The 115,343-nt window shown below is 46.4% G+C and carries 96 protein-coding genes (2 of these 96 only partly in view); 44 read left to right on the top strand and 52 right to left on the bottom strand.

The window, feature by feature from the left end:
* The 8 genes from Q4Q57_RS01230 to Q4Q57_RS01195 form a co-directional block, all read right to left on the bottom strand.
* On the bottom strand, positions 1-125 hold the 5' end (the start) of the coding sequence (locus tag Q4Q57_RS01230; RefSeq protein ID WP_311889338.1) for a DUF885 domain-containing protein. 1,726 nt of this gene lie to the left of the window's left edge; 125 of the gene's 1,851 nt are visible here — the first part of the coding sequence; it begins with the start codon at positions 123-125; its stop codon lies beyond the left edge, outside the window.
* A 152-nt stretch (positions 126-277) separates the two neighbouring features.
* Positions 278-1,444, bottom strand: coding sequence for a radical SAM family heme chaperone HemW (gene hemW / locus Q4Q57_RS01225; RefSeq protein WP_115334186.1), 1,167 nt, complete (start codon positions 1,442-1,444; stop codon positions 278-280).
* Positions 1,444-2,061: an RdgB/HAM1 family non-canonical purine NTP pyrophosphatase gene (gene rdgB / locus Q4Q57_RS01220; protein WP_012587166.1), complete on the bottom strand. Its 618-nt coding sequence runs from the start codon at positions 2,059-2,061 to the stop codon at positions 1,444-1,446. The genes hemW and rdgB overlap by 1 nt, the downstream gene beginning before the upstream one ends.
* Before the next feature lie 139 nt (positions 2,062-2,200).
* Entirely contained in the window at positions 2,201-2,635 is a 435-nt protein-coding gene (locus Q4Q57_RS01215) for a DUF4426 domain-containing protein (RefSeq protein WP_259510777.1), read from the bottom strand.
* Positions 2,636-2,766: 131 nt separating this feature from the next.
* Positions 2,767-3,066: a DUF167 family protein YggU gene (gene yggU, locus Q4Q57_RS01210; RefSeq protein ID WP_006082521.1), complete on the bottom strand. Its 300-nt coding sequence runs from the start codon at positions 3,064-3,066 to the stop codon at positions 2,767-2,769.
* Positions 3,066-3,614, bottom strand: a complete 549-nt coding sequence (locus tag Q4Q57_RS01205) for a YggT family protein (RefSeq protein ID WP_300479858.1) — start codon at positions 3,612-3,614, stop codon at positions 3,066-3,068. The genes yggU and Q4Q57_RS01205 overlap by 1 nt, the downstream gene beginning before the upstream one ends.
* Positions 3,615-3,662: 48 nt before the next feature.
* The gene (gene proC / locus Q4Q57_RS01200; protein ID WP_311889336.1) at positions 3,663-4,481 is read right to left on the bottom strand and encodes a pyrroline-5-carboxylate reductase; all 819 of its coding nucleotides are present in this window, start codon (positions 4,479-4,481) and stop codon (positions 3,663-3,665) included.
* Between the two features lie 215 nt (positions 4,482-4,696).
* A complete protein-coding gene (locus tag Q4Q57_RS01195; RefSeq protein ID WP_012197408.1) occupies positions 4,697-5,395 on the bottom strand; it encodes a YggS family pyridoxal phosphate-dependent enzyme in 699 nt (232 codons plus the stop codon).
* A gap of 35 nt (positions 5,396-5,430) precedes the next feature.
* Between Q4Q57_RS01195 and Q4Q57_RS01190 the strand changes: the two genes are divergently transcribed.
* From Q4Q57_RS01190 to hemH, 4 genes are all read left to right on the top strand, one after another.
* Positions 5,431-6,468: a type IV pilus twitching motility protein PilT gene (locus Q4Q57_RS01190; RefSeq protein WP_006082517.1), complete on the top strand. Its 1,038-nt coding sequence runs from the start codon at positions 5,431-5,433 to the stop codon at positions 6,466-6,468.
* Between the two features lie 9 nt (positions 6,469-6,477).
* The gene (locus Q4Q57_RS01185) at positions 6,478-7,590 is read left to right on the top strand and encodes a PilT/PilU family type 4a pilus ATPase (protein ID WP_006082516.1); all 1,113 of its coding nucleotides are present in this window, start codon (positions 6,478-6,480) and stop codon (positions 7,588-7,590) included.
* Positions 7,591-7,777: 187 nt separating this feature from the next.
* Positions 7,778-8,317, top strand: coding sequence for a glutathione peroxidase (locus Q4Q57_RS01180; protein WP_037392614.1), 540 nt, complete (start codon positions 7,778-7,780; stop codon positions 8,315-8,317).
* Positions 8,318-8,349: 32 nt separating this feature from the next.
* The gene (gene hemH / locus Q4Q57_RS01175; RefSeq protein WP_311889335.1) at positions 8,350-9,363 is read left to right on the top strand and encodes a ferrochelatase; all 1,014 of its coding nucleotides are present in this window, start codon (positions 8,350-8,352) and stop codon (positions 9,361-9,363) included.
* Between the two features lie 88 nt (positions 9,364-9,451).
* Here hemH and ruvX read toward each other — a convergent pair whose 3' ends face one another.
* The 4 genes from ruvX to Q4Q57_RS01155 form a co-directional block, all read right to left on the bottom strand.
* Complete coding sequence (ruvX, locus tag Q4Q57_RS01170) at positions 9,452-9,877, bottom strand: Holliday junction resolvase RuvX (protein WP_220592405.1); 426 nt, start codon at positions 9,875-9,877, stop codon at positions 9,452-9,454.
* A 29-nt stretch (positions 9,878-9,906) separates the two neighbouring features.
* A complete protein-coding gene (locus tag Q4Q57_RS01165; RefSeq protein WP_006082512.1) occupies positions 9,907-10,470 on the bottom strand; it encodes a YqgE/AlgH family protein in 564 nt (187 codons plus the stop codon).
* Between the two features lie 66 nt (positions 10,471-10,536).
* Complete coding sequence (gene yciH / locus Q4Q57_RS01160) at positions 10,537-10,866, bottom strand: stress response translation initiation inhibitor YciH (RefSeq protein WP_037391075.1); 330 nt, start codon at positions 10,864-10,866, stop codon at positions 10,537-10,539.
* A 178-nt stretch (positions 10,867-11,044) separates the two neighbouring features.
* Entirely contained in the window at positions 11,045-11,362 is a 318-nt protein-coding gene (locus tag Q4Q57_RS01155) for a hypothetical protein (RefSeq protein WP_311889332.1), read from the bottom strand.
* Between the two features lie 178 nt (positions 11,363-11,540).
* Between Q4Q57_RS01155 and Q4Q57_RS01150 the strand changes: the two genes are divergently transcribed.
* Together Q4Q57_RS01150 and Q4Q57_RS01145 are read left to right on the top strand one after the other, a co-directional pair.
* The gene (locus Q4Q57_RS01150) at positions 11,541-12,101 is read left to right on the top strand and encodes a DUF4136 domain-containing protein (protein WP_006082509.1); all 561 of its coding nucleotides are present in this window, start codon (positions 11,541-11,543) and stop codon (positions 12,099-12,101) included.
* A gap of 361 nt (positions 12,102-12,462) precedes the next feature.
* On the top strand, positions 12,463-13,104 hold the full coding sequence (locus tag Q4Q57_RS01145) for a trimeric intracellular cation channel family protein (RefSeq protein WP_106649937.1): 642 nt from the start codon (positions 12,463-12,465) through the stop codon (positions 13,102-13,104).
* A 72-nt stretch (positions 13,105-13,176) separates the two neighbouring features.
* On the opposite strand, the gene tpx is transcribed toward Q4Q57_RS01145, so the two are convergent.
* The 3 genes from tpx to Q4Q57_RS01130 form a co-directional block, all read right to left on the bottom strand.
* Positions 13,177-13,770, bottom strand: coding sequence for a thiol peroxidase (gene tpx / locus Q4Q57_RS01140; RefSeq protein WP_311889331.1), 594 nt, complete (start codon positions 13,768-13,770; stop codon positions 13,177-13,179).
* A 123-nt stretch (positions 13,771-13,893) separates the two neighbouring features.
* Positions 13,894-14,721, bottom strand: a complete 828-nt coding sequence (locus tag Q4Q57_RS01135; protein WP_006082505.1) for a mechanosensitive ion channel family protein — start codon at positions 14,719-14,721, stop codon at positions 13,894-13,896.
* Between the two features lie 32 nt (positions 14,722-14,753).
* A complete protein-coding gene (locus Q4Q57_RS01130; protein WP_311889330.1) occupies positions 14,754-15,344 on the bottom strand; it encodes an OmpA family protein in 591 nt (196 codons plus the stop codon).
* 344 nt (positions 15,345-15,688) lie between these two features.
* Between Q4Q57_RS01130 and ltaE the strand changes: the two genes are divergently transcribed.
* Both ltaE and Q4Q57_RS01120 read left to right on the top strand, forming a co-directional pair.
* Positions 15,689-16,702 carry a low-specificity L-threonine aldolase gene (gene ltaE, locus Q4Q57_RS01125; protein ID WP_311889329.1) on the top strand — a complete coding sequence of 338 codons (1,014 nt, stop codon included), beginning with the start codon at positions 15,689-15,691 and terminating at the stop codon, positions 16,700-16,702.
* Between the two features lie 191 nt (positions 16,703-16,893).
* Positions 16,894-18,369 (top strand): HDOD domain-containing protein, encoded by a 1,476-nt coding sequence (locus Q4Q57_RS01120; RefSeq protein WP_311889328.1) that lies wholly within the window; start codon positions 16,894-16,896, stop codon positions 18,367-18,369.
* A gap of 143 nt (positions 18,370-18,512) precedes the next feature.
* Here the strand turns inward: Q4Q57_RS01120 and Q4Q57_RS01115 are convergent, their stop codons facing one another.
* From Q4Q57_RS01115 to Q4Q57_RS01090, 6 genes are all read right to left on the bottom strand, one after another.
* Positions 18,513-19,145: a nuclear transport factor 2 family protein gene (locus tag Q4Q57_RS01115; protein WP_311889327.1), complete on the bottom strand. Its 633-nt coding sequence runs from the start codon at positions 19,143-19,145 to the stop codon at positions 18,513-18,515.
* A gap of 24 nt (positions 19,146-19,169) precedes the next feature.
* Entirely contained in the window at positions 19,170-19,994 is an 825-nt protein-coding gene (locus tag Q4Q57_RS01110) for a zinc-dependent peptidase (RefSeq protein WP_311889326.1), read from the bottom strand.
* A gap of 134 nt (positions 19,995-20,128) precedes the next feature.
* A complete protein-coding gene (locus tag Q4Q57_RS01105) occupies positions 20,129-21,868 on the bottom strand; it encodes a GGDEF domain-containing protein (RefSeq protein WP_311889325.1) in 1,740 nt (579 codons plus the stop codon).
* The gene (locus tag Q4Q57_RS01100; RefSeq protein ID WP_311889483.1) at positions 21,855-23,258 is read right to left on the bottom strand and encodes an extracellular solute-binding protein; all 1,404 of its coding nucleotides are present in this window, start codon (positions 23,256-23,258) and stop codon (positions 21,855-21,857) included. Before Q4Q57_RS01100 ends, Q4Q57_RS01105 begins: the two co-directional genes overlap by 14 nt.
* Positions 23,259-23,508: 250 nt before the next feature.
* Complete coding sequence (locus tag Q4Q57_RS01095) at positions 23,509-23,976, bottom strand: CopG family transcriptional regulator (RefSeq protein ID WP_311889323.1); 468 nt, start codon at positions 23,974-23,976, stop codon at positions 23,509-23,511.
* Positions 23,936-24,778, bottom strand: a complete 843-nt coding sequence (locus tag Q4Q57_RS01090) for an AAA family ATPase (protein WP_311889322.1) — start codon at positions 24,776-24,778, stop codon at positions 23,936-23,938. Before Q4Q57_RS01090 ends, Q4Q57_RS01095 begins: the two co-directional genes overlap by 41 nt.
* 527 nt (positions 24,779-25,305) lie before the next feature.
* Between Q4Q57_RS01090 and Q4Q57_RS01085 the strand changes: the two genes are divergently transcribed.
* From Q4Q57_RS01085 to Q4Q57_RS01065, 5 genes are all read left to right on the top strand, one after another.
* Positions 25,306-25,776 (top strand): GNAT family N-acetyltransferase, encoded by a 471-nt coding sequence (locus Q4Q57_RS01085; protein WP_107946904.1) that lies wholly within the window; start codon positions 25,306-25,308, stop codon positions 25,774-25,776.
* Between the two features lie 161 nt (positions 25,777-25,937).
* Entirely contained in the window at positions 25,938-26,147 is a 210-nt protein-coding gene (locus tag Q4Q57_RS01080) for a DUF3820 family protein (protein WP_006082494.1), read from the top strand.
* Between the two features lie 126 nt (positions 26,148-26,273).
* Positions 26,274-26,576 (top strand): hypothetical protein, encoded by a 303-nt coding sequence (locus Q4Q57_RS01075; RefSeq protein WP_006082493.1) that lies wholly within the window; start codon positions 26,274-26,276, stop codon positions 26,574-26,576.
* 172 nt (positions 26,577-26,748) lie between these two features.
* Positions 26,749-27,270 (top strand): GNAT family N-acetyltransferase, encoded by a 522-nt coding sequence (locus Q4Q57_RS01070; RefSeq protein ID WP_311889317.1) that lies wholly within the window; start codon positions 26,749-26,751, stop codon positions 27,268-27,270.
* Positions 27,271-27,437: 167 nt separating this feature from the next.
* Positions 27,438-27,962, top strand: a complete 525-nt coding sequence (locus tag Q4Q57_RS01065) for a GNAT family N-acetyltransferase (RefSeq protein WP_311889316.1) — start codon at positions 27,438-27,440, stop codon at positions 27,960-27,962.
* 257 nt (positions 27,963-28,219) lie between these two features.
* On the opposite strand, the gene Q4Q57_RS01060 is transcribed toward Q4Q57_RS01065, so the two are convergent.
* Both Q4Q57_RS01060 and Q4Q57_RS01055 read right to left on the bottom strand, forming a co-directional pair.
* Positions 28,220-28,930, bottom strand: a complete 711-nt coding sequence (locus Q4Q57_RS01060; RefSeq protein ID WP_311889315.1) for a pirin family protein — start codon at positions 28,928-28,930, stop codon at positions 28,220-28,222.
* A 12-nt stretch (positions 28,931-28,942) separates the two neighbouring features.
* The gene (locus tag Q4Q57_RS01055) at positions 28,943-29,386 is read right to left on the bottom strand and encodes a DoxX family protein (protein WP_259213105.1); all 444 of its coding nucleotides are present in this window, start codon (positions 29,384-29,386) and stop codon (positions 28,943-28,945) included.
* 231 nt (positions 29,387-29,617) lie between these two features.
* Here Q4Q57_RS01055 and Q4Q57_RS01050 point away from each other — a divergent pair, with 231 nt between their 5' ends.
* Positions 29,618-30,511, top strand: coding sequence for a LysR substrate-binding domain-containing protein (locus Q4Q57_RS01050; RefSeq protein ID WP_311889314.1), 894 nt, complete (start codon positions 29,618-29,620; stop codon positions 30,509-30,511).
* Positions 30,512-30,681: 170 nt separating this feature from the next.
* On the opposite strand, the gene Q4Q57_RS01045 is transcribed toward Q4Q57_RS01050, so the two are convergent.
* Together Q4Q57_RS01045 and Q4Q57_RS01040 are read right to left on the bottom strand one after the other, a co-directional pair.
* Complete coding sequence (locus Q4Q57_RS01045) at positions 30,682-32,427, bottom strand: bifunctional metallophosphatase/5'-nucleotidase (protein ID WP_311889313.1); 1,746 nt, start codon at positions 32,425-32,427, stop codon at positions 30,682-30,684.
* A 144-nt stretch (positions 32,428-32,571) separates the two neighbouring features.
* Positions 32,572-33,663, bottom strand: a complete 1,092-nt coding sequence (locus Q4Q57_RS01040) for a hemolysin family protein (RefSeq protein WP_311889312.1) — start codon at positions 33,661-33,663, stop codon at positions 32,572-32,574.
* 150 nt (positions 33,664-33,813) lie between these two features.
* Here Q4Q57_RS01040 and Q4Q57_RS01035 point away from each other — a divergent pair, with 150 nt between their 5' ends.
* The 8 genes from Q4Q57_RS01035 (at position 33,814) to der (ending at position 42,830) form a co-directional block, all read left to right on the top strand.
* Positions 33,814-34,935 carry a bifunctional tRNA (adenosine(37)-C2)-methyltransferase TrmG/ribosomal RNA large subunit methyltransferase RlmN gene (locus Q4Q57_RS01035; protein ID WP_311889311.1) on the top strand — a complete coding sequence of 374 codons (1,122 nt, stop codon included), beginning with the start codon at positions 33,814-33,816 and terminating at the stop codon, positions 34,933-34,935.
* Between the two features lie 32 nt (positions 34,936-34,967).
* A complete protein-coding gene (gene pilW / locus Q4Q57_RS01030; protein ID WP_106649958.1) occupies positions 34,968-35,756 on the top strand; it encodes a type IV pilus biogenesis/stability protein PilW in 789 nt (262 codons plus the stop codon).
* Entirely contained in the window at positions 35,753-36,850 is a 1,098-nt protein-coding gene (locus tag Q4Q57_RS01025) for a RodZ domain-containing protein (RefSeq protein ID WP_311889310.1), read from the top strand. The genes pilW and Q4Q57_RS01025 overlap by 4 nt, the downstream gene beginning before the upstream one ends.
* A gap of 48 nt (positions 36,851-36,898) precedes the next feature.
* Entirely contained in the window at positions 36,899-38,014 is a 1,116-nt protein-coding gene (gene ispG, locus Q4Q57_RS01020) for a flavodoxin-dependent (E)-4-hydroxy-3-methylbut-2-enyl-diphosphate synthase (protein WP_106649960.1), read from the top strand.
* Between the two features lie 145 nt (positions 38,015-38,159).
* Positions 38,160-39,440, top strand: coding sequence for a histidine--tRNA ligase (hisS, locus tag Q4Q57_RS01015; protein ID WP_311889308.1), 1,281 nt, complete (start codon positions 38,160-38,162; stop codon positions 39,438-39,440).
* Positions 39,441-39,464: 24 nt separating this feature from the next.
* A complete protein-coding gene (locus Q4Q57_RS01010; protein ID WP_063883274.1) occupies positions 39,465-40,085 on the top strand; it encodes a tetratricopeptide repeat protein in 621 nt (206 codons plus the stop codon).
* Positions 40,086-40,096: 11 nt separating this feature from the next.
* A complete protein-coding gene (gene bamB / locus Q4Q57_RS01005; protein ID WP_259562155.1) occupies positions 40,097-41,284 on the top strand; it encodes an outer membrane protein assembly factor BamB in 1,188 nt (395 codons plus the stop codon).
* A 79-nt stretch (positions 41,285-41,363) separates the two neighbouring features.
* On the top strand, positions 41,364-42,830 hold the full coding sequence (gene der / locus Q4Q57_RS01000; protein ID WP_106649962.1) for a ribosome biogenesis GTPase Der: 1,467 nt from the start codon (positions 41,364-41,366) through the stop codon (positions 42,828-42,830).
* A 241-nt stretch (positions 42,831-43,071) separates the two neighbouring features.
* Here der and Q4Q57_RS00995 read toward each other — a convergent pair whose 3' ends face one another.
* From Q4Q57_RS00995 to Q4Q57_RS00975, 5 genes are all read right to left on the bottom strand, one after another.
* Positions 43,072-46,194 (bottom strand): NAD(P)-binding protein, encoded by a 3,123-nt coding sequence (locus Q4Q57_RS00995; protein WP_311889305.1) that lies wholly within the window; start codon positions 46,192-46,194, stop codon positions 43,072-43,074.
* A 235-nt stretch (positions 46,195-46,429) separates the two neighbouring features.
* On the bottom strand, positions 46,430-46,591 hold the full coding sequence (locus tag Q4Q57_RS00990; RefSeq protein ID WP_006080915.1) for a hypothetical protein: 162 nt from the start codon (positions 46,589-46,591) through the stop codon (positions 46,430-46,432).
* A 288-nt stretch (positions 46,592-46,879) separates the two neighbouring features.
* Positions 46,880-48,271: an RsmB/NOP family class I SAM-dependent RNA methyltransferase gene (locus Q4Q57_RS00985; protein WP_311889304.1), complete on the bottom strand. Its 1,392-nt coding sequence runs from the start codon at positions 48,269-48,271 to the stop codon at positions 46,880-46,882.
* A 238-nt stretch (positions 48,272-48,509) separates the two neighbouring features.
* Entirely contained in the window at positions 48,510-49,178 is a 669-nt protein-coding gene (locus Q4Q57_RS00980; RefSeq protein ID WP_113941046.1) for a glutathione S-transferase family protein, read from the bottom strand.
* Between the two features lie 62 nt (positions 49,179-49,240).
* Positions 49,241-49,882 (bottom strand): glutathione S-transferase, encoded by a 642-nt coding sequence (locus Q4Q57_RS00975; RefSeq protein ID WP_311889303.1) that lies wholly within the window; start codon positions 49,880-49,882, stop codon positions 49,241-49,243.
* Between the two features lie 213 nt (positions 49,883-50,095).
* Here Q4Q57_RS00975 and Q4Q57_RS00970 point away from each other — a divergent pair, with 213 nt between their 5' ends.
* Entirely contained in the window at positions 50,096-50,686 is a 591-nt protein-coding gene (locus tag Q4Q57_RS00970; RefSeq protein WP_106649968.1) for a TetR/AcrR family transcriptional regulator, read from the top strand.
* Between the two features lie 132 nt (positions 50,687-50,818).
* Here the strand turns inward: Q4Q57_RS00970 and Q4Q57_RS00965 are convergent, their stop codons facing one another.
* On the bottom strand, positions 50,819-51,532 hold the full coding sequence (locus tag Q4Q57_RS00965; protein ID WP_012588169.1) for a DUF2461 domain-containing protein: 714 nt from the start codon (positions 51,530-51,532) through the stop codon (positions 50,819-50,821).
* A 337-nt stretch (positions 51,533-51,869) separates the two neighbouring features.
* Here Q4Q57_RS00965 and Q4Q57_RS00960 point away from each other — a divergent pair, with 337 nt between their 5' ends.
* Both Q4Q57_RS00960 and Q4Q57_RS00955 read left to right on the top strand, forming a co-directional pair.
* Positions 51,870-54,089, top strand: a complete 2,220-nt coding sequence (locus Q4Q57_RS00960; RefSeq protein ID WP_311889300.1) for a TonB-dependent receptor domain-containing protein — start codon at positions 51,870-51,872, stop codon at positions 54,087-54,089.
* Between the two features lie 134 nt (positions 54,090-54,223).
* Positions 54,224-54,787, top strand: coding sequence for an alkylphosphonate utilization protein (locus Q4Q57_RS00955; RefSeq protein ID WP_106649971.1), 564 nt, complete (start codon positions 54,224-54,226; stop codon positions 54,785-54,787).
* Positions 54,788-54,918: 131 nt separating this feature from the next.
* Here the strand turns inward: Q4Q57_RS00955 and Q4Q57_RS00950 are convergent, their stop codons facing one another.
* Positions 54,919-56,124 carry an MFS transporter gene (locus tag Q4Q57_RS00950; RefSeq protein WP_311889298.1) on the bottom strand — a complete coding sequence of 402 codons (1,206 nt, stop codon included), beginning with the start codon at positions 56,122-56,124 and terminating at the stop codon, positions 54,919-54,921.
* Positions 56,125-56,354: 230 nt separating this feature from the next.
* Between Q4Q57_RS00950 and Q4Q57_RS00945 the strand changes: the two genes are divergently transcribed.
* Positions 56,355-56,993, top strand: coding sequence for a MarR family transcriptional regulator (locus Q4Q57_RS00945; protein ID WP_311889297.1), 639 nt, complete (start codon positions 56,355-56,357; stop codon positions 56,991-56,993).
* Between the two features lie 127 nt (positions 56,994-57,120).
* Entirely contained in the window at positions 57,121-58,134 is a 1,014-nt protein-coding gene (locus Q4Q57_RS00940) for a succinylglutamate desuccinylase/aspartoacylase family protein (protein ID WP_311889296.1), read from the top strand.
* A gap of 158 nt (positions 58,135-58,292) precedes the next feature.
* Here Q4Q57_RS00940 and Q4Q57_RS00935 read toward each other — a convergent pair whose 3' ends face one another.
* A complete protein-coding gene (locus Q4Q57_RS00935; protein ID WP_311889295.1) occupies positions 58,293-60,320 on the bottom strand; it encodes a methyl-accepting chemotaxis protein in 2,028 nt (675 codons plus the stop codon).
* A gap of 208 nt (positions 60,321-60,528) precedes the next feature.
* Here Q4Q57_RS00935 and Q4Q57_RS00930 point away from each other — a divergent pair, with 208 nt between their 5' ends.
* The 3 genes from Q4Q57_RS00930 to Q4Q57_RS00920 all read left to right on the top strand — a co-directional run bounded on the left by Q4Q57_RS00930 (position 60,529) and on the right by Q4Q57_RS00920 (position 62,439).
* Positions 60,529-61,155 carry a fumarylacetoacetate hydrolase family protein gene (locus Q4Q57_RS00930; RefSeq protein WP_259482114.1) on the top strand — a complete coding sequence of 209 codons (627 nt, stop codon included), beginning with the start codon at positions 60,529-60,531 and terminating at the stop codon, positions 61,153-61,155.
* A gap of 23 nt (positions 61,156-61,178) precedes the next feature.
* Complete coding sequence (locus Q4Q57_RS00925) at positions 61,179-61,790, top strand: Crp/Fnr family transcriptional regulator (protein ID WP_311889294.1); 612 nt, start codon at positions 61,179-61,181, stop codon at positions 61,788-61,790.
* 139 nt (positions 61,791-61,929) lie between these two features.
* Positions 61,930-62,439 (top strand): YgjV family protein, encoded by a 510-nt coding sequence (locus Q4Q57_RS00920; protein ID WP_006080929.1) that lies wholly within the window; start codon positions 61,930-61,932, stop codon positions 62,437-62,439.
* A 110-nt stretch (positions 62,440-62,549) separates the two neighbouring features.
* Here Q4Q57_RS00920 and Q4Q57_RS00915 read toward each other — a convergent pair whose 3' ends face one another.
* The 4 genes from Q4Q57_RS00915 to Q4Q57_RS00900 all read right to left on the bottom strand — a co-directional run bounded on the left by Q4Q57_RS00915 (position 62,550) and on the right by Q4Q57_RS00900 (position 67,941).
* The gene (locus Q4Q57_RS00915) at positions 62,550-62,792 is read right to left on the bottom strand and encodes a hypothetical protein (RefSeq protein WP_006080930.1); all 243 of its coding nucleotides are present in this window, start codon (positions 62,790-62,792) and stop codon (positions 62,550-62,552) included.
* Positions 62,793-63,047: 255 nt separating this feature from the next.
* A complete protein-coding gene (locus Q4Q57_RS00910) occupies positions 63,048-65,717 on the bottom strand; it encodes a family 20 glycosylhydrolase (RefSeq protein WP_311889482.1) in 2,670 nt (889 codons plus the stop codon).
* A gap of 86 nt (positions 65,718-65,803) precedes the next feature.
* A complete protein-coding gene (locus tag Q4Q57_RS00905) occupies positions 65,804-66,646 on the bottom strand; it encodes an ROK family protein (RefSeq protein WP_311889293.1) in 843 nt (280 codons plus the stop codon).
* Positions 66,643-67,941 carry an MFS transporter gene (locus Q4Q57_RS00900; RefSeq protein WP_311889292.1) on the bottom strand — a complete coding sequence of 433 codons (1,299 nt, stop codon included), beginning with the start codon at positions 67,939-67,941 and terminating at the stop codon, positions 66,643-66,645. The genes Q4Q57_RS00905 and Q4Q57_RS00900 overlap by 4 nt, the downstream gene beginning before the upstream one ends.
* Positions 67,942-68,493: 552 nt before the next feature.
* Between Q4Q57_RS00900 and Q4Q57_RS00895 the strand changes: the two genes are divergently transcribed.
* Positions 68,494-69,468 (top strand): AraC family transcriptional regulator, encoded by a 975-nt coding sequence (locus tag Q4Q57_RS00895; protein WP_107946932.1) that lies wholly within the window; start codon positions 68,494-68,496, stop codon positions 69,466-69,468.
* Positions 69,469-69,477: 9 nt separating this feature from the next.
* On the opposite strand, the gene Q4Q57_RS00890 is transcribed toward Q4Q57_RS00895, so the two are convergent.
* Together Q4Q57_RS00890 and Q4Q57_RS00885 are read right to left on the bottom strand one after the other, a co-directional pair.
* A complete protein-coding gene (locus Q4Q57_RS00890; RefSeq protein ID WP_311889291.1) occupies positions 69,478-71,007 on the bottom strand; it encodes a tryptophan halogenase family protein in 1,530 nt (509 codons plus the stop codon).
* Positions 71,008-71,074: 67 nt separating this feature from the next.
* A complete protein-coding gene (locus Q4Q57_RS00885; protein WP_311889290.1) occupies positions 71,075-73,711 on the bottom strand; it encodes a TonB-dependent receptor in 2,637 nt (878 codons plus the stop codon).
* Between the two features lie 343 nt (positions 73,712-74,054).
* Here Q4Q57_RS00885 and Q4Q57_RS00880 point away from each other — a divergent pair, with 343 nt between their 5' ends.
* The gene (locus tag Q4Q57_RS00880; protein ID WP_311889289.1) at positions 74,055-75,182 is read left to right on the top strand and encodes a polysaccharide deacetylase family protein; all 1,128 of its coding nucleotides are present in this window, start codon (positions 74,055-74,057) and stop codon (positions 75,180-75,182) included.
* A gap of 83 nt (positions 75,183-75,265) precedes the next feature.
* Here the strand turns inward: Q4Q57_RS00880 and Q4Q57_RS00875 are convergent, their stop codons facing one another.
* From Q4Q57_RS00875 to Q4Q57_RS00865, 3 genes are read right to left on the bottom strand one after another with little or no spacing between them, the layout of a single operon-like run.
* Positions 75,266-76,543, bottom strand: a complete 1,278-nt coding sequence (locus Q4Q57_RS00875; protein ID WP_311889288.1) for a sigma-54 dependent transcriptional regulator — start codon at positions 76,541-76,543, stop codon at positions 75,266-75,268.
* Positions 76,533-78,905 (bottom strand): ATP-binding protein, encoded by a 2,373-nt coding sequence (locus Q4Q57_RS00870; protein WP_311889286.1) that lies wholly within the window; start codon positions 78,903-78,905, stop codon positions 76,533-76,535. The genes Q4Q57_RS00875 and Q4Q57_RS00870 overlap by 11 nt, the downstream gene beginning before the upstream one ends.
* Positions 78,902-80,230: an ABC transporter substrate-binding protein gene (locus Q4Q57_RS00865; RefSeq protein ID WP_311889284.1), complete on the bottom strand. Its 1,329-nt coding sequence runs from the start codon at positions 80,228-80,230 to the stop codon at positions 78,902-78,904. Before Q4Q57_RS00865 ends, Q4Q57_RS00870 begins: the two co-directional genes overlap by 4 nt.
* Positions 80,231-80,549: 319 nt before the next feature.
* On the opposite strand from Q4Q57_RS00865, the gene Q4Q57_RS00860 reads away from it, so the two are divergent.
* The 6 genes from Q4Q57_RS00860 to Q4Q57_RS00835 all read left to right on the top strand — a co-directional run bounded on the left by Q4Q57_RS00860 (position 80,550) and on the right by Q4Q57_RS00835 (position 85,904).
* Positions 80,550-81,893 (top strand): MFS transporter, encoded by a 1,344-nt coding sequence (locus tag Q4Q57_RS00860; protein WP_300484018.1) that lies wholly within the window; start codon positions 80,550-80,552, stop codon positions 81,891-81,893.
* 91 nt (positions 81,894-81,984) lie between these two features.
* Complete coding sequence (locus Q4Q57_RS00855) at positions 81,985-83,028, top strand: porin (protein WP_311889282.1); 1,044 nt, start codon at positions 81,985-81,987, stop codon at positions 83,026-83,028.
* A gap of 87 nt (positions 83,029-83,115) precedes the next feature.
* On the top strand, positions 83,116-83,727 hold the full coding sequence (locus Q4Q57_RS00850; protein ID WP_300484014.1) for a hypothetical protein: 612 nt from the start codon (positions 83,116-83,118) through the stop codon (positions 83,725-83,727).
* A gap of 49 nt (positions 83,728-83,776) precedes the next feature.
* The gene (locus Q4Q57_RS00845; RefSeq protein WP_300484012.1) at positions 83,777-84,367 is read left to right on the top strand and encodes a histidine phosphatase family protein; all 591 of its coding nucleotides are present in this window, start codon (positions 83,777-83,779) and stop codon (positions 84,365-84,367) included.
* Between the two features lie 174 nt (positions 84,368-84,541).
* Complete coding sequence (locus Q4Q57_RS00840) at positions 84,542-85,327, top strand: hypothetical protein (RefSeq protein ID WP_311889280.1); 786 nt, start codon at positions 84,542-84,544, stop codon at positions 85,325-85,327.
* Positions 85,328-85,481: 154 nt separating this feature from the next.
* The gene (locus tag Q4Q57_RS00835; RefSeq protein WP_311889278.1) at positions 85,482-85,904 is read left to right on the top strand and encodes a DUF3224 domain-containing protein; all 423 of its coding nucleotides are present in this window, start codon (positions 85,482-85,484) and stop codon (positions 85,902-85,904) included.
* A gap of 196 nt (positions 85,905-86,100) precedes the next feature.
* On the opposite strand, the gene Q4Q57_RS00830 is transcribed toward Q4Q57_RS00835, so the two are convergent.
* The gene (locus Q4Q57_RS00830) at positions 86,101-86,655 is read right to left on the bottom strand and encodes a BON domain-containing protein (protein WP_006080940.1); all 555 of its coding nucleotides are present in this window, start codon (positions 86,653-86,655) and stop codon (positions 86,101-86,103) included.
* A gap of 305 nt (positions 86,656-86,960) precedes the next feature.
* On the bottom strand, positions 86,961-87,416 hold the full coding sequence (locus Q4Q57_RS00825; RefSeq protein ID WP_012088704.1) for a hypothetical protein: 456 nt from the start codon (positions 87,414-87,416) through the stop codon (positions 86,961-86,963).
* A 248-nt stretch (positions 87,417-87,664) separates the two neighbouring features.
* Between Q4Q57_RS00825 and Q4Q57_RS00820 the strand changes: the two genes are divergently transcribed.
* The 3 genes from Q4Q57_RS00820 to Q4Q57_RS00810 all read left to right on the top strand — a co-directional run bounded on the left by Q4Q57_RS00820 (position 87,665) and on the right by Q4Q57_RS00810 (position 91,088).
* A complete protein-coding gene (locus tag Q4Q57_RS00820; protein WP_311889277.1) occupies positions 87,665-89,035 on the top strand; it encodes a sigma-54 dependent transcriptional regulator in 1,371 nt (456 codons plus the stop codon).
* Between the two features lie 107 nt (positions 89,036-89,142).
* Positions 89,143-90,219, top strand: coding sequence for an L-dopachrome tautomerase-related protein (locus Q4Q57_RS00815; RefSeq protein WP_311889276.1), 1,077 nt, complete (start codon positions 89,143-89,145; stop codon positions 90,217-90,219).
* Positions 90,220-90,431: 212 nt separating this feature from the next.
* A complete protein-coding gene (locus tag Q4Q57_RS00810; RefSeq protein ID WP_012088707.1) occupies positions 90,432-91,088 on the top strand; it encodes a hypothetical protein in 657 nt (218 codons plus the stop codon).
* On the opposite strand, the gene Q4Q57_RS00805 is transcribed toward Q4Q57_RS00810, so the two are convergent.
* The 8 genes from Q4Q57_RS00805 to Q4Q57_RS00770 form a co-directional block, all read right to left on the bottom strand.
* The gene (locus Q4Q57_RS00805) at positions 91,081-92,787 is read right to left on the bottom strand and encodes a diacylglycerol kinase family protein (RefSeq protein WP_311889275.1); all 1,707 of its coding nucleotides are present in this window, start codon (positions 92,785-92,787) and stop codon (positions 91,081-91,083) included. The genes Q4Q57_RS00810 and Q4Q57_RS00805 overlap by 8 nt on opposite strands.
* A 167-nt stretch (positions 92,788-92,954) precedes the next feature.
* Positions 92,955-93,149: a hypothetical protein gene (locus Q4Q57_RS00800; protein WP_006085205.1), complete on the bottom strand. Its 195-nt coding sequence runs from the start codon at positions 93,147-93,149 to the stop codon at positions 92,955-92,957.
* Positions 93,150-93,173: 24 nt separating this feature from the next.
* A complete protein-coding gene (locus tag Q4Q57_RS00795) occupies positions 93,174-93,350 on the bottom strand; it encodes a DUF1328 domain-containing protein (RefSeq protein WP_006080947.1) in 177 nt (58 codons plus the stop codon).
* A gap of 627 nt (positions 93,351-93,977) precedes the next feature.
* Positions 93,978-95,624, bottom strand: a complete 1,647-nt coding sequence (gene pfaD / locus Q4Q57_RS00790) for an eicosapentaenoate synthase subunit PfaD (protein ID WP_311889274.1) — start codon at positions 95,622-95,624, stop codon at positions 93,978-93,980.
* Between the two features lie 88 nt (positions 95,625-95,712).
* The gene (locus Q4Q57_RS00785) at positions 95,713-101,700 is read right to left on the bottom strand and encodes a beta-ketoacyl synthase N-terminal-like domain-containing protein (protein ID WP_311889273.1); all 5,988 of its coding nucleotides are present in this window, start codon (positions 101,698-101,700) and stop codon (positions 95,713-95,715) included.
* Positions 101,697-103,985, bottom strand: a complete 2,289-nt coding sequence (locus Q4Q57_RS00780; protein ID WP_311889272.1) for a PfaB family protein — start codon at positions 103,983-103,985, stop codon at positions 101,697-101,699. Before Q4Q57_RS00780 ends, Q4Q57_RS00785 begins: the two co-directional genes overlap by 4 nt.
* Positions 103,982-112,102 (bottom strand): polyketide synthase, encoded by an 8,121-nt coding sequence (locus Q4Q57_RS00775; protein ID WP_311889271.1) that lies wholly within the window; start codon positions 112,100-112,102, stop codon positions 103,982-103,984. The genes Q4Q57_RS00780 and Q4Q57_RS00775 overlap by 4 nt, the downstream gene beginning before the upstream one ends.
* Positions 112,099-112,968, bottom strand: coding sequence for a transcriptional regulator (locus Q4Q57_RS00770; protein WP_311889270.1), 870 nt, complete (start codon positions 112,966-112,968; stop codon positions 112,099-112,101). The genes Q4Q57_RS00775 and Q4Q57_RS00770 overlap by 4 nt, the downstream gene beginning before the upstream one ends.
* A 635-nt stretch (positions 112,969-113,603) precedes the next feature.
* Here Q4Q57_RS00770 and Q4Q57_RS00765 point away from each other — a divergent pair.
* From Q4Q57_RS00765 to Q4Q57_RS00755, 3 genes are all read left to right on the top strand, one after another.
* The gene (locus tag Q4Q57_RS00765; protein ID WP_311889269.1) at positions 113,604-114,497 is read left to right on the top strand and encodes a 4'-phosphopantetheinyl transferase superfamily protein; all 894 of its coding nucleotides are present in this window, start codon (positions 113,604-113,606) and stop codon (positions 114,495-114,497) included.
* Positions 114,498-114,685: 188 nt separating this feature from the next.
* Positions 114,686-115,231, top strand: a complete 546-nt coding sequence (locus tag Q4Q57_RS00760; protein WP_311889268.1) for a hypothetical protein — start codon at positions 114,686-114,688, stop codon at positions 115,229-115,231.
* Positions 115,232-115,319: 88 nt separating this feature from the next.
* On the top strand, positions 115,320-115,343 hold the beginning of the coding sequence (locus tag Q4Q57_RS00755) for a sporulation protein (protein WP_006085223.1). Its footprint extends 717 nt past the window's final position; only the first 24 of its 741 coding nucleotides appear in the window; it begins with the start codon at positions 115,320-115,322; the stop codon falls past the right edge of the window.

The following is a 115,343-nucleotide window of genomic DNA, read 5'->3' as shown; positions in this document are numbered from 1 at the left end:
ACCACTGCATTCATAGGTTCGCTTGCACTGTGTAAGGCTGGCGAGCTTGATGCTGCATATGCGGGAATGGTCAGCAGGGCTGAAAGGGTTAGTGCGACTAAGCTGATTTTAGTTTTTATTGGCATGATCAAGCTTCCTGGATTGAGTTGCATCAATTCTAAAGAAGCTGGACAAGAATGTATGGATATTAATGTTAGAAAATGTGTTAGCAGTAATAGTATTAAACTGCACTATTGACCACTAACACATTATTTATATAGCTATTTTAACGGCAGTGTTAGCAGAATTGTGTCAGTAAATCATTAACAAACATGTGACCTTTACTGGTTAATTGCCAATGTTCAGCGGATTCTGTGAGTAAACCGCGTTGTTTGGCCTTTTCCATTCCTTCGGTCAATGTGTCTCTGTGCTGTCCGGTACGCAGTTCAAATTCTTGCTTAGGGATAGGTGTCATCAGGCGCAGGCGATTCATTAAATATTCAAGCGCGCGATCTTCCTCTGCCACATCAATCGATTCGAAGGTGTAGTTGCTGGCACTCAGATATCCCTTGGGATGTTTAATTTTTACCGTGCGTATAATGCGGTTTTCTTCTGGCAGCGTCACTTTACCGTGGGCGCCACAGCCTATGCCTAGATAATCACCAAACTGCCAGTAGTTGAGATTGTGCTTACATTGGTAACCGGGTTTCGCATAAGCGGATATTTCGTATTGCTCATACCCTAATGCGGCCAGCTTTTGTTGACCTTGCTCATAGATATGCCAGAGCGCTTCGTCATCGGGCAACTGCGGCGGTTTTGAGTGGAATAGGGTGTTGGGCTCAATTGTTAACTGATACCAAGACAGGTGGGGCGGATTCAGCGCCGCTGCCGTGTCGATATCGGCCATCGCTTCAGCAAAACTTTGGTTGGGTAATCCATGCATTAAATCGAGGTTAAAACTCAAGTATCCCGCTTGGCTGGCTTTTTGAGCGGCGACTTGTGCCTCGTTTTGATCGTGAATACGTCCAAGTAAGTTGAGCTTATCCTTAGAAAAACTCTGCACACCGATAGATAAACGAGTGACACCGGCTGCGCGATAGGCACTAAAATCATCGTGTTCTAAGGTGCCTGGGTTGGCTTCCATGGTGATTTCGATATTGTCACTAAAGGGGATTAGCGCATTGGCACCATCGAGTATGCGTTTGATTTGCAAAGCATCGAATAAGGATGGTGTGCCGCCACCGATAAAGATGGTATGGATCTGCCGCCCTTGGACGAGATGTAAATCTTGGCGTAAGTCTTCCAATAGCGCATCAACATAGGCTTCCTGTGGCAGCTCACCATTTTGACCATGGGAATTAAAGTCACAATAAGGACACTTTTGTACGCACCAAGGAATATGGATATACAGACTGAGTGGCGGCAGTTCGAGCTTCATCGCAGTAGTCACGGCAGTTGACGACATTATTGTGCATTCCCGCCAGTTAACACGCCTTGGGCTTGCATGGCGGCGATGAGTTGCACTAGGGCTTTACCACGATGGCTTAAGGCATTTTTCTCGTTGCTGCTGAGCTGTGCCGCGCTACATTGATAATTTTCAGGGATAAAAATCGGATCGTAACCATGGCCATTGTCGCCACGTTGGTTAAAGTCGATTTGGCCTTCCCATGCGGCTTGGCAAATAATTGGGGTTGGATCTTTGGCGTGGCGCATATACACCAGTACGCATTGGAATCGCGCACTGCGAGGTGCTGGCTGGTCTTTTAATGTCTCAAGTAGTTTCAATACGTTGTCTTGATCTTTGGCATTTTCGCCCGCGTAACGCGCTGAATAAATGCCGGGAGCGCCTTGGAGTAAATCCACTTCTAAACCTGAATCATCGGCAATGGCGGCAAGTCCGGTGATTTCGGCAGCGTGCCTGGCTTTGATAATGGCATTTTCGACAAAAGTGGTGCCCGTTTCGGCCACTTCGCTGACATTAAATTGGCTCTGCGGCAGTACAGTGACACCGTAGCTGGCGAGCATTTGATCGAATTCGGCGAGTTTGCCTTTGTTGCCACTGGCGAGGACGATTTGTTGCATGGAACACCTATATCATTGGGGCGACTTATACTGCGGCAATGATACCCAAGCTGCGAGCTAAAGGACAGGAAAAGGGCGGGACGGTACAGACTTGTACCGTCCCAAAGTTACTGATGTCTTGCGGTAATCTCAGCTTGGCTTATTCAACGTAGAATTTTTGCTTGAACTGCAAGTTGGTATTTAATTGATTGCCATGCTTGATCGCGATATTGAAGTTGATCTCCTGATCATCGCGGTAAGGGACTTCGGCAATATAATAAATCGCATCACCTTCACGGATCTCTTTGAAGGTTAAGTTGATTCGAGCATCTAATAAGTTGTTGGCGACACCGGTAATTTCAACGGGTACTGCGGGTTTATTCGCTTCGCTGACATCTAACACCGCAATGTTGATAATGCCTGTATAGCTACTGCGCTGAATGCCATAGGATTTGGCTATGCTAGGCGTTAAAAATGTACTGCCAAGTGCCATGTAATGAATGTCAAAATTGCCGACAGTTTCTTTTTGCTCTGCGTTTGCAACACCACAAAGGCTAGCGGTGAGGGCTAATACAGCCAGAATATTACGGAACATGATGGGATACCTCATATTAGGGAATGTTTGAGTATAGGTCGCTGTGACTATTGTTTATGTCTATCTGTTTATCGATAAATTAACCGCATTCAAAGAAGTTTGTTGGTTTTTAGCCTTTTAACAGCATTAGCTCAGCTAGTTTGTCCCATCAGCTCAGTAATGATGCTTGGGATGATCTTTGGGTCAATCACGCGGATTTGCTTATGTCGGCCAAGTTCACCTTTCATTATATGAATGTCGCTCTTTGGCACTTTAAAGGTCTTTGCTAAGTACTTGCTTAAATGGGCATTGGCCTTTCCATCAATAGGCGGCGCAGTGATGGCTACTTTTAGCTCATCGCCGTGCAGTCCTACAATTTGATCTCGGCTGGCCTTAGGCTGAATGTAGAGATTAAGCAGCAAGTCACCTTGCTGCAAAGTCACTGCACTCATTAGATCACAGCCCAATAAGGGATATATTGGGCAAGTAACATATTGAGGAAATTCATACCAATAATCACCAACATTACCGATAAATCTAAGCCACCAATTGGCGGTATTATACGGCGGATTGGCGCTAATACGGGTTCAGTTAACTGGCCCATGACCATCACTATTGGGTTATAGCCTTGGTTAAACCAGCTCAATATTGCGCGTATCAATAGCATCCAAAACAGCAAGACCCCCGCTTTCTTGACCACAGACACAACGGCAAACATTAGAAACAGCATTATGTCTATGCCACCGCCCGCGATAAGGCTGATCAGCAGCACTTTGACCATCACGACCAGCAACGCGAGGACGAATGATGCGGTATCAAACCGTCCTAAGGAAGGCAGAATACGGCGCATTGGCGCGATGAGCGGGTGAGTCGCTTTGACAATAAATTGGCTAAAAGGATTGTAAAAATCCGCCCTTGCCAGTTGCAGCCAAATCCGCAAAATCACCACCATCAAATATAAGTCGAATAGTGTGGTGATTAAAAAGGTAAATGCATTCATCGAGATTTCTACCTATTAAAGTCCGATATAAAAACGCGTTAGTGGAAATTAAAATGTCTTAGCCATTTCTTCTGCACGTTTAATGCAGTTTTCCATGGCTTTTTTTACTAAAGCACGCATATCCGCAGCTTCAAATGTCGCCAGCGCCTGTGCGGTGGTACCGCCCTTTGAGGTGACATTCTCCCTTAGATTACCTAAGGTCAGTTGTGGATTTTGCTTTGCCATCATAGCAGCGCCGAGCGCGGCTTGCTGCACTAAAGTTCTGGCTTTGTCTTCATCCATTCCCATTTCTTTGCCTGCATCTATCATAGACTCCATTAGCAAAAAGAAATAAGCCGGTGAACTGCCCGATAGTGCAATCACTTGATCTAATTCTGACTCTTCATTAACCCACACAATTTCGCCGCCGCTGGACATCAAACGATCGCAAATGGCTTTTTGCTCGGTAGAAATAGCCTGAGGCGCATAGAGGCCTGTCATCCCCACACTAATCTGCATCGGTGTATTGGGCATGGCGCGAATAAGTTTAATATCCTGCGCCAGATAATCGGTATAACGTTTTGCTTTAATGCCTGCAGCAATAGTGATGACTAACTTTTGCGACATGTCGACAGTTTGTAATGCTTCACACACTTGCTGCATCAATTGCGGTTTTACCGACAGCACTATGACATCGGCAGCTTGCGCTGCGGCTAAATTGTCTTGAGAAACCAAAATCCCTAAATCGGCTTTTAGTGCGTCGAGTTTACCTTGGCTAGGATTGGTCGCTTGGATGAGTTGAGCAGGATAGCCGCTATGAACTAGGCCACTGATGATGCTGCGCGTCATGTTGCCGGCACCGATAAAGCAGATTTTCTGTTGATCCATTTGATTCTCTTCAGTGTGTTAACCGTTAATTTGTAACAGACTCACCTTAAATCAAGATGATAAAACGGTTAGTCATTTGAATGTCAGAGCCAGATTAGTCGGCTCTCGCTAATTGATCTTAAATGTCGTGAACTTAAATACAGTATTTGGGCATAAAGCGCTAAAAACAAGGTCAAGCTCGTACACTGACCTCGAACTTCATGCCTCGAGTGAGTTTACGCAGCGTAATTGCGCTCACCAAAAATGGCACTGCCAATACGCACCATAGTTGAACCGCAGCTAATCGCTGCATCTAGGTCATTACTCATCCCCATGGAAAGCGTGTCTACATTGGGGTAATGTGATTTAAGTTCTTGAAATAGATTGTTTAACATAGAAAACTCTTTAAGCTGTAACTCAGTATCTGCAGTAGCCGTTGGGATTGCCATTAGGCCTCTCAGTGCAAGATTAGGTAACTGAGCGATAAGCTCTGCCAGTGGCAGCATTTGCGCCGCATCTATGCCAGATTTTGTGTCTTCAGCACTGATATTAATTTGAATGCAGATGTTTAATGGCGCTAATTCAGCTGGACGTTGGTCATTGAGACGTTGGGCAATTTTGTCGCGCGAGACAGTGTGCATCCAATCGAAATGCTGGGCGACTATGCTGGTTTTGTTGGATTGGAGTGGCCCGATAAAGTGCCATTCAATGTCCGGAAAATCCCCCTTGAGTGCGATAATTTTCTCCGCACCTTCTTGGACATAGTTTTCGCCAAAGCAACGCTGACCCGCTTGATAGGCTGCTATAATGTCTTCAATAGGTTTGGTCTTGCTGACGGCAAGTAAGCGAATACTGCTAGGTTGGCGGGCACATTTTTGCGCCGCTTGTGCGATCCTGCGCTGGGCGATTGCGAGTCTGTCTGCTATTGTTGTCATGATGTAATTATCTAGTTGCAAGGATATCCCAAACGATGGAAATCACTGAGTTATTAGCATTTAGTGTAAAACACAAAGCCTCGGATCTACACCTTTCTGCAGGGATATCTCCCATGATCCGTGTCGACGGTGAAGTGAGAAAAATTAACCTGCCCGCGCTCGATCATCAAGGCGTACACAGCCTAGTGTACGACATAATGAATGATAAGCAGCGCAAGGACTACGAAGAACATTTAGAAATCGATTTCTCGTTCGAAGTCCCTAATCTTGCACGCTTTCGTGTTAACGCATTCAATCAATCCCGTGGTGCTGCGGCCGTATTTCGTACTATTCCTAGCGACATCTTGTCACTTGAGCAATTAGGTGCGCCGGAGATTTTTAAAAAAATCGCCAGTTTCCCTCGGGGATTAGTCCTAGTGACTGGGCCAACAGGTTCGGGTAAGAGTACCACACTTGCCGCTATGGTGGATTACGTTAACGAAAATCGACACGATCACATCTTAACCATTGAAGATCCTATCGAATTCGTACACCAAAATAAGCAATGTTTGATTAACCAGCGTGAAGTTCACCGCCATACCCACAGCTTTAATGCGGCGCTTAGAAGCGCACTACGTGAGGATCCGGACGTGATTTTAGTCGGTGAGATGCGTGACCTTGAAACCATTCGTTTGGCGATGACCGCTGCAGAAACAGGCCACTTAGTGTTTGGTACCTTGCATACCACCTCTGCCGCGAAAACCATTGATCGTGTGGTCGACGTATTCCCCGCCGGTGAAAAAGACATGGTGCGCACTATGTTGTCGGAATCGCTGCAAGCGGTTATTTCGCAAACCCTGATTAAAAAGGTAGGCGGAGGCCGTGTCGCCGCCCATGAAATCATGATGGGTACTCCCGCTATTCGTAACCTTATTCGTGAAGACAAAGTGGCGCAGATGTATTCGGCGATTCAAACCGGTATGGCCCACGGAATGCAGACCTTAGAGCAATGTTTACAGAACTTAGTCAATCGCGGTCTTATCACCCGTGAAGATGCAATGGCGAAGAGTTCGAATAAACAAGCGACATTTTAAGGATTTATGATGGATGTTCTTCCGTTTTTAAAAGTGATCGTTGAGCGCAAAGCCTCCGACTTGTTTATCACAGCGGGTTTTCCGCCGAGTGCCAAGATTGACGGTGAGTTGCGTCCCTTGGCCGAAAGTGCCTTTACTCCGGCACAATCACTGGATTTTGTTGAATCCTTAATGACCGAAGCGCAGAAACAAGAGTTTCATTCGAGTCGTGAATGTAACTTCGCTTTTGCGGCAAAGGATTTAGGTCGCTTTCGGGTAAGCGCCTTCTGGCAGCGTGAATCGTCAGGCTGCGTGATGCGCCGTATCGAAACTAAAATCCCTGACGTCGATGATTTAAAACTGCCACCTATTCTGAAAGATCTGGTGATGAGTAAACGTGGCCTCATCATTATGGTAGGCGGAACGGGTACGGGTAAGTCAACATCTCTGGCGGCCTTGGTGGGATATCGTAATGGTCATGCTCGTGGTCATATTCTCACGATTGAAGATCCAGTCGAATTTGTTCACGACCACAGAAAAAGCATTATCACTCAGCGTGAAGTGGGCATAGATACTGAGTCTTTCGATGCGGCGCTAAAAAGCTCCCTTCGCCAAGCACCCGATGTGATCTTGATTGGTGAAATTCGTACCCAAGAGACGATGGAGTTCGCCCTGTCGTTTGCGGAAACAGGCCACCTCTGTATGGCAACCTTGCATGCCAACAACGCCAACCAAGCATTAGACCGCATTATGCACCTCGTGCCTGAGAGTAAACATCAGCAGTTATTGTTCGATTTGTCATTGAATTTGCGCGGTATTGTGGCGCAGCAATTAATCCCAAAAGTCGATGGCACTGGGCGCCGCGCCGCGATTGAAGTATTGATTAACACCCCAAGGGTGGCGAGTTTAATTGCGAAGAATGAGCTGCATTTGCTCAAGGAAACCATGGCCAAATCGAATGAGCAGGGCATGCAGACGTTCGATCAAGCCTTGCTCAAACTTTATGTCGATGGCGAGATTAGTTACGCCGATGCGCTGCACCATGCTGATTCACCGAATGATTTACGTTTGATGATTAAGTTGCAGAATAAAGAATCCACTGGCTCAGGATTTATGGAAGGTGTCACCTTAGACATGGACTAACGCGAGAGTCAGGTTCTAGGTTAAGCAGCTCTTTATGAGCTGCTTTTTGTTGGTGTCGTTAGATTTTCGTTCAGCTCAATCGGTTTTACTTCATCGCTATGCGGTCGTTAACCATAGCTTTTATTTTTTAATTCAATATGATCTTTACCTAGTACGTTTACGTAATGTACCGGTAAAGGAGAAAGCAATGAAAAAATTACCTATGATATTCGCTATGACAGCGAGCTTGATGAGTGTTGGCGCTATGGCTGCCACTTGTCCTGAGTATTTGAACCTTGAAGTACGAAAATTACATTCTGAAGAGACAGTTAATCTGTGTGAATTGACTCAGGGAAAGCCAGTGTTGATTGTTAACACTGCGAGTAACTGTGGTTACACCCCGCAGTTTAAAGCGCTCGAAGCATTGCATGAAAACTATAAAGACAAAGGCTTAGTGGTTATTGGTTTCCCATCGGATGATTTTTTCCAAGAAGAAAATGATGAGAAAGACACGGCTAAGGTGTGTTACATCAATTACGGTGTCACTTTCACTATGTTGTCGACTTCAGCTGTGCGTGGCAGTGACGCCAATAGCGTATTTAAATACTTAGCCGAGAAAACCGGTGCGCCTAAGTGGAATTTCTACAAGTATGTCGTTAGTGGCGATGGCGCGGTTGTGCAACAGTTCAATTCTAAAGTGAAGCCAGATAGCGAAGAGCTTAAGCAAGCAATAGAATCTGTACTTTAATCTTATAAGTATTTATTAATTAAGAGGCTGTTTTGGCTAAATTTTCAGGCTTATCCAAAGAAGTTGGACACGGACAACGCGGCAAAGTGGGCGTGCTGTTATTAAATTTAGGTACGCCAGATGCACCCACAGCATCGGCTGTTAGGCGTTATCTAGCTGAGTTCTTAGCAGATCCTCGCGTAGTCGAAATCCCTAAATTAGTGTGGATGATGATTTTACACGGGATCATTTTGCGGGTACGCCCAGCAAAATCGGCGGCGTTATACCAGAAGGTATGGACAGCGGCCGGCTCACCGTTAATGGACATTAGTTTGCGTCAAACGGCGAAGTTAGCGGATAAACTTAACGCCGATAACCATGATGCTTCTGTCCATTTAGCAATGCGTTATGGTAGTCCATCGGTCGCCAGTACATTGCAAACTATGCATCAAAATGGCATTGATAAAATCGTGGTGTTACCCCTGTATCCTCAATATGCGGCGCCAACTACGGGTTCTGCTTTTGATGCTATTGCGGCTGAGTTGTCTAAATGGCGCTATATTCCATCGTTGCATTTTATTAATACTTATCATGATAATGCTGATTTTATTAATGCGTTAGCCAATTCGATCTCGACTGATTTTAAAGCAAATGGTAAACCGCAAAAATTGGTGTTGTCTTACCATGGTATGCCTGAGCGTAATTTGCATTTAGGCGATCCGTATTATTGCTTCTGCATGAAAACGACTCGACTAGTTACTGAAAAGCTTGGGTTAGGTAAAGATGAGTTTGTGATGACATTCCAATCGCGTTTTGGTAAAGCTAAATGGCTACAACCTTATACTGATGCGACTTTGAAAGCGTTGCCGCAACAAGGCGTGCGCGATATTGCTATCGTTTGCCCCGCTTTTAGCGCCGATTGTTTAGAAACGCTGGAAGAAATTGTTGGTGAGAATGGTCATCTCTTTGCCGAGGCGGGTGGTGAGAAGTTCCGTTACATTGCTGCACTAAACGATGATGATGCGCACATTACTATGATGGCCAACTTAGTGAAGCCACATTTTTGATGCGATAATTTATCGGGTTAAACATCAAACTGAAAAGGATAAGGCAACTTATCCTTTTCTTTTTTCTGTGGTTTTATTTATTGTGGCATTACTTGCCGAAGTTATTTTCGAAGTAGCTTTCAATAATCAGTACGGCAGACACAGCATCGACTTGGCCTTTGGTGAGCGCCTTGAATCCGCCTAACTCGAATAATCTTGCCTTAGCATCGGTAGTGGTTAATCGCTCATCTTGAGTGGCGATTTTGACTTTGAACTTAGCATTGATACGGTTCGCAAATTTACGCGCCCTGTGGGTCATATCTTGCTCAGTGCCATCCATGTTTAAGGGCAGACCAACAACCACTAGGTCGGGTTGCCACTCTTTGATTAAATCGCCTATTTGATCCCAGTTGGGTATCCCATCGACGGCTTTAATTGACAATAATGGCGTGGCGCTAGCGGTGATTTCTTGGCCTATAGCCACACCAATACTTTTAGTGCCAAAATCAAAGCCTAATACGGTTTTCGAATTCATAGTGTGCTGACTTATATTAAGAAATAGGCTTAAGCGTGACCCGCTTGAGCTGAAACCTGCCAAGCATCAAATCCAAGAGCTCGGCTGGCCTGTGGCCAACGGTCTTCGTGTTTAATGTCAAATAAGAGTGCATTGGTTGCTGGAATCGTTAGCCAAGAATTATCGGCAAGCTCTTGTTCGAGCTGATCTTTGCTCCATCCAGCATATCCTAAGGCGACGAGGAATTTCTCTGGCGATCTGTTGCTTCCTATCGCGGTTAACACATCGCGTGAGGTAGTTAGCATTAAACCACAACCCAGATCTGTGCTGTTGGCCCAATAGGGCTGAGAGGTATGCAGTACAAAGCCACGATCTTGGGAAACGGGTCCGCCCATCATGACATTGGCATTGAACGCTAAATCGGTGGAGACTTGCTCAGCTGGCAAATCCATTTGTTCTAATAGCGAATTAACTTCGATACCGAGCGGTTTATTGATCACCAGTCCCATGGCGCCTTTGGCATCATGTTCACAGATATAGATGACTGAGCGTTCAAAAAACGTATCGTGCAGTGAAGGCATGGCAATTAAGAAATGGTTCTGCAAACTCTCCATTAAACTACTCCGTTCGATGTGGCTAAGTTGATCTAGCATGCTGCTATATTGCTAAGTCGGGCGAGATTAACCGCCAGCTAATTTAACTTTGTAGTTCTGCTTCTCAAGCAATAGCTTTAATTGCTCGCGGTTATCGGTTTGGACCTCAATAGTGAAATCTTTAACCGTGCCACCACAACCACATTGTTTTTTAAGGGTTTGAGCCATTGCTTTTAACGCGGTTTCATCGAGACCTAGGCCTGAGATAATCGAAACGCCTTTGCCTTTGCGGCCCTTACTGTCTCTATGGATCCTGACTATACCGTCGGATTCAGGAATCGCTTTAGTGAGGGGCTCTGCATTAATACGGCCTTTGTCGGTGCTGTACACTAAGGATACATTAGGATCTGCTTTCATAGATTTCATTCATTGGTGTTAAAAGATGACTTATACCCGTTGAGTTTATCAAATTTGCAGGGGTTCTGGGAGGTAAAAAAAGACCACTTGAGGATTATCCTTAAGTGGTCTGAACAAAATGCTAACTCTTTGCAGGGAAGTAAGCATATTTTTGAAAAAGGGAGCGTTTTCAGCCGTTTTAATTCATGCGCATAAAGACCATGACGATCAGCGCCACTGCGGTCAGTAAGGCGCTGGGCATAATAAATTTATGCAGCTTAGGTAACGCAATTAAGCAGGCGGTAGTCACAAAGCCGAATGCGGTGACTGTCGCATAATTAGTGCCATTCGCGACGGTATCGATGACCAACCAGCCAAGTACAATAAGAGGTAAAATCAGTAAGCTGACAGGCAAATGACGCTTTATCTTAGCGTTATTGGCCTCGAGTGAGATTTTTTCTGGCGCAAGGAAGAAAATGGCTGATGCAACCAAAAACGCGCTAATAAACCAGTACATTTCATTACTCCCTTAATCTCAATTGATAATCATTATCATCTTTGGTTTTGCTGAAGTCAAGCTGAATGAGATGCTGCTTTTTAATCAATTGAGTTGTAGATCAGATGATTGCTCTGTAAGCTAAATTCATATCTCTGATACTTGTCTTTGTTCAGTTTGAACATCTGAGGAAATTAAGATGAAAAATATTTTTGTAGCTTTAGCCGTGCTGGCATTAAGTGCCTGTAGCTCGATGAAGTCAGGTTGGGACTATGATCCTAGCGCCAATTTTACTCAATATAAAACCTATGCTTGGGTTGCTCAGAAAGCCGATTCAGCTGGATATCATCTTGATGGCTTGATGGATCAAAGAGTAAGAGAAGCGGTGAATAGTCAGTTAGCGAGTAAAGGCATGACATTAGTCGATGCGAAAGACGCTGATGTATTAGTTAACTACCTGACCAAAGTCGATAAGAAAATCAATGTTGATACCTTCAATAGTAATTTTGGCTACAACCCATACTATGGCCCAGGATGGGGTTGGGGCGGCAATATGCAGACCCAAACTACAGTGAGAGAATATGAAGTTGGTACTCTGATTATTGATTTAGTTGATAATAAAACTACTAAGCTTATCTGGCGTGGTTCTGTTGCCGATACCATTCGCGACAAAAATACCCCTGAAGAAAGAGTACAGATCATCAATCAAGCTGTGGGAAGTGTGATGGCAAATTATCCCCCTAAGCCTGACACTAAGTAGTTCTGACTCAGTTTGAATGAAAATTAAGCGGCCAGAGGGCCGCTTTTTTGTGGCTGATTTTTATGCGTTTTGCCCATTCGATTAGATGATCTGCAGTTATTTATCATCTGATTGAATTTACGTTATTAATACTTATTAAAAATTTTAGTTATCTAAATAGTCGTGAGAAGTAGTTTTACGTATAACTGGCTATTTTGTTTGCAATTTATACAGTGCTATTTTGTGGTTGTAGGTGATGGCAATCTATTATTGATTAAATGATGAATTAATTTTTCTAATGATTAATTCAAAATAAAATCATTATAGAACTGAGGGTTTCTCAGGCAGAATCTGTTTCTTTACCTGGTTGGCAGTAGTAAAGATGCATGAGACGCAAATTATTGGATTACTTTGGTTGATTGGTATTATTGCCGAGGCTATGACGGGTGCTCTGGCGGCGGGTCGTAAGCAGATGGATTTATTTGGTGTGGTAATTATTGGCTGCGCAACGGCGATTGGCGGCGGCACACTAAGGGACATGATGCTCGGTAATTATCCGTTAATTTGGGTTGAGCATGTGCACTACCTCATTGCGATTGCGTTTGCTTCGTTGCTCACTGTCGCTATCGCCCCTGTGATGCGTTATTTATCCAAGTTGTTTTTGGCTATCGATGCCTTAGGCTTAGCCGTGTTCTCTATCGTGGGGGCGCAGAAGACCTTAATGCTGGGATTTAGCCCAACAATTGCAGTGGTGATGGGATTGGTGACGGGTGTCTTTGGTGGCGTTATCCGCGATATCCTGTGTAACCAAGTGCCTTTGATTTTTAAGAAAGAACTCTATGCGGTGATTTCACTACTGACGGCAGGCTTGTATATCGTTTTAAAAGCCTATCAATTAACCGAGTGGATTAATCTGGTTATTTGTCTGAGCGTTGGTTTTAGCTTGCGGATGTTGGCGCTGCGTTATCATTGGTCTATGCCGACCTTTGATTATCAGGCCAATGGCGATCAGCACACACATTAGATCGTAAAAAATCGTAGATAGACAATCGTAAAACAAAAGGGCAGCAAAGGCTGCCCTGTTTTTAGTGGTAAATTACTGCTGGGCTTGAAGGGTTTTCAACGCTTCAAGTGCAGCATCATAGTTAGGATGCTCGGTGATATTAGGAACTAACTCTTGGTATTGGAGTTTACCTTCGGCATCTATGATGAAAATAGCTCTCGCGAGCAAGCCGTAATCTTGAATCAACAAGCCATATTTTTCACCGAAATCACGCCAGACAGAATCGGATAGTACTTTGATTTTATCTACGTTTTCTACTTTGCAGAAACGTTTCTGTGCGAAGGGTAAATCGGCACTGATGGTTAGCATGACCACGTCATCGGAAAAATGGCCCACTTCGCTGTTGAAACGTTTAGTTTGTAGTGCACACACGCCCGTATCTAAGCTTGGTACGGCACTTATCAGCACGGTTTTACCCTTAAAGTCGCTAAGCATGACTGGCGCAAAATGATCATCAACCACTTTGAATCCTGGCGCCATTTGCGACAGCTTAGGTAACTTGCCTTCCAAGGTGACGGTTTTTTCACCCATAAGAACCTGGGTTTTCTCACTGGCAAGCGCATTGGGACTCATCAGCACTAAGCCATAAATGCAGCTGGCGGCTAAAAATGAAACGTATTTTTGCATTGGATTTCCTCGCACATGAATATCTGTGCCTTCGCTAATATCTGTCCTTTAAGGTACGCTAAAATGCGATGCAGAACCATAAAAAAAGGCCGGCAATTGCCGACCTTTGTTATTCATTTAGAGTTATTTGCTGAGTGGCAATTCTTTGACATGAATATCCATTTGTGGGAATGGAATACCAATATCGGCTGCATCTAATGCATTTTTGATTTGCTCAAGCAGTTGGAAACGAGCCGTCCAATAATCAGCCGTTTTTACCCAAGGACGAACCACGAAATTAATTGAAGAGTTCGCTAATTCAGCCAGTCCAACCGTATATGATGGATCTTTTAACACATATTGGTTGTTGTCTAAAATCTCAGTTAAGATTTTCTTCGTGAGTGCGATATCGGCAGAATAAGACACGCCAATCACTAAATCGATACGGCGAGTATCCATTGCCGAATAGTTAGTGATAGTGCCATTCATGATGGATGAATTTGGCGCCACAATAACCTTGTTGTCTGGTGTGCGAAGTTTGGTTGAGAATATAGTAATTTCATCAACAGTACCGGCAATGCCAGCGGCTTCAATATAGTCACCAACGCGGCAAGGGCGGAATAACACCATTAACACGCCCGATGCGAAGTTAGACAGAGAACCTTGTAGCGCTAAACCCACAGCTAAACCAGCGGCACCGATAACGGCGACCAATGATGCGGTTTGTACGCCAATTTGGCCTAAGGTGGCAATCACTGCGAAAACAAACACAATTGCCCAAGCGAGGTTTGCGACAAATGAAACAACAGTCGGATCAACTTTACGGCTGTTCAGTAATTTACGAACCAGCTTTTGTGCTACGCCGGCAAAGTATTTACCAACAAAGAAAATGATAATGGCAAATAAAACTTTTAAGCCATAAGTCACAATCAGATCCGGTGCTTGCTTTAATAAACCTTCAAGGTTTTCCATTGAATAACTCCCTAAATATACGCTAACTAAAACTATTTATTATTGACGATAAATTGTACTCGTCGATTTAAACTGCGCCCTTCGCTAGAACGGTTGTCCGCTACAGGTTCAGATATACCTTTACCCATTACGGTAAAGCGATTTGGATTAAAGCCATAATCTTCAACCAAAATACGTTTCACATTTTGAGCGCGCTGAAGTGACAACTGATAATTAAACTCAGGCGTGCCAACGATATCCGTGTGACCCACTAAGGTTAATGCGACATCATTCGCTGCTAAATATGCTTTCACTAAGGCTAAAGTTTTCCATTGCGAAAAGTCAACTTCGGCAATGGCAAATTCAAAATACACCACAGCGGTAGAAATATTATGACAATCTGCGCTGAACTCAGCATTGGGATTGCTCGTACTACAATCTGCCGATGCAGTCGCTTCCACCTCGACCTCTTCAACACAGCCATTGGCCATTACTTGCGTGTCTGGCGCTGTGTTAGGGCAGGCATCTTTGATGTCAGGCACGCCATCTTGGTCAGTATCAGACCAAGCGAATACTTGCGATGTTAGGCTTAAACTTAATAGTAAAATTACCAGCTGAATCCATCGAGATTGGGAGTTTTTCACTACAAATCACCTATTGAACGATAAGTACTAGTCAAAATTACTAAAGTGATCGCATGGTTGTAGCATGACCATCTTAGTGCGGCATTCTATCGACTTAGGCGCATTTCGCCAAGTGAAACGCGCTCACGTGTCGACTCGTCGACAGACATATATCGGCAATATCTTGAGTATGTTTATGTTTTTATGAGTTCTAGCAACTATTCAGATTATCACTTCGCCCATGTATTCACGTTTGAAGTCAGTAAAATGCTTAGTAAGCATGATGATAAACTATACAAAATAAGCCTTTGGCGCTAGAGTCTTGAGCCAATTAAGCGCCAACCAAACCTTAAGTTGAGGACGAGATGATAGATTTACGCAGTGATACTGTTACCCAGCCAACAGCCGCGATGCGATTAGCCATGTCCAGAGCCGAAGTCGGTGACGATGTTTACGGTGATGATCCCACGGTAAATAGTCTGCAGGATATGGCTGCAGAGATGTTTGGCTTTGAAAGCGCATTATTTACCTGTTCGGGTACGCAGGCGAATTTATTGGCTTTGATGGCTCACTGTGAGCGCGGTGATGAGTATCTATGCGGCCAGCAGGCCCACAATTATAAGTTCGAGGGCGGCGGCGCCGCTGTCCTAGGCAGCATTCAACCTCAACCTTTAATGAATCAATTAGATGGCACTATTGTATTAGCCGACATTGAAGCCGCAATTAAGCCTGATGATATCCATTTTGCTCGTACTCGTTTGCTTAGTTTAGAGAATACGATTGGCGGTAAAGTGATCCCGCAAAGCTATTTGGCGGATGCGCAGGCATTAGCCTTTAATCGCGGATTAAAAATTCATTTAGACGGTGCGCGAGTTGCTAATGCTGCGGTGGCGCAGAATATCGCGATAAGTGATATCACGGCGCACTTTGATTCTGTGTCGATTTGCCTGTCCAAAGGGTTATGTGCGCCAGTCGGCTCATTACTCTTAGGTGACGAGCGTTTGATTAAGAAAGCCATTCGTTGGCGTAAAATGCTTGGTGGCGGTATGCGTCAAGCTGGGATACTTGCAGCGGCAGGTAAGCTTGCTTTAACTGAGCAAGTGCAACGACTGAGTGAAGATCATGACAACGCGGCGTATTTGGCTCACCAGTTGGCAGAGCTGAGTGAGTTCGACGTCGATTTAGCCGCAGTACAAACCAATATGTTATTTGCCAAATTAGCGCCTAAAGTTGATGCGGATTTATTGGCAAAACACTGTCGAGCGGAAGGCATTCTGATAAGCCCTGGGCGAACGATTCGGCTTGTGACTCACAAAGATGTCAGCCGTCAGGATATAGATAAAGTGTTGCGTGTTGTTAAGCAGTACTTCACTGCCTAAACGCAGCTTGTTTTTAAACCTCTAAATGCCCGAGCTTTGTCTCGGGCATTTTTATTGGCGGGTTTAACTAGGTGTTGAATTATTGAACAATTAACTGTTGATTGGTAAAAACAAGCCTTAGACCACGGGCGAAATATGTGTGCTTATCTATACTCAAAACAACAAGGTTTTATTGCTAAGGTAAATTTGGGTTGAAGCCTAATAACAATACTAATAAAGGGGTCGATTATTGGACAAATCGGATCAGTGAATTAGAAATGCCCGCACTGTGTTCGACTGTTAAATCGCTAGAAAAGCTCGCCAAGGATGACGTTTCCTCTCTCGCATTACTTGGGCGTAGCGTGATGCACGATAACGCCTTAACCTCTCGTATTCTTCGAGTCGCCAATAGTGCTATTTACCATAAAGGAAGTAGCCAAATCTCCACCGTTAGCCGCGCCGCCATAGTGCTTGGTTTCGATGCGGTGCGAAATATCTGTATTACAGCTAAGTTACTCTCAAGTTTGTTGGAGAGTAAAAATCTCGCGCCCAATGTCTATCAAAGGTTAATTAAGTTGATGGCCAAAGCATTTCAAGCGGCCATGATGGCGCGGATGATGTTGAGTCATCATGACGAGGAGATGCAGGAGGAAGCCTTTATTGCCTCTTTGTTGTATCACATCGGCGAGAGCGCTTTTTGGAGTATTGGGGGCGAATTTACCGAAGAATTAGATTTAACGCTCTGCCAATGTGAAACGCCCGCCGAAGAGAGAAGTGCTACCCGTGAAGCCCTTGGTGTTTCTTTTTTGCAGCTCACCCAGAGTATTGCCCGCAATTGGGGATTGGGGGAGTTGCTGATCCAAGCATTGAACTATCCAGAGGAGCAGCGGCCAGATATTCGGGCTATTTTTCTTGCCGATAAGCTCTGCGACATTTTATCGCAACCCGTTCTCGATAAGCTGGAGTTAGCAAAGCGTATGACTCAAGCGGCGAGTTTTACAGGGCTAGAAGAAAATGAGTTTTTGTTGCGGATGCAACGCTGCGCGAATGCGACCCATAAGTTGGCAGAAGTATACGGTGCTAAAGTGTTACTCGATTACTTGCCCGATCCTAAACGTATTGTCGCCGCTGAACCCGATCTACCTCCCATTCCGTTAGATATGCCAGTCTATCAAGTTAACTTGAATATTCAGTTAGCTAAGTTGCGTGAATTGACAGGTTTTGCCATTAATAAAGCTGATTTTAACCAGATAATGCAGACGGTTCTTGAAGGTATTCTTGAGGGCGTGGGTGTTGACCGCTGCGGTGTTTTGTTGTTATCGCCCAGCCGTAAACAGCTCCAACCTAGGGTGATATTGGGCCGTGATGCCGATTCGATAAAACAAGAGTTTATTATCGATTTGAGTGACAAACGTGGGCTATTTCATCAAGCGATGGAGCATAAGGCGCCACTTTGGGTGGATGATCCCAGTTCCAAAAAATGGCAGGAGCAGTGCAAGGAATTGCAGGCGCGGCATGTATCACGGCAGGGCTTTTTACTGGCGCCTTTATTGATCGACAGCAAAGTGATCGGGTTTTATTACGCTGATCGTGGCCCTTCACAAAGGGCGTTTGAAGAAGTGGATTTTCAAAGTTTTATCCACTTCTCCCAATTGGCGAATGTGTGTTTTACCGTGTCCTTAAGATAGCGTTTGCTTTTAGCAGCTTTATCTTAAAGCTGCTTTTTTTAAACCGTACAATTTGAAACCGAACAATTTGAAACAGCGATGCTATCTAAATCTCACTTTTATAAATTGTACGCTTTCGAAACCCTATTCGGCGGAGTGCGGCATCATTGTTTATTTGCGGCTTTGATCTCGGCGGTGATCTGTTTCGCTATCTCATTGGGGATTGGGAAACTTAAGTGGTATTGCGCAATTTTCCAGTTGCCATCGGTTTTGATCAAAGTACCGGTTCCTCGACTGACACCATAGGCGGGGCTATTCAATAACTCGTCGAACAATATGACGTCGCCATGTTGGATTAAATGCCGCTCCGTTAAATCATAGCGCCAACCTTTTGTAGGGCGGGAGTAATGTTCAAATTCCGCCATTCCCCAACGCTCACTCGCATCCGTCCCAATAAAAATGCCGTCTTTTCGGTACAGGGCAAAATACTTATCCCAATCGGCATCGCTTGAATATTGGTTGAGTAAATCCAACACCTGAGCTGCCGCTTGTTGATCTGGACTCGAAGCCGTTTGAGCGCTTTGTACTTGCGTATTTTGTGCTTGAGCGCTTTGTATTGGCCAGTCCTGTGCCTGTGCGCTTACATTAAGGCCGCCGAGCATTAACGCACTGAGCAGTAACCCTAAGCTAATGCGAATAATATTAGTGGCACGACTGGCTTTAGTCGCGCGACTCATATTAGCGGCGCGATTAACAGTGGTACCTTTAACTGCGAATGCATGAGTGTCTTTGAGCATTTAGTGTGCCTCTACTTTTATGGGTTAATGCCAGTTTATCGGATCGAGTTGATAAAAGCGGCTCAGTTCCCGATACAAGTCTGGGTGTTGTTGGTAGAAATCCTCTGGCTTTTCAAAAAAGACTTCAGTAATAACGGCAAAAAATTCAGCGGGATTCGTCGCACCATAGTAATTAAATAATGAGGGCGTGCCAAAGTTCGCGCTGTGCTGTAATTGGGTGAAGGCTTTACTTAGCACTTCGGACCAAGTGCTGTAATCGGCAAAATGTTGCAGTATCGGCGCTCCATTAGCTTGGCCGTCTTCTTGATCGAGCTGATGGGCAAACTCGTGGATCACGACATTATTGCCATCGTGGGGATCTGCGGCGCCGTCTAAGGTATTTTTCCACGAGAGCACCACTTTGCCGTATTCCCAAGATTCGCCCGCCAGCACATTGCGCTGTTCCCACACAATACCGCTGGTGTCTCTATGTTGATTATTAACGATAAAGGCATCGGGATAGACCAAAATTTGTTTCAGTTTGGGGTAAAAGTCTGTTTTTCGATTGAGCAGCAGGAGGCACGCCTGTGCTGCGATAGTGACTCTCACTTCATCGGTGATCTCGAAATCATCGCAGCCAACAAACTCCTTTTCATCGATGAAGATTTGGATAAGCCGTTTGAGCTGTAGCTGTAAATCTGTCGGTAACGCATGGAAGTAAGGCAGTCTTTTTTTGAGAATGCTGCGCCATTCTTTTGGAAAAGGTTTGGCCGTGATCCGGCGGCGGTGCAAGGTTTTACGCCAACGACTTGAAAGTAGCCAAGCAATTGCCCCGACTCCGAGGATAAGCGTGATAACAATAGCGAGCATACTTTCCCTGTTCTAATCCTGATTATCTTAATATTAGCTAATGGGGATGAAGAGGGCTTAACTCAATCCTTTGCTGAAAAAAGAAGCGCGGTTGTTGCCGCGATTGGCGGCTAAGGGATAGACGAACCGGGGGGTTAGGCATAGTGAATGGGTTGGCAGAGGAGGGCCTCGGTGCGGTTACGCCCCGTCAGTTTGGCATGATAAAGGGCTTCATCGGCTCGATTAATTAAACTATTCGCATCCAGTAGTTGCGGTAGCTGCCAACAGGTAATCCCCGCGCTGATGGTAAGTATGCCCGAATGGGGAGAGTCTTCATGGGGGATTTCTAAGCTGATGATTTTCTCACGCAACTGTTCGGCAAATAGATAGATATCCTCGAGATGACTCGATGGCAGCACTAGCATAAACTCTTCACCACCATAGCGGGCAAGTATGTCAGTTGGGCGTTTTAAGAGGGATTTTGCGGCGTTAACAATTTTCTGCAGGCATTGGTCGCCAGCGACATGGCCATATCTGTCGTTAAATTGTTTAAAGTTATCAATATCAAACAAAATGATGCCCAGAGGCATATTATGATCCCTGGCATACTCGAGTTCTTTTTGGAGTTGCATGTCTAAATAGCGACGGTTGTAGCAGCCCGTTAGTCCGTCGGTTTCCGCCATTCCTTTAACTTGCGCCGCATAGCTTTTGAGTGTTTCTAATGAACTCACCATTTGCTGCAGCTCTAGGTTATCGGTGACAGGCATACGGGTGTCGAGTTTTTCATGGGCGATGGCATTCATGGCATCTCGCGTCGCCATCACAGGCTTGATAATCCCCTTAGTGATAAAGTGCCAGCTGGTGAGCCAGATGAAGAAGCAATACAAAATGCCACTGCAGAAAATCAATATGATAAATGCGGTGCTGTCACTTTTAAGCTCGCCGCCCGTTTGTTGGATTTCATTTTCGACTTGGTTAACCAGATTCTGGGTATAGGTCGCAACTATTTGCGCGGCATCGGCTTGGTACTCTAAATGCGCATTGGCTATATAGGTACTTTTAATGGCCTTGCGGGACAGTTCAAATAGGTTATCTTCACCGACCATGGTCTGCTTTATTTGCGATAACAAATTGAAATATAAACCGGTATCCCCGTTAATCCCTTCGAGAATCGCCTCCATATTTAACAGTAGCCGCATCGCTTCTCTTTGGGTGTGGTTAAGCTCAACTAGATTGTCGATAATTTTTACTTGAGAGAGGCTGGTAAATAAGTGTTCTCCCAAATGACTAAATTGAGACAATTGCTGATTGGTATTGATGTTCACCGAAATCTTGTCAAAATTTTTCAGCTTAAGTTGACGTTCAGAATCGGCATTGATACGGTGAAATTGGGTTTGCATTTCATCGGTAAATCCCGATGCCATTGAAGTTAAATTGGCTTGAATATTTGCCGCTTGTAAATTGGCTTGAAGGGCGGAATCGGTTAACTCGCCAAGTAATGGCAACTGTTGTAAATAGTAAAGTTGAATATCTAACGCGTGATTCAATTCTTGCTTACTGACTGCAGAGGTTTCAATGGACGTCAGTAATCGGGAGTCATTAATTAGTCGTTCCCACTGCGCCGAGAGTTCACTCAATAGACGAAGTCTTTGTTGTTCATTATCATAATGATTAAGACGCGCTGTGATGATTTGGAGTTTTTCACTGTTTTTTGCCAGTTGTAGCGCAGTGGTGACTTTTACCACATCGACGCCCACCAGTTGCTCAATTTCTGATTTCAGTTGCTGAGACAGTAGTATCGCAACAACACCATTAAACAGCGCCATGCCCACTATGATATAGAAGGCTAAGGTTATTTTTTGTTTTAGGCTTTTCAGCGGCTTAGTGCTTGTCATTAGTTTTCTTGTCAATCGCAGGTACCTCTCCATAGGTATTTTGGAGGTGTTTTATCTCTGCACTTAATTTAATAAAAATATCCTCGCTGTCAGCTGGCATGCGGCTAGCGCGATAACATGCATGGCTGAGTTCAGGGTAAATCTGTCCCATGGCTGTACTGGTAAAATGCCCAAGTTCTAACACCTTAGTTGACCAAAACATATTCGCGATATGGCTTGCTTCGAATGCCCCCGCTATGGTCCTTAATGATTCACTTTTAAATTCGTTGGCGGTCACAACATCCATACGACAGGGGTTACCGCCGCCCAAGGCATAAGCGTGTTGCGCCTCATAGGTGCCCATATATTTGATGAGCCAATAGGCCGCTTGGGGATTTTTGCTGTCATAACTCACGGCAAAAGCATAGGCGCCGTTATAGGGATAACCGCCGGGTACTTGACTCACAGCAAGGCGTGCGCCGGGAATATTTTGCACAACTTTGAAGGATTTATGCCACAAATTATTGTAAGCGAAAGGCCACATTGCCGCTTGCCCTGTGGCGATTGCATTGGCAGCCTCATTGAAGGCAAATTGCTCGTTAGCAGGTACGGCATAGGGCATTAATTCGCGATAAAGCTTAGCGGCTTTGATGGCCTCATGGTTGATAGTCGGCACCTCAAAATGACTGATCTTTTTTTGTTCATTATAAATTGGCTGCATCCAAGCGCCGCCTAAGCTCCAGATCATGCTGGAAAATTCATCGTTAATATGTGGCTTATCACCCGACATTAGCGCCAAGCCATAAAAGTCGTGGGTTAACATTTTATCCGCCAACATAGTGCCCGCTTTACGGGTGAAAAACTGGGCTTGATCCCGTAACTCGGTTAAGGTTTTTGCTGGTGCGAGCGGGTAACCGAACTGGCTCTGAAAATGTGTTTTTTCAGTGTTATTATCGAAGAGGTCGGCTCGGTAATGATTACCCATCACATAGTTATTGTAGGGAATAGCATGGATTTCTCCATGGTAGGATAAGATGTTCAGTAGCGATGGGTAATAGGGTTCTAGGTATTTCTCCATGGCCTTTTCACCGTCGGGATCGTAGAGTTTTGCGAGTTCGACTAAAGGGACTGTGTAGCCATTGGCTGCCCATTCTTTTGCCCAGCCAGCTTCCATCGTCAGCAAGTCGTATTTGCCTGAACCTTGGAGTAAATCTTGGGTCTGCAAATTAAACATACTATCGAGTTCGGTGCTGATCACTTGCACTTTTACACCGGTTTTTTCAGTGAATTTAGGCAACATTTCTTGCGTTAAATAGTCGGTCCAAAATCCCTTTTCTGCGACTAAGGTGATGGGCGCTTTGTTCGTGAGCGGCGGGATTTGTGCCAATGAAAACTCAGCATAGCAGGGCATTAGAAACGCAGCGCTTAAACAAAGACAGATAAGTTGGTTTGGCTTTCGCAAAAAATACACCTTAACGTTACTGATTCACTGTGAATAAATAACACTTATTTATCATTCTGTACATTTAAGGATAGGTGGGATCAGCACTTATGCCGCGATTATATTGTGGTTTTTATCTTGGTTTTTTGTTCTTGAGTAAAAAAGCCGATAACCCGAGCTTAGCTGAGTTACCGGAAAAGGGTGGGAGTATTGCGAAGTGTTAACGGTTTTGGCGCTGTTGTTCTCGTAATTGCCTCAGGGCAATGGGCAGCTCGTAATGTTGTTCAATCAAGAATCGGAGCAGTTTCGATTTGGAGAGTGTGCTGTCTTGCGACAAGGTCGCGAGCTGGCTAATAGCCGCTTCGCTGAGTGAAAAGGTTGCCTTGCGATAGTGAGTTTTCGCCTCAACGTTTGCTGGCGATAAGACTTCTGTCCCTAAGCTCTGTTTATGCAAGATCAGTACATTGGAATGATTCAGCCCAGTGTCAGTTGTTATGTTAGTGAACGTTTGGTCAGCGGTTTTAGCGTTCGTTGTCGCTGTTTCAAAAGCGAAATGACTGCCTTTTGTCTTATTAGGACTTTGTCCCATTGCATATAAGTTGGCTGCCTCAATAAACTCATCTAACGAAAGCGACGGCTGTATGTTGCTAGATGGCATAGCGTTTTTCTTGAGGTCGCTGAGTCCCATTTTGCCCCCTTTGTTGAGTGGTAAGGTGAGAGGGTTGAGCTTGATGGTGCAAGCCATTATTGACCAAACAATTATTTATCAAACCATTGTGCATCTGACCTTTACCAGTACTCTGAGCAAGCTTTGCAGGGTGTAGGTTGTCTTCTAAACTCGCGGCGCAATCGACTTGGAACAATTCACAGGCAATAGTACGGATTTCTTCTGCGGCCTTTCCGCTAGGGTCGATTTCAATCACTGATAGTCCTGACTCTTCGCTGTCATCATACAGATTACGGCAGTAGGTTATTGCATCAAGGACGTTGATATCATAGGTTTTACAGACTTCTTTGGCTTCTAAAATTCGGTTAGCTTGATTCGGTAAACTTGGGCATTGGGTAATCACAAATGAAGCCTGTAGCTTTGGATTTATCATCTTACAAGTCGCGACGATATCGTCCATGTGGCTAACGGTTTTCAAATCGCGACGCTTAGGTCTTAAGGGCATTAAAATGTAAGCGGCGACAGACATGGTTGCACGTAGCGCTAAGTTATCTTGACCACCACAGTCGACTATGACGACATCATAATGTTGTTCAAGACTGAGCAAGTCATTACGGATCTTGCCGTAAAGCTGCACGCAATTGATGCTGGCCAATTTGGGATTATTGTTCCTTGCCTGGATCCAATCTGATGTGGTGCGTTGGGGATCGCAGTCCACCATAATGACTGAGGCATTGCATTCTGTGGTTAGAAAGACAGCTATGTTTTGGGCTAAACAACTTTTACCGCTGCCGCCTTTTTCTCCGCCGATTAACACTATCATGACGCATTCCTTAATTCTTTTGATGACCCTTGGGCAGCGAGTTGATGAGTTGGGAGCCACACCGTTTTTGTGCTCGAAATCGAATGTAAACCTTATGTTAACCTCAGTCAATTGGCTGATTTTTTGACGGTTTTTGATTAAATTGTCAGCAATGGTTTTTTGTCAGTATCTGGTCACGTGCCGTTAATTTGACAAGTAATAGTTGAGGAATAATTTGTGAGTGATATTTTTAAGTTTTTATTTTTAAAAGGTTTAATTTGAGTGGTATCAAGTTGCAGGCTTGTTTGTTGCAATCTATGCCTGTTCACAAAATCTGAATTCTGACTTTTTATTTCTCTATCGGTATAAATGTTAATTTTATATTGCTAAATGTTATTAATGAATCCGTGTAAAGAATCGACTTCTCAGTCGAAAGTGGTCTTGTTTGGTGAGGAGCTTGTCATCAAACTGCCAAATGCTGGCTTTATCATCTCTTAGACTGCCGTCTAAATCGCTTGCAATTTCAACCATGAGAGAAGGGATGCCAAATGGATATCAAAACTATTATGCCTATTAAGTTTGAACTCGTTGAAACAGCACCGCTATTCCATGAATTACTCAATCTGCGTAGTGCCGCTGGCCGCCCTTCGATCGGTGTTGAGCTTGCGGATGTGCAGGCACTGTTTTGGGTCTCTATCCGATTGAGTGACAATGCTGAAATGGAGCATGCTGGCGCGGGAGTCGCTAAGTCTAATCTGTTAGCTACGGCGTGTGTTTACGGTAATAAGCCTGGGCATTTGGCCATTGAGGATTTTATCGTGTTGCCTGAATACCAATCCTATGGACTGGCGAAGATCATGCTTGAGCGAGTGATGGACTTTGTCGATGGACACGCAAGTTCTGGGACTTGTATCAGTATTACCGCCCATGGCGAGTCTGAGCGTTTATGCAGTGAATATGGTTTTCAATATGCGCCATGCGCTAACTTAGGGCCAAATCTATTAAAGATTGTCGCTTAGGGTTCTGCGTGGAGCATTTTGTGCGTCGATGATGCCAACTTGGCCTTTGGGCGTCGGGTCACTTTTGTGTGCGTTTTTGTATAAGCTAACGGCGACATTGATTGGCTTATGTTGTAGCATCCGTGGGATTATCGGGATGAACCTGCACGAGATAACAATTTATGGATCAGCAACTACTCATCGACGCTGTAAATCAAAAAATGCCCTTTGGTAAGTACGCTGGACGTAAGTTACTCGAATTACCTGAACCTTATTTGGTGTGGTTCCATAAGCAAGGTTTCCCCCAGGGGAAACTCGGTGAGCAATTAGCCCTAATGTACGAAATCAAGCTTAATGGTTTAGAAGGCATGCTAAAACCGCTGTTGAAATGAAGTTCCCGTCTTTTAAGAAAAATACTGCTTTTGCGATAAGTGTTGTATTTCGTGATAGAGATTAGCGATTTATTGTTTTTAGCGTGCTTTAATGCAGCATATTAGCAAAACAAAAGGAACGCAGGCATGATGGCAAAATGGGTAAAATTAGCGGCGGTAGCGACTTTAGCGTTAGGCATGTCAAGTGCTTGGGCTCAAGGTGTCACCCACGAGGGTACTGTTGTTGATACGATGAACGGTGGTGGTTACACCTACGTACAGATTAAAGAAGCTGACACCACTTTTTGGGCTGCGGGTCCTCAAACTGAAGTGAGTAAAGGCGATAAAGTGGCTGTGGTTGAACAAATGTGGATGAACGAATTCACCAGTAAAACCTTAAACCGCACCTTTGATAAGCTGTTATTTGTCGGTCAAATCGATAAGAAGTAACAGTAACGAGTGCGCTAACCTGTGCGCCTCTTTAAGCAAACGGCTTCGATATTATCGAGGCCGTTTTTGTTTCTAACCATTAAAACCGCAAAATTTGAGCCTATCTCGATTAAGCGAAACGCGGCAAAAAAGCACTATTGCTAGCGGTTATGACTCAACAGAGAACAATTAAGTGACGGCGTTTGAACAGTTTGAGATCCAGCCTTACCAGTCATGTTATGCCCGTGAGGTGAGCGAGTTAGTTCATCTTTGCGTGCATAACATCACCCATGCTCGTTATTCACAGGCGCAACTTACCGCTTGGTCTGCGGCGCCAAGATCGGCTAAACATTGGGATTTGCGCTTAAACCGCTCGAAGGCGTGGGTGGTATTAGTCAAAGACGCAGCGACAGCTTCTCCAATTTGCTGCGGTTTTATCAATGTCGAAACCCATTTTGCCCACCAAGGTTATGTAGACAGCTTATATATTCATCCAGATTATCAAGCTAAGGGATTGGGTGAGCGTGCCTATCTTGTTTTAGAAGCGTGGGCTAAGGCCCAAGGCTATGCGCGCTTGAGTGTGGACGCATCTTATCTGTCTAAAGGATTGTTTACTCGGATGGGATTTATCCAAATACAGCGCAGTTATCAGCAAAAACTTGGGCAAGTGATCCCAGGCTTTTATATGGAAAAGAATATGGAACAGAATGTTTAGCATTGGCTCACTAGGGGTTAACCCAAAAAGTAATGTAAGGTATTCCATAGTAAAACATTAGCTTAACGCCGTTGCGTGACTCGATTTAAGTTAAATCAGCGCTATTTAACTTAGATTAGAATACGGTTAATCTTAAGCTATTAACAATTCAAGATGGAGGGCAGAGAATGAAGATCCGACTATTTACGCCATCGGATGTCTCGCAGTTGGCGGCGATCTTTGAGGCGAGTGTGATGCAAGGCTCTGGCGAGTTTTACTCGTTTGCCGAGCGCTCAGCTTGGGCTTATATCGAAGGAGAGATCCGCAGTGAGCACTATTGGCTCGAACGCTTAAAGGGCACCACGATTTGGGTGGCTGAAGCGGATAACATGCTGGTGGGGTTTATCAATCTTAAGATAGGTGCCGACAGTGAAGTTGAAGCCGCTGCCGAAGTGGAATGTCTGTTCGTGCATCCCGAATATGCCCGTTCTGGGGTGGCCACCTCTTTGTATTTTGCGTTGTTTGAAGAAGTTAAAATTTTAGCGCTGAAACGATTAACGGTTGAAGCATCCTATCTCGCGCGACCTTTTTTTGAGAAACAGGGGTTTCGCAGTATTCGTCGTAATGAACATAAGCGCTTTTTGAATGCGGCGGATAAAGCACAGGGCCAAGCCCAAGTCTTGGTTAATTTCAGCATGACACTCGCGCTATAACTCAGCGTATCAAAGTGCAGATCTGGTTCGCTCAACGAGGCCGTTAGCACTGCTTTTATAACATCGCCTTATAACATGGCCATCAAAACGCCAATAAAAAACACTGCCAAAGATGACTTGTGGCAGTGCTGCTAGGTGAGTGCTTATCAAGCTGGCATGTAATCACTGACTCAACGGTTTGCTCAATGACTTACTTAATCGTTTGCTCAATCGTTAAGCAGCTGTACTGAGTGGTTCAGTTAAGCCATTCGCTGGTATTACGCGTTAGCAGACAAGTCGAACACTAATGCGGTGACTTGGCCGCTTATTGCCGTAAAGTCGATACTGGCGAGTTGGGTCAGATGTGCGCCGTCCCCCGCCGTGAGTGTTGTGCCATTGATATCCAGCGTACCTTCAATCAATTGAACATACAGATGACGATCCGCTTGAGCGGCGCTTCTGGCCATCGTCACTTTTTCGCCTTCGCTTAATACTAAACGATATAAGGTTGCATCCTGTTGCACTTTCAGCGTGCCGTTTTCACCGTTTGGTGTCACCACAGCCGTCAGCGGTGAGCTCTGCTCGAATGCCTTTTGCTGATAACCCGCATCTATGCCTAAGGTATCTGGGCGGATCCAAATTTGTAAAAAGTGTAGCGGCTCAGTATTAGAAGCATTGAACTCGCTGTGGTAAATACCTTTACCCGCCGACATTAACTGAAACTCACCTGCGGGTAAGGTCTTGATATTGCCGAAGCTATCCTTGTGAGCGATAGTGCCGGATATCACGTAACTGATGATCTCCATATCTTTATGACCATGGGTATCAAAACCTGCGCCGGGCGTTACTCTGTCATCGTTGATGACTCTTAGGGATGATATCCCCATGTGCTCTGGGTCATAGTAGCTAGAGAAAGAGAAGGTATGTTGACTCTTTAGCCAGCCTAAGTCTGCTTGACCGCGGTCCTGTGCTTTTCTTAATGTGATCATCTTGCTTCCCCTTTATTTGATGCGGCTAGCGAATAGGTTATCGATAGCGAACTTACCGGCACCTGAAACCGCCAATGACACTGTGGCTGCTAGTAGGGCGAGACCAAATTCGTAACCGTTGTTGGCAAGGAACAGACCGTTGCCTATGTGTACTGAGAAAATCGCTATTATCATAGTGAATGACAATACGAGGGCGGTTGGGCGAGTCAGCAGGCCGAGTAACAGGAATAGGCCGCCGAAGAATTCACTTGAACCTGCCATCAGTGCCATTAAGTAACCTGGCGTCAGACCAATGGATGCCATCCATTGTCCAGTGCCTTCTAAGCCGTAACCACCGAACCAGCCAAACAGTTTTTGTGAACCATGGGCGATTAAGATAATCCCGATAGGAATACGCAGTGCCAGTGGGGCAAGACTAGGGGCTGATTTGAGTGTTTTTGCGATGAGTGCTTTCATGGGGTATTCCTTATTTCAAATTATTTAACAAGTATTTAAGTGTGTTGTTCAATCAGTTTTAACTCAGTTTTTAAATCTGTTCTAACTTAACTTTACTCAGTATCTACATCCGATTTCGGCAGTGAGTTCCGTAGAACCTCTCCATTGCTAAGCAGTGTAGACTTGACCTTTGGCAAAGAAAATCGGAACATTTTCAATGTCTACTTCAAATAATTTGAATATGAGGTTTTTATGTTGCCATCTATTAGTCTCGATGGATTAATCGTACTCGATGCCATTGATAGAAAAGGCAGTTTTTCCGCAGCGGCCGAGTCCTTGTTCCGAGTGCCGTCGGCGCTGACCTACACAGTGCAGAAACTGGAAAGCGATTTAGGCACAAAATTATTTGAACGTAAGGGCCAACGCGCCGAACTGACCTTAGTCGGTCAACTTGTGCTGCGCCAAGGTCGAGAAATCCTTTCGGCAACATCTAGGCTGGAAGAAGCGGTGCGTCAACTCGAGACCGGCTGGGAGTCTTCGTTAACCTTAGCAATTGATACTGTCGTGCCGGATTTACCCCTATTGCAGTTGATCGGGGAATTTACTGAGTTGGGTAAGCAAGTGACGGTGAACATCAGTGAAGAGTCCTTAGGTGGCGGCTGGGATGCACTCTATTCGGGCCGTGCCGATATTGCCATCGGCGTAACGGGTGAACTGCCAAAAGGTCAATATCATCTGGTCGAAATCGGTGAATTGGAGTTTGTGTTTGCATTAAATCCTGCCCACCCATTGGCGCAACATGCGGGTCCTATTCCGACCGAGGCATTGTTGCAATTCCCTTCCATTGTGGTGGCAGACAGTTCGACTGCCTTGGCGCAGCGTTCGAGCGGCCTATTTGATAGTCGCCAAGTGATCCGGGTGCCGAACATGCAGACCAAGATTAAGGCGCAGCAATTGGGACTCGGCGTAGGCTACATTCCAAAACACTTGATTTTGGATGCATTGGCGACGGGAAGCTTAGTGGCTTGCCATGTGGAAATGCCGCGCCCACCCCAAGCTGTGTTTATGGCGTGGCGTAAAGACGCGCAGGGCAAGGCAAAGGATTGGTTTACTGCGCGTTTACCGCAATGTGATTGGCAATTTTAAGAGCCTAGCAATTTTATAATTCTAGCAATTTTGATGACAGGCAATGAGAGCAACGTTTGTTTTGCATCACTGCCTATTCAAAGCTTTGTAAGGAAGACAGTTCCCAGTCACTCATTAATTTACTTTGCTCCTCACTGCATCAATGTTGACGCCATGGGGAGCATTGGCACTTAACCCATACGTTGGCTGTGGCTGGTGTAATGCACATGCTGTGACAGTAAATCAGACAGATTCGGTGAGCGATTTAAGAATCGAATAAATGCCTGTGGCAACGTCAGAGACTCCATCGACTCCTGCCAGCGAGCTTGCAGCAATGGATGATAGCCTTCCTTACCCGCAGCAGTGTAAGAGGTCGATACCCCGACATACAGTGACTCAGGCTCAACGGGATACCAAAGAGATTGGCTGTCCTGCTGCATCATCTCCAATCTAAATAAACGCTCGCCCAGTGGACGCCGGCCATCGTAGTAATACCGTAAGCCGTAGGTGTAAGGGAAGCTACCCGCACCAGTGCCACGGACGCTGTTGTTGGTCGCCGCGTTAATCGCCGACTCGAGTGCTTGATACAGGAACTGACCTTGAATTTCATACTTAACCAGCGGCAATTCGAAGGGCAGTAATTGCCCCATAACATCCGCCAGCGTCAACTGACCTTGGGCTACCGACTGGCGCACACCGCCGGCATTATGCAAGGCAAAGTCCACCCTAGGATCGACAAGCTTAGCTTCTTGGAACATGCTGCGACTGACCCAAGGCGCAATTTCACTGCCGTGGGGCAGGGCCTTAGACGGTAAGCGGGTATGGACTAAGTTTTTTGGCACCAGTGCTAAGACTTTGTTCTCCATATCCGCGATGGCGGGTTTGTAGATGTCTCGGATCACGCCATCAATATCGGCATCGGCATCATCCCAAAGGACATTTGGGTGCTGACTGAGCTGTTGACGCACCGCTTGGTAATCTTGATTATCGACAGCTGTGTTAGCACTTAAGATAAAGTGTTGATCCAGCATGAAATAGTTGCCGCCTGTTAGGCTCAGCACTTTACCTTCAGCATCAAACGTTATCTCGGCTAAGCCGACGACTTCGGCATATTTACCCGCATGCACTATCGGCGTGTTGTTGATGACTTCACCGTAGGGCAAGTTGCTCAAACCTAAGGCGCGAAAATCGCCCTGTAGCGTATGCGTGTGACCACCGACGATAAGGCTAATACCCTCGACTTCGGCCGCAAGGCGCTTATCTTGATCTAAGCCTAAGTGGCTGAGCACGATAATATGTTTGATGCCTTGATTTTTAAGGTGCTCAATCGTGCGTGCGGTTGTGGCGATAGCATCGACAAAATGAGTGTCTGGATCGGGGCGCGCGATCTCTTTCATTTGATCTAACGTAATACCGACAATGGCTAACGTCTTATCGTGGAAAGGCTTAAGCAGATATTTCGCGCGTTTTTGCTCATGATCATAATCTAAGATATTAGGCAAACCACGCAGACAACCGGGTTTGTTGAGATCTTCTTGGCTTAAATCCATGTTGCCCGCAAGCAATGGGAAATCAATCTGCTTAGCAAACTCGGCAAGTCTGGCGTTACCTTCATCGATATCGTGGTTGCCAATGACCATAGCATCGGGCGCTAACAGATTGAGTAAGTGGGCGTTGGCCTTGCCTTTAAAATGGCTGAAATAAAGCGTGCCTTGGAAGCTGTCGCCACCGTGCAGGAAAACAAACGGCGTATTGGTTTGTGCAGCAGCTTGACGTGCCTTAGTGATGTGGTGGCCGATGCGGGCATAACCACCGCTATGGCTGGTTACATCAAGCTTATGCTGGCCGAGGTTAAGACTAAATTGGACGCGGCAGGGCTCAAAATTCGAATGGGTGTCATTAATGTGCGCGAGTGAGAGTGTGTAGCTCTGTGTCATAACTTACCTCTATTACGGCGGGTGAGTATATACCCAAGCGACCTCAAAATGCGAGGCTCAGAGGGTTCTGAGTTATCCGCATTCTAAAAGAATAAAGGGAGCTAGGCTCCCTTTATATTAACAAGCACTAAACTGGCTTAGCCTTTAACCGGATTTGGCTTCGTCATCATCGGATGCGGCTTCAAAATCACCGTCATCGGATAGGCGAATGCCTTTTTGCTTCATGCGCTTAGTCCAAAGTTTACGTGCTAATTGCTGCATATCGGTCGCGGGATCGTTTAAATCGACAATCTCTAATCCTAGCATAGATTCGATAATATCTTCTTGAGTCACAATACCTTGGCTACTGCCGTACTCGTCGACCACCATAGCAATTTGGGTGTTACGTTTAATCATACGCTCAAACAGTGGCAGAATTTTGGCGGTTTCAGGCACCACAAATAAACTCCGTTTAAGCTCACCAATCGGTGCTTCTGGTGTGTAACGCTCAGCCAGCAACACATCGGTACGGGTGATATAACCGATAATATCGTCATGATCCTGATCGTATACTGGAATACGGGTAAAAGGCTTGTCGCGATATTGACGTACAAACTCATTTTGAGTCAGATCCACTGGCAGCGAGAACATCACAGTGCGCGGTGTCATGATTGCTGTAACGGGCATATCACGTACCTTGAGCATTTGCGTCAGAATTTTCGACTCTTGCTCGTCAAGCTCACCGGATTCATGGCCGATTTTTGCCATCGCGCTCATTTCTTGGCGGATATATTGGCCTTCATCGCCTTTGCCCATCAGGCGAGTGACTTGCTGCGACATCCAGATCAGCGGTTTAGTGACACGCTTCATCCACGTCACGGCAACAGACACGCTCGGTGCGAGGCGACGCCAATGGTTGGCACCCAATGATTTAGGAATAATTTCTGAGAAGAACAGAATAATAAAGGTCAATAAGCCCGAGAAAACACCCAACATATCGTCACCAAATACTTTCGCTGCTTGCGCACCCGCAACGGCAGCGCCAACGGTATGAGCGATAGTATTTAGCGTAAGGATTGACACCAAAGGGGCTTCGACATTTTCTTTCAGTTTACGCAAGCGCGCGGCTGCGGCACTGTCAGTTTGTTCGAGTGATGCGATATAACTTGGGGTAACCGATAGCAGAACAGCTTCGAACACACTGCACAGAAAAGAAACTCCGACAGCGACAAGCACTATAATGATGAGGGTTAACATATAGGTGGAATTACAACTCCGTATTTTAGGCCAACATTAGCCCGTGGAGATTCTAGCATAGGTTAATTGAGTTACTGGCTAAAATTTATTTGCGTCTGTATAATTCGCCGCCCTGTTACAGGATCCGGTTTTGGTGTTGAGGTTAGCTATATGAGTGAAAAGAAGATCAATTTATTAGACCTTGATCGTAAGGCGATGCGCGCATTATTTGCGGACATGGGAGAGAAACCCTTTCGTGCCGATCAGCTCATGAAATGGCTATATCATTTCGGCGTCAGTGACTTCGAAGAGATGACCAACATCAACAAAGTGTTACGTCAAAAATTGGCGGCTCGCTGCGAGATCGTTGCGCCGGAAATTTCGAGCTTCCAAAAATCGACCGACGGGACGATTAAATTCGCAATCAATGTTGGTCAAGGCCAAGAAGTTGAAACGGTTTATATTCCTGAGGATGACCGCGCGACCTTGTGCGTCTCATCCCAAGTGGGTTGTGCGCTGGAATGTACTTTCTGCTCGACGGGGCAGCAAGGGTTTAACCGTAACTTAACGGTTTCTGAAATCGTCGGCCAAATCTGGCGTGTATCGCACTTTTTAGGTTTTGCTAAAGACACGGGCGAGCGTCCTATCACTAACGTCGTGATGATGGGCATGGGCGAGCCATTGCTTAACCTAGCCAATGTGATCCCAGCGATGGACATCATGCTCGATGACTTTGGTTTTAGCTTATCAAAGCGCCGCGTAACTCTATCAACATCGGGCGTCGTACCTGCGTTAGATAAATTGGGTGATGCGCTTGATGTGGCACTGGCTGTGAGTATCCATGCGCCAAATGATGAGCTACGTGACATTCTGGTCCCAATCAATAAAAAATATCCGCTGGATGAGTTTTTAGCGGGTATTCGTCGTTATATCGCCAAGTCCAATGCAAACCGTGGCCGCGTGACGGTTGAATACGTGATGCTAGATCACATCAACGACAGCACAGATCAAGCCCATGAGTTAGCTAAGTTGATGAAAGATACCCCTTGTAAGATAAATCTGATCCCATTCAACCCGTATCCTGACTCGCCTTACGGTCGTTCATCTAACTCACGTATCGACCGTTTTTCTAAGGTGCTCATGGAGTATGGTTTTACAGTGATAGTGCGTAAAACCCGTGGCGATGATATCGACGCCGCCTGTGGTCAGTTGGCGGGTGATATTCGCGATAGAACGAAACGTTTAGCAAAAAAACGCATGCAAGAAAACCAGATTTCAGTCACAATGAATTAACTCTTTGTTTGCACAGATTTATAGGCTTGCCCATGAAGCATGGATTGCCAAGGTTTTCGTTGATTTTAACCCTGTCATTATTGATGACAGGGTGCGTCACTGAGCGTACTTATACTGGGACAGATATTCCTGTTTCGGAACGAAAGTTAGACAAAGTCGCCGCCGCGCGCGAGCGTTTGCAGCTCGGTTTAACCTATTTAAATCGAGGTAATTCGGAACAAGCCAAATACAATCTTGATAAAGCATTAGAATATGCCCCAGAGCTTGAAGATGTGCACACCGCTTTGGCTTATTACTATCAAACCGTGGGCGATTTAGTACGTACTGAAGAGTCGTACATGAATGCCATTAGTACCAAGGACGCCTCTGGCGATTCCATGAATAACTTCGGGGTGTTTTTGTGCCAACAAAAGCAATACAACAAAGCTGAAAAAATGTTTTTGGCCGCAATCGAAATGCCCAAATATACGCGAACGGCCTCAAGCTACGAGAACTTAGGTCTCTGTAGCCGCGAAGCTGGACAAGCAGAAAAGGCACGACAGTATTTTCAGATGGCGTTAAAGTATGACCCGAGAAGATCGGTGTCGTTGCTGGAGTTGGCAGAGTTAGAAGTCGACCAAGGTGATTTTATTCAGGCGCGAAACCAATTAGCGCGATATCACCAAGTGGCTGAGCAAACTCCAGAAAGTTTAGCGCTCGGGATCAAAATAGAGCAGGCAGTGAATGATGATGCCGCTGTGAAGAGATTTGGTATTTTATTGCTTGCCAAATTCCCAGCATCACCTCAGGCCAAGCAATACAGAGTTAATTTGCATCAATGAAAGATCATGAAATCAATGCGCCAGTTGAGTCGGTAGCACCGCAATCTATCGCGCTAGATGTAACGCTTGGAACCTTATTAAAAGCTGGCCGTGAAAAAATGGGCCTTAGTATTCAAGATGCGGCGGTTAAATTGCATTTACGCCCTCGTATTGTTGAAGATCTTGAAGCCGACAATTTTACCAATATTGCCTCATCCACTTATGTTCGTGGTTATGTAAAAAACTATGCCCGTATGGTCAGCGCGGATGCGGCTTTGATTGAAGCGTGTTTAGTGCGCCAAGTGCCTGTGGTGACTGAGCCTGCAATGCAAAGCTTTTCCCGTAAAACGACTTATCAAGCCCGCGATACGCGTTTAACTTGGCTGAGTATTTTTATCGTTATTGTGTTACTCGGCTCGTTAGTCGTCTGGTGGATGCAAAAAACGACTTTGTTAAGCACTATTGATGTATCGAAACCCACGGTAGAAGAGGTCGCCGCCGCGAACCAAACGCTACCTGGTGACGTACTATTGACCGAAACCGATGCGAGTCAACAATTGACCGACATCGCGGCTAACGGCTCTATGTCAATTGACGGCCCGATTAAAGATACCGATGCCAGCACTATTGATGTGAGCACTGGGCCTACTGACAATAATTATCCTCAAACGGTTGATACGAGTAATGAAGATGGTGGCTCGGCTAATGCTGCTACCACAGCGTCTCAAACGGCCTCTTCGGTAGCTGAACAGATGGTAGCTCAACAGACGTTTGTGCAACAGCCTGCAACTCAGCCCGTTGTAACTGCAACGACTTTGCCTGTTTTAACATCGCCAGCCACAACGACCAATACTCTGGTGGCCACTGCCGGTGAATCGATTATCAAGGTACAGTTAACGGGTGATTGCTGGATTAACATTGTCGATGCTAAAGGTAAAGCGTTAGTCGATGGTGTGAAAGGCGCTGGCGCCACAGTGCAAGTGAGTGGTGTACCACCATTTAAAATTATTCTAGGTGCGCCGCAAGTGGCGACATTAAGCTTAGATGGTCAAATGGTTAGCTTAGCTGATGTCCCTAAGGGACGTGTCGCGCGCTTAACCTTACCTAAGGCTTAACGACCACCTAATGATCTACAGCACGTACCGAAATAGAGCGTATTAAGCATGTATAATGAAACTCCCATAAAAAGACGTCCTTCCACCCGCATTTATGTGGGTAATGTACCGATTGGTGATGGGGCGCCGATTGCCGTTCAGTCAATGACCAATACTAAGACCACAGATGTTGAAGCGACAATCGCTCAAATTCGTGCCTTGGAAAAAGTTGGTGCCGATATAGTTCGTGTCTCAGTGCCGACTATGGATGCGGCAGAAGCCTTTAAACTCATTAAGCAAGCGGTTAAGGTGCCTTTAGTGGCCGACATCCATTTCGATTATCGTATCGCCTTAAAAGTTGCTGAGTATGGTGTTGATTGCTTGCGTATTAATCCGGGCAATATCGGCAACGAAGAGCGTATTCGCAGCGTGGTGGAATGTGCCCGTGACCACAATATTCCTATCCGTATTGGTGTGAATGGCGGTTCATTAGAGAAAGATCTGATGGACAAGTACAAAGAGCCAACGCCTGAAGCCTTGCTCGAATCGGCCATGCGCCATGTAGATATTCTGGACCGATTAAACTTCGACCAATTCAAGGTCAGCGTGAAAGCCTCCGACGTGTTTTTAGCGGTTGAATCCTATCGTTTATTGGCAAAACAAATCCGTCAACCTTTGCATTTAGGCATTACCGAAGCGGGCGGCGCACGCGCGGGTTCAGTTAAATCGGCCGTGGGTCTAGGCATGTTATTGGCCGAAGGTATCGGTGATACCCTGCGTATTTCCCTTGCGGCCGATCCCGTTGAAGAAATCAAAGTCGGTTTTGATATTTTAAAGTCGCTGCGTATCCGTAGCCGCGGGATTAACTTCATCGCCTGCCCATCTTGCTCCCGTCAAGAGTTTGATGTGATAAGCACAGTCAATGAGTTAGAGCGTCGCCTCGAAGACGTGACTACCGCCATGGATGTGTCTATCATCGGCTGCGTTGTGAACGGTCCAGGCGAAGCCTTAGTGTCGCATATTGGTTTAACCGGCGGACACAATAAGAGCGGATATTACGACGAGGGTGAACGTCAAAAAGAACGTTTTGATAACGACAATATTGTCGATTCCCTCGAAGCGAAAATTCGCGCTAAGGCCAGTCAAATGGCGAACCGTATTCAAATAAAAGACACAACTGAGTAATATGCATCTGCATTTGGGCACAGATTACGCCTAATGATTTTGAGCTTGGCCCCGAAACCGACGGGGTCGTTTTACGTTTTACGTTCAAAAGCCTATAATGCGTGACATTTTTTATTAATTTAGCTAAATCGGACGAGTCGATACAGTGGCAAAACAGATCCAAGCGATTCGCGGAATGAATGACATTCTGCCAACTCAAAGTCCTCTATGGCAAAAAGTGGAAGCGGTACTACGTTCGAGCGTTAGTGCTTACGGTTACAGCGAAATCCGCACTCCAATAGTGGAAAATACCGATCTCTTTAAACGCTCTATCGGTGAAGTGACTGATATTGTTGAAAAAGAAATGTATACCTTCGCAGATAATAACGGTGACAGCTTAACGCTGCGCCCAGAAGGTACGGCATCGACAGTGCGTGCGGGTAACGAAAACGGTCTGCTATATAACCAAGAACAACGTCTTTGGTATATGGGCCCTATGTTCCGTCATGAGCGCCCACAAAAAGGTCGCTATCGCCAATTTAACCAATTTGGCGTGGAAGTGTATGGCATAGGCACAGCGGATATTGATGCTGAAGTTTTGATGTTATCAGCCCGCCTGTGGGAAAAACTCGGTATTAGCGATCACGTGTCGTTAGAGCTTAATACATTAGGTGATCCCGCTGAGCGCGCGGTTTACCGTGATGCCTTGATTGCGTTTTTAGAACTACATAAAGATGCGCTCGATGAAGACAGCAAGCGTCGCATGTACAGCAATCCGCTGCGGGTATTGGATTCAAAAGATCAAAATGTCCAAGCTATTTTGGCTGGTGCACCTGAGTTGATGGATTTCCTCGGTGAAGAATCCAAGACACATTTTTCACAATTGCGTGAACTACTTGATGCTGTGGGTATCAAATACACCATTAATCCGCGCCTAGTACGTGGTTTAGATTATTACAATCGTACAGTATTTGAATGGGTTACATCGAGTTTAGGCTCACAAGGTACAGTGCTTGCGGGTGGTCGCTATGACGGCTTAGTCGCCCAGTTAGGCGGTAAAGATACCCCAGCAGTGGGTTTCGCCATGGGCTTAGAGCGCATTGTCTTGCTGCTTGAAACCTTAGAGCTAAACAAAGATATTCCGCCAGAAGTGGATGTGTATGTTACTGCTATGGGTGATAGCTGTCTGGTTGAAGCGATTAAAGTTGCGCAGGAATTACGCAGCGCGCTGCCAAACCTTAAAGTGATGAGTCACTGCGGTGGCGGTAATGTGAAAAAACAAATGAAACGTGCCGATAAAAGCGGTGCAGCTGTCGCCTTACTGATTGGTGAAGATGAACTGGCCGAAGGCATGGTGACAGTGAAATATTTACGCAATGATAACGAACAACAACGGGTAGCTCGAAGTGCCTTAGGCGCATTTTTGGCTGAACTGGCCATTAAGTAATAGATCATATAAGGGGACGTGCGCGTGGAAATTTATAGCACAGAAGAACAACAAGTTGATGCTATCAAGCAGTTCTGGAAAGACTATGGAACCTCGATTTTTATTGGGGCGGTCGTTGGTTTAGGCGGCCTGTATGCGTGGAATTATTATTCTGACGTTAAAGTGGCCCAAGCGGAAGAAGCCTCAAAAGCTTTCCACGAGTTGACCACTAAATCAAGCGACGAAGCCGCTATGCTGGCGGGTGTGGCTGAGTTTTCTAAAAATCATGATCAAAAAGGTTATCAAGCGCTACTAGAACTGATCGTGGCAAAAACTGCGGTAGAAGCTAAGGATTACCCTAAAGCTATCGAAGCCTTGAACAAGGTTATTGCGGCTAAACCAGGTGCTGGTTTAGATATGATTGCAACTTTACGTGTCGCTCGAGTACAAGCCGAGCAAGGTCAAATAGACGCTGCTCTGGCAACTTTAGAGCAAGTTACAGATAAAGCCTTCTTCGCCCAGCGCGATGAATTAAAAGGCGATTTCTTAGTACGTCAAGGTGAAGTTGAGAAAGCGAAAACAGCTTATCAAGCTGCCATGGACAATGGTGGTGTGGTCACAAGCCCAGCGCTTAAAATCAAACTTGATAGCCTAAATCAGGCATAAGGGATCCCTTGATGAAGTCTTGGTGCAAAAACCTGCTAGCCGCCGGATTAAGTCTGGCCATGTTATCCGCCTGTTCGTCGAGCGATGTTGAAGACGAGCCTGTCAGTGAGTTAACTGCAATTCAGGCGACAGTGTTCCCTGAAGTAAGTTGGAGCGCCTCTGTCGGTGATGGTGTAGGTGATTATTACTCTCGCCTCGCTCCTGCCGTTCGTTATGGCAAAATATTTGCCGCCGATCGTTATGGTGAAGTCACCGCGTTTGACGAAGCGACGGGCGAGCGCGTTTGGACTAAAGATTTCAGCGAAGAATTTCGTGATAACGCCTTAGCAAAAAACAAAGGTGCGCGAATCGCCGCTGGCGTAACTGCTGCGCGTAATAAAGTCTTTTTAGGGGGAGAAAGCGGGCTGTTAGCCGCGCTGAACGCCGAAGATGGCCAAGTTTTATGGCATGTGGTTGCCGGTGGTGAGTTATTGTCTGCGCCAACGGTTGCCGATGACGTTGTGGTTGTCAGCACCAGCTCAGGTTCACTCGAAGCCTTTAACGTCGATACTGGCGCTAAGCTGTGGGTGTACGAAATGCAATTGCCAAATCTGACCCTGCGCGGTACAGGTTCTGCAGCTTATGAAGCGGGCGGTTTCTTTATCGGTACTGCCGATGGCAAAGTGGCTGTTGTGATTAAAAACAATGGTCAAGCTGCATGGGAACAGGCGATTTACAATCCAACGGGCGGTAACGAGTTTACGCGTATGGCCGACGTGGATATGACGCCGCTGATCCTTGGCGACAACTTATATGCGGTGAGCTACAACGGTAACTTAGTGTCGATGGAACTGCGCACGGGTCGAGTTGTGTGGACACGTAAGTATTCTAGCTTTAACGAGTTAGCATCAGCGGGCTTAAGTTTGTTCGTCGTTGACGACCACAGCCGTATCTACTCAGTTGATAAACGTAACGGTTTAGAGCTGTGGAGCAACTCTGAGTTAGCTAACCGCACTCTGACGTCACCAGCTGTGTATAAAGACTATTTAGTTGTGGGTGATTTCGAAGGTTATTTACACTTCATCGATCGCAGTACAGGGACGATTGTCGGTCGTGTCCAAGTGGACAGCTCTGGATTATACAGCCAGCCATTAGTGGTTGACGATAAAATCTATGTTCAAGGTCGCAGTGGAAAGTTAGCTGTTGTAACACTTCCATAGTTAAAAGTGTTATCCTTGTAGAGCCCCTGGAAGTGTGTTCCGGGGGCTTTTTATTGAAAAGTTTTTTAGAGGCAAAATCATGATCCCTGTAGTGGCCCTTGTTGGTCGGCCGAACGTCGGTAAATCCACCCTATTTAATCGCCTTACGCGCACGCGTGATGCGCTGGTTGCTGACTTTCCTGGCCTAACACGTGACCGTAAATATGGTCGAGCATTCTTATCCGGCTATGAGTTCATTGTGGTCGATACCGGCGGTATCGATGGCACTGAAGAAGGGATCGAGACGAAAATGGCCGAGCAATCCCTTGCCGCCATTGAAGAAGCCGATGTTGTTCTATTTATGACTGATGCGCGCGCGGGTTTAACCTCTGCGGATCTATCGATTGCACAGCACTTACGTAGCCGTGAAAAAACCACTTTCGTGGTTGCGAACAAAGTGGACGGTATTGATGCCGATTCTGCCTGCGCCGAGTTTTGGTCTTTAGGTCTAGGTGAAGTTTACCAAATGGCAGCGTCTCAAGGACGCGGCGTGACCAACATGATCGAATACGCGCTGACTCCTTATGCCGAAGCGATGGGCATAGTGCGTCAAGACGAAGGCGAAGTGACCGAAGAGCGTGAATATACCGAAGAAGAAGCCGAAGCTGAGCAAAAGCGTCTGCAAGATTTGCCTATCAAGTTAGCGATCATAGGTAAACCGAACGTCGGTAAGTCAACCCTGACTAACCGTATTCTAGGTGAAGAGCGCGTTGTGGTATTTGATGAGCCTGGCACGACCCGTGACAGTATTTACATTCCAATGGAACGTGAAGGTCGCGAGTACGTGATTATCGATACCGCGGGGGTTCGTCGCCGCAGTAAAGTACATCAAGTCATTGAGAAATTCTCAGTGATCAAAACCTTGAAAGCGGTTGAAGATGCTAACGTGGTGTTGCTTATCATCGATGCCCGTGAAGGTATCGCCGAGCAAGATTTAGGTCTGTTAGGGTTCGCGCTCAATGCGGGTCGCGCTTTGGTGATTGCCGTCAACAAGTGGGATGGTATCGACCAAGGGATTAAAGATCGTGTGAAGAGTGAGCTTGACCGTCGTCTTGGCTTTATCGACTTTGCTCGTATTCACTTTATTTCGGCGCTGCACGGTACTGGTGTTGGCCATTTATTTGAATCGATTGAAGAAGCCTACGACAGTGCCACACGCCGCGTTAGTACTTCTATGCTGACACGTATCATGCAAATGTCGCAGGACGATCACCAGCCGCCATTAGTGAATGGTCGCCGTGTGAAGCTTAAATACGCGCACGCAGGTGGTTACAATCCACCAATCGTGGTGATCCACGGTAACCAAGTTAGCAAGCTGCCAGACTCGTATAAGCGCTACATGATGAACTACTTCCGTCGTTCATTGAAAGTGGTGGGTACGCCAATCCAACTACGTTTCCAAGAGGGTGATAACCCATTTGAAAACAAAACTGAGAAGTTGACTATGAGCCAAGAGCGTCGTCGCAAGCGCGCACAAAGCCATATCAAAGACAGAAAAACCAAATAGTGTTTTTTACTAGACACATTTGAAACAAAAGGAACCTTAGGGTTCCTTTTGTGTTTTAAGACTGTTTAATCAGGGTTTACATCAATATCAATGTCCTCTAGAGAGTAGATTTCAATAATTAGATTAAATATGGCTAGCAGATTAAACCAGCAACATACCTAACTTAATATCTCGAATATTTTAGACAACTGTCTGTATCGGTCGTGCTCTTTTGTTTAGCATTTAGCTGCTCAATAGGAACTTAGAAGTCTTTCTCGCCTTTTATTAAGGCTGGATGACCCGATATGGCTTTTGAGGTGTGCATACCCGCCATCGTCGCGGCTTCGACGCAGCCCACATTAAGGCCTGTCTTTATCCAATCGCCCGTCATATACAAGTTATCTATCCCTGTGCCATCTGTTGTGATGCGATACTGCGAACTGTCCTTAACCGACAACACATAACGTTCGGATGGGTCCACATTTGCGCGCCAATATTGGCTATCGAAGCGGGCAACACCTTGGCGGTCTTGTTCATCGTGTAACCATTCCCAAGGGAAGCTATCACCGACATTTTGCCAAAGTTTATGGATTTCGGTATTAAGTTGATGGATAGCACCCGCTTTAGCTTCTAAGGTTTTCCGTTGTTGGAAATCTACATCCGAGCTTGGTGGATAGGCCTCGACAGGCAATGCCGAGCAAAAGTAACTGGCATTTTTAGGTTCTAAGCCGCGCCAATCTTCTTTGTCTAGCAGTTGGTTCATCGATGCCCAAGTATCGAAGGGTTCGGTGAAGCCCGATAATACGGGCTCCTCGCTATCTTCAGAGTTATTAGGCCAGCCTATCCCATTCAGATCTTGGTTCATCCACAGTTGATAGGCTTGAGTGGCGACAGTTTGCACCTTATCAACGCAAAGCTTAAGCGCTGGGCTTTGTGCCATGACTTCACTCGCCACATGGGGCACAGAACCTATGGATAGACCGAAGATCACTTTGTCGAAATCCACACCTTTGACTAAGCGCTTTTTCGGCAGTGCTTTGCCAAAGTGCGTTTCATATACGCTGTCCCAATCGCTCCAGAAGTGTTCCAGATTGATATTATGGGCTTTGAGCAGCGCTGCTTGTTCAGGCTCAAGCTGCTCATAATTGGGCGTGCTCGGCCAGCAGGCGAGACCTTTAACATCAACCAAGGGATCGTAGCTTGTGACAGCTGGTGCTAAGGCAACTTGCTCGGTGATTTCAATCGCTTGAACGCTTTGATTGCGGCATTCGAGATTATCGACGCGATTGAAGTAGTGGAAGTTGACACCTCGGCGTTTGAGCACTTCGTAGAAAGGCGTAAAGACCACATCGCCCATGCCGGCCTGCATTTTCCACATTACGCCACCTTGATAGCACAGGGCGATACGCAGCATAGAGCGGATAATTGTGCCCGCTTCGACATTGGGTTTGTCGAAGTTGCCTTTTTCATAGGCGAAGACTAAGTCGTAAAAACCACGCACGGGGGCGCTGTCGACTGTGTACTTAAGGCTGGCGCCGTGTTTGGTTAACCATTCGCGGTAATCATAACCATTGATGGCATCGAAACCTTTTTCAAACACATCATCGGCAAACATGCCCTTGAGTATCGTAAGCCCCAGATCGGCGGCAATATACAAGTGGCGCAGTTCGTCATTGTTATCTAAATGGCCGCTAAAGCGTTTGACGAGTCGTTTATGCAGGGCATCGACGGCCGATTCGACAAAGCCATCGTCACTTTCACTGTGGACATGCTCATCGCACTCACGGCCAATCATTTGATTGAAATGGCATTCGAGCTTATCGCCGAGCGCGTCGAGTGATTCTTTGGCATCTTCGACTGAATCCTCTAACTTATCTTTTAAGCGTTCAAACCAGCTGCTATCGAGCCAGTTTTTAGGTGTTCCCATGGCTTTTTCATCGGCATCAAGCAAGTCATCCATGTCCTTGAGCCATTCCTTGATCCACGCAAAGGCGACTTTAACGACTTTCCAAAAGGTGAGGGTTTCGGTGCCATCACCAGGGATGCCGGGTAGCGTCGGAAAAGTGATCGGCCAGCTTACCGAGCGGCCATCGACCTCTTCCTGTAATACGATGAAGTTATGGGGTTTAAAGGCATCAAAAAAGGTTGCGAGCGGCGCGTCTGCCGGTCTATCTAATTCTTCATAAGCTTTACGCATTAAGGCAAACGCGTTTTGATAGAAACCAAACCAAATATGTAATCCATGTTCTTCAATACGTTGTCCCATTGCAGCATTGCGGCCACTTGCCCCTTTGCCGCCGATACGCCAGCCGAGTTGATAGACATCAATCTCATATTGATTCTGCCAGCCGGGTTTGTCGGTCAGATAACAGGCTGCGGTCATGGCCGCGACACCGCCGCCGAGAATGGCGATTTTCTGTTTTTTGATTTCGGAGTTGTCGACTAATACTTCACCGGGTGGCACTTCAAAATCAAAGTTCACATGGTAAGGCAGTAAGACATGCTGCTCGCCAATCTCAACCCCGAGCGTGTCCTGTAACGGGAAGCTGGCATTATCAAAAATGGTCGCGACAAAATCATTTTTGAGCAGGGCAACACTGTGCACTTTATTCACTTGGGCAGGTGCGGCGACGATGGCTTGATAAATGGCTTTTTGACCTGAAGAGTCGGGGAACTGCTTTAGAAATACTTGATCGATGGCGGGTTTAAATAGCAGATGAAACAGCTGCTCTTCGCCGAGCTGGTCAAGCTCTGGGATGAAATCAGTTTGTTCTTTAAAGAGTTGCCTGGTTTGGGTTATCGCTTCAAGGGTTGAAAGCTGCGCCTCGGGTTTGGCATCGCAATTCACTTCAATCAATGGATGCAGGGCGAGTTCAGTTTCTGGTGAAAAATGTAAAAAGCTTTTGGCAGCAAGCGATAATCGCGTCAGAGGCTCACCCACAGCTGGCATAGTGTATTCACATAAATATTTAGGATAACCAAAGAGTTCACGGCCATTAATTAAGGCCATGGCATCGTTCACCCAAATGTGTAGCGGCTGAAAATAGACTTGGCTGATTTGTGTGCTGTTGCTGCTATCTTGGCGCCCGACCATGACCCAAGTGATGATGTCTGTTTCTTGGATCCAACCCTTGGCTCTGTCTTCTGGATAAGCGGAATAGGCTTTTTCAATTTGAGTGAAGGTTGTCAGTACGTAGGGAGATAACACCTTAAAATACATTGCACTACCGGCAACTTGATTCAAGGTCTTATCAATAGAGCGTTGCAGGTTTACTTGTTTCCCCTTTAGAAAAAAACCGTACATATCGGCTTTATTTAACACTAAGGGGGAGTGCATCAACATACTGCCTTGGGGATAAATAAAGTCGGGGCGCTGTTTTTCCATGGTGTTCATCCTTAAATTTCAGTGTAAGTCCAATGGCTTGGGAGTCATAACCCAAAAAGCATAGGGCAAATAAGCCATTAAGCCCATTGATTTTACAATTGATTTTTTAAGAATTTGAGAGGGTATCGCGGGATTGAGTAGCAAGTTGGATATTATCCAACTTGCTCAGATTTGGCAGGCTTAGCACAGAACGAATTCGTTAAACAAACCCGTGGGCTAGGGTACTTAGATTCAGTTACTTCGATTTATTTTGGTAGAAATCCACCTCTGTATTATCGTCCGAGTAACGTCGCTTAGTATCCCTGCGGCGCTGTTTCACGCGTTTATTCTTTTGCTTACCTTTGACGTTATCGCCCCATGGCGCATCATCGTCGTCAAATTCATAGGAGTGTGACATGGTCAAAATTCCAAAAATACCTGTGCCATTCGCAGCACCCGATCTTTTTACCCAAAGGTGAGATGAAGCTAAAGCGAAATATTTCATCATTGATGGTGAAAAGTTTTGCCCAAGAGCCATATCTTGCCACTGAAATGGATGTATCTGAGATTTTAACTGGAAGGATGTGGTTTATCTTTATGATAATAAAAGAGTAAATCTGATTTTAATCATTAATCAGATTATGCGATTGCACTTGGCGCCTAGAAAGGAGGGCGCCAAGTTTTGATACAAAATAATGAGTTAGTGTTACTTGCTGCGTAGCATACGTGCGACGAACATGCCATCACTGTTGGCCTCAAAGGGCCACACGGTCAACATTTCTGTTTGTTCACCGCTAAAAGGATGGCGTATCGGCGTGAGCGTGAACTCTGGATGTTGCTGTAAAAACGTCGTCACTACGTCTTGGTTCTCGATGGGCGACAAGGAGCAAGTGGCGTAAACGAGGATGCCGCCGGCCTTAACTGCGCGGCTACAGCGGCTTAAAATATCGAGCTGTAACGCGGCTTTATCGGGCACGGCTTCAACACCATCCAACCAACGCATATCAGGATTACGTCGCCAAGTGCCAGTACAACTGCACGGGGCATCGACTAACACACCGTCAAAATGATCCGCAGGCACGGGGAGGGCATCACTCTTCCAACGGGCCACGCTAATGCCGTTAAAGTGCGCTCTTTGGGCGCGTTTAGTGAGTTCTTCTAGGGCATTGGAGCGAATATCGGACGATATGATGCTGCCCGCAGATGACGTTTGGTTATCAGCAGTTTTAGCTAACATCAAAGAGCGCAGTTGCAGAGTTTTGCCGCCAGCACCGCTACAAGCATCCCACCAATGGGCATCGGGTTCAGGCGCACAAATTTGACCAATGACCTGTGAAGCCAAATCTTGGATCTCGATGTTACCGTCTTTATACAGGGCTATTTCATTAAGATTCATACTCTTACTGCCAAGATTGATGGCATCGCTAAAGTAATGACCATCACTCGCTTCTATGCCGAGCGCTTGCAGTTGTGTCGCTGCATCTTGACTCGTGATCCCTTGCGCGCGTCCCCAAATTGGCGGGCGACTCGACATAGCGGCAATTAATTGCGTTTGCTGCGCAGCATCAACAGGGCACACTTGCCAGAACCAGTCGGGTAATAAATCCTGTGCCTTAAACTCAGTCGCAGGGAATAAATACTGTATCAGTGCCAGTTTGTCGTCGAGACTTTCAACAGTAAGTGCTTGAGCTTGCTGATAATCGATGGGCGATTGTGATAACTCATGCCAAGCGTTGGCGATATCTTGCCAAGCATGGGCTTCCAATAGGGCACTGGCGCTTAGGCTGGCAAAATAAACGGCAGATTCTTGCTGATCGCCTAATCGCTGAAACCAACCCCACCAGCGAAATAGACTAAACAAGGATTCACGAATGACTTTACGATCCTTCGAGCCGTGTTTTTTATGTTCTCTAAAGTAATTTGCCAAAATACGGTCAGCGGGCATTTTACTGCTTTGAATTTCATCGAATAATTGCTTAATTGTACTGGCGTAACTGAGCGCACGTTTTTGCGCTGGGGTGTTCGCTTGGACATTTAACGCCGAAGATGTATCTGATTTGGATGCCATATCGGAAGAGAAGCTGCTTGGATTACCCATAAATTTAGCCTAGATCATGCTTCTGTGACGGCGCCTTATGTAAGGGACATAGCCGTAACAGAGGGGAAAAATAAGTGGCGCAGATTGTAGCAGTTTTGCCCGATAACAGGCAGTAAAAAAGCCCCAAAGTAGTATCAACTTGCAGGGCTTTTTGTGGTTCTGTTACTGAAACTTATAGTGTATTCAGTACCTAACGGCAGTTTTGCAGGCTATTCGCGCAATGACCGTTAGCAGATGACTATTTCGTCACCATCTTTTGGATTTGCTTAGCCCGTTCTTCATCACTCATTTCTACCGGTGGCGGCGTGATTATGCCTTTTTGGCACGCAGGTCTGAGTGCTAATTCATCTAACCAACGTTGCAAATGAGTCAAACCTTCCATGTTGATGCCGCTCCACTCGTGGATACGGACCCAAGGCCAAGTGGCGATGTCGGCAATCGTGTATTCGTCACCTGCAAGGTATTGATTTGTTGCGAGTTGAGTATTCATGACTTCAAATAAACGTCGACCTTCTTTTTGGTAACGGTCAATGGCTGCGGGGATTTTTTCAGGGAAGTACCTAAAGAATACGTTGGCTTGTCCCATCATGGGGCCGACGCCGCTCATTTGGAACATTAACCATTGGATCACCTGCGAGCGTTTTTTAGGATCGGCTGGCAGGAATTTACCTGTTTTTTCGGCGAGATACAGCAGAATCGCACCCGATTCGAATACCACAAAATCCGCGTTATCGCGGTCGATAATGGCGGGAATGCGACCATTGGGATTGATGGCAATAAACTCGGGCTGTTTTTGCTCATTGGTGCTGAAATCTAATTTGTGGACGCGATATTCAAGTCCCATTTCTTCCAGTGCGATGGAAATTTTAAAACCGTTAGGGGTCGCGGCTGTGTATAAATCTATCATGATGATTCCTTTAGGTTATAACGCTTATAGCTACTCACTTTAGTGCCTATGAATATTCATCATCAGGCATTAGCGCCGCTATTTTTAGGGGTTAACGATACTATGGCAGGACGCTGCGCCATAGTGATGAACCAAGCCTTAAGGTGCGGCAAGCTGTTAGTGACTTCAATATCTAAATTCTTAATAAAGCTGATAAAAACGTAAGCCGAAATATCGGCAATGCTGAATTCATCGCTTGCCACAAAGGCTGACTTGCTCAATTGTTGGTCTAAGCTTGGTAGGAAGTCAATGACCCTTTGGCGTGATTCTACGCCCCAAGACTCGACACAATTTTCCCTGTCTTTATAGACACCGCTTAAATTACGAAAGGCTTGAAACCCGACCATTAATCCTTGTAACTCTATGATACGTTGCCACATTTCTACTTTGGCGCGCTCAAGCGGTGTATTACCAAACAGCGAGTGAACACTTGGGTGGATTTCTTCTAAATAGCGGCAAATGGCAACAGATTCACACAGGTAGCTGCCATCATCGAGTTCGAGCAGTGGAATGCGACCATTTGCACTTTTGGCTTTAAATTCGGTACTTAAATTCTCTCCTCCGCGGATATCGACGTTCACTCTTGGCACTTCTATGCCTTTTTCCGCTAGGAAAATACTGACACGGCGCGCGCTAGGCGTAGGGGCTAGTTCATAGAGTTTCATTTAATGTCCTGTAGTTTTTATCAATGCTTTATGCTCGATTTAAGCATATAAGACTTTAACGGAACGATCGGTTAGTATAGAATTTACGCCATATCTAAACGATCAGTCAAGAATGATTTACTCCTCAACTTTCTTTAGTAAACAGAAATGCGGTGATTGAGGAGTGCTAAAGCTGATCGTTAGCGCGTATTCAAGAGATTAGGTCACAGGCTTATGGCACGAAGTTGTAATTTTGATCGGCAGGAAAAACTCATATTGGCGATGGAGCTTTTTTGGCAAAAGGGCTTTGCCGAAACCTCGATTTCCGATCTTGTCGGCCATTTAGGTATTAATCGATTTAGTCTTTATAACAGTTTCGGGGATAAGCAGAATCTTTACCGCGAGTGCCTCCGTTTTTACCTCGATAACTACTCCTTTGGCGCCTCAGATACCCTGTTGCATGAAAAAGCGGGCTTGGCTGAAATAGAAGCTTATCTAGCGCGCTTTGTTGCCCTGCAGAGGGAACAAAAATACGGCTGTTTTATGCAAAATGCCGTGCTTGAAAAGAGCCTTGACGATGAGAGTGTGCTGCAGGAATGTCAGCGATTATTTTGCCGATTACAGGCTTCATTTACCCAAGTGTTACGGGATTGCCAAGCGCGAGGCGAGCTACTCCCCCATGTACAACCACATCAGGTCGCTGCATTTTTAGTATTGCAATTACAGGGAATTAGGGTGTTAGGTAAAGCGGGTGAATATGAGCTGCTAGACAATGCCTTTGCAGTTTTACAGAGTTACTTGGGCACTTTAAATACAAAAGTTTAAGTGCAAATTAAGCCATTTAAGGTGCAAGTTGTAGTTTGAATGGCCTAGGTTTTTCGCCTAGGCCATGTTGCTTTTAGCAATCTATTTTTTAACGGTCTATTTTTACAAATCAATTGGTTAAAAGTCTATTGTCTAGAAATCCAAGTCCAGCGCGAAACACAGATAGGCCATCAATTGAGTACAGTGCGCAAATTGCTCGGCACAGAAACTGGCGGCATCTGGACGACAGAGTTCTTCAAAGGTGATATTTTTTATGGCGATAAAATCTTTGCGTTTTAGCTCCGCCAGCATAGGGTGGTTTTTATCAAACCCTTTTGGTGGTCGAGTTAAGCTGTCACCGTCCATGTTAAATCCATGACTCTGCAAGGTTTGTAGTGCCTTTTTATAGCCGTTGGGATTTTCATCGATACAAGTGCGAATGGCATTTAAGGCTTTCGATTCTGGGTGCCAAATCCCTGCGGCAATAAAACAGCCATCCTCGGCAATGTGTAAATACAGTCCCGGCGCATGCACGTCTTTGCCTTGAAAATGGCGAAATTGAATGCCTACATTGGTTTTATAGGGCGTTTTATCTTTGCTGAAACGGCTGTCTCGCTGGGGACGCATCAAGCTGCCGCCGACTTTTTTTGGTACTGCAGTCAGCCGAGGCGAGAGGGCGAGAATACTGGGCTGCATTTGCTCAATAAACTGCAGCGCAGGCGTTCGCACTGTCTCTTCGTATTCCGCCTGATGGGCTTTAAACCAGTCGCGGGAGTTATTTTGCGCCAGTTGATTTAAAAATTGCAAACTCGCGGCGCTGAACGTTGCACCTGTCGCAATAGGGATTTTAGTCGTGAGCGTGGCCATTATCGGTGAACCTTATTAATGCATTTGAAACGAGTGCCAACAGCCTAGATGCGCCTAGATACAAGCAGGGCGAACGTCAGGCGAGTCGCCCGTATATTCACTCGTATTGCGAAGTCGTACACTCTTAAGAGGATGAAAGGCTGTCAAATATGTCACTAATACTGCCATCCTTCGACAAGATCTTCACTTAAATTTTTTGGAGTGCGCCGCTTCTCTCTTGTTTTCAATCAGTCCGTTATTTACACGTAAAGCCAAGTGAGAACTATTCTTATCTTCTTCGTTAGTGCCTATAATGCCGCCCTATTTTTAGCTTAGTTTGTTAATAGGAAGACGTTAAATGGGTTGCCTGCCTAAATTTGGGAAATGGAAAGCGAATAGAAATCTGTCGCTGATGGGATTATGTTTGTTGCCCTCAATGCCGTTGTACGCAAATGAGGTATTGGGCGAGCCTAAGGTTGAGCCGATTGAAATCCTGCAGGTTCATGGGCAGCAATATCGTAGGGCCATCACAGTCGCTAAACCTGGTGAAGCGATTATTTCCATGGAACAAATCGAGGAGATGCAGGCAACGACCTTCGCCGAAGTGATTGATGATATGGCAGGGGCGCATATCGATGGCGGTACTCGCAGCGGCGGTGAGCGGATTAATATTTGGGGCTTTGGCGAGACCGAAGATTTTAACGTTTATGTGGATAATGCTCCGGTGGGATTTGAGCAGTATCGCTATGGCTCATTTTTCCTCGATCCTGATCTCATCAAACGAGTGGAAGTGATCAAAGGTGCCCATGATGTGCGCTCGGGTAATGGCGGTTTTGGTGGGGCCATGTATGTGGTCACTAAATCGGCCGATGATTTTCTTAAATACAATCAAGCGATTGGCGCGCGAGTCAAAACCAGCTACGCCAGCAATAATGACGCTATGGGTTATACGGGAACTGTCTATGGCAGGGTGAATCCACATTTATCGGGGTTGTTGCACCTTACACGCCGTGATGCGGGGGATGTGACTTTAGCCAATGGTGATGAGTTTGAATATTCGGGCTATGAGCAAGATAACTATCTAGGCAAGATTGATTATGAGCAGGGCGATCACCAACTGGCCTTGAGCGTGACCCATTATCTCGATGAGGGCCGCAAACCTTGGGCTAATCGCCGTGGCCCCATGCCTGCCATCTCAGACTACAACATCAAAAAGTACGGCTCCTACGAGCAGGCGCTGTATGCCACAACCGCCTATAACACCTATGAAGACAACACTTGGTCTGCCAATTATCGTTATTCGCCGAGCAATCCGCTGATTGATACTCAAGTGGTGATCTCCCATTCGGCGAATGCGCGTCACTGGGTAAGACCCGATATTGCGTGGGAGAAAATGACGGTTTCCGTAGGCAACTTCGGCCACGAATCTTGGCTAGATTACAAACGTGATTATATTGATATCAACAACTTGAGTTTGATTGGCGATCACGAGATCACCACAGGATTGCAGTACCGCAGTCTCGACCGTACTTCGCTCGTGTTTAACAAGAGTTATGAGAAGAATCCTGAGAAAAACTTTGGCTGGTACACACCTTATTATCAACCTGAAGGTCGCCAAGACACCTATGCCGTGTATGTTCGCGATGCGATTCATCTCACCAACGACTTAACCGTTACTCCCTCGCTACGATATGACTTTATCTACAGCATAAGTCGGCCAAATATTGCGCCAGATTATAACGACATCAGCGCGGGTCACGATTATAGCTCGACTCACCACTCGGGGTTCTCACCAAGATTAGGCATAGATTACCAACTGACAAACTACGCTCGGTTAAACTTTGATTACGCCTATAGTCTGCAAGCCCCTGTGGTGGATGAGATTTATGCCGTGCAATACGCTAAAGCCAGCATTACCGGCACAAGCCGCGACATCGATGTCGAACGCTTACATGCCTTCAAGTTAGGCTTGATGACACAGCACCAGCATCTGTTTGCCAATGATGATGTGCTGTCGACGCAGCTTACTCTGTTTGCCAACCTAGGCCGCGATGATATCGCCCAGCGCCGCGGAGCTAAGTCTGATAAAACCCAATTAATTCAAAGTGGTTACACAAATCTTGATGGCTACCATATTTACGGTGCCGATTTTGAAGCCCAATATCGCTATCAAGATGTGTTCAGTGATCTGGCGGTCTCATGGCTGCAAGGGCAACACAATGGGTCACTCAGAGATAGCCAAGATGACGATGAATATTTAGCTAACATAGCCCCGCTCGATATTCGTCTGCGTTTGGGCATGTATATCACAGATGACATTTCTATCGCTTGGCAGGGCGCTTGGTATGATGCGCAAACCAATGTTCCCCACGGCGATATCTTTAATGCCGAATCGCCGAGCGAGAATTACTTCCTGCAGAATGTGTATCTCGCCTATGAACCTCAAGCCAGTTTAAAGGGCTTAAGCGTGCGTTTGATGGTGAAAAACCTCACTAATCTGCAAGTGGTGCCGTTTCTCTCCGATGGGATACCCGCTGCGGGGCGCGATGTTCGCTTGAGTTTAGCTTATGAATTTTAAAGATTAATCACCAAGTCAGTGTGGGCGTGGTTTATAAAACTTATAAAAAATAGGGTTATATTGCTTAAGCCCCCTGCCGAAAAAAGCCAGTTTATGGCATAATCCGCGTTTTACTAGGCATATAGAACAGAGAAATGACTGAAAATGAATTGCTAAGTCGCTGTGGCGGCAAGTGTGAACTGTGTGGCAGCGAGCTTGAACTCTCTATTTATGATCTGCCAGCCTCCGATGGCCGTGACAATGAGATCATGATTTGTGAAACCTGCAGTGGCCAAATTGCGGCACCGGATACCATGGACATGAACCACTGGCGTTGTCTGAACGACAGCATGTGGAGCCCAGTTCCGGCAGTTCAAGTGATGTCATATCGTATGCTTAAGCGCTTAAATGGCGAAAGCTGGGCGCAAGATTTACTGGATATGCTTTACCTTGAAGACGATTTAAAAGCGTGGGGTGATGCCGAAGTTGCCGCAGCAGGTGACGACACGACTCCAACGCTAGACAGCAATGGTGCCGTGCTTAACGCTGGCGATACTGTGGTCATCATCAAGGACTTAAACGTGAAAGGCACTAGCTTTGTGGCAAAGCGCGGCACAGCGGTGCGTAACATTGCATTGACCAATAATCCAGAGCATATCGAAGGCCGTGTTAACGGGACTCGTATTGTGATCCTGACGTGCTTCGTTAAAAAGTCTTAAGTTCAACCTAGTGTGGGCTCGATTTATCGAGCCGCACACCATAAAAACCGCCATGCTCGTTAATCGACATGGCGGTTTTTATGCCTACATTATTCCCGTAAACTGCAGCGCCATTCCACCCGATTAGGTACTTAAGATACGCAGCGCGCGATTTGATATTGGCGTGCATAACCCTGCGGATTAAATTGCCAAGATAGTATCCACGCCATCAGGCTGATGCCACCGAGCAATAACCAAGCACTGTTAAAGCTGTTGAAATTATCGCGAATTAATCCGGCAATCCAAGGCGAAATGGCGGCAATCGTATATCCCACACCTTGTACAAAGGCGGTTAATTTACCCGCTAACATCGGATTTTGTTGATGATCCATAGTCACAATTAATCCGAGTGGAAAAATCCCGCCTATGCCTAATCCTGCCAGTCCCGCCCATAAAAATAGCGACACTTGAGGGGCGAGTGCGAGCCCCATAAAACCGATGAGTTGCAGCAAGCACAGTAGGGCTATGATGGCGCGTCTGTCCGTCGACTTGCTGGCAAGCCAAGGAAACACTAAGCCCGCGATCACTTCCATGCTGGTTAAGAAACCTAACACTAATCCAGATTGAGTCTGGCTATAACCTAGCTCGACCGCGTAGGGGGCTAACCATGCAAGCACGCAGACATAACAGCTTGTACCTAAAGCAAAAAATATCGCCAATAACCAACTGCGACGAAAACGCCAAAAGCTAAGCGGCACAGTTTGCTCCGTAGTTTGATTCGCTAATACGGCTTTGTGTTTAACCATCAGCCATAGCGCCAGTGCCACTACGCCCAACCATGTCCAATGGCCTAAGCCCGCACGCCAACCTAAGTTCATCCCGATAAAAGGCGCACTGCTGGCGGCCAAAGCAGCGCCGCCCATAATGGCGGTGACGTAAAGCCCCATCATTAATGGCACCCGTTCACCGAAATTGAGTTTGATCATGGCAGGCATTATGGTTTGAATAAGGGCGATACCGACTCCGGCCAGTAATGCCGAGCAGATAAGCCAGCTTGCATCCATCGCCCAAAATCGCATCGCCGTGGCGATGATCAAGAGGATCAATGATCCCGTCATTACGGTATTGAATCCTAAACGTTTGGCGATACTAAAGCCTGCAAAGCAGCCCAATCCCATGGCGAGCACGGGCAGCAATGTCAGCATAGACGCTAAGGTAAAACTTAAGCTGATATCCTCTTGTATGCTGGGCAGTAAAGGCCCAACCGAGGCGAGAATGGGGCGCAGATTTAGCCCGATAAGAATGAACGCGAGTCCGAGCAGCAATAAATTCGCTTTCTCTGTCTGGGGTGACCGCATGGATTGTCTCCAAAAATAAGCTAAGTTTGATTTGCTGAAAGAGTGACCTGTAGCGGCATTGGGCGCACTTATGGTGATTTCCTTTCAACAACAGTAGGTTGAAGTTGTATCACTACAGTTCAAAAAGAATCTCTTTCAAATGTATCTTGATGTAAAGATATTTTAATTCTGCGAGAAAATGACTAAGATGTAAAGAATGATATAAAGAATCTTTATGTTGAGATAAAGCTATGACAGCGAAAACGACACTCACTCACACGAATCCTGCGGATATTAATGCGAGTCCTTCGGGTACTAACGCGAGTTCAGCGGATAAAAACGCAAGCCCTGCGGATAAAGACCAAGCAGCTTCGAACACCAAAGCAGATGGCCTTGAAAGCGAAGATGGTTTGGATAGCATTGTCGGCCAGTGGCAGCAACAAGGGGTGACTGAGGATTTGATCCCTATGGCTGTGCTTGGGCGAATCGCGCGTTTAACGAAATATATCGAAGTGGTGTTGCTGCAATGCCATGGCGAATTTGGCTTAGGTCAGGGCGAGTTCGATGTGCTCGCGACGTTAAGGCGATCGGGAGAGCCGTTTACCCTCTCGCCTTCGCAACTTTATCAGAGCATGATGCTAAGTTCAGGCGCTATGACGAGCCGTTTAGACAGACTCGAGAATAAGGGGCTGATAGCGCGAACGCACAGTAAGGAAGACCGCCGCGCCGTCCATGTCTCGTTAACTGCCGAGGGAAAGGCGCTCATTGATAAGGCATTGCCGCAGCATATTCAATGTCAGAGTGCCTTGTTAGCGGGCGTGAGCGCTGAAGATAGGCCTATGTTGTTGCAGGTTTTAAAATCTTGGCTGAACCAATTTGAGCCGCAATAAATCGCTTAAACTTCACGTGAGTTTTAGTTTCTAGTGTTAGACATCTGGCGATAAGCGATAGCCGAGCGCTATTAGCTAATATGAGTCAGCCGCGCGGGACAACATTCGATAGTACAAGGGAGTTGCCATGGTAAAAAGACGTGAAGCATTTGAATTAGCAGGTAAACGAGTCACAGCAGGGACTCAATTGGGGATCAAGCTGGCCGCCGCTAAGTTGTATACCGATACGCAACTCGATATTCATGTAGAAGTGTTTCACGGGGCCAAACCTGGCCCAACTTTACTGGTTTGCGCCGCCATTCATGGGGATGAACTCAATGGTATTGAGATTTGTCGGCGACTATTAGCCAGAGTCAATCCCAAGAATTTGACGGGCACCTTGATTGTGGTGCCGATTGTGAATGTGTTTGGTTTTATTCAGCAATCCCGTTATTTACCCGATAGGCGGGATCTCAACCGCTGCTTCCCTGGTTCCAGTAAAGGGGCGTTGGCAAGCCGGTTAGCCAACCTCTTTGCCACTCAGTTATTAGTCCATGCAACCCATGTGATTGATTTACATACGGGCGCGATTCACCGCGATAACTTGCCGCAAATTCGCTGTGATACCAGCGATGAGACTATGCTGGGCATGGCCAATGCCTTTGGTGCGCCGCTGATCATGCATTCCAAAGCGCGCAGTGTTTCGATGCGGGGTTACGCTAACCAACAGGGCATTCCGTGTATTTTGTACGAGGCAGGCGAAGCATTACGTTTCAGTGAATTGTCGATAAAATCCGGCCTTAAGGGCGTGCTTAATGTGATGCGCAGTTTAGGCATGTTGAAGGGGCGGGTGAGCAATAAGGGATCGAGTGTCAGCGCCATTCGCAGTTATTGGGTGCGCAGCGAATCCGACGGTTTAGTGAATATGAAGCTCAAGCTCGGCCAGCGGGTGACTAAGGGTTATATTATCGCCCATATCGTCAGTCCCCACGGCGGTGACAGTGTGGCCATTCGTGCACCAACCGACGGCATTATCATAGGGATCAGCAATATTCCCGTTACTAACGAAGGCGAGGGTATGTTCCATATCGCCCAGTTTGAAGGTGACGAAATTGAAATGGCTAACGAACAACTCGATGAATTTTTGATGGAATATGCTTAACCGCAGACTTGTTGGCATTGGATATACCGCCACAGAAGTCGCTAAGATGGTTTTGCGACTTCTGTGAACATTTTTAAGTGCTTATTTTTACCTCGCTAACTCCTGACTTTTGTAACCCTCAATGCAGTTTTCGTTATCACTGCCAAAATCTAAACTCACTAGAGTTTAAAGCGTTCCACTGAGCTGGTGAGTGAGTGGGCAAGCGTGGTGACTTCGTTGCTGCGTTTGGCCATGTCCATGGCTTCATTGGCATTTTGATCCGCAGCTTGCGCCGCCTCGCTCATGCTCGACTCAATACGTTGACTGTAGTCTAACTGCTCGTGGGCGGCGTGGGTGATCTCTAGGCTCATGTCATTGAGCGTGTGTAAGGTACTTTCTATGTGGGCGATAGCATCCTGCAGGGTTTGGCTTTGTCCGACACATTCGTTTGCCTGATTTTGACCTGTGGTAATTGCACTCGCTGCCGTGGAGGTCTCTTTTTGCAGGGCCGTGATCATGGTTTGAATTTCAGCGGTGGCAGCTTGAGTGCGTGAGGCAAGGGATCGCACCTCATCGGCCACAACAGCAAAACCCCGTCCATGTTCCCCCGCTCTGGCGGCTTCAATGGCAGCGTTCAGTGCCAGCAAATTGGTTTGTTCGGCAATGCTGCTAATGGTGGTTAAAATGCTGCCAATATTATCGCTTTGAATGCTCAAGCGAGACATGACCTCAACCGAACTACTTAAGCGGGCGCTCAGTTCGGCGATTTTATTGCGATTATCATCGGCAATTTGCTTCACTTGATTGCCGTATTTCGAGGCTTGGCTGATTTGTTTCGCCGACTCACTGGCCTGTTCTGTTACCAAATTAGAACTGGTAAACATCTGTTCAGCTAAGGCTTTAGTCTCATCGACGCGGCTGATTTGCGCGGTTGCTGCATTGGCGATGCGCTGACCTTGCTCATTGGTTTGGGTGGCTGAGCTGTCCAGCGAATGGGCATTTTGGCTGATATTGGTGAGTAGCTTGGCAAGATCGTCACTCAAGGTATTCATGTTATCGATCAGGGTGCCAAATTCATCGTCATGGCGTTTATGAATGCGTTTAGATAAATCCCCACGGGCGATGCTAGCCAGCGCGCCATTCACTAAGGCTAATGGATTGAGCATGGCCTTGGAGGTGAAGAAGGAAATAAAACTCACCATAACGATAAACACCAATGCGAGCACTATCGCTAAGGTTTGCCCCTGTTGAATATCATTACTGGCGATGGTTTGCAGGCTGGTAAATCGGCGGTCGGCTAAGTTGATTAACTTATCTAAGGCGAGATTATTCGCATTAAACTCTTTATCGGCATCGAGGTAATGTTGCTCTGATTGTCGCAGTGCTTCAACCACGGCTTGTTGTGTTTTATAAAGCTCGGCAGGCGCCGCGAGTAAGGTATTGATAATCGCATATTGCTGTTCGAAGGTTTGCAGCAAGCCTAAGGTATCAAGCCCATCAGTTTGTTGTTTTAAAAAAGTAAAGTTAGTGGTGAGGTTCCCCAGTAAAATACCGACATCTTGCTGGTGCGATTGGATCACCTCCAAACTTTGAGTGTGGATCAGCTCTCCCATAGTGTTGGTTAGCGTATACAACATATCGTCGATACGCGTGCCTGTACCGACAATCTCTTCGAGCAGAGTAGGATTATCGGGGATGGACAGGGTTTCGAGATCGATCATCGCATTACTGGCGTTGGTCTTGGCATCGTTAAAGCGCTTAAAGAGTTGTTGGTACTGCTGCTTTGCTTGTTCATTGGCGAGTTTAGCGCTAAACATGGCCTGGCTTTGTTGCAAATAGGCTTGGTATCTTGCCTTTGCTTCATCTAGAGAAGTCTGCATTTTAGGCTGATCAGCTACTCGTTCAATTAACTCATTTTCGATACTTTGATATTTCTTCTGCAGCGCCGTAAATGCTTGCTGGCTTTTGGTTAAGCCGGCTGTGTCTTGCTGGCTGTGGGCCAAGGTGGCAAGGCGTGACATTTTTAACAGCACCAGTTGTAAGCTATTACTCTGCTTTTGCACTGGTACGGCTAAGGTTTCGATATTTTGATAGGCGGTTTGTACTTGTGAGAGTGAATAATAGAAGAAGCTACTGCCAGCGATGAGCAGCGCGCCGATGGCACTAAAGCTAAATATGATTTTTTGTTTTATGGTAAGCGTCAACATAGTGCGAAAACCTCTTCTAGGACTGTCCCTGTAAAATGGGTTTAATAATGATTAGATCGCTGTTTTTATTGAAATATTAATTCAAGTGTAGCAGAGTTCGTCACAAGTAAAGTGAATTTTTCTATTGAGAGTTTAGCGCTAGTTAAGGTTAACTTCTTGGTTTGATTATTTAAAAATAATCTCGACCGTATCGTAAAAAGGATTAAAAATGAAATCTGTCGTTTTGGATGAAAAGCGTATCGTACCGACAAAAATTATCTGTATTGGACGTAATTATGTCGACCATATCCATGAGTTGGGCAATGACATACCCGACGACATGGTGGTGTTTTTAAAGCCCAATTCGGCGATGTCGACTGTGCTGCTTTCGGAGCATCAAGGCGAAGCCTTGCACTATGAAACCGAGCTGTGTTTTATGTTTCAAGATGGCCGTTTTAGCAGCGTTGCCATTGGCTTAGATCTCACTAAACGTGATTTACAAAGCAAGTTAAAAGCCAAGGGATTGCCTTGGGAGCGGGCAAAGGCCTTCGATGGTGCCGCATTATTCAGTCCCTTTGTGGCGATTGATGATGCCAAGGCGCCGCTGCATTTTACCTTGAGTATCAACGATAACTTGGTGCAAGAGGGGCATATCGATTTAATGATCTACAAACCTCAGACTATTTTATCTGAGCTGCAAGCCTTTATCAGTCTCGATGACGGCGATATTGTGATGACAGGCACCCCCAAGGGCGTGGGAAGTATTCCCGCTAAAAGTGTATTCAACGTCACGCTGAGCCGGGGTTTGCAAGCGAGTGCTGAACCTTTGCTTGAATGGCAATGGTTAAGTGTTTAGTGATAAATCGCTGAGTTGCTCGCATGATTGAACCTGATGACGTAAAAAAGACTGCTGTATTGCAGGTGCCAACTTGCCAACCACTGCAACAATATTTGATTGCATTAGGGGCGAGTCAAGCTGCTGTTGAACGTTACTTACCACAGTTTAAAGCGTTGAACGTGCCGGCGGGAGAGGTGCTTCTTGGCCAAGGAAATGAGCAGTCACAGGCATATTTTGTTGTAGATGGTATAGTGCGCGCTTGCCATTATACGCAGGATGGCACAGAGCGCTGTAAGGAGTTTTATTTCGAGGGTGAATTGTGTTTTTTGTATGTCAGTTGGCTGAAGCAAATTCCCGCTCGTTACCAATTAGAAGCTTTAAGCGCCTGTAAACTTATCCTAATGCCGTTATCCGTGTTGGATGATACTTCGCTGCAGCCCGTGCAACTTGGGTTACTTAAACAGCAATTATTGTATAAAGAACAAAAGGAAGCCTTTTTACTGCTGCACACACCTGAGCAACGTTATCTGTATTTACGCGAACATTCACCACTTTGGCTTGAGCGGTTAAGCCAAGGTCAGTTAGCTAATTATATTGGCATTACGGCAATCAGTTTGTCGCGTATGCGTCGACGACTTCAAGACTCCTTTTAGCGTTTTTTGCCCCCAGTTAACTTAAGTTAATGCGCTAAAGCGCGATTCCTATGATGCTGCGCCTTAAGTTGCGCCCTCAAGTCTATAAGGCTTCCAATCAGAGTGCGCATTATTGCTTAAAGCTAAGGGGCTTAATAAGTTGACTGCGTTTACCTTGTCTCAAATTTTGGTGGCGATAGCCATTATCTTCGATCTGATTTCGTTTCAATTTAAGGCGCGGGAGCGGATTGTCGCCTGCCTTTTTGTATCGGGTATTCTGATTTCTATTCATTTTTGTCTGTTGCAGCAATGGACTGCAGCAGGCTTAATGGGCATAGCCACAGTGCGTTATCTCACCAGCATGTTTACGACGTCAAAGGTGGCCATGTGGTGTTTTTCTAGCGCAGCAGTGGCAATGAGTATCGTGACCTTCAATGGCATAACGACGGTGATCAGTTGTCTCGGCACACTGTTTCAAACCCGCGCCGCATTCTGCCAAAGGGATAAAGATCTTAGATTACTGATGATAGTCGGAACCAGTTTTTGGCTCGTTCACAATGCCTTAGTGGGATCGCCCGTGGCAGTGTTAATGGAGGTACTCTTTATTGGCAGTAATCTGGTGGGCTTTTATCGGCATTATTTTCGCGGGCAGCTTAAGCAACTGCCGTGATCAGCTAAGGTCATCTCTAGCCTTAACTGAGAGGTTAAATTTTTAGCGCTTGCATAGTCGTTTTGGCGTTGATGTGAAGAGCATCTTTGTGCGTGATTAATCTAGGATAGCTAGAGTCCCGCGACGGCTTCCATATCGAGTTCGATATCGGTACAGCCTTTGGCACAGTATATTCCTGCCGCTTGTTCTGCCTTTGCCTGCTCAGGCAATATCACTTTTAATGTCTGTTTACAGCTAGGACATTGCACTGGCTTACCTTTAAATACCCGTTTAATCAGATTTTTCTGCTCATTAAACGAGGTTGCTGTGGTTTGATTTAACACGGCAAAGGGGCTAGTCGAAGCAGTTGTCATCGGCAGGTGGATCCTTAGGTTAGGTAAAATGTTATGGTGAACAGTCACTGATAAAGCGCATTGCACAGGCAGCGTGTTGCACTGGTACAGTGTGCTCGCGAATACTGAGATTATAGCCTGAGTTGCGCTGTGATTGAAAAGCCTCAATTTAAGAGTGTTAAGCTTAGACTTAACCTATCGAGCAGCGGCATTAATTAAATAGCTAATTAACGTATCGGCCATCACATGTGATGGCCGACTTTTTACGAGAAACGACTAGAGGGTGCCTTGCCAAGTCGATGGGCGAGAATAACGCGTGCCATCTTTGACTCTGGCGCGGATGTGTTTGACATCATTAAGCTTGAACGCTTGACGGTAGCTTAGCCAAGGTCCTGAGTCGAGTTGGTATTCCAGCTCGGCATTGGGATATAAGCTATTGAGCACTAACAGCTGATTTTCAACAAGAATCCCAGGTGGTGCTATGCGGTAGAAAACTCCCGCTTTTGCTAACTTAGGCTGCACTTTATTGGCGTACACAGCGGCGAAAGTTTGCCAATCCTGTTTGAGGACTTGCTCGGCTTGGCCATTGAGTTGGCTGGCAAAATGTTGAGTCTGTTGGCTATAGATTTTACCTTGATAATCATAGGCTAATTCCCACGGTGCCTTGTGCCATGCCCGTTCTGCAAGGGCTATCATGCGCGGGAATAGCATGTATTCTGCTTGCTCATCCGATTGCACCATTTCGCTCCAAAGATTCCCCTGCAAGCCGTAAAAACCGTGTCCCGGCTTGAGCTGGCTGTGGCTGTCGTCCGCGATAAATGGCTGATTTAAACTATTGCGCCAGCGCTCGGCATGGGCGGGCAGGTTGTCGGGCATAAAGCTAAACACCTTAAAGCTGTCTATTGCCCTTGCAGCCCAATGATTACCGCGCTCATCTGGATGGCTAACATAGGGAAAATCAAAATAGGTGACTTCCGGCGTTGAGAGCACGACCTTCCAGCCAAGATTGACTTGCTTATGGGCGATTTGATGGCCGTTGTCTGAAATCAGTGACCAAGCGTTAGATTGCACTTGGGCGGGCATGTTTTCGGGGCGCACTTCACCCATGCCATCATTCCAACCTGCGGCAATAATCCCTTTATCTGCCAGCATGTTAGCAACGCGTTCGATAAAGTAGCCATTGAGTGAGTGGAGTCCAGCTAACTCATCGGCTTTTTGTTTTTTCATTGCGATACACGCGGGAGAGTCGACCCAAGCGCCCGCGGTTTCATCGGCGCCTATATGGTAATGCACTAAGGGAATGCCTACGGCTTGGTGCATTTTTTTGACTTCATCAATCACTGTATCGATAAAGTGGTAGGTGCTCGCCAAGCACACATTGAGTGTATTGTCGTGATAATACTGAATCGACGAATATTGGGTTTTATCTGCAAATTCAGTCAGTAAAAACTCCTCCGCCTTAGCTTTATCTCCTTTTGCTAGGTAATGGTGATAACGGGCCTCCATGGATTTTATTGCGGCGCGTGAATGCCCCGGCATGTCCAGTGAAGGGATCACTTCGATATGGTGAGCATCAGCCAGTTGTAATATTGCTTGGTATTGCGCCACGGTTAAGTAGCCATCGACGGGGTTTACGTCCGCTATGCCACTGCCCAGTTGTGGCAATAAACAGCTTTGCTCGGTTAAATCGAAACAACGTTTTGCACCCACATCGGTCAGTTCGGGTAAGCCGGGTATGGCTAAACGCCAGCCTTCATCGTCGGCTAAGTGCAAATGCAGCTTATTGATTTTATAGGCGGCGAGCTGTGGAATAATGCGTTTGATAAAATCGAGCGAGTGGAAGTTACGGGCTAAATCGATGTGCAGGCCGCGAAAGGCGTAGCGAGGCTGGTCTTGAATATCGATGGCGACCAGTTGATCGTCACTTAAACTGATCAGCCCAGCTAGGCTCTGTAGGCCATAGAAGAGTCCCGCTTCACTGCCCGCTCGAATACTGATTTGCTCGGCCGTTATGGTTAACCGATAGGCTTCGCTGTTTTTAATTTCACTATCATGGGCTTCAGTGCTGGCGACTTTAGGAGCTTGAGTATCGAGTTGCAATAACAGCGGCATGCCTTTGTCCTTGGCCGAAAAGCCTAAAGAATCGAGGTAATCCAACGCCGCCTGCCGGCCCTTAAAATCGACAGTTGCAGCCGCGAGTCGATAACCTTCAGCAAGGGATAAAGGCGCCGAGTTTAGGCTTTGGCTATGAAGTGGTGTGGGGATAAGTTTGCCGCTAATGTCAGGTGCTTTGTCTGCGGCTAAGGCTTGATATTGCTCGGCTAAATACTGGCCATCGGCAAAGGGGGTTGCATCGTTTTTTGCCAGTAAGAATTGTTTTTCAGCATTAAAAGGCGCCAGGTAGTCTTGCTGGGTTAAGCCTGTTTCTGGATCGCGCCTTGTTTGAGTGCTCTTTATTACCTGCGCCTTATCGCCCATAGCGACAAAGAAATTTGGCATAAACTCGGAGCGGGTGATTTGGCTGCCTTTGCTATAAAACTCAATACGATAAACTTGATTGGCGACGAAACCCTTAAAACTGGCTTTAGGAGTGATTTTGTGTAAATCGCCATTGATATGTTCAATGTTAAAGTCACCCGCATCGACAAAATAAACGGGCGATAGTTGGCTGAAATAAATTTGCCAATCGCCATGATTTAGCTCTTCGTTGGATAACTTGTCGTTGGATAGCTGAGTGGGCAGGGTTAGCTCAATGGCAGAGCGATAGCATAGGGTTTCTTTAGCGGGACAGGTTTCAAGATAACTGGCGGTTAACTGATAACTTAGCTGAAGTTTATCGGCCAATTGATTAAGTGCGACATGATTTGCCTCCTGCACGGCGTTGGCGGCCTGTACCGATGGCATAATAAATATTGAAAGCACTGGCGCCACGGGAAGCACTGCCATTATGCCGCTGACTAAGGCCGTCTTAATCCTCTGCCACTTTATTTTACCTTTCCCTTTCGTTAGTCCTTTCCCTTTCGTTAGTCCTTTCACTTAACTGAGTCCTTTTGTTGTAAAAACCATTGCGCCGCGCCTATGAGTGCCGCATTGTGATGTTGGCTGGCTGAAATCGTCAAGTCCGCCAGTTGCGGGCCATAGACTAAGCTTTGCAATTTCTGTTTAAGCGCTTCAATAAAGAAGGGAAAGCTTTTGCTGACTGAGCCGCCAAGGACGATATCTTTGGGATCGTATACCAGTAAGGTTTGGGCGATCATGTGCGCTAAGTGTTCACCAAAATGGGCGAAGGCTTGCAGCGCTTGGCTGTCTCCTTCACAGGCTTTTTGATACAAATATTCGCCACTCATGTGATGGTGAGTGGTGAAGTATTGCCCCGAGCAGTAGTGCTCAATAATGCCATCGCGATAACTCAAGCTGCCGATTTCACCTGCGGCGCAATGTTTACCCGAATACAACTGACCATTAAAAATCACCCCAGCGCCCACGCCAGTGCCTAAGGTAATCCCGAGCATGTCTTGATTGCTGTTGAGCACAGCTTCGCCAAGGGCAAAGAGGTTCGCATCGTTATTCACAACAACATCCATTTCAAAGGTATTTTTAAGTTTCTGGGCTAACTGCGTTGCCGTCAATGCAGGGATATTGAGCACTTCGAGTAAAGTGCCGCTGTGCATATCCACCATGCCGGGTATCCCGATGGAAATACCATAGGTTTCAGGCGTGAGATGGCTGTGGATACAGGTCACGAGGAAATCGAATAATTGTTCGAAATTGCCATCGGCGGGAACGGGATACCGCCAAGTGTCGAGTAAGGTTTTACCTTCCACCTGTGCCAACATCAGTTTAGTTCCCCCAAGGTCTAAACATAGGACGCTCATAATAGCTTGTTGCCTCTCGTGTTGGTTGTTGCCATCTGCTTAGAATCATCATCTTTTGATGCCGTTTTAGCAGAAAATAGGGTGGTGTTTTTAATCAAGGGGCGAGCCGTTAGCGCGACATAGCCTATGTATGCCATAGGAATTAACAGCACTAGCATCCCGAGCCGTAACTCGCCGGACAGCTCACTGATAACACCAATGATAGGCGAGATAAACGCGCCGCCGATAATGCCAGTGCAGAGAATGCCGGCGAATGATCCGTGATCTTGAGTGCGCGAATTAAGCGCCAGCGAGAAGATCACCGACCACATGATAGAAATGAAAAAGCCAACCAATGGGAAACAAATTAATGCTAGTTGGCTCGGTCCCCAAATCGCCACCAGAAAACAAACCAGTGAACTAAGGGAAAAACTGAGCAGCAAGATCTGACTGTCGATAAGTTTAAGTAGCAGCAAACCGAGTAGGCAGCCGAGCGTCATGTAAAACCAAAAATCGCTAACCACATTGGCGCCGACACTTAAGGTATCAAGACCATGATATTGAAGCAAAAAGACTGAGATACTGTTAGCAAGCCCTTGCTCAAGCGCAACATAGGCGGCGATAGCGAAGAAGAATTTCAAAACGGTTTTATCTTTGAAAAGGCGTAAATGTGTCTCCAGGGCACCCGCCGACTCATCTGCCAGTTTATTCACTTTGGGCATCTTCACTATGCTGGCAAAGAGCATCATGGCGAGCGCGACTACGGCGAATAACCAATACATGGCGAGCCAACTCATGTTCTCGGGCAATAGCTGTTGCACATAGTTGGCTGATGCAACACTGGCTTGATCTAAGGCGACAAAATGCTGGTACACCAGCGGCGCTAAGGTTGCGGCGCCGCCAAAGGCGAGTTGGGCCAGTACGGAGAAAAAGGCAAAGTGCTCAGGCCCCGCGGCTTGGCGCAGTAAGGGATTCACTGCTACCTGCAATAAGCTCATGCCAGTGCCAATACAAAACAGGCTAAACATGGCGATGCTAAAGGTAGGGAGACACACAAAAGTGACGGCGCCGATGAACGCTAGGCTAAAGGCTAAGATGATCACCCGTTTTTCACCGTACTTGTCCACCAAAATTCCCGCAGGAATCGATGTCACGCCGTAGGCGATAAAAAACGCAAAGGGAAATAACCCCGCCAACGTCAGGCCGATAGCATAACTGTCAATTAACGCAGGGAAAATCGGCCCCATGCTGTTGGTCATCAAGGAAATCACAAAGAAAGTGCAGAGGACAAACAGAATGATGATTTTGTGTTTCATGTGCTTAGCCAATTGAATTAAGTGAAATTCATTGTGGCTTGACGCTCGCTTTGGTGGTGATACGAATGGTGCCTCTGTCGATACTATTCTCACATAGTCAAATCGTGTTTGTGCTGATTTGGCTGATTTACATCAGGTGCAGTTAATACGGGCTGTAGATACTTGTAAATACTGGCGATAGATACTGGCGATAGATAATGGTGATAGATACGAGTTGCAGTTAGCTGCTGCGGATGGGTATAGGTAAAACCGCGTTTTAGTATCTGCTGATAAAGTGTTTACTTGTAAAATAGTTACCTTTAATTAACATTGGATAGAATAGTATTAGAGTAACGGAGTTGAGTATCACTGTAGGGCTGACTTGCTATAGACAATAGTGCGCGAGGCACAGCGATTTCGCCGAGCTGATAGGTCAAGGCTTGCATTAAAAATAAGGTTTAAGTAATTGAATAATTTAACAGGATGGAATAACGGCTAGCTTGAGTGAATGGCGTTGATCTGTAAGAGCTGATTGAAGCTAAGGTAAAGGAATGAGTAACTGGAGTTTAATGGATGAAACCTCTGTGTGAAAAAGTGATCCCCGATGAAAACAGCTCTTGGCGTTACTTTCGCTATGAATGGGACCACATGGATCTCAACTGGCATTATCACCCCGAGTACGAAATCTGCTTAACCCTCAACAGTTATGGCATGCGTTATGTGGGCGACCATATTGCCCGCTATGGCGATTATGATTTAGTGATCATCGGCCCTGACATGCCCCACGGCTGGCAATCCGAGGCTAACCTTGATATTTCACCTGACGAGGCTTCAAAGAACGATTGTTTGAAAGGCGGCGCTTCAACTGCGGTCGGTTTGAAAGAGCCCAGTTTGAAGGGATCCGCTTCGAAAAATCGAGTGAAGGAAGTCGTGTATGTGGCACAGATTCCCGCAGCCTGGCTACACCAAATTGTGAATGAGCAGCGCGAGTTAGCATCCTTGCATTCGCTTTTGACCCATGCCAAACGGGGCGTGTTGTTTAGTGAGGAAACGGCGCGCAAGGCGCATAGCGTGTTTATCGCGATGGAGACGGCCAATCCCTTTAAACGCTATATTTTGTTATTGGAATTATTAGCGTTATTACAACAGGATAGTCAGCAAGAACTCTTGTCCAGTACCTTGTTCACCCACGGCAGTAAGCTCGACTTTACCGTGAAAAAGCTCGATAAAGTGATTGAGCATATTTATGACAATTACACTCAGGCCTTGTCGGCACAGGACTTGGCAAAGTTGGCGCACATGAGCACCAATCATTTCCATCGCTTCTTTAAAAAACGCACCGAGAAAACCTTAACTGAGTTTATCAACCAACTCAGGATCGCTAAGGCGTGCAAGTTATTACTCTCGAACCAGAGCCCGATTTCAACCATCAGCGATCAGTGTGGTTTCAATAATTTATCTAATTTCAATCGACGCTTTATTCAATTTAAAGGCGTCACGCCGAGTCGCTTTCGTCAGCGCTTCAGCAGTAAACAAAGGGCGATTTAACCCTTACTTTCACGAATGCTTAGGCTGAAAATACTGCTCCACTAAGGTTTGGCAATAGCTTATCGCCTGCGCCGTAATGTCCGCTGAAATCGGCTCAAATGGGCGCTTCAGTTTTGGGTCACGGTAATCCATTCCCGCTAATAGCGCATACCAAGAAGGGCGAAAGTAGGCTAGCTGCTGATCGTATTGGTAAAGCAGTAAATCAAAGTCTTCCCCTTGATACCAAGCTTTTAATAGTTGCGTCAGCCTTTGGGAAATGGCGACTTTTCTCGCCGCCATCCAATAGGGTTCGCTGCGCTGACTGGTGACATAATGGGCCTGAATGTAATCCTTTATGCCGAGCACTAACTGCATCACCGCCTGATTCAGTGTTTGTCGACTTAAGGTTTCTGCCTGCTTATTTAACTGATAACGCTCGAATAATGACATAAATCTTTCAAGGGTGAACTGAGTCATCATGATGGACGTGGCTTCGAGTGGCTCGATAAAACTTTGCGCAAGCCCAATCGCCAGTACATTGTTGTGCCAAGCCTTGTCACTAACGCCGACCCGCATTTTAAGAAACCGCACTTGGGTCGACTCGGGTAAATTTACACTGTGCAATAATTCCTTAGCCGCGGCATTGGCACTGAGGTGGCGACTGCTATAAACATAGCCATTACCAAGCCTGTGGGTGAGGGGGATTTGCCATAGCCAGCCCGCACTGAGCGCCGTGGCGCGGGTATGGTATTTTGCCTGCTGCGTTTGAGTGGAGTCCAATAATGCAGGTACAGGTACAGGTACAGGTACAGGTACAGGTACAGTGACGGCGCTGTCGTTGAGTAACTCCTCGGCGAAGGATTGAAAGGGCACGCCTAGGGCTTTATGAATTAACTTAGCGCTAAAGCCGCTGGCATCGATGAAAAAGTCGGCGCTTAGTCGTTCGCCATTTGCTAGGTTCAGCGTCTCAATCTGCTGGTGTTGGGTGGTTGAAACCTCGACCACATCAGCAATGATCTGCCGTACGCCGCGTTGGCAGGCATAATCTTTTAAGTAATTGGCCAGCTCAGTGGCATCGAAGTGATAGCCGTATTCGTTGATGTAGGGCATTGCTTTATTCGGCCTTGGGCTGAGATTGTGCTTGGCCAACACACCGCTTGAGAAAAACGCATCGGGTTTAACGGCATTGCCATGCCCTCGGCGCCTCGCATTGGCGTTGATAAAAAAGACTTCGGCGGGTTTTACATCCATTTGAAAATAGAAAGGGTGGAAATATTGCTGCCCGTCACCATTCCAATTGATAAAGTCGATGCCGGTTTTATAGCTGGCGTGGCATCGTTCCATCCAATCTTTTTCGCTAATGCCTAAGTTGTCCATAAAGCGTTTTAAGTGTGGCGTCGAGCCTTCGCCAACGCCGATAGTGCCTATGTTGTCCGATTCCACTAAACAGAGTTCAATGGCGGCAAATACGGGGTTATTCGCGAGGGCGGCCGCTGCCATCCAGCCTGCGGTGCCGCCACCTAAGATAATGATTTTTCTGATTGCTTGCTTCACTTTCATGGCTTATCCCCACTGCATTATCAACGCAAAAAGCCGACCCTAAGGTCGGCTATGGTGTGACTCAAGTTTAAAATTTGTAGCTGGCACCGACGAAATAACGTGAACCAAATTCGATGGTATTTTGGGTCAATCCGTATTTAACATCATAGGATTGCACCACTTCATTGGTTAAGTTAACCCCTTCGAGTGAAACATCTAAGTTCTCCATCGCATGCCAAATAATCGAGGCATCGACTTGTTGATAGCTGTCGTTTAACACGTTTTGAATGTTACCCACGCCTAAGTATTCTGAACGCCAGTTATAGGCGATACGGGCGCTGAATAGATCATCTTCGTAGAAGAGTGAGCCGTTGAAGGAGTTTTCTGACACGCCTTCAATCATTTGTTCAGTGCCATCGGGGCGAGTGCTTTTACTGTCAACATAGGTGTAGTTGGTCAAGAAGCCAAAACCGCTTTCAAAGTTATGTTGCAGCTGGATTTCAAGCCCAGTCACTGAGCCGCTACCGCCGTTGGCAGGGGCTGTGACGCGGCATTTATCCCACTCGGATTCTGATGCGCCGCAACCTTCGATATATTGCGTCGACTCAGTGACAAACACTACGTTATCAATATCTTTGTAGAACAAAGCCGCCGACAGCATAGAAGATTCAGTGAAGTACCATTCGATGCCAAGGTCGGCTTGATTCGCCTTATAGGGTTTCAAATTTGGATTGCCGCCGGTTGCAGTACCAAAGTTTTTCGCTATGGCTAAACCTGGTTTGAGATCGCTATAGTTGTTACGTGCCATCACGGAAGAGGCCGAAGCACGTAGGATTAAATCTTCTTGCAGATCAAAGGCGACGTTGATACTCGGTAGCCAATTATCGTAATTGACGGATTCATTGTAGGGCTTGCCATCGGCAAAACCGGTTGAGGTTTGGTCAGTGTTAACGTAACGCACGCCAAAGTTACCACGGTAGAATTCGCCGCTGAAATCCGCTTTGGCGTACAGGGCAAACATATCCTCTTCGACAGTGAAGGTGTTACCGAGATCGGCGACTTCCACTAACTCGCCATTGGCGTATTTCTCGCTGATAAAGGCCCACCATTTGTCTTCATCTAACTTGGCATAGGAGTCGAGCACATTGCCGCCGCTCTGGGAATGTAGCCCAGACAGCACGCCATCGCTCCAGTTGGCTAGGTTGCCATTAGGCACGAAACCTAGGATTTCTGCGGGGTTACGGTTGAAGGCATTACGCTCGAAATCACTGGTGTTGTACTTAATCCCGACCGCAATTTTGTTAATAAAATCATGGTCGAGTTGATATTCGAAATCGGACTGTGCGTAGGTCACTTTATGATCTTGCACTGTGGTTTCGTAGTTCGCCTCTTGGGCGTGCTTGAATTGGCTGGCATCGTTGGCATCTAAACTCGTCAGCACCACTTGGTAGGGACCCGTGGCATCGTAACTAAAGCCGCCATCGACACTGCCTTGACCATTAGGGAAGGCGGGGTCGCCAATTTTACCGCCTTGATCCGTCGCTGGGATCCACCAAGAAGATGAACCGCCTTGGGTGCCGCCATCTGAGGTCGATTGGCCGATGACGCCGCTCACCGTAAAACTGTCCCCGACGTATTTTCCGGTCAAGTTGAGTACGTCAGATTTCATATTGACCGCATGGCGCACCACAGGGTTATAAATAATCGACGCATACGCCGGCAAAATCGTTGCCGACGCTGTGCCGCCTTGGGCGTTATTCACTACGTTGGTGGAGCCTGAACCGCGTGCGCCAACGGTTAAGAAGTTATGGTTTACGTGGGGGATATCGAGTTCAAAATTAAAGTAATCTAAGGTGAACTCGGTATTGTCAGTCGGTGCAAATTGCAGTGTGACTTGGGCGCTGGTCCGTTCACGTTCGGCTCTAAAGGCCTGCGAGCCTATGCCCCAAGCGCCAACGGTAGATTCTTGATTTTGCGCGGGATCGGCGGCGAAGTATTCATAATAACCACTGAGAGATTCCAGTACTTGGCGGCCGCTGGTAATTTTTTCTACTGAATAGGCGCCTAAAATGCCGAACTTTTCATCGTCATTTTTCCAGCTTCCGAGGAAAGAGCCACTCGGGTCCGTTTCATCGTACAGACTGCTTTGGCTCAGCTCGCCAGCGACTTGATAGGTGTGGGCATCGAGATCTAAGGGCTTGCGGGTTTTGAGATCGACAGTACCGCCCAGCGCACCTTCTTCAAGTCTGGCGGTCGGGGTTTTGTGCACTTCAACGGCGTTCACTTGCTCAGCCGACAACAATTCCATATTGAAGGTACGAGTGGCAGGACCCAAGTCATACCAAGAAGTGCTAGCAACGGTTTGACCGTTAAGCAAAATACGACTCTGCTCTGGCGCTGTACCGCGAATAGTAACGCCGCTTACTTCACCGTATTGTCTATCGACCGTCACCCCAGAAATTCGCTGCAGCGCATCACCGATGTTTTTATCGGGAAACTTACCTATGTCTTCCGAGGTGATGGCATCGACCGTGGAGTCGGCGAAGCGTTTGGTATTCAATGAGGCTTCAATCGAGCGACGTATGCCGCGTACTTGGATTACCTCCATATTTTCTGCCGTTGCCTCTTGTTGCTCCGCCGCGACTGCGGTTGAGCTCATCCCGAATAAGGCATTAGCGATACACAATGCGAGCAAAGAGCTCTTAAATAATTGACCTTCTGACATGTTATAGCGTCCCTGTAGTGCTTTAGTGTTGTTTTTTTCTTCAGTTAACTTACCTGTTATCGAATTGTTGATGCGGTACTTTTCACACTAGGATTGGTATTTTTCTATTGTGTTTAACGCGAGGGCGGCGGTGATTTCAACTTGAGTGGTGATGGGAGATTTATCAACTTAGCGTAGAAAAGTATGGCTTGTTGCTAGGATGGTATAACTAACGCTGGCTAGATTACTCACTATAGATAAGCCGAGCGAATGAGTGCGAGACTGTGTGCGAGTTTGGACATAGTGGGCGTTAACTCATTGCTTTTTAACCATTAGCCTCAAACATTATCTATAGGATGAGATCATGAAACTGAAATCGATAGCCGCCGCAGTTGGACTCTGTTTAGCGAGCGTAAGTCTTGCCCACGCCAGCGATAAAACCATTTACCTCACCTTTGATGATGGTCCAATTGACGCGACTTTAGGGGTATTGGATGCGCTAAAGGATGCCAATATCAAGGCGACCTTCTTTATCAATGCATTTCATATGTATGGCGAAGGGGATGAAAACGAAGCGTTAGCGGCTGTCGCCCTGCAACGTTTATTAGACGATGGTCATATTCTGGCAAACCACAGTTACGATCATATGCTGCATAACTGCACCGATGGCGTTCAATCGGGGGCGGTTTATTGCAATCAAGTGGGTCTATGGCCGGTGAAATCCTATCAAGATGCGGCCACCGACTTTACCTACTTTGTGACGAACACCGCCAAAGTGGTTGAGCTTATCCCTAATGCCGCCAGTTATCCTAACAACAAGATGACTAAGTTGGCGCGTTTGCCCTATACCAATGGCTGGCGCGTGACCAGTAAACTTAAAGGCGACGGCTTGTGTGCAACCTCTGATACTGTGCCGCCTTGGGACCCTGCTTTTGCTTGTACCGCCGAAACCTCTACCAACAGTTCGCAAGTTGCGGTGCAAATTCAAAATATGCTCGCCGAGAGTGATTATAAAATATTTGGTTGGGACTTTGATTGGGGGCCAGAGGATTGGGGCGTGGCTTTTCCAGCCGAATCTATGGCCGATGGGGTTGAGCTGGTGGATAAAATCAATCAAGTGATCAACACCTGTGCGGGCACCACAATGAACCCTCTCAACAGTCGCACGCAGAACTTAGACTGCAGCGATGGTTTGCACGACGGTAAAGTGGTGATCTTGACCCATGACTTCTTATTTGAGAATGCCCATCGTGGTCAAGGTGCGACCATCAACTTGCCTAAAATTAAACGCTTCGTGGAAGAGGCACTGCGCCAAGGATACCGTTTCGACACGCTAGATAACTATGCCCCCGCTTGGCAGGATCAGCATGATTATCAGCAGCCTGATTTTGTCTCCTATCAAGATAAAATTTATTCCTTAGTGCAAGCGCATTTCTCCCAAAGTAATTGGCAACCGAGCCAAACCCCAGCCTTGTGGAAAAACGAGAAGTAGTACGAGTTATAAACACGAAACCCATGGCCGCAGTGACACTTTTAATGTCACTGTGGCTAGCTGTTATACAATTCTGACAGTGGTTAAGACTTAGGTTTAAATTTATCCTTTTCAAGATTGAGTTTTTTCATCCTCAGGTACAGTTTTTTCCGAGGAATGCCTAAGTAATTTGCGGCATCTGTGACTCTTCCTGAACAAAGATGAAGAATATTTTCAATGACTTGTTTTTCATATGCGTCAACGAGCTCATCCAACGGCGCGTCAGGGGCTTGTACTAGTTTCAGGGCTTCTTCGCCGGGTAGTTTTATGATGCCAACAGCATAGAGTTCGGCAAGATTTCGTAACTCTCGGATGTTTCCCGGCCAGTGGTAGCGCTTAAGAATATCAATATAATTCAAGTCAATTTTGGGAATAGGAATATCGAAACGCTTACAGCTTTGGCTTACGAAATTTCGGAATAAAGGAATAATATCACTCTTGCGTTCAGCGAGTTTTGGCAATTGGATACGTGCCTGTGAGAAGTAGTAATATAACTCAGGTAATAGGGCCCCTGTTTTGACTTCATCATCTGGATTGGTATCGAAAATACAAATCGTACGGTGGCTTTTTGTATTTAGTCTTTCCTGATCCAGTAAGCGAGTACATAGCCAGCGTTGATGATCATGGTCTAGCTGAGTTAGTGAACGCAGTACTAAGGTACCATTTTGGGCTTTAGCTATACTGGTTTCTAATTCGGGAAATGTGGGATGTTCTTTGCAATCATGGATGATTAAGCTGTTGTTTTTATATTGACTTAAGCTGTGCAGTACAGATGCGACTAAGTGACGACCTGTGCCCATTTGCCCTTCAATCATCACATCCTTATCTATTTTAGCTATTTGGCTCAGTTGTTGGCGTATTAGATTGATCTGCTCACTGGTGCCGAATAAATGTTCCTTAAAAGTGCTAGAGATAGCTTCTCTCTGTTCTATGAGCCCATGACGGATTTGTTGAGCTCGTTTGAGCAGTTGTAAGAATTGGGCTGAGTCGAGAGGTTTTTCAAGGAAATCGAAAGCACCGCGTTTGACTGCCTCGACCGCGAGTGGAATATCACCGTGGCCAGTGATCATGATGACAGGAATTTCAGGATCAACTTTTTTGACTTCATCGAGTAAATCCATGCCATTCATTGCGGGCATATAAATATCTGAGACGACAACGCCATTCCAGTTTTCATTGAGTAACGCTAAGGCTTTAGCTGGCGAGTTGGTGGCCTTAGCGCTGTACCCTGATAGGTGTAATAAATGGCGATATGCTGTGAGTACATCCTCATCATCATCGACAAGTAGCACATTAAACTGCATCGAATTTTCAATCTGCATTGTGAAACTCCAAAATAATCATAGCGCCGCCACTTAGGTGTGATGCTACATAAATCTCAGCTTTAAAACGTTCGAGTATTGAGCGACAAATACTCAACCCTAAGCCCAGACCTACAGCCTTAGTCGTGTTAAACGGGTTGAATATAAGAGGCAAAATACTCGGGTCAAATCCTGGGCCATTATCGTAAATTGCCAGTGTTAATTTGGCGCTCGTTTGCTTTAATACTGATATATAGATCTGCTTATCTAATTGACTTGCGGTGGCGTCCATAGCGTTAATTAGGATATTCAGCAGTACTTGTTCTACCTGAACCGCGTCTGCCATTATCATGTAGTCTTTATCTAACTCATTATGAATAATGATGTTTTCATTTTTAACTCGGGTTTCCACTAATACCAATGCGTTACTAACGAGTTGACGGATATCTAGGCTGACAGCTTCGATATTACTGGGGGATTTTCGAGCGAAATTTCTAATGGCAGAGATGATTTTAGCCATACGTAAATTCATCTTTTCGGTTTTACCTATCATGTCATTGAGTAAGTCGAACTGATTTGAGGCTAAGGCCAAACGGCAACTGTACAGATAGGTACTGACAGCTGAAAGCGGTTGATTTAACTCGTGAGCTAGACTTGTCATTGTCTGACCTACAGCAGCCATTTTTGCAGCTTGTATAAGATCCGCTTGTGCTTGACGTAAATGCCTTTCTGCGATGCCACGTTGTTCTATTTCTGCCATTAGTTCTTGATTTTTAATGGTTAGATTTAAAGTCCTGTCTGCGACTAAGGACTCAAGTTCGCGGGCATTGAGCTCTTGTTTGGTGATGTCAGTAATAGTAACCATGTATTTTGCTTGTCGTGCGTGTTCGAATGCCTGCAGGTGAAAATGCAAGTATTGGGGTGTGTTATTCTTGAGTAAATTGAGGATGCATTCACTTTGTCCCGTTCGTTGCAACTCACTATCAATCGCGAATTGTTGCGATAACACCTGCTGGCTCGTGGCGGGGAATGCTTGCCAAAGGGTTAGTCGTGGGGCGAGCGTGGTTAAACTCAGTAATTGTAATGCCTGAGGGTTTGCCGATTCAATTTCCCCGTTGGGATAACAGGTAATCAAGCTGGCTTGGGCATTATTGATAAGTGTTAAAGCATTACTCTTAACCATTGCCTGCATATCGACACAGAATTGTCGCAAGCAGTCACCCATATGGCCAATTTCGTCTTTTCCTTGTGTCGCTATCGGCCAGTCTAAATGGCCATTAGCGACATTTTCTAAATCAATTTCTAGGGTGTTAAGGCGTTTTAATACTCGTTGTCGGATGAGGATTGCGAGCACTAAAATACTGATTAAAATAGAAACTACGGATATCAGAAAAATAATCAACTTTCCATTTATTATCATGGATTTAGTATTGATGTTTAATGAGTTGAATGCTTGGCTGGATTGTTCCAAGGTATCAATGTTTTTATGGTGAAATTGGGTTAAGACTTGAGTTAATGGGGCTGCTAGTTGTGATAACGCCAGTTGAGCTTCAGTATCCAGTTTTAAGAGTCGAATTAATTCACCATTAGAACTGATAAGAGTGATTAGATTCTTCATTATTTGCCTATGGCTAATCGTGGAAGGAAAACTTTTTAGTTTTTCTGCTAACGCTTCAATTTCGATTGTTTTTTGATCAAGATAATAGAAGGCACTCGTTAATTCTCGCGTGTATCTTTGATCAATAATTTCATTGACTAAGGTAAAAAGTTCCGTTTCTTTAGCGGATAATTCCTGTAAAATAAAAAATTCACTCATTAAGGCATTTGGCGAGGTATTTCCTACCGGATGTGACAGTAAGCGAGTCACGTGCCACTCGACCTCTTGCATTAAGGGCGTCATCTCATCATTAAGATCTTGATGTAACCAAGTAATTCGTTTTTGTAAGTTATTAAGTTCTTGGCTATAAGTAATTTTTTGTTTTAATAGCGCATCTTGTTGCTCGATCAAATTTGAAAAATGATCGAGGGCAATCCGTTGTTCTGAAAGTGACTCGTTATCCGGGGTGCTGTTAATATAGTTTTTTTCAATAGTTGTAATTTCATTTTTTATATCAGCCTCAAATTCTTGATAATCAAGTTCATCTTTAATTTTATAGCTGTTAGATATAATGCTCTGCAAATTCCCACTGGACCTTTCTAATATATATGCGCCATTAAGTGGTGGCAGACTATGCTCGACAATATTATTTATCTTATTGCTGAGTTCATCCCAAATAAAAGCCGTAGTAATTCCTATAGATAGATTAAGAAATGTCATGCTCGCAAAAGCGAGCATTAATTTACTTCCTAATGTTGTCGGTATTTTGAAATGATATTTTTTCATGATTTTTTGGACACTAAGCTGTTCATCAAGCTAATGGCTTGATCTAATTGAGATTCACTCTTTTGGCGCCATTGGTACAAAATTTGTTCTATTTCTGTGGTGTGCTTATGTTCAGTTGAAAGCAGCATGAATTGATTCTGCAATGCTAATGATAAAGACTCGGCTTCACTAATAGGGACTGAACTTGCTAATAGTCGTGCTTGGCTGATCAGTTGTTGTTCATCAGCGGAAATGGTGACCGATTTTTCTGCTTGATGGATAAGTTTCCATGCTAGTTGTAGTTTAGATAATTGATAGGTAATCACCTGATCGAATAATGAATTGATAATATCGGCTCTGTTAAACAGTACTTCTTCATTAATGACGGGTTGTGTGCTTTTAGCAAGGCTAGCATCTGTCAGTGAGTGTTTGGCGACAGCACTAGAACTAATAAGCTTTTGGCCATTGGTAGAGAGAAAATATTGGATAAGCTTTTCAACATTCGCTTTACTTCTGCCACGGGAAGTAACGGAAATATAAGTCGGAAGTATAACGGTATTGGGTAGATAATTAAAATTGGTAAAGTCAAATTTATATTTAGCGTCAATTGCATAGCTATCTATTACAACGCCAGCGCCAACAAGCCCCCTAGATATCGATTCACTCACTCCAAAACTTCTTGCTGAAACTGAGGCCAAATTTCCACCTATTTCCCTTAGTAATGCCCAGCCTTGAATCCAGCCTTTTTGTTGTAGCACTCCTTCGACCATCATATGAGTGGTGCCAGAATTGTTTGGCGTACTCATCATAATGTGCCCAGAAAATTGTGCTGCAGCGAGATCTTTCCAAGTATGGGGTATGGGTAAGTTGTTTTTTTCTAGGTAGCGCTGATTATACATAATCGTTATCCCAGAATAGCCTAATGCTATGGTTTTATTGCTTTTAGTAAGGTCATGTATTTTTAACCAAGGCGGCATGTCATAGCGTTCTGATGGGGCGACAATAAGCCCCGCATTATCCAAATCGCGAAAGAAGGTAGGAGTAGAAGAAATAATCATATCTACTGGATGTATGGATGATTGTTTTACCCACTTTAACGCGGGTCCAGTTCTGCGATATACCACTTGAATGGGGATGTCTGGATTTAACTGTTTAAATTCTTCAAACAAGGCGCCCATAGGTTCTTCAGAAAAGGTGGTTAATACCACTAGAGGTTCTGCTGCAGAGGCGGAATTAAAGAGCGAGCTTATGCCTATGCTTATCCACAGAAGTAATAAAAATGGAGTCAAAATTTTAAATTTTATTTGCAGAACATGACTTATTGCGTCCAGTTTTATGTAACTCATGGCATTAATACCTTATTAAGTGATTCAACTCGCATATTTTTTAAAATTTTAAATTCTTGTTTGATTCTAGTTGAGTCAAATTTGACTCGATTTTTTAGGGCTGAAAATAGCTTAAGCCATCTTTATCGTTCGCGCCTTGTATTAACACATAGGAATTAGCGCTTCTAGGACGAGTTTGTGTCAAAACTAACTCATTTTCGTCAATTTGTTGCAATTCATATCGGATATTAAGGTGTCTGTGAAAATGATGTTACACGAATTCTTAATATGTGCATCGTTACTTTTTGGCTAACTAGACTTCCAACTTTTGGAGCAAGCTATGATAAAGAAATTTTTTCAAACCGGTGCTGATCTACCTATTATGAACGAGACGCCCGAAAAAATTCGTTCAATTTATAAAAAATATCAATGGCAGGTTTTTATCGGCTTAGTGTTCGGCTATGCCATGTTTTATGTAGTACGTATGGCGTTGAGTGTGGTTAAAAAACCTATGCTCGACGCTGGTGTTGTAACCATTGAAGAATTAGGTTTGATGGGCTCAGCATTCTTCTTTACTTATGCATTTGGTAAGTTCTCAAATGGATTTTTAGCGGATTATGCTAACATTGGCCGTTTTATGTCTGTTTCCTTGATGCTTTCCTCTATTGCTTGCATGGCAATGGGAATGGGGGTTGCAGGGGTATTCTTTGTAGTACTTTGGGGGATGAATGGCTGGTTCCAATCAGTGGGTTCTGCTCCTTCATGTGTTTCAATCTTCCATTGGTACTCACCTAAACAAAGGGGCAGTGTTTATTCTATATGGGGCGGCTCACGCAATATCGGTGAAGCAATTAGCTGGATTTTAACGGCTTCATTAGTAAGCTTTTTTGGCTGGCAGATAGGCTTTATTGGGGCTGGTATTGCTGCATTTGCCGCTGCAGCTTGTATGCTCATGCTACTAAAGGATCGTCCTCGTACCTATGGTTTACCAGATCCTGCAACTGCTTATGGCGAAGAGCCTGAGTCAGTTAAAGGGCATGATCCTGTCGCTATTCGTAAAGCTCAATTGTTTGTATTAAAACAACCCGTTGTTTGGATTATTGCCTTAGCGTGTGCGGCAATGTATTCATCGCGTTATGCTATGAGTTCTTGGGCCGTGCTGTATCTGCAATCGGAAAAAAACTATTCCTTGATTGATGCGGGTGTTGCTATGTCTTCATATCCGATAGCAGGATTCTTTGGGGCTATTTTATCTGGGATTATTTCTGACAAAGTATTTAATGCGAATCGTCATATTCCGACCTTCTTATACGGTTTAGCAAATATAGTTGGTATGTGCCTACTGTTCTGGGGTTCAGAGAGTCGCACTATGGATGCCTTTGGTCTGGGCCTGATCGGTTTTTCAATCGGTGGTTTAGTCGTATTCCTTGCCGGTTTAACGGCCTGTGACTTAATGCCTAAAAATGCGGTAGGCGCAGTGAAGGGTTTCATAGGTTTGTTCTCTTACCTCGCGGCATCCCTGCAAGAAATTGTTTCTTCAAAATTAATCCTAGTTACCGAAGTGGCAGGTGTTAAGCATTATGACTTTGGTAGTGCGCAATACTTCTGGTTAGGCACTTCAATACTATCCATTGTACTCGCAGCTTCTGTATGGCGTTCTAAGAAAGTCACTATGGTCGATTGATAAGCCGAGTAGGTCATGGCGTTAATTGTCATGACCTTTGTAAAGAGTTTCTTCTTAAACCATTAATATCAAACTAAGTAAGAGAAACATAATGAAAAAAACAATTTTAACCGCTTTAGTATTTGCCATTTACTCAGCATCTGTTACAGCAGATGAATCGCCTAGTATCTATGGGCGACTTGATTTATCAGTTACCCATTCAGACTTAGGTTCAACTGTTTACAGTGGTACTAGCGGAGTGAACGTGGGCGAGAGTGGCACTTATCTTGAAAATAACTCATCCAATATTGGTCTCAAAGGTAAATCAAACATAAATGACGACATTAAAATTATCTACAAGATGGAGTTTGGCGTAAATAATATGTCTAACCGTGCCAATGATTCTAGCAAAGTATTCTCTGCAAGGAATAGCTATTTAGGTATTGAAACAGTTTATGGCTCTTTGCTTATTGGTCGAAATGATACAGTTTTTAAAACGTCAGAGGGTAAGGTTGATATTTTTGGTACAACGAATGCTGATATTAATCAATTAGTCGCTGGACAGACCAGAAGTGCTGATGGTCTGTGGTATTACTCTCCAAAGTTATTCGGTCTAGTTGATTTTAATGCCACTTACTTAATGCAAGATAATTATGGTGTCGATGACAATTTGTACGCATTAAGTATGACTAGTGGTGATAAGGAACTCAAGAATAGTCATTATTATTTAGCAGCAGCACTTAATAAAGGTATTGCGAATATCGATGCTTATCGTGCTGTTACACAAATTAAGTTAGGAGACGTTAAACTTGGTGGGATATTTCAACATACTGAGAATTTGACATTTTCCAACATGAAAGGGCACTCCTATTTTATCAATGCGACCTATGATTTATCCGGTATCACACTGAAAGCTGAGTTTGGTAAAGATCGCTCTGGATTAGGTGGCTATTTTTCTAAACTTGTTGGCCAAAATGATGAGGTGACTGATGTTGATATCAGCCAGTTTACTATTGGTATCGATAAAAAAGTGACTAAATCGACTCGAGTTTATACTCATTTTTCCGTATACGAAGGCGAATATAGATTGTCTGGCATAAAGCAAGATGTTGGCGACGATAAAGTTGTTACATTAGGTGTCCGCCACGTTTTTTAACCGCCTAAAATGTAGCCGAGTGTCGGTTGCTTTAGCTTGCTCTCGGCTAAAATTGTCGAACTTAATATAAAATTTGAGGTGATTTAATTGGCTACTATATATCTAATTAGTCAAGGGGATGCAAAATCTTTAGACGTGTACGACCTGTCTGCACCTTCTCATCATTCACTGTCTAATCTCGGAGAATTGCATGCAAATATGCTAGCAAACTCATTGAGGGATACTCGGTTTGAAATTGTATACTCTTGCACGTCACCATTATCAATAGAAACGGCTGGAATATTAAACCAGGGACGGAAAAGATCCATATCTGTGATTAAAAAGTTAGCATTGGAGGATTTTAAAGCCGATTTTGACGTTAATGGAGAATGTTTTGATTTAACCCTGTGTATTCATACTATGATGTTGCAATCCCGTGGGTTTTGCTCATCTATTTATACTCAATTAAAAATAGTAGAGAAACGTCTTTTTGAAATCATTGAAAATATTGGCATGCTATACAGTGGTAATGTGCTTATTGTATTAGAGTCTTTGATGGTTAAATTATTGACTAACTATTTCCTGACGGAACAAAATTCTGAAACACTTTGGAATACCATTCGTCCAGTAAGTTTGAGTATTTTACATTCTGATGCTAAAGGACGTCATTTGATACTGAATAATGACATTTCCCATTATCAATGCCAAAGCGTAGCTTAGCATACAACACCAAGTCTGTGTTTCAACAATATGTTTCTAGGTTCTCAAATTGATTAAAAAAACGATTTATCTATTACGTCATGGGCAGACACAATTTAACGCAGAGCTACGTTTACAGGGACGTTGTAATTCTCCTTTAACGGCACTGGGAGAGTTACAGGCACAAGCGGTTGGGGAGGTCTTGAAGCAGCATGTATACAGTGTGGATGAATGGGCATTTCATGTTAGTCCGTTAGGGCGAGCAGTACAGACCGCAGAAATTATTTGTCAACAAATTGGTTTTCCTGTTGCACGGTTACAAAAGGATGCGCGTTTAATTGAATTCGGTCTTGGTGATTGGGAACAGCAGCGCGTCCCAGATATTAAGCAATCTCAGCCTGAGTTAAGTGGCATCGTCGACTGGTATACCTATGCTCCGAATGCTGAGTCATTTACAAGTATAAGTGGGCGTCTTAAGGATTGGCTAAACGATCCTAGCATCCCTGAACGCGTCATTGTCGTTTCTCATGCTTTATCTGGGGCCGTGTTTCGCGGCATTTATGCAGATCTGGATTATCAAGCTTTATGGGCACAAGAAATGCCGCAAGATGCATTTTTTAAGCTTGACGACGGTAAGGTGATAAAAATTCAATGTCTTTAGTTATCTCGGCTAGGGATAAACTGAACTTGGCCTGACAAATTTCAAAATAGCGTCACTTTTTTACACTTTACCCACTCCGCTTTAACTCAGTATCTGTAATACTGCTCCGACATTGATTTGAAGTTGATCAGTGTTAGAAAAGCAGCGCACAAAGCGCGCGATTGGGGAGAGAAAATGAGTACGTTTGTAAAGTTAACCCTAGCGGGCACCTTAGTGATATTCGCCATACTTGCCGCGGGTATTTACCGTTTCAACATGACCAATGATGATATTTATATGGTGATGGAAGATGGTAAGGTCATGCAATACGACGAGGCTATGGCACAGGAAAAAGCGCAGGCACAGGCCAATGAGGTCGAAGTGGTGACACCGCTTGAGGTTAAGCCGGTGGCGAATGCGTCGGAAGTGATGCTTAAACTCTTTAGCTTAAATACCGCTAACCCGTTTGAAATTACCCTACCAGAGGGCGGTAAATCGGTTGCCTTGACCCATTTTATTAAGATCAAGCAAACGGAATTTGCGATGGGCGATTATCAAGATGGCGAGGTAAAAGGCCGAGTATTACTGGATTATTTGCGCATTACGCCGTTAAATTTCGATCCCGCTTTAGAGCCTGATACCCAGAGTAACGCGCCAATTCAAGATGATCCTAAAATGCAGACTATGCCCTTTGTGGCACCGTTTATTGTGACGACTCAAGGTTCGGGGGCATTTTGGTATCTTGGCTTGTTTAGCCTCGATTTTGAACACAATAATTTGAAGCATTTAGGCAGCGTCGTGCTAGGCGATCGCATTGAGGTGGACAGTATTGAACCTGTTTATCCCTTCGAAGCTCCATTCAAAATTGCCGTGACTTATCGCGATAGAGCGCCTGACCAACCTATGTCTGAAAGCCCTGAAATCGTCAAAACCTTAGAGGTGACAGTCAGTGAAACTGGCATCACTAACATAACTCAGTAGTGAGTAGTCGTGCGCAACGGGTCGGGAGTAAATGCATTATGGATCTGCGCAGGCTTGTGCTAAGTTATTTTTCGTTCCGTGTGTGATGCTTGCCGCAGCGGCAAGCATTCTCGGGTAGATAGACTTGGCATAAGGTTTTGACAAGGAGAGTGTCATGCAAGTTAGCAAAATCACTGGGAAATTTGATGTTAAGCTCACCCCAGATAGCCCCTATGCGACAGGGGTTGGCGGCGTGACGTTAGGGCGTATGGCCTTAGATAAAACCTTTTATGGTGAGCTTGAGGGCCGCAGTCAAGGTGAAATGCTCAGTGCGATGACGTCAGTCAAAGGCTCGGCTGGCTATGTGGCGATTGAACAAGTGGTTGGCAATGTATGCGGTAAGCAGGGCAGTTTCGTGCTGCAACATTTTGGCATTATGACCGATGGGCAAAACCGTTTGATCTTAGAAGTGGTTCCCCATTCTGGCGCGGGCGAGTTGCAGGGCTTAACGGGCACTATGGCCATCAGTATCGAAAATGGTCAGCATTTTTATGAGTTCCAGTTTGGCTTTGAAGCCAGCGCTGAGCCCACATTTTAGCGCAGCTTTTATTTTCCCACTTCGATTTTTGTTTTCGCAATTTAGTCTTCCTTAGTCGAGATAGAAAACCTAGCTTGATTAAATCTGATAATAGACATAAAAAAACCAGCCTAGGCTGGTTTTTTGTGACGCTTTGTTATGACTCACTTTTATAACCAATTAGATCAAATCGTTGAGTCAAGACTAACTGCTAGCATTAAGACATGTTTTTTACGACTTTGATTTTATCGACAACCTTTTTCACGTCGTCGGTATTCTCAGCAATTTTCAGCGCTAACTGACGTTCGGCATCGCTAGCAACTTCACCTTTTAAGGTGACGATACCATTGGCGACATCCACATTAATCTGGGTGCCAGAAACATCGGTTGAAAACAGTAAACGGGTTTTGACGACTGTGGCAACCTTAGAATCGGTCAACGACGCGACAACGTCACTGGTGCCTTCTTTCTCATTCATTACAGTGAGTTGGTTATCGACATCTTTTACCCCGTCTAAACTTTTGATCAGTTCAGAGGCGAGGGCTTTATCGACACTGCTTTCCACTTTACCTGTTAATGTGACGTTTCCGTCTTTCACATCGGTGATAATGTCAAAGGAATTGAGGTTAGTGTTGAGCAGTAAAGTGGTTTCAGCTTTACCATCGATCCACGCATCCTTTGCCCCGTCCTTCCAATCTTGAGCTGCGGCGACATTTAAACTGATTGAACCGACAAGTAAGGTCGCTAGTACTGATGCTGTTGTGGTTTTCATAATCATATCCTCCGTTGTTTTCTCGATGTTAGATATTGCGTGAATCGTGCCAGCTTTATTAAGTCATTGACTTAAATGATTTTAGTTGATGATTTCGATATTTTCATGTCTCAGCGATTTCCCCTAAGTCGGTCTTTTTTACCGACAAAATGTAATTTTTGCTGGTAAGCAAAGCCATCTTTAGAGCATAAAAAAACCGCACGAATAAGTGCGGTTGAGTGTGTAAGGTTTCGCGTATGCAGTAGCAAGCCGTATTAGTACAGAGACATCATATTGATGTGCACTGATGCTAACAGCTACAAGGATTAACTGGGGTTGAGTGAACTCATACCATCGCAACTGATTTGCAACCAAGCGGCACCTTCTGCGAGCTGATTGGCAAGCTGTGGCTGATGTGCTTGCCTTACCGCTTGTTTCATCTGGATTAACACTTGTTGTTCAATGGCGACAAGTGCGGCCATCGCTTGTGCCATATGGCATTGTTGCAGCAATTTGGTCACTTGAGTATAAGTCACTGGTATTGCATGACTTAGACCATGAATAGGCTCACCAGTTAGAGGGCGCAGCTGTTCAAAACGCGTCAACATTCGTTGGTGGATATTCGCTTTGGTCGAAAAAATACGCTTAAGGTTATAGTCTTCGACGTACGTCATTGCCTGATTGTAGAATGTTAGCCCTTCTTGATTGAGCTTTATTATTTCATCAATCAAACTGATATCGGCGCGGATATCAGTCTGATGTTGCACAACATTAGACTTCATGAATGCCTCCAAATGCCAGTGTTCGGCACAGTCCTGTTTAACGGTTTGGCTTAACTAATTGCGTTTCGTTCAGCTACCATGCATATTTTGTTCTCATTTTTAATGGTATGTTAACAGGCTGATTTTTAGGCTGATATTCTCGGTTACTTGCGCCATCCTCTTAGAATATCGGCAACTATTACCGTTGCTGTTGTTAAAATTTCACGACTGACATACAGTAGCCCTTCATACACAGGGAGTGGGATAGCATGGCTCGATTGACACTTTTTTATCACCTGCAGGATGTAAACGCCGAGCAAGCTATCATTGAACTCGCCGGCGCAGCCGACTTTAATAAGCTACGCAGTGTCGATGATTTACCTTGGATAGAGCAGCTTGAGGCGAACCACATTGATGTTGCCATCATTGAGCTGTCTAGCCTTAGCCGTGAGGATTATCTTGGGCTGCTGGACAATACAGCCTTGTCTAATATCGAGTTTATATTTCTCTCCGACGGTCAGCCGAACCCCAATCTTGATCAGTTAATGTCGAATTTTGCCTGTTATCATTTTCGTAAACCCTACGATATGACGTTGATCAGTGACATCTTCGCCGATTTTGCCCAGTATTTAGTCTCATCACCAATCCGGCCTCGGCCTTTTTCCAGCGAGCTAGACCAATATGGTTTGCTTGTCGGTTCCTCTGCAGCTATGCACAAGCTGTATCGTACGATACGTCGCGTTTCTGCGACCGACAGTAATGTGCTGATTATTGGTGAGAGTGGCGCAGGGAAAGAGCTCGTTGCCAATACCATACATCTTGCCAGCCCGAGATTGAACGAGCCTTTTATTGCAATTAACTGCGGTGCATTAAGCCCTGAGTTGGTCGATAGTGAGCTGTTTGGTCATGTCAAAGGCGCTTTCACTGGTGCGAATCGCGATCACAAAGGCGTATTTGAGCAGGCAGAAGGTGGAACCTTATTTCTTGATGAAGTCACCGAAATGCCGATTGAGCATCAAGTGAAGTTACTCAGAGTGCTTGAAAATAGCGAATATCGTCCCGTTGGCGGTGCCAAAGTGCAGCATGCCAATGTGCGGATTGTGGCGGCAACTAATCGTGATCCCATAGTGGCGATTGAGGCAGGGCAATTTCGCGAAGATTTGTATTTCCGTTTGGCCCAGTTCCCTATCCGCGTTCCGCCATTAAGGGAACGTGGCGATGATATTTTCGGGCTAGCGCAGCATTTTCTTGCCTATCGTAATGTGGCCGAAAAGCAGAATAAAAGCCTCGCTGAAGACAGTGCGCAGATGATTGCGGCATATCCTTGGCCAGGGAATGTGCGTGAATTAAAACATGCCATTGAGCGAGCCTATATTTTGGCAGATCAAGAGATTTTACCCAGTCACTTACAACTGCCACAGGCGAGTGAAATGGGGGCATCTGCCGATGACCAAGTGGTTATTCCGCAGGGCATGCGTTTAGAAGACTTAGAAAAAATCGCCATTTATCAAGCATTAGAAACCACTCAAGGCAATAAAACTGACACTGCCGAGCAACTGGGGATCAGTGTAAAAACCCTCTACAACAAGCTCAGCAAGTACGAGCAACAAGTCGAAGCGGGTGAGCCGACGGCGGAATAGTGCTGATTATCAAATTAATATTGAAACAGAACCGATTTTTGCACTATTTTTTTTGTAAATAATAACTCCTATTCTACAGCCCTTAAACAGAAAAGCGGAGATAGAATATGAAACACTTATTTACTACAGCATTATGGCTTTCTTTGACTGCCAGTAGTTTTGTAAACGCTACCCCAGCGGTAGGAAGTCTTGAAACAGTCGCTGAATTGCCAATACGACCTGGCAATGTCAGCGTCACTGCACAAGGTCGGATTTTTGCCACGGTACATCCACTTGATACGCCGTCAGGTATACAACTGATTGAAGTTAATCGTGAAACCAATGCTTACAAAGCTTGGCCTTCAATGGATTTGCAGAAAGCTTCGACTGCCAATATGACTCAATTTGATACCTTATTAGGGATTGCTCAGGACAAAGCTGGACACCTCTGGACCGCAGATATGGGGTTAGAATTAGGTCAGACGAGGATTTGGGGATTCAACATTAAGGATGGCAGTCTATATAAACAAATTGTCCTACCACAAGCACTCGCGCCCAAAGGCAGCTTTATGCAGGATCTGGTTGTCGATTCACAAAAAGGTTGGATTTATTTAGCCGATATCGCCAACCCAGGCCTCTTAGCAGTGCGTATCGACGATGGTCATACCGTACGTTTTTCAGGTCATAGCTCGCTGCAGGCCGAAGCGGATGCAGTAATGAACATAGATAACAAAACAACATTGTTTAATGGCAAGGTTGCTAGTGTCGCGGTCAATCCCATCAGTTTATCTGCCGATGGAAGTACACTCTATTATGGTGCAATGAATGGCACTCACTGGTATCAGTTATCGACTGCGGCTTTACAAACAGGCAATAATGATAAAATTATCGCGACTGTAAAATTAGTCGGAGCTAAGCCTGTGTCAGATGGCGCTGCAACGTCCAAACAAGGTAATCATTACTTCACCAATTTGAACCACAATGCCATATCTATGCTAGATAACAAAGGTACGCTATCAACAGTGGTCAGTTCTCCATTGCTGGATTTTCCCGATAGTGTGCAATTTGGTGAAACGGGCTGGTTATATATTTCAGTGAATCAATTGCATAAAGCAAAAGCCTTTAATGGCGAAGCTGAAACAGCCAAACCACCTTATCGCATCATGCGACTCTGGACTGGTGAGGATACCGCTGCGGGTCAATAACACCTTAGCTGCAACTGCAAAGTTGCAGCTTTTCGTTACAGTATGAGCGATATCGCAACTGTTATCTCCATTGATGTCAGTCGTTGGTTTAACTCGAAAGGATCTAAAAATAAGTTAGGTGTTGATTGTGTAAACTATCAATGCCTCATATTGTTACTAGCACAGGTCAATTTGGGATGGTGAGATAATTTTTGGAACAAGGAACAAGTTCAGTGACACTTAATCAACCTCCTAAGAGTGCGCTTTATCTCAAGGCGTTGAGTACCCAGTACCGACCTATACTGTGGTTTTTTGCCATTGCCTTGTTAGTGCTTGGATTGCTTTGTGCGAGGGCGGCCTGGTTACAACCCGAGCCCGTGTTACGGCTTGTGCTTGGTTGGGTGGCATTTTTTCTGTTGTTCCCTGTACTGCCGCTAGCGTTAGTTCGGCAACAATCTTGGTTAGATACCGAGCGACAGCAATTGTGGCTCGGTAAAGGTGTCTTCAATGGGAAGTTGCCTGGATTGTGGCGTTGGCGCGCCTATGCCTTTTCAGATATTAATGCTGTGCAACTCTATCTGCTACAAACAACCCATTGGCACCAGCTCGACCGTAACCGCCAAGCGGAAGATACGGTAGATCACTATCTCGCTTATTTACAAGTGCAGCAGCCTAAAGGGAGTCAACTGAAATTGGCTAACAGCACTGACAAGCAGGAATTACAGCAAGTTTTGCAGCAATGCGCGCAAGCGATAGGCTGTAAGTTTCAGGATTTTAGCAATAGTCCTCAAAAATCCCACCCCAAAGTGAGTGAATTTAATTTTATGCGAGTGCTTATTGCGCTTGTTGTTTTTATCTTAATAAACATCGCGATAGTGTCATTTATATGATTTTTGGGTCGATAGCATTTTCAGTCGATTCTTGATAAGGCACAAATACCTTGAGAGATGCGGGTTGAACTTCAATGGTGAGATCCGCGGGCTCAAAAATTTCGCCATCAATCACATATTTACATTTGGGCTCACTACTAATACGCACTTTTTTCGCATGGGCGTGGTGGACCTTGGTTGCGCTAGATGGCGTACCAGGTAGCTTTGAATGCGTGTCTTTATTACCTTCCTTTACCCATCCAGCAATGGCTAATTCTGCTAGGCTAAGGAGCTTGTCTGTCGGCTCTCTGCCGGCATCTAGCCAGGTAATATCGAGCAGGCCATCTGTCATGTTTGGCTCGCCATCGCCCTGTGCTAATACGCTGGTAAACGGGGCTGCATTGGCAACAATAAGGCTATGGGTGGTCAATGTTGTGGGCTCGGCATCATCTAAGCTGAGCTGTATGGTTAAAGTGACATCGGCATTGACGGCGCGCCATAAACCATCGAGGTAGGCAAACTGGCCGAGGGCATTTTTACGTTCACGGTTGGCTGATTCAATCATCTGCTGTTCAAAGCCAATCCCCACAAGTAACAAGACTAATTGTTCATTACAACGAGCCGTATCTATGGCTTGGTAATGCCCTTGGATAATATTGTCCAGCGCCTGAGATACAGGAATGAGCTTACTGCCTAAACCAAATAGCGCGTGGCTGAGGGCGTTAGTCGTGCCTAGGGGAATGATCCCTAAGGCGATGTCGGTGTTCACTATTTCCGATGCCACCTCTGTCACTGTGCCATCGCCGCCACAGGCAATAATGATATCTGCGCCGTTATTGCGGGCTTTTTTGGCGAAGGTGTTTGCGCTGATATTTTCGCTGGTGAGTTTTAACGTTAGGTCAAAATAGGCTTTTAGTTCGTCTTGGATTTGCTCGCCATATTGTTGCCATTTTCCGCCGCCGGAGACTGGGTTGGCGATAATCCACGCCACTTTATGGATGTTGATTTTGCCTTGCTTGAGCATGTGCTCAAGGGCGCGTAATTGCCATTTGTTTAAGCCCGCGGTTTTGCGGACTTGCTTAATCTGTTGCAATACTTCGGAGAAGTTGCGCTGTTTATCTTTACAGACTAAATAGGCGGCGAGCACCAGTACTGAACGGCCACGCCCCATAGCACAGTGGATCAGCACCTGTTTATTGGCGCGTACTTGGCGATGCAACCAGTTAACGGCTTGATTGAGCTGGGCGCTGGTCGGCACGCTATGGTCGAGGATGGGAATGTTTAAATACTCGATATGATCTTCAAACTGCGACCAATCTAAGCCATCAAATTCGGCGGTCACATCAAGAATTGCGGTGATCTTATTGGCTTTGATTTTCTCCAGATCCGCAGAAAATAATCGGCAGCCGAGATACAACTGCTCATCTATCTTTTGCATCGACGGCACAGAGTCGCGTTTTCTCGCCCAATGGTTATACAGCCGGCTACCCAATAGAAACGGAATAAAGCCCCAGCGAATATACCAAGGGATAGTGCCATCTTGGCGCTTTCTAAAGATGCTGGCGAGATTAAACCAGTAGGCTGAACCGACTAAAAATAGCGACAGGCTCGTCCAAGCCCAAATAAAGGTGAGCAGGGGAGACGTGCCCGTTACCGCAAAATAGGCTAGCAGTACGGCACCTGCTAAGTAGAAATATTTGATGTGGATTTTGCTTAGCATACGCGCCCTCCAATGCTGTATTTTTGATTTAACCGCTGCATGTTAAACGGCTGACTAAATCGGTGAATCGCGTCGTTGAAACCAGGTGTTAACTCAAGTTTAAATTAGGTGCTAACTCAAAAGGGTGGCAGTAGACGAGTCTATTGCCACCCTAAAATGAGGTTTGTTTAGCACTTAGTATCTTTAGCTTTAACACCTTCTTTGACTTCTTCACAGGCATCTTCGATGGCATTACCTGTATCAGTCATCACTTCATCAATTTTTTCACCCGCGTCCTCGGCTTTGTTATCGCTACAAGCGGTTAAACCGAGGGCGAGTAATAATGCCAGTGAAGCGCTTGTCATCAGAGTAAATGGTTTCATATACATCTCCTTTCTAAAAAATAATTAAAGTCGTGGTGACTTGCCCTTGAGGGCATTAATCAGCAGTGAAATCACGAGTAACACAATAAATAAGAAGAAAATAATTTTTGCGATTCCCGCTGCCGCGCCAGCGATACCCGTAAATCCAAACAGTCCGGCAATAACAGCGACAACTAGAAATACTAATGTCCAACCTAACATAATAACCTCCTGCCCTTGTCTTAATCCTTCGCATGACCGTTTGTGTCATTTGTAAGGTAACGGCTAATGGTTATTTCTAGATTGCGAACATAATGCCAACTTTTAGCGTTTTACTTAAATCGTTGATTTTAAATAAAATTTAAAGGATTTGTTTTAAGTGGATACGAATGTGCGAAGCGTGGAATAGGCAATTTTTACCTAAGCTTCGGTAAGAGTTGCAGCCAGAAAATAGAGGAGCACAGCAAAAAAACCGATACTTTTGAATGACAAAAAACTTTATTCACAAATCATGTGGTATGTAGATTTTTGGGGAAGGGATATGTCCTATCAAAGTTTGCCTCGCAGCCCATTCTTAAATTAGGCAGCATGTATTCGATTGGTTGCTGGCGTGCATTGTCGCGGCAGTGGCCATCGGAAAAAGGGACTTTTCCGTTGAGCCCCCAAGGATGGGTTTACGGCGTGCCACTGGAGCGACAGTGCTTAGCGGCATTGGCACAAACAGAGCCAATAACTCAAGGGATTAGATTGGTAATAAGGTCGGCGGCTTCGATTTAACGAGGTAGTGAAGAAGATTGCATCAAGTAGGGAGTTGAGTCCCTACTTGATGTCTCGATAGTCCGTTAGGGGTTAAAAACGATTTAGCGGTTTCCAGCGTTGCAGGCTAACTGGAATGCTAACCCCTTGGGATAACAGCAAGTTAATCCGGGATTGATAGGCCGCGCCCACCATTAAATGTTTGGCTAAATCGACCGCATTACGGGCTTTATAGTCATCTAAATAACTGCCTTTTGCCCACGCATTAAATGCGCCAAGGGCAGGGCCTGCCCAAATTTGGTAATCCATTTCGCGGCCGACTTCACCTGTGTTCGACCAGCGGCTAGACAGACCCAAATACCAGCGGAAAATCAACGCCATCTTACGTTTGGGGTTATCCAGTGCGCGCTCGATTTGCTTAGGATCGCGCTCGTTAAAGTGGGCGACAGTGCCCGCCCAAATGTCATCGAGTGATGCGCGAAACACTTGCTCTTCGAGCTTTTTACGCTCGTCCGCGGGGATGGCATCAATTGAATCGTAACGGGTGTAGATTTCATAAAGCTTATTGGCGCGCATCGGGAACAAAGTGCCGCGCTTAACCACTTGTAATTTCACGCCCATTTCGAACATATCGGCGGCGGGTGCCATAGTCACATCGGCCATTTCTGTGGTGGCGAGTAACTTACGTGTGTGTTCGCTCGCGCCCGCCTCCACACACGCTTGGTTGATTGAACCTGTGACGATAAAGGCCGCGCCCATGTTGAAGGTGGCTAATGCTGCGTCGGGGGTACCAACGCCGCCGCCTGCTCCCACACGGATGGGCGTCTTGTATTGATACTTAGCTTGGATTTCATCTTTGAGCGCCAAAATCGTCGGCAATAGCGTGACCAGTGGACGATTGTCGGTATGGCCGCCAGAATCGGCTTCGGCCGTGATGTCGTCCGCCATGGGTACAAGTTGCGCCATCGCCATTTGATCTTGGCTGATAAGGCCTTCACTGACTAATTGCTGCAGAATTTTGGCAGGCGCCGGCTCCATAAACTTAGTCGCGACTTCGGTGCGACTGATTTTGGCTATGACTTTGTTGCCAATGACGATGTCGCCATGTGCGTCGCGGCTCAAACCTGCTGCGCGGTAATAGACGATTTGTGGCGTTAAACCTAAAAATGCCGAGGCTTCGACCGTGCGCACTTTATGTTTTAAGAACAACTCAACACTGCCGCGCTCTAATGCGGGCTCGCTTGGGCTGTGAATTAAATTAAAGGCGTAAGGACCATTAGGCAGCGCCGCTTGAATGCGAGTAATGGCCGCTTCAACGCGGGATGGGATTAACCCCGCCGCGCCAAACGAACACAAAATGCCCGCTTGGCCCAGCGCGATAACCAGTTCTTCTGAGGCAATACCGTTAGCCATAGCGCCAGCGTAGTAAGCGTATTTAACCCCGTGTACGCGGCGAAAATTACTGTCGCCTAAACTTTGGGTGCCAAGGGCGGGCGCAAAGGCGCTGACGGGGTGTGAGCCTAGTGGCGCTTGGCTGTCGCTTGTGGTCACTTCGGCCGTTTGCGCTATGCCTAAGCCTTTTTCACAGTGATTCACTAAGTAACAGGCTTGGCTTAAATCTTTGAGTTTTTTGCCTAATGAGTCGATATCAAAGCTCAGCGCGGCATCGTTGACTTGCCACGGCCAAGGGCTGAGTTTTTCGTTATTACTATTAAATTGATCGAGAGTATGGCTTGTCATAGGTATTCTCTTTTTATTGCCGCCTTAGGCATTCTGGCCAAGGCGACACAGTATTTGTAATTAGCGTCTTTCTAAATGAGCAAGGTGATTAAGCTTCTTCAATACAGATGGCGATATCTTTGACTTCATAAATTCGCAGACCATCTTTACTCAAGTTGGCATCGCCCATAATGATGCGTTTGCCATTGTCGTCTGTCACGCTGGTAATGTGCACATCCAGCGACATCTGTTTGTTTAATGGGTTGATTTGGCCGCGATACTTCCATTTGATATCCGATAATATCTGGCCGAATTTTGGACTCTTAAAGCCCGCACCAAGGTCTTGGTCAATCGCATAGGTTTGCATCAGCTCGATAATGGCTTCAACCCCTAATGAGCCTGGCATTACCGGATCTTGATGGAAGTGGAATTGGAAGAACCAATCACTCGGGTCAATGGTGCGCTCGGCGTATAAATAGCCAAGGCCCGCTTTACCGCCGGCTTTCACTATGTCGGCCTTGTCGATAAAGTTAAGCTGACCGCCCGCTAAACGGTAATGCGGCTGACCTTCTGGCGCGTTAAAGCTGCGATGCTGTTTATCTAACAGATTGATTTGGCTATCGGCGGCTATGCCATTTTGCACATGCCAAGGCTGTGTGATCTTGCCGTTGTCTATGCCGAGTTGGTTTTTCAGCGCATCGCCCTTGAAGTAACCAAATACCGCTTTACCTTGGTAGAAAGGCTCGCCATCGCAGCTTAACTCGAAGCTGAAATTCTGGATGATGTTGCTGCCGGCAATCACAGTCGATAACAAACGTGAGTCGTTCACTATGGTTTTGCCGCGTAAATCCACGTGGCGCAGCAGCTTACCGCTGCCGTCTAAGTTACGGAAAAACAGCTCTTGGCCGGGGAAGCCCAAGGTGGTGCCCATATAGCCTGAAATAAAGCCATTTGGCTGCAGTGATATTTCCATCAGCACAGAATAGGGCATCACAGCATGATGGCTGTTTTTATCGTAATACCAAGCGTTTGCGGGCACTTCGTATTCGGCGATACATGAAGAGGGCTTTTTCAGCTCGCCGCGTTTGCCGTCAATCGCAATGACGCGGGTCGTGAGCTGTAAATCACCGCAAGGCGTGCGCGGTGGAATAAGGCCGCGATAGATGCTGAAATCAGGGCCGAAGCAGTTTTCGATATCGCCAGTGGCAAATTCGAACATGTGGTATGGCGTGAACGGCAGGGTATCGGGCACGCGGTTGGCGTACTTTGAATCCGCTGGCGCAATCGGCGCAGGTACATGCTTTAGCGGCACTACGCCTTTGTTGGTTGGCGCAGTTAAATCTGGCAGTTGCGCCATCAACGGCGCGGCGAACGATGCAGGTGTTTTTGAAACCAGCGTTGCAGCCGAAGCAGCATTTTTGGCAGCATTTTTAGTCGTATTATCAGCTGTGCTGGCATCATTATCCGCGAGGTAGCGGGTGCATTCGGCTTCTTCTTTGATCATCACCCCAAGGTTTTGGAAATCCACCACCACTTTGCCGTTAAGCAGAATATCGATATTCGCCTTAGCATACGGGCGCGGGCTCATACCGATTTCGGTGATTTCCATGCGATAGGTGAGCAGGCCAGATTGCGGCAAAACCTGACCGCGACAACGCACTTTTTGTGATGCGTTTTCGAGCGGTTGGAAACGACCATCTTTAACACTTAGGTGCATACCAATATGCAGCATAAAGAATTGCAGCAATTGACCACAGCCTTCGGCCATTAACGATCCCGCCATCACTTGGTCGCCCTTGAAATGACATGGGAAATACCAATGATCAACTTCGAGCTGCTTATGGCCTTGAACTGAACCTAAGCCCCACGCGCCGCCATGCACCTCAAGATGGCTGACCCGTTCAATCATCAGGAATTTTTCAGAGGCAAAACATAGTGAGGGCTGCAAACCGTGTTGGGCTTGGTGGGCTGCATGGGCGCCGCCAAAACAGCCGCCGATATCGGCGCCGAGCAGTTTATGGATTTGGCTGTAATCAAATTGGTTTTGCGCGCAGTTAAGCAGCGGCGTAAAGCGCGGCTTATTCGGATTGTTCAAGGCAAGGTTGCGGGCTTTGATTTCGGCTTCGGTGTGAATAACGCCCTTGCCGTCGGCGAGTTCCTTGTCGGTGAAGAAGCCAGCGCAGCCGCCATCCATTTTCAAAATCAGCTTGTCGCCCACGAAACATTCGTAGGAGAAGAAGAACAACAAGGTATCACCATTGCGGGCAAAGTTGTTGATGGAAATGTCGTAACGCAGGGTGTCGCCACCGCGCGGTAAGTCGCCAAGGAAGGTCAGGGTGCAATCGAGCAGGCGATAAACGCGCTCGCCCTTGTTTTCAAAATCGATACCTAAGTAGCTGATCAGCATCAAGTCGCATTGCCCCGATTCGACCGCCACGGCCCAAGGGATTTGGCCATCGACCAAATACGGTGCGTCCACAGGAATGTCGTATTCTGTGGTCATAGTGCAAGGCTGATATTGGTTCATCTGGGCGTTTAATTTTGTTACCCGAGATACCAGCAAATAGTCTGTGGTTGGCAGACGTACACGACGCGAGTAGCTGTCGATAATGGCGTAATCTGGGCCAAAGACTTTAGCAATATCACCTTCGGCGTACTCGACTAAATCCGCATAATCCCAAATGCAAGGCTTGCTTATCGGTGTTGGCGGCGTGTACTCAGGCACTTTTGCATGATTGGGAAAAAGTGCAGGATGTGGAAGAACCGCTGTCGTAGATGCCTGAACTATGGCTTGCTGCCCCACCGGCGCAACTTGGCCATTGACGGCTAACTCGCTGGCAAGCTGGGCTTTCATCAAGGCATCGGCCAGTTTCAGGCCTTCAGCACGGCTTTGTAAAAAGGCTAAATGGGCTTCACGGGCGAGTTGCTGATTGCTTAAAAATGCCGCGTCTTTTAGCTCTGCTTGAGTGGCGTTTTTATTGGTGCTTAGGGCATTCATTGGCATGCTGCTTAATGTCTCTTTTTGTTGAGCCGTGGTTGGGCAGCTTGTTGCAAAGCGACTCGTGTCTTTGCTCGCTATTTGGGCCAAATGTTTGCGCTGGCTGCGTGCTGGCAATGCCGTCATGGCTCGGGCTTTTTGTTGTATAGCATCAAGGCCGGCGAGCGGCGTATCCAGGATATGCTGATAGATATCGCTGCCACCGAGCGTCACTTGTTTTATTAAGTGTTTTTGCTCTGAAAGCGTTAAGTCTTGTTCAAGCCTTTGCCGCAAACTGTGCGCTTGCGTGGCACTTTGGCTGAGCAGTAACTGCGAGCATTTACCTTGGCTAAAAGTAGCAACGAGTGCGTGCTGCACTTGATTAGCTTGTTGCTGTACTTGGTTTTTTAATTGCCCATGATTTTTAAATTGTCCGTGATTTTTAAGCTGAAGCAGCGCGCTCAAAATACTCGCCATTCCCGCAGCAGCAAAGTTGTGGCCTAGGGTATCAGCGGCTTGGCTGCGCTCACTTACACTCGGCAGCAGGGTATTGAGTACCAGCTCTGAATCGGCAAGTTGCTCAACCGCAATACTGGTTTCAATCAAGCTAATCTGGCTGCTATTCACCTTGGCTTGGGTTAATAAGTCATCACAAATGCGCGCTGTGTTGCTATTACCTTGTATGTCACAAATCGCGCCAAATACTTGGCCGCTGATGTGACCATAACTGTCGCCATAGCTACTATTGGTATTAGCATTGTCAGCGGCATTACTTGGCTGGGCTGCACTTGATTGCGCTGTTGTGAGCACTAACGCGCCAGCACCTTCACCGACTTTCCAGCCTGCGTCAGTGGCAGTAAATGCCACTGGCGATACGGCGTTTTTAAGGATCACTTGCTCTAAACTGCCACTTAAATCGACGGCGGCGATTACTACAGCATCTAAGGACTCTTGGGACAACAGATTTTCGGCCACATCGATACAGCGGGCGACCGATTGCTCCGCCGCCGAAATGGTAAAGGCAGGGCCGTTAAAGTCCCAAAGGGATGCGATACGTGACGCCATGATGTTGCCAATAAAACTGGTGTATTGGTTCAGTTTGGCGGCATCGAGCACACTGTCCATGGCGATTTTTTCAAGGGCGAGATACTCGGCTTGCGTGAGTGTTATCCCTTGTTTTTTAAGACTGTCTGCCAGTTGGGTGTGTAGATTTACGCGGCCACGGAACTGGTGTAATTCGAGTTCAGTTTCCATCGCCACTAATACGGCCACCTTGCCACCGGGTTTTAGATTGGCATCACGGATCGCTTCATCGGCCACTTTGATCAGCAGCAGTTGCTGGGAGATCAGGCGGTCGTCTTCATTGGGCGGCACTTTAAAGCGCAGGAAGTCAAAATCGAACTGGTCGATATAGGCGCCTTGCGGGACAGAGGGCAAGCCAAAGTTAGCTAAGATCTCAGGATGTTTATCTAAGCCTTTCCAACGTTTAGCGGGCAGCGGGATAAAGGCATGTTGCCGAGCATGAATCGTGTTATCCAGTGCATTTATGGAGGATAAAGGCCCGAAGTGTGATGCTAAGCCAATGATATTTAATGGCGTATGCTGGTAACTTACTGTGGCTGCGGGTTGTTCATTCTTTTTGTTTGTATTGGCAGCATAGGATTCCAGCAATAAATGCGCGTTACAGCCGCCAAAACCAAACACAGAAACACCCGCGTGGCGGCGGTCATTGCCGGCTTTATCGGGCCAAGCATGCAGTTCTGTCGGTAGATTTTTAGCGCTAAATAAGCCCTTAGGCGAGGATATCGGCGCTGATAAGTTAATACTTGGCGGCAGTCGACCCGAGCGCATGGCAAAAATCATCTTCATGATCCCCGGCATGCCTGCGGCTGTGAGTAAATGGCCTAAGTTGGATTTTGCCGAACCGATCAGCGGCACTGCAGAGCCTGCGAGTTTGTCCTCAAAAAAGCGTTCCATCGAAGCGAGTTCGACCTTATCCCCAAGCGGCGTGCCTGTGGCATGGCATTCAATCACTTCGATATTGGCGGGCAGTGTGTTTGCCGCACTATAGGCGCGCTCGAAGGCTTGCACTTGGCCCTTGCTGTTGGGGCTTAATACAAACTGGCCTTTACCGTCGTTCGACAAACCAATGCCGCTGACGACGGCATAGATGTTGTCGCCATCGCGCTCGGCATCTTCTAAGCGTTTTAAGACTAAAACCCCTGCGCCTTCTCCGGCGAATAAGCCTTTGCTGTTGCTATCAAAGGGCGCCGAAATACCGTGATCTGGATAGGCGTGAAAAATCGAGAATCCCATGTTGATAAAGAAGGGATCAGCGCCCGATACTGCGCCCGCAAGCATCATATCGGCCTTGCCTGTGGTCAGGTAATCGCAGGCGAGTTTAAGTGCGTAAACCGAGCTAGCGCAGGCGGCGTCCAGACTTAACTGAGTACCACCTAAACCGAGTGCATCGCTGACCAGCTTTGAAGCTGTGTGGGCAACGGCGCCATTGGCGACGATTAATACTTGCTCGACGTTTAACGCTTCTCCAGCGTGAGCTTGGTTAAAATCAGTCAGTTGAAAAGCGCTTTGGTTAAGTTTGTTTTGCAGCGCCTTTTCAACGGTTTGATGATACAGAGGCAAAAATAATTCGTTGGATCGGGCGGTCGGGAACGACAAGGTTCCCATCACGATACCTGTGCGCGCCAGTACGGTATCGCTTGGGACAATCCCGGCGTCTTGAAGGGCTTTGCGACTGCAATCGAGTGCCCATAAAAAGCTTTCATCTAACCCGTCAAAGGCGGACTCAGGCAGTTGATAGCCCCTAGCATCAAACTCAAAGTGTTGAATGTAGCCACCTTTATCGCAGTAAAAGCGGTCAGATTGACCTTGCACACCTTGGTAATCGGCGGGATTAGCATTGAGCTTTTCGCGGCTAATTTGGCTGCGTGAGTCTTTTTTATCCAGCAGATTTTGCCAGAAGGTGTGTGGATTGTCGGCGTCGGGATACTGAGTCGCGAGACCGACGATCGCGATTTTTGACGCACTTTTTGATGCGCGGTTTGACGCAATGGTAGGCACGGTAGTTTTATCAATAGTAGGGGAATGCTGAGAACTCACTGGGGTTCTCCTTCTGGTGATACTGCTGATGATAAAGGGGCTGCGTTAGCACTTAATGGCTGAATGAGCGGCGTGAGCGAAAGCGGCACTCTGTGGCTTATCAGCTGAGCTAAACACTTGAGTAAGCTGGTGATCGCGTCGGCACCCTTGGCATTGCAGGCAATGGCGACTGTAGTTGCGTTCTCGGAGCTTTGGCCTGCATGGGCATGGCTGATTTTATCTATAAGTGTGCTGGTTTGCCTATCGGCGCCCACTTCGACAAACAGTCTTGCACCTTGCTCAGTGGCATTTTGAATGAGCGCACTAAAGTCGAGTGGCGAACAAAATGTATCGGCAATCGCGCGGCCAATGCTGTGGCTATCCACGGTTACTGGCGCAGTTTGCGCAGCACTGATAAAGCGAATAGACGAGCCATGTGCTGCCGCTTCCAGCGCCTTAGGTTTCAGTGCCTCAGGTTTCACTGCTTGAGTATAGAAATCTTGTACTTGCCCATGGACTAACATGGCTGGCGCGGTATGCATTGCCGTGACGCGATTGGCGGCAATCCCACGCTTACCTAACTTTGCAAGTAGGGCTTTACAGCTTGTTTCGCAGCCGGCAATAACGCAAGTATCACCTTGAATGATGGCTAAATAAGCGCGAGGAAACTCTGGCAGTAATGCTTTGATTTCGTTGCTATCGGCGCGCACCACAAAGCTGTTCCACACTATGGATTCATTATCCTTAAGCTGCCATGCTCGGCGTACTGCGGTTAGCTCGCCAGAAATGGCATGGTTGAAAATATCGCTATTTTCAGTAGCGTTGATCATAGCATGGGGCGTTTGCCACACATCAAGGCTGGCCCACATGGCCGCTTCGCCCATAGAGTAACCGAGCGCCATTTTAGGCTTAATATTAAAGACTTGGGTCAACAGTTTAGTGAATAGGTAGCTGGCGCCCACGCCACTAATCGCTTGCTGACTTAAGCTCATGCCCGCTGCGGTTTTTACATCTGCCGCATAAATCTGCGGTGATTGCAGCATGGCGCTTAAGTCGCCTTCACGTTCTAGCTGGTGATATAGCGCGGGGAAATACTCATGCAAGTTATTGAACATATTGGCATAAACTGTGCCAACACCGGGATATACAAAGGTCAGCCCCGCATCCCCTAGCGGCTTAGCGGTAAAGCAGCTACCCGCTGGCGTCTTAAAGTGTTGACCGTGATGACGCACTGCATCATTTTCAAGCGCCGTAAGCATGGCCTTAGCTTCAAGTTTGAGATCATCAATCGATGCTGCCATTAAGGCTAATGCCAGAGGTGCGTTGGCATCATAGCGTTCAAACCAGAATGCGAGTTGATGTAATGCAAATGACGTGTCTGGTGCGCCAATGTCTAGTGAACTAAGCAACTGAAACAGTTTTGCTTTTAGCTCATTAATACTGTCACTACTTATCGGCACAAACAGCCGGTTTTCATCAACAAGGGCTTTGGGCGTGACAAGCTGTGTGCCTTGGGTCAGCACTAGGCTCTGGCAAATATCTTGGCCTGCATCCAGCAAGTTATCTGCTGGGGTTGATCTTGTTGCCGCTAGATTTTTTGCTACAAGATTTAGACACAACACCCGCGCTTGATGTTGGTCGCTAAACCAATAGCCAGTTTGATGATTGGTGTCGTTTGTCTGCTTTATACCAGTAGTGCCTTTAAGCGGCGCTTGTGTTCGCGCGGCGAGGGCGGTTACGCCTTGGCGCAGCGCAACAAGTGCCTCGTTGAGAGTGTTGGCGACAGTCTGATGTTGAACGGTTTGAGCTGGGCTGCGCTTTGCCGCCACTAACGCCGCATTTGCAACAGCCGCTGCATTAGCAACACCTGCATTTACAACACCAGTAGTTTCATTACCAGCGGCAAAGCCAGCAATAAACGCGTGGGCGTGAAGACGCAGTTTGGCGGCGCGTAAACCATCGAGCAAATACAGAGACTGAGTCAAAGGCTGCGGCTGATTGCCATCATTGAATTTAAGTTCAACCAGCTTGCCTTGCTCAATGGCCGCCACCGCTTGGCTCAATAATGCAGTAAGCGAGCTTTGTTCAGGCACTCTAGGTTCATGAGATGTCGGCTCATGCATTCTTGGCTCATGTGCTGGCGAGAGGTCGGCATCTAAAGCGCAAATCTGAACGCTTTCACGTTCCGTAAAACTCCCTAATACTTGGGCTGAGTGAGAGTCAAGGTTGAGCGCATCGCCAAGCAACACTGCAATACGCAGTGGCTTGGCGTTATTTGTCGTTGCTAAAGGAGAGGCTAAATTCACTCGACTTTTGCCTCCACGCTTTCAATGGCTTTATTCGCAGAGGTTTGATTAGTCGCAACTTTATTCGCAACTTTATTGGCTAAGAATGCACCATTTAGGTTTTTGCTGATCGTGACTTTGGCGTTGTTCATCTCGCAGCTTAAACGACCATCTTGATGATACAGTGCAATATTGGCTTCAAGGGCACGGCCAGAGTGTTTTACCACCTCGAGCACTAGATAGCCTTTATCGCCAAAGGCAAACGGCGCATGGGAAATAAACTCACCAATGCTTGATGGCAAACTCGCCGCGCCATATTTGAGTCTCGCCCACACCAGCATCGCCTGCAGCAACAAATCTTCCGCAAAGGCTTGTGAGCCTTTAGGCGTGAGATTAGGCACAAAATCCCCGCAGTCTGCTAACGCAACATGGGGTAGGCTCACCTTGGCGACTAAGCTTTCATCGTCAAACTTTAGCACTGACTCAATACCTTGCAGTCTTGGGCCGTGGAACAGCGTGCCATCGCTGTAAAGGCTGCCCGCGGTTGTGATGACAGAAAGCCCCACTAAACTTTGCGCGTCAAAAGCAGTTGCTTTGTTCAAGCTGCTAACCGTGTCATCAACCACTAAAATAGCTTGATATTGCGGACGCCCTTCAAAGCTGATTAAGGCATTGAATGCTTGTGCATTATCCAAGGGCGTTAGCTCAAGTTCCAGCATGATGGGGGCTGCACTTTCTAACGCGCCATTTTCTAACATCACAGCGTCGAAAATAATGCCCTTCAGCAGCTTGTAGCTTTGCACTTTGACAGGCTGCTTAAGCACGTCAAAGGCGGCTTCACGCATCCACTGAATCGCGCACACTGTTGGCAATACGGGATTACCGTTAATGCAATGATCTTCAATAAAGATCATTGCCTTAGGGTCCAGTGTGCGCTGCAGTGTTAGCGGTTGCGTTAAAGCGATTGCAGCAAGTGTTGATGCCAAAGCATGCGGATCCGACGCGTCAGTGGTCAGATCCGCTTTAGGCTTTTTTAGATTGCTACCTTGAGTTGCTTGCTCGTCACTTGGAACTGTGCCTTGCATATCAGTACCGACCAGCAATTGTGCGCCTGTGTTACTTAGTAATTGGCTGGCAAATAACTCAGCACCCGCCTTTAACGGGATCACATACACACCGCGATCGATAAACATCTTTTTCAGCGCAGGGTTCACCATACCGCCGTCCCACGGACCCCAATCGAAGCTCATCACTTTGGCATTTGGCAGTTGCTGCGCCAGTTGCAGTGCGGCTTTGTTGAGTATGTCGTTGGACATAGCGTAATCGCTTTGGCCGGTATTGCCGTAAAAACCCGCCGCCGAAGAGAACAGGGCAATCAGTTTTACTTTATCTAAATCCAGTGCGGCAAGGAGATTGCTTATACCTGTGACCTTAGTGCCATAAACCCGTGCCAACTCAGCTAAGGTTTTGTCTTGGATGTGTTTATCGGCGAGTACGCCCGCACCATGGATGATGCCGGTAATAGGTGATAACTCGGTGATCGGCACTATCGTGCTGGCGATCGCGTCTGGATTGTTAACATCGAGACTTAAGTACTCGGCGCTCGCGCCCACATCGGTAAAGGCTTGCAGTGCTGATGCAATTTCTTGGCTACTTTGAACTGGCCATACTAAGGCATCCACTTGTTTTGGCGTGGGTTTCTCGCCCAAGCTTTGAATGTGGGCAATGGCAGCGGCTTTAAGTTCGCTGTTATTTTTACCTTGTGCCCAAGCGGGAATGGTTTGTTGGCTGCTTCTGCCGGCAAGGATAAAGTGCGCCTTGCTGCGTTTGGCTAAACTTAGCGCACATTCAAAGGTCACGCCTTTTGCGCCGCCAGTCACCAGAATTTTATCAGCACTGGTCAAGTAAGCTGCGCTGTGGCGGGTATCTGCCTTGCCTGCAACTAAGGTCACGCGTGCCAGTGTTTCTGTTGCGCCAGCTTCACTCACACCGACTTCTAATAGCTTATCGGTTGCGAATAACTCAGCGATGACCGCATTAGCCAGTTGCTTGGCATCAAGTGCTGGCGCGATATCTAAGGCGCGGCAATGCACGTTCGGCCACTCGTGGCTCAAGGTTTTAGTCAGACCTGCCAATGCCGCTTGGTTTAACTCGCTGCGGGCAATTTGGCTGTGGTTAAGATAACCAAAACCACCGTCGATACGACTGACGCTGATAAAGCTGCTGCCAGTATTGGCCGTTGCTGCTGTTGTTAAAAGCGGTTGTAAGTGCTTGGCGAACAAGAACGCTTGCTCGACCGACGCTTTGGCGGCACTGGACAACACTAAACCTTTCGCATCGGCTGAGGTTTTATGTTGTGGTTGCAGATGAATAAAGCCTGCAACTGTACCTAAGCTTTTGATCTCATTAATTACTGCGCTGATACTGGCATCGTCAATCGCCGCCAATGTGAAGCTGGCAATGTGGCTATTGAGCGATGATGCACTGGCTATAAGGCTTTCTGGCGAGCGCACAACCGCAACCGTTAGACCTTGAGCATGCAATTTTTCGGCAAGTACGCCAGCATTGTGACCATCATCGCTAATGATAATGCAGGCATCTTTAGCGAAAGTTCGTGTCACAGCTTGTTGCGCTGATTGCTTTGACGATTGCTGTGGCGATAATTGCGCTAGCTCAGCCGCCGCTGGCAACTTTTTTAGCACTACCTCACTATGGGGTGGTAAATCATGGGGCAAATCGATAGTCGGTTCAACTGCGACAGCGACGTTTACCACATTTGCCGCAGTATTCTGGCCTAGCTTACCTTGCATATAGCTAACGATTTCACCTAAGGTGCGACACTCGGCCAGATCTTCAGGATTCAGCTCAGGTAAGCCTGGTAGCTCGTCTTGTACTGTGCCTAAGATTTCAACGCGCTTGATCGAATCAATACCTAAATCGGCTTCCATATCCATGCTCAGTTCCAGCATTTCAGTGGGGTAGCCTGTCTTGTCGGCCACCACAGACATCATGGTTTGTTGGACAAGTGCAGCGCTTAAACCGCTGGCGGCAGGTACGGCTGTTACAACTTGAGTGACTACATTTGCTGTTGAAATCGACGTAGCAATAACAGATCCCGCAGCGGGCAGCTTGCTATTCATATAGCTTACGATTTCACCCAAGGTGCGACATTCAGCCAAATCTTCTGGGTTGAGTTCAGGTAAGCCCGGCAGTTCGTCTTGCACTGTGCCTAAGATTTCAACGCGCTTGATAGAGTCGATACCTAAATCGGCTTCCATATCCATGCTAAGTTCCAGCATTTCAGTAGGGTAGCCTGTCTTGTCGGCCACCACAGTCATCATAGTTTGTTGAACTAATGCAGCGCTTAAACCGCTTGCGGCAGGAGCGGCAATGGTTTGAGCAACTGGCGCTGCTGTCGAAGCAATAGTTCCCGCTGCAGGTAATTTGCTATTCATATAGCTAACGATTTCACTCAAGGTGCGACACTCGGCCAAATCTTCTGGGCTGAGCTCAGGTAAACCCGGCAGCTCGTCTTGCACTGTGCCTAAGATTTCAACGCGCTTGATGGAGTCGATACCTAGATCGGCTTCCATATCCATGCCAAGTTCCAGCATTTCAGTCGGATAGCCCGTCTTGTCGGCCACCACAGCCATCATGGTTTGTTGTACTAACGCAGCGCTTAAACCGCTGGCGGCGGGCGCGGCAATGGTTTGAACAACTGGCGCTGCTGTCGAAGTAATAACCCCTGCTGCAGGTAATTTGCTATTCATATAGCTAACTATTTCACCCAAGGTACGACACTCGGCCAAATCTTCTGGGCTGAGTTCAGGTAAGCCTAGTAGCTCGTCTTGCACTGTGCCTAGGATTTCAACGCGCTTGATCGAATCGATACCAAGATCGGCTTCCATATCCATGCCAAGTTCCAGCATTTCAGTGGGGTAGCCTGTCTTGTCAGCCACCACAGTCATCATTGTTTGTTGCACTAACGCAGCGCTTAAACCGCTGGCGGCAGGCTCGGCTGTTGCCACTTGAGTTGCCACATTTGCAGCAGTAATAGGCGCTACGATAATTGAACCCACTGCTGGAAGCTTAGAGTTCATATAGTCAATGATTTCACCTAAGGTGCGGCACTCAGCCAGATCTTCGGGGCTAAGTTCAGGTAAGCCCGGCAGTTCGTCTTGCACTGTGCCTAAGATTTCAACGCGCTTGATAGAGTCGATACCTAAATCGGCTTCCATATCCATGCCAAGTTCTAGCATTTCAGTGGGATAGCCTGTTTTGTCGGCCACCACAGCCATCATAGTTTGCTGTACTTTTTCTGCACTTAAACCGTTCATTGTTGTTGCCACAGGTGTCACTTCTGGCATCACCACAGCAGGCATGACTAATGCGGGTGCGGCAGGCGCTGCTGGCGCAACTTGTACTGTCACCTCAGGCGCATAAGCAACGGGAGCAGTTTGCACAACAGGTGTGCTAAACGCTGGTCTTGTCGCAACAGCCTGAGCCGCGACTGGTGCGGCATTGTGTGCCACTGTCGATGCAGCAACAGGTGCAGGAGCAACAGGTACAGTTGCTCGTGGCTGACTTGCAACCGCAGGGGGGAAGTGAATCGGCGCATTGTTTAACATAGCCAAGGCCGCTTGGCTGCTACTGCTTTGTAGCTGCATAAATTTGGCGTGGCTTTGCAGGGTTTGCGCTTGATGCTGGTGGAACATTTCCATTGAGCGTTGCAGGCTTTCTGGGATTGCAATGCCAAGGCTCGTCATCTTGGCTTGTTCTGTCATCAGTGTCGTGAAGGTATCGCCATATTGCTGCGGGATGGCTAAAAACTGTTGATGTAACTGCGCCGCTTGAGATTGTGCGCTGAAAAATGCCGTTAACGCATCGCCGCTGACGCTTGGGTTCAATTGCGCCGTCGCTTGTTGCTGGTGATTGCTTAAGCCTTGCGTAACGCTTGAGGATGTTTGTTTCATTTCAACAGTTGCCACTTGATTCGCTTCCACTTCTATTATTTTCTCAACCACTTTTTCGACTATGACTTCTTTCTCAACGATTTTTTCGACTTCTTTTTCGACAACCGTTTCAACGATGCGATCCACATATTGCACTTGGCTAGTCACGCTGCCTGTGGCGAGAGATTTCGCCATCTTAGCTTGAGTTGCGGCACTGATGTGGTTAGTGGCGGTGAGTTTGATGTTCATCGCCGATGGCGCTTCACGCTCGGCAATCTCCTGTGACGTGACGGCTTGATAGGGGTCAACCTCAGTTAATGCCACACCGGCTACTGCGAGTTGCACTGCGGCTAAGCGTAATTGACTGTCACTGTCGCCCTTAGGGTTCGGGTTCATGCTGACAAGGCAAAGCTCATTTAAGTGTTCACTTAAGGTATTTTCAACGAGCTTTTGTAGTATGTTCTTAGGGCCAAACTCAACAAACACACGGGCGCCAGCATCATACATGGCCTGCAGTTGTTCGCTAAAACGAACCGATTGCAGCATGTGTTGTTTAAATTCTGCTTTAATCGCTTTGCCATCGCTTGGGTGCAATTGACCCGTGCCGTTGGCATAAAGTGCGATTGCAGGCGCGCTGAATTTAGCTTTATCAATGGCCTTGGCAAATGGCTTTTGTGCGTGTCCAACCAAGGGGGTATGGAACGCGCCAGAGACAGGCAGGGCGATTGCTTTAAAGCCCAGTTCGCTAATGGCTTTCGCGGCCAGCTGAGTTTGCTCTGTGCCACCTGCGATGACTAATTGCGTCGGCGCGTTGTAGTTGGCAATTTTAACGCCATCAAACTGAGCTAAACAGCAATTAAGCGCATCGATATCACTCTTTTGTTTGAGGATGATGGCGAACATCTTGCCTAAATCGACTTGAGCGCCAGTATCATTTGGCGTTTGCGCCATTGCGTGTCCACGGGCGAAGGCCAGTTCGACGTAATCAACACTCGAAATCACGCCTGCCGCGCACAGGGCTGACAGTTCACCAAAGCTGTGACCTGCCACCATATCGGGGGTAAAACCCGCTTGAGTTAATAGCGAATATTGCGCCATTGAAACCGCGCCAATGGCGCTTTGGGCGAACAGGGTATTGGTCAGCGCCGCTTCTTGGGCTTTAACCGCATCGGCATCGAATGCCGGAATAGGATAAAGGATGTTGGATAACGGCGTTTGGCCGTGGTGAGCAAATACTTTATCGCTGGCCATCACTTGTTGGCGCATTTCAGGGAAATGGCAGGCGAGTTCGCGGCCCATGTTCAGGTACTGTGAACCTTGACCGGCAAACAGAGCGGCCACTTTCTTTGATTCATCTTTAGCGAGCAAGGCATGGGAGCGGTAGCTGATCCCAGAAGGTAACTGCCACGCCTCGCTGGCACTGGTATCTAGGTGCCCGCTTTCTAAATGCGCACTGCTTTCTAGATGAGAGATGGCTTGATTCAACTGAGCTTGCAGCTGAGCGATATCCTTAGCCACAAAACCTAAACGGGCATCTGTGTCTGCCAGCGCGCGCAGCGGATATTGCTGAGCGATAGCGTTCAGGCTCACAGCGCTGCTCTTATTGGCGTTCGTATTCACGCTTTGGCTCAGCGCAGCTTTTAACTCGCTAAGCAGCGCAGCTTTATTGGCGGCGGCAAATAATAGCGTTTGCGGCACACTGCGCTGACGGTACTGCTCATCACGGCTGTGCTCGGGTTTGTATTCTTCTAATACGAGGTGGAAGTTGGTGCCGCCAAAACCAAAGGAGCTTATGCCAGCACGGCGCGGCGTACCGTCAGTGCGTTGCAGCCAAGGGCGCGTTTCGGTATTTAAATAGAATGGTGAGCTTTCGATATTCAGTTTTGGATTAGGCTGGCTGACGTTAATGGTCGCAGGTAATACCTTGTGGTGCAGCGCCAGCGCGGCTTTGATCACCCCGGCAGTACCTGCGGTGGACTTAGTGTGGCCCACTTGGGATTTTACTGAACCTAACGCGATATGTTGATTTGTGTCGTTGCCTTGGGCAAATACTGATTTTAAGCCGTTGAATTCAGCCACATCACCTGCGGCAGTACCCGTGCCATGGGCTTCAACTAAGCCAATGCTGTGCGGGGCAAAACCTGCATCGTCGTAAGCGCGTTCGAGAGCTTTGGCTTGGCCCTCAGGGCGCGGTGCATAAATACTCTTAAACTTACCGTCCGATGAGGCGCCAACGCCTTTGATGACGGCATAAATTCGGTCGCCATCGCGCTCCGCATCTTCAAGGCGCTTAAGCGCGACCATGCCGATCCCTTCGCCGATCATCATGCCTTTTGAATCGATATCAAAGGGTTGAATGGTTTCGTTAGTGGTGAAGGCTGGCGTTTTTGAGAAGCTCATGTACATGGACGGCGAGTTATCGGTACAGACACCGCCAGTGATCATCATGTCGCTGCGACCTTCGGTCAGTTCAGTTAGCGCCATACGCATAGCGGCAAGCGAGCCCGCGCAGGCAGCATCGACCACACAGTTCATGCCGCCAAAATCAAAACGGTTGGCGATACGGCCTGCAATCACGTTGCCTAAGGACCCAGGGAAAGAGTTCTCTTCCCAGTGGATATATTGGTCTTGGAACTTTTTGATCAGCATTTCGCTGTCTTCATCGCTCAGGCCGCTGCTTTTGAATACTTTTTTAAGCACTGGATATTGCAGGCGCGAGTTCAAGCTCTGACTGATTTTTTGACCACCACCCACGCCTAGGGTGATGCCGATACGATCACGATCATAATCGGTGGGCAGATTGGCGTCGGCAAGCACTTCTTTGGCGACAATCAGCGACAGCAGTTGCGAGGTATCTGTCAGCTCAAGAATATTGGGTGGCAGACCAAATTCCATTGGATTAAAGTCGACTTCTGGTAAAAAACCACCGCGTTTACAGTAGCTTTTATCGGCTTTGCTTTTGTCGGCATCGTAGTAATCTTCGGCGCGCCAATGGGTGTCTGGGATGTCAGTAATGGCATCGATTTTTTCGCTGATCAAATCCCAAAATTTATTTAAATAACGCGAGTTAGCGAAGATGCTTGCCATGCCGACGATGGCAACAGGCATATCTTTCAAACGTTTGTTGAGTCGTTTATCTTTTTTTGACTCAGTCGCAGAATTAGGTACAGAAGGGGTATGGCTCATAAAGAGTCTCCACGGGTCGACCTGGATACGGTGACCTTGTTTTGGGATCCAGCCGCGTTTGTCTTTGGCGTGCCATGGGCACCGGGAAAACGGGCTAAGAAGGTGTGATAGTTGCGAACGAGCAACTTTCGTAAATGAAACGGCCCATGTCTGAGGACATAGGCGATATATCTATTGGTCGCTTGGGTATTACTGTCTTGATAAATATCGAGGTAAATCCAATCACTTGCTGTGTCTACGCCTAATAGTACTGAGCTTGGAGCTTGCTCAGTGAGCTGCGGCGGTATGGTGAGAGACACCACTTGCACCACAGTATTGCCGTCGGTACTCGGCAATGCGAGCGCCTTAGCCAAGGTTTCTGGATTGACCGTATAGGTTTGGATATCGCTGCCTTGCGTCACAGGCAATTGATTAAAATAGCGTTCGGGGACTTGCGGTGCTTCAAATTCATCGAGCCGCGATATGCCATAGCGCTTTAAGCAACGGGCAAGACCGGAGCGCGACACATTGGGATTAATAAAGGTTTGGGTGACGTTGAGCAATCTATCTAAGGTGAGTTTGAGTTGATAGCGTAATCCCACCACCACATATTCTTCCATCGGCGTGAGCGTGGTATTGAGGTGATGGGGAGTGTTCGAACTGTTACTAATGGACTCACGCTTCCGCCATTTGCGGACTGTTGCCTCAGTAATATTTAAAATTTTTGCCAGATGGCTGACGCTCAGATCCGATTGCTGGATAAAGAGTCGCATTTCAGGCGTGGTGGTGGCGTTGCGATGCCGAGGTGTGCTGTCTTTTTTCGCCGCTTGAGTCGTGCTCTTGGGGGCGTAAGACGGCGCTTTAGATTGAGAGTCGCGAGCTGCCATTAATAATAATTATCATCCGACATAATCTATTGGGACTGAGAAGCCATTTTGGCTGAGTCAGCTGTGGCACTCTTGAAGAACATAGTGACACTCATCGTAAAACCTGTGCTTATCATCTGTGTCACTTAATGGGGATGCAGATTACCTGAGGTTTCGGGTCGATACAATCATCTGGGACTGGAATTTATTGGCTTTCGTTGAGTAATGGTATTTTCTGTGCGTTACGTTGGGTTTTCGCTGACCGCTTGGGCTTTTTAATACTTTGATAGTGGAAGAATTAAATTTTAGGGGCGATAAAGACCGCTTTTTTGAATTAGCGGGGTAAAATAGCCCTATATTGGCTTACTGCCCTTTCGTCATGAATGAGACTGTGCGGCTAAACCTGTTAATTTGGGCGCAAAACCTTGGCGCAATTGCAGCAAAAATTTACGCTTAGGATGGCGTTCAGGGTCGTTCTAAGAATTGCTCTAATTAGAGAGTTGCTCAGAATTGAACTCGGGCTTAGTTGAAACTATTTAAGATGCATAATGAACTCAGATAACGATGAACCCAGATAAGAGTGTTGCTAAGTGCTCTCCAAAAAGCCAGACAATGATAACCATCAGCCGCAAGGCTTTGTCCTGCAAGGCTCTCAAATGACCGACTCCAGAACATTTAGCAAAAACGGCGTGAATGTGGATCTATTTTTTATTCCTCTGAGCGATATTTCATTGCCGCAAACATCACTCGCTCAGTCTTGGTTAAGTGATGATGAACTCGCCAAGGTCGCGCGTTATCGCGATCCCAAGGCGCAAATGAAGGGATTACAGGTCAGGGCGGCGCTGCGGGCCGTGTTATCTCACTATGCGGATTTATCGCCACAGGATTGGTGTTTCGAATATGGCGCTAAGGGTAAACCGAGCTTAACGACGGCATTACGGCAGCAAACTGGGCTTGAGTTTAACCTAAGCCATAGCGGCGATTGGTTATTGATTGGTGTGGCTCAGTTTCATGGCGTTGAGTCTGGTTTATTTGGGGTCGATATTGAAAGATCTCGGCCGAAGACGGATATCTATTCAATCCTAAATCATTATTTTTCTCCCCAAGAAACGTCAGCCTTGCTCGCTCTCGCCGATGAAGCGGGTCAGCGGCAGCGCTTTTTCGATTTATGGGCGTTAAAGGAGTCCTATATCAAGGCGACAGGACTCGGCTTAGCGCAGTCGCTCAAATCCTTCGCCTTTGAGCTAAAGCCGTTCGAACAACTGGCAGTCGAATCGCTTGAGCTATCGTGTCAAGATACCGCATTAAGGCAATCCTGCGGCGTAGCAGAGAGGCTTAATGTTTATCCACATATTTCATTACAAGTCCCGCTACAAATTCCAATACACACACTGGATTTAGCAGACCCTATGCATTGGCAGGCACATTTTGGTCGTTTGACCGAGGAGTATCGCTTTGCCATTAGCCTAGCGCATGCCGGTAACGCCAGTCTTCCTTTAACGCTAACCGCACAGCTGAGCAGTATAGAGTACTTACTTGTTGCTGATTAACGGCGATAATGCGTGTTTTTTCACGCCAGTAAACTCAGATAAACCGCTGAAGTTCGCGATCGCATTTAGCCATGGTTCTTTCTCAGTCTTATCTTGCTATCAACTTTTATTCATCTTCGGTTAAACATTGCTGGGTATAGTCACGCCGATAATATTTTGAATTTGAATGTATTAAATGAGGTTTAGCAATGAAACAGATTAAGTGCATGTTACCGGCTACTATGCTGGTGATGCTATCTGGTTGTGGTTATTTTGGTGGCGATGAAAAGCAACAATTAGAGCAGGCTTGGTTAGCCCAAGATCCACAATTGCAGCAAGTGGTTGAGCAAATTCGTGCTAATGGCTTAGATGTTGTGGCCCAAAGCGCAGCGGCGGGCACAGTTTCGGCCTGCGTGGCTGAAAAACTGAGCCAAGATCCGCTTGGCAAGTTAGTGAATGTTGAGGGCTCGCTGGTGGAGTCGGCCAAGGTGGCAGAATTGCTGGGTGACTTACAGAAAGTGATGGAACAAGATATCAGTTTTGATCAGGTCGCGAGCTTGCTGCAAAAAGGCGCCGATGCGGCGGCCTATGCTAAAAGCCTCATCGAGCAACAAGGTTTAGATCAAGCCTTACAAAGCCTTAAGCAAATGGCGACTGCGAGCGAGCAATTTGCCCAACAAGACTTAGGTGCGCATTTCCAGCAATTATTACTTGAGTGCAAAACTGCAGCGCCAACGCCAGGTTCTGCGAACTAATTCTGCTTTGTTAATCTGACAACATTATCCTCAATCACTTGGAACTAGGTTGATGATAGTTAATAGGTTCACTGGATAAGGAACCCCTATGTTTAAAAAAATGCTTGCCTCT

This window comes from Shewanella sp. SP2S2-6 (assembly GCF_031931965.1).
Taxonomy (GTDB): domain Bacteria; phylum Pseudomonadota; class Gammaproteobacteria; order Enterobacterales; family Shewanellaceae; genus Shewanella; species Shewanella baltica.
This window is presented reverse-complemented; position numbering and strand designations above follow the sequence as displayed.

Excerpts from the sequence above, each read along its gene's own strand:
- hemW (WP_115334186.1), bottom strand. The coding sequence starts at position 1,444 with ATGTCGTCAACTGCCGTGACTACTGCGATGAAGCTCGAACTGCCGCCA.
- rdgB (WP_012587166.1), bottom strand. The coding sequence starts at position 2,061 with ATGCAACAAATCGTCCTCGCCAGTGGCAACAAAGGCAAACTCGCCGAA.
- Q4Q57_RS01215 (WP_259510777.1), bottom strand. The coding sequence starts at position 2,635 with ATGTTCCGTAATATTCTGGCTGTATTAGCCCTCACCGCTAGCCTTTGT.
- yggU (WP_006082521.1), bottom strand. The coding sequence starts at position 3,066 with ATGAGTGCAGTGACTTTGCAGCAAGGTGACTTGCTGCTTAATCTCTAC.
- Q4Q57_RS01205 (WP_300479858.1), bottom strand. The coding sequence starts at position 3,614 with ATGAATGCATTTACCTTTTTAATCACCACACTATTCGACTTATATTTG.
- proC (WP_311889336.1), bottom strand. The coding sequence starts at position 4,481 with ATGGATCAACAGAAAATCTGCTTTATCGGTGCCGGCAACATGACGCGC.
- Q4Q57_RS01195 (WP_012197408.1), bottom strand. The coding sequence starts at position 5,395 with ATGACAACAATAGCAGACAGACTCGCAATCGCCCAGCGCAGGATCGCA.
- Q4Q57_RS01190 (WP_006082517.1), top strand. The coding sequence starts at position 5,431 with ATGGAAATCACTGAGTTATTAGCATTTAGTGTAAAACACAAAGCCTCG.
- Q4Q57_RS01185 (WP_006082516.1), top strand. The coding sequence starts at position 6,478 with ATGGATGTTCTTCCGTTTTTAAAAGTGATCGTTGAGCGCAAAGCCTCC.
- Q4Q57_RS01180 (WP_037392614.1), top strand. The coding sequence starts at position 7,778 with ATGAAAAAATTACCTATGATATTCGCTATGACAGCGAGCTTGATGAGT.
- ruvX (WP_220592405.1), bottom strand. The coding sequence starts at position 9,877 with ATGAATTCGAAAACCGTATTAGGCTTTGATTTTGGCACTAAAAGTATT.
- Q4Q57_RS01165 (WP_006082512.1), bottom strand. The coding sequence starts at position 10,470 with ATGGAGAGTTTGCAGAACCATTTCTTAATTGCCATGCCTTCACTGCAC.
- yciH (WP_037391075.1), bottom strand. The coding sequence starts at position 10,866 with ATGAAAGCAGATCCTAATGTATCCTTAGTGTACAGCACCGACAAAGGC.
- Q4Q57_RS01155 (WP_311889332.1), bottom strand. The coding sequence starts at position 11,362 with ATGTACTGGTTTATTAGCGCGTTTTTGGTTGCATCAGCCATTTTCTTC.
- Q4Q57_RS01150 (WP_006082509.1), top strand. The coding sequence starts at position 11,541 with ATGAAAAATATTTTTGTAGCTTTAGCCGTGCTGGCATTAAGTGCCTGT.
- Q4Q57_RS01145 (WP_106649937.1), top strand. The coding sequence starts at position 12,463 with ATGCATGAGACGCAAATTATTGGATTACTTTGGTTGATTGGTATTATT.
- tpx (WP_311889331.1), bottom strand. The coding sequence starts at position 13,770 with ATGCAAAAATACGTTTCATTTTTAGCCGCCAGCTGCATTTATGGCTTA.
- Q4Q57_RS01135 (WP_006082505.1), bottom strand. The coding sequence starts at position 14,721 with ATGGAAAACCTTGAAGGTTTATTAAAGCAAGCACCGGATCTGATTGTG.
- ltaE (WP_311889329.1), top strand. The coding sequence starts at position 15,689 with ATGATAGATTTACGCAGTGATACTGTTACCCAGCCAACAGCCGCGATG.
- Q4Q57_RS01115 (WP_311889327.1), bottom strand. The coding sequence starts at position 19,145 with ATGCTCAAAGACACTCATGCATTCGCAGTTAAAGGTACCACTGTTAAT.
- Q4Q57_RS01110 (WP_311889326.1), bottom strand. The coding sequence starts at position 19,994 with ATGCTCGCTATTGTTATCACGCTTATCCTCGGAGTCGGGGCAATTGCT.
- Q4Q57_RS01105 (WP_311889325.1), bottom strand. The coding sequence starts at position 21,868 with ATGACAAGCACTAAGCCGCTGAAAAGCCTAAAACAAAAAATAACCTTA.
- Q4Q57_RS01100 (WP_311889483.1), bottom strand. The coding sequence starts at position 23,258 with ATGCCCTGCTATGCTGAGTTTTCATTGGCACAAATCCCGCCGCTCACG.
- Q4Q57_RS01095 (WP_311889323.1), bottom strand. The coding sequence starts at position 23,976 with ATGGGACTCAGCGACCTCAAGAAAAACGCTATGCCATCTAGCAACATA.
- Q4Q57_RS01090 (WP_311889322.1), bottom strand. The coding sequence starts at position 24,778 with ATGATAGTGTTAATCGGCGGAGAAAAAGGCGGCAGCGGTAAAAGTTGT.
- Q4Q57_RS01085 (WP_107946904.1), top strand. The coding sequence starts at position 25,306 with ATGGATATCAAAACTATTATGCCTATTAAGTTTGAACTCGTTGAAACA.
- Q4Q57_RS01080 (WP_006082494.1), top strand. The coding sequence starts at position 25,938 with ATGGATCAGCAACTACTCATCGACGCTGTAAATCAAAAAATGCCCTTT.
- Q4Q57_RS01075 (WP_006082493.1), top strand. The coding sequence starts at position 26,274 with ATGATGGCAAAATGGGTAAAATTAGCGGCGGTAGCGACTTTAGCGTTA.
- Q4Q57_RS01065 (WP_311889316.1), top strand. The coding sequence starts at position 27,438 with ATGAAGATCCGACTATTTACGCCATCGGATGTCTCGCAGTTGGCGGCG.
- Q4Q57_RS01060 (WP_311889315.1), bottom strand. The coding sequence starts at position 28,930 with ATGATCACATTAAGAAAAGCACAGGACCGCGGTCAAGCAGACTTAGGC.
- Q4Q57_RS01055 (WP_259213105.1), bottom strand. The coding sequence starts at position 29,386 with ATGAAAGCACTCATCGCAAAAACACTCAAATCAGCCCCTAGTCTTGCC.
- Q4Q57_RS01050 (WP_311889314.1), top strand. The coding sequence starts at position 29,618 with ATGTTGCCATCTATTAGTCTCGATGGATTAATCGTACTCGATGCCATT.
- Q4Q57_RS01045 (WP_311889313.1), bottom strand. The coding sequence starts at position 32,427 with ATGACACAGAGCTACACACTCTCACTCGCGCACATTAATGACACCCAT.
- Q4Q57_RS01040 (WP_311889312.1), bottom strand. The coding sequence starts at position 33,663 with ATGTTAACCCTCATCATTATAGTGCTTGTCGCTGTCGGAGTTTCTTTT.
- Q4Q57_RS01035 (WP_311889311.1), top strand. The coding sequence starts at position 33,814 with ATGAGTGAAAAGAAGATCAATTTATTAGACCTTGATCGTAAGGCGATG.
- pilW (WP_106649958.1), top strand. The coding sequence starts at position 34,968 with ATGAAGCATGGATTGCCAAGGTTTTCGTTGATTTTAACCCTGTCATTA.
- Q4Q57_RS01025 (WP_311889310.1), top strand. The coding sequence starts at position 35,753 with ATGAAAGATCATGAAATCAATGCGCCAGTTGAGTCGGTAGCACCGCAA.
- ispG (WP_106649960.1), top strand. The coding sequence starts at position 36,899 with ATGTATAATGAAACTCCCATAAAAAGACGTCCTTCCACCCGCATTTAT.
- bamB (WP_259562155.1), top strand. The coding sequence starts at position 40,097 with ATGAAGTCTTGGTGCAAAAACCTGCTAGCCGCCGGATTAAGTCTGGCC.
- der (WP_106649962.1), top strand. The coding sequence starts at position 41,364 with ATGATCCCTGTAGTGGCCCTTGTTGGTCGGCCGAACGTCGGTAAATCC.
- Q4Q57_RS00995 (WP_311889305.1), bottom strand. The coding sequence starts at position 46,194 with ATGGAAAAACAGCGCCCCGACTTTATTTATCCCCAAGGCAGTATGTTG.
- Q4Q57_RS00990 (WP_006080915.1), bottom strand. The coding sequence starts at position 46,591 with ATGTCACACTCCTATGAATTTGACGACGATGATGCGCCATGGGGCGAT.
- Q4Q57_RS00985 (WP_311889304.1), bottom strand. The coding sequence starts at position 48,271 with ATGGGTAATCCAAGCAGCTTCTCTTCCGATATGGCATCCAAATCAGAT.
- Q4Q57_RS00980 (WP_113941046.1), bottom strand. The coding sequence starts at position 49,178 with ATGATAGATTTATACACAGCCGCGACCCCTAACGGTTTTAAAATTTCC.
- Q4Q57_RS00975 (WP_311889303.1), bottom strand. The coding sequence starts at position 49,882 with ATGAAACTCTATGAACTAGCCCCTACGCCTAGCGCGCGCCGTGTCAGT.
- Q4Q57_RS00970 (WP_106649968.1), top strand. The coding sequence starts at position 50,096 with ATGGCACGAAGTTGTAATTTTGATCGGCAGGAAAAACTCATATTGGCG.
- Q4Q57_RS00965 (WP_012588169.1), bottom strand. The coding sequence starts at position 51,532 with ATGGCCACGCTCACGACTAAAATCCCTATTGCGACAGGTGCAACGTTC.
- Q4Q57_RS00960 (WP_311889300.1), top strand. The coding sequence starts at position 51,870 with ATGGGTTGCCTGCCTAAATTTGGGAAATGGAAAGCGAATAGAAATCTG.
- Q4Q57_RS00955 (WP_106649971.1), top strand. The coding sequence starts at position 54,224 with ATGACTGAAAATGAATTGCTAAGTCGCTGTGGCGGCAAGTGTGAACTG.
- Q4Q57_RS00950 (WP_311889298.1), bottom strand. The coding sequence starts at position 56,124 with ATGCGGTCACCCCAGACAGAGAAAGCGAATTTATTGCTGCTCGGACTC.
- Q4Q57_RS00945 (WP_311889297.1), top strand. The coding sequence starts at position 56,355 with ATGACAGCGAAAACGACACTCACTCACACGAATCCTGCGGATATTAAT.
- Q4Q57_RS00940 (WP_311889296.1), top strand. The coding sequence starts at position 57,121 with ATGGTAAAAAGACGTGAAGCATTTGAATTAGCAGGTAAACGAGTCACA.
- Q4Q57_RS00935 (WP_311889295.1), bottom strand. The coding sequence starts at position 60,320 with ATGTTGACGCTTACCATAAAACAAAAAATCATATTTAGCTTTAGTGCC.
- Q4Q57_RS00930 (WP_259482114.1), top strand. The coding sequence starts at position 60,529 with ATGAAATCTGTCGTTTTGGATGAAAAGCGTATCGTACCGACAAAAATT.
- Q4Q57_RS00925 (WP_311889294.1), top strand. The coding sequence starts at position 61,179 with ATGATTGAACCTGATGACGTAAAAAAGACTGCTGTATTGCAGGTGCCA.
- Q4Q57_RS00915 (WP_006080930.1), bottom strand. The coding sequence starts at position 62,792 with ATGACAACTGCTTCGACTAGCCCCTTTGCCGTGTTAAATCAAACCACA.
- Q4Q57_RS00910 (WP_311889482.1), bottom strand. The coding sequence starts at position 65,717 with ATGGCAGTGCTTCCCGTGGCGCCAGTGCTTTCAATATTTATTATGCCA.
- Q4Q57_RS00905 (WP_311889293.1), bottom strand. The coding sequence starts at position 66,646 with ATGAGCGTCCTATGTTTAGACCTTGGGGGAACTAAACTGATGTTGGCA.
- Q4Q57_RS00900 (WP_311889292.1), bottom strand. The coding sequence starts at position 67,941 with ATGAAACACAAAATCATCATTCTGTTTGTCCTCTGCACTTTCTTTGTG.
- Q4Q57_RS00895 (WP_107946932.1), top strand. The coding sequence starts at position 68,494 with ATGAAACCTCTGTGTGAAAAAGTGATCCCCGATGAAAACAGCTCTTGG.
- Q4Q57_RS00890 (WP_311889291.1), bottom strand. The coding sequence starts at position 71,007 with ATGAAAGTGAAGCAAGCAATCAGAAAAATCATTATCTTAGGTGGCGGC.
- Q4Q57_RS00885 (WP_311889290.1), bottom strand. The coding sequence starts at position 73,711 with ATGTCAGAAGGTCAATTATTTAAGAGCTCTTTGCTCGCATTGTGTATC.
- Q4Q57_RS00880 (WP_311889289.1), top strand. The coding sequence starts at position 74,055 with ATGAAACTGAAATCGATAGCCGCCGCAGTTGGACTCTGTTTAGCGAGC.
- Q4Q57_RS00875 (WP_311889288.1), bottom strand. The coding sequence starts at position 76,543 with ATGCAGATTGAAAATTCGATGCAGTTTAATGTGCTACTTGTCGATGAT.
- Q4Q57_RS00870 (WP_311889286.1), bottom strand. The coding sequence starts at position 78,905 with ATGAAAAAATATCATTTCAAAATACCGACAACATTAGGAAGTAAATTA.
- Q4Q57_RS00865 (WP_311889284.1), bottom strand. The coding sequence starts at position 80,230 with ATGAGTTACATAAAACTGGACGCAATAAGTCATGTTCTGCAAATAAAA.
- Q4Q57_RS00860 (WP_300484018.1), top strand. The coding sequence starts at position 80,550 with ATGATAAAGAAATTTTTTCAAACCGGTGCTGATCTACCTATTATGAAC.
- Q4Q57_RS00855 (WP_311889282.1), top strand. The coding sequence starts at position 81,985 with ATGAAAAAAACAATTTTAACCGCTTTAGTATTTGCCATTTACTCAGCA.
- Q4Q57_RS00840 (WP_311889280.1), top strand. The coding sequence starts at position 84,542 with ATGAGTACGTTTGTAAAGTTAACCCTAGCGGGCACCTTAGTGATATTC.
- Q4Q57_RS00835 (WP_311889278.1), top strand. The coding sequence starts at position 85,482 with ATGCAAGTTAGCAAAATCACTGGGAAATTTGATGTTAAGCTCACCCCA.
- Q4Q57_RS00830 (WP_006080940.1), bottom strand. The coding sequence starts at position 86,655 with ATGAAAACCACAACAGCATCAGTACTAGCGACCTTACTTGTCGGTTCA.
- Q4Q57_RS00825 (WP_012088704.1), bottom strand. The coding sequence starts at position 87,416 with ATGAAGTCTAATGTTGTGCAACATCAGACTGATATCCGCGCCGATATC.
- Q4Q57_RS00820 (WP_311889277.1), top strand. The coding sequence starts at position 87,665 with ATGGCTCGATTGACACTTTTTTATCACCTGCAGGATGTAAACGCCGAG.
- Q4Q57_RS00815 (WP_311889276.1), top strand. The coding sequence starts at position 89,143 with ATGAAACACTTATTTACTACAGCATTATGGCTTTCTTTGACTGCCAGT.
- Q4Q57_RS00805 (WP_311889275.1), bottom strand. The coding sequence starts at position 92,787 with ATGCTAAGCAAAATCCACATCAAATATTTCTACTTAGCAGGTGCCGTA.
- Q4Q57_RS00800 (WP_006085205.1), bottom strand. The coding sequence starts at position 93,149 with ATGAAACCATTTACTCTGATGACAAGCGCTTCACTGGCATTATTACTC.
- Q4Q57_RS00795 (WP_006080947.1), bottom strand. The coding sequence starts at position 93,350 with ATGTTAGGTTGGACATTAGTATTTCTAGTTGTCGCTGTTATTGCCGGA.
- pfaD (WP_311889274.1), bottom strand. The coding sequence starts at position 95,624 with ATGACAAGCCATACTCTCGATCAATTTAATAGTAATAACGAAAAACTC.
- Q4Q57_RS00775 (WP_311889271.1), bottom strand. The coding sequence starts at position 112,102 with ATGAGCCATACCCCTTCTGTACCTAATTCTGCGACTGAGTCAAAAAAA.
- Q4Q57_RS00770 (WP_311889270.1), bottom strand. The coding sequence starts at position 112,968 with ATGGCAGCTCGCGACTCTCAATCTAAAGCGCCGTCTTACGCCCCCAAG.
- Q4Q57_RS00765 (WP_311889269.1), top strand. The coding sequence starts at position 113,604 with ATGACCGACTCCAGAACATTTAGCAAAAACGGCGTGAATGTGGATCTA.
- Q4Q57_RS00760 (WP_311889268.1), top strand. The coding sequence starts at position 114,686 with ATGAAACAGATTAAGTGCATGTTACCGGCTACTATGCTGGTGATGCTA.